At 38.6% G+C, this 115,343-nt stretch carries 126 protein-coding genes, 1 tRNA gene, 3 pseudogenes and 1 riboswitch (2 of these 131 cut by a window edge); of the genes and pseudogenes, 95 read left to right on the top strand and 35 right to left on the bottom strand.

Going from position 1 to position 115,343, the window contains the following annotated elements:
• A protein-coding gene (locus tag ACOJQI_RS16335) for a Spx/MgsR family RNA polymerase-binding regulatory protein (RefSeq protein WP_421379809.1) crosses the window boundary here: on the top strand, window positions 1-77 show its 3' portion. It extends 304 nt beyond the left edge of the window; 77 of the gene's 381 nt are visible here — the last part of the coding sequence; its start codon lies off the left edge, out of view; it ends in the stop codon at window positions 75-77.
• 621 nt (window positions 78-698) lie between these two features.
• On the opposite strand, the gene ACOJQI_RS16330 is transcribed toward ACOJQI_RS16335, so the two are convergent.
• Window positions 699-770 (bottom strand) — tRNA-Gln (locus ACOJQI_RS16330).
• A 107-nt stretch (window positions 771-877) separates the two neighbouring features.
• Between ACOJQI_RS16330 and comGA the strand changes: the two genes are divergently transcribed.
• From comGA to ACOJQI_RS16315, 3 genes are read left to right on the top strand one after another with little or no spacing between them, the layout of a single operon-like run.
• Window positions 878-1,954 (top strand): competence type IV pilus ATPase ComGA, encoded by a 1,077-nt coding sequence (gene comGA, locus ACOJQI_RS16325; RefSeq protein WP_421379807.1) that lies wholly within the window; start codon window positions 878-880, stop codon window positions 1,952-1,954.
• Entirely contained in the window at window positions 1,951-2,976 is a 1,026-nt protein-coding gene (gene comGB / locus ACOJQI_RS16320) for a competence type IV pilus assembly protein ComGB (protein WP_421379805.1), read from the top strand. Before comGA ends, comGB begins: the two co-directional genes overlap by 4 nt.
• Before the next feature lie 37 nt (window positions 2,977-3,013).
• Window positions 3,014-3,073 carry a prepilin-type N-terminal cleavage/methylation domain-containing protein gene (locus ACOJQI_RS16315; RefSeq protein WP_421385492.1) on the top strand — a complete coding sequence of 20 codons (60 nt, stop codon included), beginning with the start codon at window positions 3,014-3,016 and terminating at the stop codon, window positions 3,071-3,073.
• A 520-nt stretch (window positions 3,074-3,593) separates the two neighbouring features.
• Here ACOJQI_RS16315 and ACOJQI_RS16310 read toward each other — a convergent pair.
• On the bottom strand, window positions 3,594-3,992 hold the full coding sequence (locus ACOJQI_RS16310; protein ID WP_421379804.1) for a hypothetical protein: 399 nt from the start codon (window positions 3,990-3,992) through the stop codon (window positions 3,594-3,596).
• 140 nt (window positions 3,993-4,132) lie between these two features.
• Here ACOJQI_RS16310 and ACOJQI_RS16305 point away from each other — a divergent pair, with 140 nt between their 5' ends.
• Window positions 4,133-4,303, top strand: a complete 171-nt coding sequence (locus ACOJQI_RS16305) for a hypothetical protein (protein ID WP_421379803.1) — start codon at window positions 4,133-4,135, stop codon at window positions 4,301-4,303.
• 539 nt (window positions 4,304-4,842) lie between these two features.
• Here ACOJQI_RS16305 and ACOJQI_RS16300 read toward each other — a convergent pair.
• From ACOJQI_RS16300 to ACOJQI_RS16290, 3 genes are all read right to left on the bottom strand, one after another.
• Window positions 4,843-4,986: a hypothetical protein gene (locus tag ACOJQI_RS16300; RefSeq protein WP_421379801.1), complete on the bottom strand. Its 144-nt coding sequence runs from the start codon at window positions 4,984-4,986 to the stop codon at window positions 4,843-4,845.
• A 659-nt stretch (window positions 4,987-5,645) separates the two neighbouring features.
• Window positions 5,646-6,329: a Crp/Fnr family transcriptional regulator gene (locus ACOJQI_RS16295; RefSeq protein ID WP_421379799.1), complete on the bottom strand. Its 684-nt coding sequence runs from the start codon at window positions 6,327-6,329 to the stop codon at window positions 5,646-5,648.
• 133 nt (window positions 6,330-6,462) lie between these two features.
• The gene (locus tag ACOJQI_RS16290; RefSeq protein WP_421379797.1) at window positions 6,463-7,791 is read right to left on the bottom strand and encodes an FMN-binding glutamate synthase family protein; all 1,329 of its coding nucleotides are present in this window, start codon (window positions 7,789-7,791) and stop codon (window positions 6,463-6,465) included.
• A gap of 253 nt (window positions 7,792-8,044) precedes the next feature.
• Between ACOJQI_RS16290 and ACOJQI_RS16285 the strand changes: the two genes are divergently transcribed.
• Both ACOJQI_RS16285 and gerQ read left to right on the top strand, forming a co-directional pair.
• Window positions 8,045-8,521, top strand: coding sequence for a cell wall hydrolase (locus ACOJQI_RS16285; RefSeq protein ID WP_421379795.1), 477 nt, complete (start codon window positions 8,045-8,047; stop codon window positions 8,519-8,521).
• A gap of 131 nt (window positions 8,522-8,652) precedes the next feature.
• Window positions 8,653-9,012, top strand: a complete 360-nt coding sequence (gerQ, locus tag ACOJQI_RS16280; protein WP_421379793.1) for a spore coat protein GerQ — start codon at window positions 8,653-8,655, stop codon at window positions 9,010-9,012.
• A 169-nt stretch (window positions 9,013-9,181) separates the two neighbouring features.
• Here gerQ and ACOJQI_RS16275 read toward each other — a convergent pair whose 3' ends face one another.
• Entirely contained in the window at window positions 9,182-9,862 is a 681-nt protein-coding gene (locus ACOJQI_RS16275) for a Crp/Fnr family transcriptional regulator (RefSeq protein WP_421379791.1), read from the bottom strand.
• A gap of 89 nt (window positions 9,863-9,951) precedes the next feature.
• On the opposite strand from ACOJQI_RS16275, the gene ACOJQI_RS16270 reads away from it, so the two are divergent.
• Both ACOJQI_RS16270 and ACOJQI_RS16265 read left to right on the top strand, forming a co-directional pair.
• Window positions 9,952-10,206, top strand: coding sequence for a glutaredoxin family protein (locus ACOJQI_RS16270; RefSeq protein ID WP_421379788.1), 255 nt, complete (start codon window positions 9,952-9,954; stop codon window positions 10,204-10,206).
• Window positions 10,172-10,927 (top strand): methyl-accepting chemotaxis protein, encoded by a 756-nt coding sequence (locus tag ACOJQI_RS16265; protein WP_421379786.1) that lies wholly within the window; start codon window positions 10,172-10,174, stop codon window positions 10,925-10,927. The genes ACOJQI_RS16270 and ACOJQI_RS16265 overlap by 35 nt, the downstream gene beginning before the upstream one ends.
• On the opposite strand, the gene ACOJQI_RS16260 is transcribed toward ACOJQI_RS16265, so the two are convergent.
• Window positions 10,869-11,990, bottom strand: coding sequence for a hypothetical protein (locus ACOJQI_RS16260; RefSeq protein ID WP_421379783.1), 1,122 nt, complete (start codon window positions 11,988-11,990; stop codon window positions 10,869-10,871). The genes ACOJQI_RS16265 and ACOJQI_RS16260 overlap by 59 nt on opposite strands.
• A 365-nt stretch (window positions 11,991-12,355) precedes the next feature.
• Here ACOJQI_RS16260 and ACOJQI_RS16255 point away from each other — a divergent pair, with 365 nt between their 5' ends.
• The 3 genes from ACOJQI_RS16255 to egtD all read left to right on the top strand — a co-directional run bounded on the left by ACOJQI_RS16255 (window position 12,356) and on the right by egtD (window position 15,286).
• Complete coding sequence (locus ACOJQI_RS16255) at window positions 12,356-12,976, top strand: flavodoxin family protein (RefSeq protein WP_421379781.1); 621 nt, start codon at window positions 12,356-12,358, stop codon at window positions 12,974-12,976.
• 79 nt (window positions 12,977-13,055) lie between these two features.
• Complete coding sequence (gene egtB, locus ACOJQI_RS16250; protein ID WP_421379778.1) at window positions 13,056-14,324, top strand: ergothioneine biosynthesis protein EgtB; 1,269 nt, start codon at window positions 13,056-13,058, stop codon at window positions 14,322-14,324.
• The gene (gene egtD / locus ACOJQI_RS16245; RefSeq protein WP_421379776.1) at window positions 14,321-15,286 is read left to right on the top strand and encodes an L-histidine N(alpha)-methyltransferase; all 966 of its coding nucleotides are present in this window, start codon (window positions 14,321-14,323) and stop codon (window positions 15,284-15,286) included. Before egtB ends, egtD begins: the two co-directional genes overlap by 4 nt.
• Window positions 15,287-15,401: 115 nt before the next feature.
• Here egtD and ACOJQI_RS16240 read toward each other — a convergent pair whose 3' ends face one another.
• The 3 genes from ACOJQI_RS16240 to ACOJQI_RS16230 all read right to left on the bottom strand — a co-directional run bounded on the left by ACOJQI_RS16240 (window position 15,402) and on the right by ACOJQI_RS16230 (window position 16,885).
• Window positions 15,402-15,719, bottom strand: coding sequence for a thioredoxin family protein (locus ACOJQI_RS16240; protein WP_421379774.1), 318 nt, complete (start codon window positions 15,717-15,719; stop codon window positions 15,402-15,404).
• Between the two features lie 16 nt (window positions 15,720-15,735).
• On the bottom strand, window positions 15,736-16,155 hold the full coding sequence (locus ACOJQI_RS16235) for a hypothetical protein (RefSeq protein ID WP_421379772.1): 420 nt from the start codon (window positions 16,153-16,155) through the stop codon (window positions 15,736-15,738).
• Between the two features lie 226 nt (window positions 16,156-16,381).
• Complete coding sequence (locus ACOJQI_RS16230) at window positions 16,382-16,885, bottom strand: peroxiredoxin family protein (protein WP_421379770.1); 504 nt, start codon at window positions 16,883-16,885, stop codon at window positions 16,382-16,384.
• 177 nt (window positions 16,886-17,062) lie between these two features.
• Between ACOJQI_RS16230 and ACOJQI_RS16225 the strand changes: the two genes are divergently transcribed.
• Together ACOJQI_RS16225 and vrrA are read left to right on the top strand one after the other, a co-directional pair.
• The gene (locus ACOJQI_RS16225) at window positions 17,063-17,707 is read left to right on the top strand and encodes a TVP38/TMEM64 family protein (RefSeq protein ID WP_421379768.1); all 645 of its coding nucleotides are present in this window, start codon (window positions 17,063-17,065) and stop codon (window positions 17,705-17,707) included.
• 238 nt (window positions 17,708-17,945) lie between these two features.
• On the top strand, window positions 17,946-18,416 hold the full coding sequence (gene vrrA / locus ACOJQI_RS16220; RefSeq protein WP_421379765.1) for a VrrA/YqfQ family protein: 471 nt from the start codon (window positions 17,946-17,948) through the stop codon (window positions 18,414-18,416).
• Between the two features lie 41 nt (window positions 18,417-18,457).
• Here the strand turns inward: vrrA and ACOJQI_RS16215 are convergent, their stop codons facing one another.
• The gene (locus tag ACOJQI_RS16215) at window positions 18,458-19,345 is read right to left on the bottom strand and encodes a glycerophosphodiester phosphodiesterase (RefSeq protein ID WP_421379763.1); all 888 of its coding nucleotides are present in this window, start codon (window positions 19,343-19,345) and stop codon (window positions 18,458-18,460) included.
• 683 nt (window positions 19,346-20,028) lie between these two features.
• Between ACOJQI_RS16215 and ACOJQI_RS16210 the strand changes: the two genes are divergently transcribed.
• Window positions 20,029-20,709: a GDSL-type esterase/lipase family protein gene (locus ACOJQI_RS16210; protein WP_421379760.1), complete on the top strand. Its 681-nt coding sequence runs from the start codon at window positions 20,029-20,031 to the stop codon at window positions 20,707-20,709.
• Window positions 20,710-20,887: 178 nt separating this feature from the next.
• On the opposite strand, the gene ACOJQI_RS16205 is transcribed toward ACOJQI_RS16210, so the two are convergent.
• Complete coding sequence (locus ACOJQI_RS16205; protein ID WP_421379758.1) at window positions 20,888-22,213, bottom strand: FMN-binding glutamate synthase family protein; 1,326 nt, start codon at window positions 22,211-22,213, stop codon at window positions 20,888-20,890.
• A gap of 166 nt (window positions 22,214-22,379) precedes the next feature.
• Here ACOJQI_RS16205 and ACOJQI_RS16200 point away from each other — a divergent pair, with 166 nt between their 5' ends.
• Window positions 22,380-22,478 (top strand): YjcZ family sporulation protein, encoded by a 99-nt coding sequence (locus tag ACOJQI_RS16200; RefSeq protein WP_421379756.1) that lies wholly within the window; start codon window positions 22,380-22,382, stop codon window positions 22,476-22,478.
• Window positions 22,479-22,522: 44 nt separating this feature from the next.
• A complete protein-coding gene (locus ACOJQI_RS16195) occupies window positions 22,523-22,675 on the top strand; it encodes a YjcZ family sporulation protein (protein WP_421379754.1) in 153 nt (50 codons plus the stop codon).
• Between the two features lie 157 nt (window positions 22,676-22,832).
• On the opposite strand, the gene ACOJQI_RS16190 is transcribed toward ACOJQI_RS16195, so the two are convergent.
• The 5 genes from ACOJQI_RS16190 to ACOJQI_RS16170 form a co-directional block, all read right to left on the bottom strand.
• Window positions 22,833-23,399, bottom strand: coding sequence for a hypothetical protein (locus tag ACOJQI_RS16190; protein WP_421379752.1), 567 nt, complete (start codon window positions 23,397-23,399; stop codon window positions 22,833-22,835).
• Window positions 23,375-25,096: a PQQ-dependent sugar dehydrogenase gene (locus ACOJQI_RS16185; protein WP_421379749.1), complete on the bottom strand. Its 1,722-nt coding sequence runs from the start codon at window positions 25,094-25,096 to the stop codon at window positions 23,375-23,377. Before ACOJQI_RS16185 ends, ACOJQI_RS16190 begins: the two co-directional genes overlap by 25 nt.
• Window positions 25,097-25,308: 212 nt before the next feature.
• Window positions 25,309-26,901, bottom strand: a complete 1,593-nt coding sequence (locus tag ACOJQI_RS16180; protein WP_421379747.1) for an acetolactate synthase large subunit — start codon at window positions 26,899-26,901, stop codon at window positions 25,309-25,311.
• 59 nt (window positions 26,902-26,960) lie between these two features.
• Window positions 26,961-27,605: a TVP38/TMEM64 family protein gene (locus ACOJQI_RS16175; RefSeq protein WP_421385491.1), complete on the bottom strand. Its 645-nt coding sequence runs from the start codon at window positions 27,603-27,605 to the stop codon at window positions 26,961-26,963.
• Between the two features lie 206 nt (window positions 27,606-27,811).
• The gene (locus ACOJQI_RS16170) at window positions 27,812-28,399 is read right to left on the bottom strand and encodes a CDP-alcohol phosphatidyltransferase family protein (RefSeq protein ID WP_421379745.1); all 588 of its coding nucleotides are present in this window, start codon (window positions 28,397-28,399) and stop codon (window positions 27,812-27,814) included.
• 231 nt (window positions 28,400-28,630) lie between these two features.
• On the opposite strand from ACOJQI_RS16170, the gene ACOJQI_RS16165 reads away from it, so the two are divergent.
• The 6 genes from ACOJQI_RS16165 to ACOJQI_RS16140 all read left to right on the top strand — a co-directional run bounded on the left by ACOJQI_RS16165 (window position 28,631) and on the right by ACOJQI_RS16140 (window position 35,368).
• Window positions 28,631-30,055 carry a dihydrolipoyl dehydrogenase family protein gene (locus ACOJQI_RS16165; RefSeq protein WP_421379743.1) on the top strand — a complete coding sequence of 475 codons (1,425 nt, stop codon included), beginning with the start codon at window positions 28,631-28,633 and terminating at the stop codon, window positions 30,053-30,055.
• A gap of 38 nt (window positions 30,056-30,093) precedes the next feature.
• The gene (locus tag ACOJQI_RS16160) at window positions 30,094-31,332 is read left to right on the top strand and encodes an ABC transporter substrate-binding protein (RefSeq protein ID WP_421379741.1); all 1,239 of its coding nucleotides are present in this window, start codon (window positions 30,094-30,096) and stop codon (window positions 31,330-31,332) included.
• Window positions 31,316-32,194, top strand: coding sequence for an ABC transporter permease (locus tag ACOJQI_RS16155; protein ID WP_421379739.1), 879 nt, complete (start codon window positions 31,316-31,318; stop codon window positions 32,192-32,194). The genes ACOJQI_RS16160 and ACOJQI_RS16155 overlap by 17 nt, the downstream gene beginning before the upstream one ends.
• Window positions 32,194-33,021 (top strand): ABC transporter permease, encoded by an 828-nt coding sequence (locus ACOJQI_RS16150; protein ID WP_421379737.1) that lies wholly within the window; start codon window positions 32,194-32,196, stop codon window positions 33,019-33,021. Before ACOJQI_RS16155 ends, ACOJQI_RS16150 begins: the two co-directional genes overlap by 1 nt.
• Window positions 33,022-33,043: 22 nt before the next feature.
• The gene (locus ACOJQI_RS16145; RefSeq protein WP_421379735.1) at window positions 33,044-34,153 is read left to right on the top strand and encodes an ABC transporter ATP-binding protein; all 1,110 of its coding nucleotides are present in this window, start codon (window positions 33,044-33,046) and stop codon (window positions 34,151-34,153) included.
• 207 nt (window positions 34,154-34,360) lie between these two features.
• Window positions 34,361-35,368 (top strand): DUF3231 family protein, encoded by a 1,008-nt coding sequence (locus tag ACOJQI_RS16140; RefSeq protein ID WP_421379733.1) that lies wholly within the window; start codon window positions 34,361-34,363, stop codon window positions 35,366-35,368.
• A gap of 39 nt (window positions 35,369-35,407) precedes the next feature.
• Here the strand turns inward: ACOJQI_RS16140 and ACOJQI_RS16135 are convergent, their stop codons facing one another.
• The 5 genes from ACOJQI_RS16135 to ACOJQI_RS16115 all read right to left on the bottom strand — a co-directional run bounded on the left by ACOJQI_RS16135 (window position 35,408) and on the right by ACOJQI_RS16115 (window position 38,122).
• Entirely contained in the window at window positions 35,408-35,596 is a 189-nt protein-coding gene (locus ACOJQI_RS16135; RefSeq protein ID WP_421379731.1) for a hypothetical protein, read from the bottom strand.
• 186 nt (window positions 35,597-35,782) lie between these two features.
• Window positions 35,783-36,010 (bottom strand): hypothetical protein, encoded by a 228-nt coding sequence (locus ACOJQI_RS16130; protein WP_421379729.1) that lies wholly within the window; start codon window positions 36,008-36,010, stop codon window positions 35,783-35,785.
• A 95-nt stretch (window positions 36,011-36,105) separates the two neighbouring features.
• Complete coding sequence (locus ACOJQI_RS16125) at window positions 36,106-36,204, bottom strand: YjcZ family sporulation protein (RefSeq protein WP_421379727.1); 99 nt, start codon at window positions 36,202-36,204, stop codon at window positions 36,106-36,108.
• 137 nt (window positions 36,205-36,341) lie between these two features.
• Window positions 36,342-36,797 carry a MarR family winged helix-turn-helix transcriptional regulator gene (locus ACOJQI_RS16120; protein ID WP_421379725.1) on the bottom strand — a complete coding sequence of 152 codons (456 nt, stop codon included), beginning with the start codon at window positions 36,795-36,797 and terminating at the stop codon, window positions 36,342-36,344.
• Window positions 36,798-37,045: 248 nt separating this feature from the next.
• Window positions 37,046-38,122: an FAD-dependent oxidoreductase gene (locus ACOJQI_RS16115; protein WP_421379723.1), complete on the bottom strand. Its 1,077-nt coding sequence runs from the start codon at window positions 38,120-38,122 to the stop codon at window positions 37,046-37,048.
• Between the two features lie 261 nt (window positions 38,123-38,383).
• Between ACOJQI_RS16115 and ACOJQI_RS16110 the strand changes: the two genes are divergently transcribed.
• The 16 genes and pseudogenes from ACOJQI_RS16110 to ACOJQI_RS16035 all read left to right on the top strand — a co-directional run bounded on the left by ACOJQI_RS16110 (window position 38,384) and on the right by ACOJQI_RS16035 (window position 49,288).
• Window positions 38,384-38,602, top strand: a complete 219-nt coding sequence (locus ACOJQI_RS16110) for a spore germination protein (protein WP_421379721.1) — start codon at window positions 38,384-38,386, stop codon at window positions 38,600-38,602.
• A 199-nt stretch (window positions 38,603-38,801) separates the two neighbouring features.
• A complete protein-coding gene (locus ACOJQI_RS16105) occupies window positions 38,802-39,044 on the top strand; it encodes a stage VI sporulation protein F (protein ID WP_421379719.1) in 243 nt (80 codons plus the stop codon).
• Between the two features lie 121 nt (window positions 39,045-39,165).
• Window positions 39,166-39,894 (top strand): cysteine hydrolase, encoded by a 729-nt coding sequence (locus ACOJQI_RS16100; protein WP_421379717.1) that lies wholly within the window; start codon window positions 39,166-39,168, stop codon window positions 39,892-39,894.
• A gap of 114 nt (window positions 39,895-40,008) precedes the next feature.
• Window positions 40,009-40,248, top strand: coding sequence for a peroxidase (locus tag ACOJQI_RS16095; protein WP_421379714.1), 240 nt, complete (start codon window positions 40,009-40,011; stop codon window positions 40,246-40,248).
• Entirely contained in the window at window positions 40,249-40,539 is a 291-nt protein-coding gene (locus tag ACOJQI_RS16090; RefSeq protein WP_421379711.1) for a peroxidase, read from the top strand.
• 234 nt (window positions 40,540-40,773) lie between these two features.
• Window positions 40,774-40,890, top strand: a complete 117-nt coding sequence (locus ACOJQI_RS16085) for a YjcZ family sporulation protein (RefSeq protein WP_421385490.1) — start codon at window positions 40,774-40,776, stop codon at window positions 40,888-40,890.
• A gap of 44 nt (window positions 40,891-40,934) precedes the next feature.
• A complete protein-coding gene (locus tag ACOJQI_RS16080; RefSeq protein WP_421379708.1) occupies window positions 40,935-41,099 on the top strand; it encodes a YjcZ family sporulation protein in 165 nt (54 codons plus the stop codon).
• 398 nt (window positions 41,100-41,497) lie between these two features.
• Window positions 41,498-41,938 carry an OsmC family protein gene (locus ACOJQI_RS16075; protein ID WP_421379706.1) on the top strand — a complete coding sequence of 147 codons (441 nt, stop codon included), beginning with the start codon at window positions 41,498-41,500 and terminating at the stop codon, window positions 41,936-41,938.
• A gap of 279 nt (window positions 41,939-42,217) precedes the next feature.
• Window positions 42,218-43,003, top strand: coding sequence for a redoxin domain-containing protein (locus ACOJQI_RS16070; RefSeq protein WP_421379703.1), 786 nt, complete (start codon window positions 42,218-42,220; stop codon window positions 43,001-43,003).
• Window positions 43,004-43,231: 228 nt separating this feature from the next.
• Window positions 43,232-43,579, top strand: a pseudogene (locus ACOJQI_RS16065) (peroxiredoxin family protein); the annotation flags it as partial.
• 192 nt (window positions 43,580-43,771) lie between these two features.
• Window positions 43,772-44,173: an Hg(II)-responsive transcriptional regulator gene (gene merR, locus ACOJQI_RS16060; protein WP_421379701.1), complete on the top strand. Its 402-nt coding sequence runs from the start codon at window positions 43,772-43,774 to the stop codon at window positions 44,171-44,173.
• A 14-nt stretch (window positions 44,174-44,187) separates the two neighbouring features.
• Window positions 44,188-44,397, top strand: a complete 210-nt coding sequence (gene merF, locus ACOJQI_RS16055) for a mercury resistance system transport protein MerF (protein ID WP_421379698.1) — start codon at window positions 44,188-44,190, stop codon at window positions 44,395-44,397.
• 70 nt (window positions 44,398-44,467) lie between these two features.
• Entirely contained in the window at window positions 44,468-46,114 is a 1,647-nt protein-coding gene (gene merA / locus ACOJQI_RS16050) for a mercury(II) reductase (protein ID WP_421379695.1), read from the top strand.
• A gap of 524 nt (window positions 46,115-46,638) precedes the next feature.
• Entirely contained in the window at window positions 46,639-47,220 is a 582-nt protein-coding gene (locus ACOJQI_RS16045; RefSeq protein WP_421379693.1) for a TetR/AcrR family transcriptional regulator, read from the top strand.
• 168 nt (window positions 47,221-47,388) lie between these two features.
• Window positions 47,389-48,549 carry an NADH:flavin oxidoreductase gene (locus ACOJQI_RS16040; RefSeq protein WP_421379691.1) on the top strand — a complete coding sequence of 387 codons (1,161 nt, stop codon included), beginning with the start codon at window positions 47,389-47,391 and terminating at the stop codon, window positions 48,547-48,549.
• A gap of 20 nt (window positions 48,550-48,569) precedes the next feature.
• Window positions 48,570-49,288: pseudogene (locus ACOJQI_RS16035) on the top strand (NADP-dependent oxidoreductase).
• Between the two features lie 332 nt (window positions 49,289-49,620).
• On the opposite strand, the gene ACOJQI_RS16030 reads toward ACOJQI_RS16035, so the two are convergent.
• Window positions 49,621-49,977: a hypothetical protein gene (locus ACOJQI_RS16030; protein WP_421379689.1), complete on the bottom strand. Its 357-nt coding sequence runs from the start codon at window positions 49,975-49,977 to the stop codon at window positions 49,621-49,623.
• A gap of 127 nt (window positions 49,978-50,104) precedes the next feature.
• Window positions 50,105-50,449, bottom strand: coding sequence for a sulfite exporter TauE/SafE family protein (locus ACOJQI_RS16025; RefSeq protein ID WP_421379686.1), 345 nt, complete (start codon window positions 50,447-50,449; stop codon window positions 50,105-50,107).
• A gap of 260 nt (window positions 50,450-50,709) precedes the next feature.
• On the opposite strand from ACOJQI_RS16025, the gene ACOJQI_RS16020 reads away from it, so the two are divergent.
• Window positions 50,710-51,231 (top strand): hypothetical protein, encoded by a 522-nt coding sequence (locus tag ACOJQI_RS16020; RefSeq protein WP_421379683.1) that lies wholly within the window; start codon window positions 50,710-50,712, stop codon window positions 51,229-51,231.
• A gap of 62 nt (window positions 51,232-51,293) precedes the next feature.
• Here ACOJQI_RS16020 and ACOJQI_RS16015 read toward each other — a convergent pair whose 3' ends face one another.
• Window positions 51,294-52,301 (bottom strand): IS1595 family transposase, encoded by a 1,008-nt coding sequence (locus ACOJQI_RS16015; protein WP_421379680.1) that lies wholly within the window; start codon window positions 52,299-52,301, stop codon window positions 51,294-51,296.
• A gap of 953 nt (window positions 52,302-53,254) precedes the next feature.
• Window positions 53,255-54,325: pseudogene (locus ACOJQI_RS16010) on the bottom strand (IS110 family transposase); the annotation flags it as partial.
• A gap of 352 nt (window positions 54,326-54,677) precedes the next feature.
• Between ACOJQI_RS16010 and ACOJQI_RS16005 the strand changes: the two are divergent.
• The 4 genes from ACOJQI_RS16005 to ACOJQI_RS15990 all read left to right on the top strand — a co-directional run bounded on the left by ACOJQI_RS16005 (window position 54,678) and on the right by ACOJQI_RS15990 (window position 56,668).
• On the top strand, window positions 54,678-54,983 hold the full coding sequence (locus tag ACOJQI_RS16005; RefSeq protein WP_421379677.1) for a hypothetical protein: 306 nt from the start codon (window positions 54,678-54,680) through the stop codon (window positions 54,981-54,983).
• Window positions 54,984-55,134: 151 nt separating this feature from the next.
• Entirely contained in the window at window positions 55,135-55,509 is a 375-nt protein-coding gene (locus ACOJQI_RS16000; protein ID WP_421379675.1) for a hypothetical protein, read from the top strand.
• Between the two features lie 115 nt (window positions 55,510-55,624).
• Window positions 55,625-55,963, top strand: coding sequence for a transposase (locus ACOJQI_RS15995; RefSeq protein ID WP_421379672.1), 339 nt, complete (start codon window positions 55,625-55,627; stop codon window positions 55,961-55,963).
• A 516-nt stretch (window positions 55,964-56,479) separates the two neighbouring features.
• On the top strand, window positions 56,480-56,668 hold the full coding sequence (locus ACOJQI_RS15990) for a hypothetical protein (protein ID WP_421379669.1): 189 nt from the start codon (window positions 56,480-56,482) through the stop codon (window positions 56,666-56,668).
• Between the two features lie 135 nt (window positions 56,669-56,803).
• Here ACOJQI_RS15990 and istB read toward each other — a convergent pair whose 3' ends face one another.
• Together istB and istA are read right to left on the bottom strand one after the other, a co-directional pair.
• Window positions 56,804-57,568 (bottom strand): IS21-like element helper ATPase IstB, encoded by a 765-nt coding sequence (gene istB, locus ACOJQI_RS15985; RefSeq protein WP_421379666.1) that lies wholly within the window; start codon window positions 57,566-57,568, stop codon window positions 56,804-56,806.
• Window positions 57,565-59,142, bottom strand: coding sequence for an IS21 family transposase (gene istA / locus ACOJQI_RS15980; protein WP_421379664.1), 1,578 nt, complete (start codon window positions 59,140-59,142; stop codon window positions 57,565-57,567). Before istA ends, istB begins: the two co-directional genes overlap by 4 nt.
• A 199-nt stretch (window positions 59,143-59,341) precedes the next feature.
• Here istA and ACOJQI_RS15975 point away from each other — a divergent pair, with 199 nt between their 5' ends.
• The 11 genes from ACOJQI_RS15975 to ACOJQI_RS15925 all read left to right on the top strand — a co-directional run bounded on the left by ACOJQI_RS15975 (window position 59,342) and on the right by ACOJQI_RS15925 (window position 68,364).
• On the top strand, window positions 59,342-59,887 hold the full coding sequence (locus tag ACOJQI_RS15975) for a recombinase family protein (protein ID WP_421379661.1): 546 nt from the start codon (window positions 59,342-59,344) through the stop codon (window positions 59,885-59,887).
• 432 nt (window positions 59,888-60,319) lie between these two features.
• On the top strand, window positions 60,320-60,844 hold the full coding sequence (locus ACOJQI_RS15970) for a recombinase family protein (RefSeq protein ID WP_421379658.1): 525 nt from the start codon (window positions 60,320-60,322) through the stop codon (window positions 60,842-60,844).
• Between the two features lie 128 nt (window positions 60,845-60,972).
• A complete protein-coding gene (locus ACOJQI_RS15965) occupies window positions 60,973-62,523 on the top strand; it encodes a recombinase family protein (protein ID WP_421379655.1) in 1,551 nt (516 codons plus the stop codon).
• Between the two features lie 205 nt (window positions 62,524-62,728).
• The gene (locus tag ACOJQI_RS15960; RefSeq protein WP_421379652.1) at window positions 62,729-62,887 is read left to right on the top strand and encodes a hypothetical protein; all 159 of its coding nucleotides are present in this window, start codon (window positions 62,729-62,731) and stop codon (window positions 62,885-62,887) included.
• A 40-nt stretch (window positions 62,888-62,927) separates the two neighbouring features.
• Window positions 62,928-63,050: a hypothetical protein gene (locus tag ACOJQI_RS15955; RefSeq protein ID WP_421379650.1), complete on the top strand. Its 123-nt coding sequence runs from the start codon at window positions 62,928-62,930 to the stop codon at window positions 63,048-63,050.
• A 207-nt stretch (window positions 63,051-63,257) separates the two neighbouring features.
• Window positions 63,258-63,446 (top strand): hypothetical protein, encoded by a 189-nt coding sequence (locus tag ACOJQI_RS15950; protein WP_421379647.1) that lies wholly within the window; start codon window positions 63,258-63,260, stop codon window positions 63,444-63,446.
• Window positions 63,446-64,900 (top strand): recombinase family protein, encoded by a 1,455-nt coding sequence (locus ACOJQI_RS15945; protein WP_421379644.1) that lies wholly within the window; start codon window positions 63,446-63,448, stop codon window positions 64,898-64,900. The genes ACOJQI_RS15950 and ACOJQI_RS15945 overlap by 1 nt, the downstream gene beginning before the upstream one ends.
• Entirely contained in the window at window positions 64,887-66,593 is a 1,707-nt protein-coding gene (locus ACOJQI_RS15940) for a recombinase family protein (protein WP_421379642.1), read from the top strand. Before ACOJQI_RS15945 ends, ACOJQI_RS15940 begins: the two co-directional genes overlap by 14 nt.
• 266 nt (window positions 66,594-66,859) lie before the next feature.
• On the top strand, window positions 66,860-67,030 hold the full coding sequence (locus ACOJQI_RS15935) for a hypothetical protein (RefSeq protein ID WP_421379639.1): 171 nt from the start codon (window positions 66,860-66,862) through the stop codon (window positions 67,028-67,030).
• Window positions 67,031-67,600: 570 nt separating this feature from the next.
• Window positions 67,601-67,762, top strand: a complete 162-nt coding sequence (locus ACOJQI_RS15930; RefSeq protein WP_421379636.1) for a hypothetical protein — start codon at window positions 67,601-67,603, stop codon at window positions 67,760-67,762.
• 53 nt (window positions 67,763-67,815) lie between these two features.
• Window positions 67,816-68,364 carry an ankyrin repeat domain-containing protein gene (locus ACOJQI_RS15925; RefSeq protein WP_421379634.1) on the top strand — a complete coding sequence of 183 codons (549 nt, stop codon included), beginning with the start codon at window positions 67,816-67,818 and terminating at the stop codon, window positions 68,362-68,364.
• 396 nt (window positions 68,365-68,760) lie between these two features.
• On the opposite strand, the gene ACOJQI_RS15920 is transcribed toward ACOJQI_RS15925, so the two are convergent.
• The 3 genes from ACOJQI_RS15920 to ACOJQI_RS15910 form a co-directional block, all read right to left on the bottom strand.
• Window positions 68,761-68,949: a hypothetical protein gene (locus ACOJQI_RS15920; RefSeq protein ID WP_421379632.1), complete on the bottom strand. Its 189-nt coding sequence runs from the start codon at window positions 68,947-68,949 to the stop codon at window positions 68,761-68,763.
• Window positions 68,950-68,967: 18 nt separating this feature from the next.
• Window positions 68,968-69,216, bottom strand: coding sequence for a hypothetical protein (locus ACOJQI_RS15915; RefSeq protein WP_421379630.1), 249 nt, complete (start codon window positions 69,214-69,216; stop codon window positions 68,968-68,970).
• A gap of 74 nt (window positions 69,217-69,290) precedes the next feature.
• Window positions 69,291-69,563 carry a hypothetical protein gene (locus ACOJQI_RS15910; protein WP_421379628.1) on the bottom strand — a complete coding sequence of 91 codons (273 nt, stop codon included), beginning with the start codon at window positions 69,561-69,563 and terminating at the stop codon, window positions 69,291-69,293.
• A 225-nt stretch (window positions 69,564-69,788) separates the two neighbouring features.
• On the opposite strand from ACOJQI_RS15910, the gene ACOJQI_RS15905 reads away from it, so the two are divergent.
• The 24 genes from ACOJQI_RS15905 to ACOJQI_RS15790 all read left to right on the top strand — a co-directional run bounded on the left by ACOJQI_RS15905 (window position 69,789) and on the right by ACOJQI_RS15790 (window position 94,977).
• The gene (locus ACOJQI_RS15905) at window positions 69,789-70,118 is read left to right on the top strand and encodes a DUF86 domain-containing protein (protein WP_421379625.1); all 330 of its coding nucleotides are present in this window, start codon (window positions 69,789-69,791) and stop codon (window positions 70,116-70,118) included.
• 127 nt (window positions 70,119-70,245) lie between these two features.
• Entirely contained in the window at window positions 70,246-70,566 is a 321-nt protein-coding gene (locus tag ACOJQI_RS15900) for a sigma factor-like helix-turn-helix DNA-binding protein (RefSeq protein WP_421379622.1), read from the top strand.
• A gap of 200 nt (window positions 70,567-70,766) precedes the next feature.
• Window positions 70,767-71,237, top strand: a complete 471-nt coding sequence (locus ACOJQI_RS15895; protein WP_421379619.1) for a hypothetical protein — start codon at window positions 70,767-70,769, stop codon at window positions 71,235-71,237.
• Window positions 71,238-71,570: 333 nt separating this feature from the next.
• Entirely contained in the window at window positions 71,571-75,848 is a 4,278-nt protein-coding gene (locus ACOJQI_RS15890; protein ID WP_421379616.1) for a DNRLRE domain-containing protein, read from the top strand.
• Between the two features lie 225 nt (window positions 75,849-76,073).
• A complete protein-coding gene (locus tag ACOJQI_RS15885) occupies window positions 76,074-79,646 on the top strand; it encodes an RHS repeat domain-containing protein (RefSeq protein ID WP_421379613.1) in 3,573 nt (1,190 codons plus the stop codon).
• Window positions 79,643-80,299: a hypothetical protein gene (locus ACOJQI_RS15880; RefSeq protein WP_421379610.1), complete on the top strand. Its 657-nt coding sequence runs from the start codon at window positions 79,643-79,645 to the stop codon at window positions 80,297-80,299. The genes ACOJQI_RS15885 and ACOJQI_RS15880 overlap by 4 nt, the downstream gene beginning before the upstream one ends.
• A 272-nt stretch (window positions 80,300-80,571) precedes the next feature.
• On the top strand, window positions 80,572-80,817 hold the full coding sequence (locus ACOJQI_RS15875; RefSeq protein WP_421379607.1) for a DUF3953 domain-containing protein: 246 nt from the start codon (window positions 80,572-80,574) through the stop codon (window positions 80,815-80,817).
• 175 nt (window positions 80,818-80,992) lie between these two features.
• The gene (locus tag ACOJQI_RS15870; RefSeq protein ID WP_421379604.1) at window positions 80,993-81,301 is read left to right on the top strand and encodes a hypothetical protein; all 309 of its coding nucleotides are present in this window, start codon (window positions 80,993-80,995) and stop codon (window positions 81,299-81,301) included.
• 198 nt (window positions 81,302-81,499) lie between these two features.
• Complete coding sequence (locus tag ACOJQI_RS15865) at window positions 81,500-81,712, top strand: hypothetical protein (protein ID WP_421379601.1); 213 nt, start codon at window positions 81,500-81,502, stop codon at window positions 81,710-81,712.
• Window positions 81,713-81,888: 176 nt separating this feature from the next.
• Complete coding sequence (locus tag ACOJQI_RS15860; protein WP_421379598.1) at window positions 81,889-82,737, top strand: MBL fold metallo-hydrolase; 849 nt, start codon at window positions 81,889-81,891, stop codon at window positions 82,735-82,737.
• 218 nt (window positions 82,738-82,955) lie between these two features.
• The gene (locus tag ACOJQI_RS15855) at window positions 82,956-84,242 is read left to right on the top strand and encodes an IS110 family transposase (RefSeq protein WP_421379595.1); all 1,287 of its coding nucleotides are present in this window, start codon (window positions 82,956-82,958) and stop codon (window positions 84,240-84,242) included.
• 463 nt (window positions 84,243-84,705) lie between these two features.
• Window positions 84,706-84,924: a hypothetical protein gene (locus tag ACOJQI_RS15850; protein ID WP_421379593.1), complete on the top strand. Its 219-nt coding sequence runs from the start codon at window positions 84,706-84,708 to the stop codon at window positions 84,922-84,924.
• 375 nt (window positions 84,925-85,299) lie between these two features.
• Window positions 85,300-85,635 (top strand): hypothetical protein, encoded by a 336-nt coding sequence (locus ACOJQI_RS15845; protein WP_421379591.1) that lies wholly within the window; start codon window positions 85,300-85,302, stop codon window positions 85,633-85,635.
• Between the two features lie 103 nt (window positions 85,636-85,738).
• Window positions 85,739-86,905, top strand: a complete 1,167-nt coding sequence (locus tag ACOJQI_RS15840; protein ID WP_421379589.1) for a hypothetical protein — start codon at window positions 85,739-85,741, stop codon at window positions 86,903-86,905.
• Entirely contained in the window at window positions 86,905-87,333 is a 429-nt protein-coding gene (locus ACOJQI_RS15835; RefSeq protein WP_421379586.1) for a hypothetical protein, read from the top strand. Before ACOJQI_RS15840 ends, ACOJQI_RS15835 begins: the two co-directional genes overlap by 1 nt.
• Window positions 87,326-89,074, top strand: coding sequence for a hypothetical protein (locus ACOJQI_RS15830; protein ID WP_421379584.1), 1,749 nt, complete (start codon window positions 87,326-87,328; stop codon window positions 89,072-89,074). The genes ACOJQI_RS15835 and ACOJQI_RS15830 overlap by 8 nt, the downstream gene beginning before the upstream one ends.
• A 30-nt stretch (window positions 89,075-89,104) precedes the next feature.
• A complete protein-coding gene (locus ACOJQI_RS15825; RefSeq protein WP_421379578.1) occupies window positions 89,105-91,831 on the top strand; it encodes an ATP-dependent DNA helicase in 2,727 nt (908 codons plus the stop codon).
• A 644-nt stretch (window positions 91,832-92,475) separates the two neighbouring features.
• Window positions 92,476-92,748 carry a competence type IV pilus major pilin ComGC gene (gene comGC / locus ACOJQI_RS15820; RefSeq protein WP_421379576.1) on the top strand — a complete coding sequence of 91 codons (273 nt, stop codon included), beginning with the start codon at window positions 92,476-92,478 and terminating at the stop codon, window positions 92,746-92,748.
• On the top strand, window positions 92,738-93,184 hold the full coding sequence (gene comGD / locus ACOJQI_RS15815; protein ID WP_421379573.1) for a competence type IV pilus minor pilin ComGD: 447 nt from the start codon (window positions 92,738-92,740) through the stop codon (window positions 93,182-93,184). Before comGC ends, comGD begins: the two co-directional genes overlap by 11 nt.
• A complete protein-coding gene (locus ACOJQI_RS15810; protein ID WP_421379570.1) occupies window positions 93,171-93,494 on the top strand; it encodes a hypothetical protein in 324 nt (107 codons plus the stop codon). Before comGD ends, ACOJQI_RS15810 begins: the two co-directional genes overlap by 14 nt.
• Complete coding sequence (gene comGF, locus ACOJQI_RS15805; protein WP_421379567.1) at window positions 93,491-93,907, top strand: competence type IV pilus minor pilin ComGF; 417 nt, start codon at window positions 93,491-93,493, stop codon at window positions 93,905-93,907. The genes ACOJQI_RS15810 and comGF overlap by 4 nt, the downstream gene beginning before the upstream one ends.
• Complete coding sequence (gene comGG / locus ACOJQI_RS15800; protein WP_421379565.1) at window positions 93,897-94,250, top strand: competence type IV pilus minor pilin ComGG; 354 nt, start codon at window positions 93,897-93,899, stop codon at window positions 94,248-94,250. Before comGF ends, comGG begins: the two co-directional genes overlap by 11 nt.
• Window positions 94,251-94,259: 9 nt before the next feature.
• Window positions 94,260-94,778 carry a shikimate kinase gene (locus ACOJQI_RS15795; protein WP_421379563.1) on the top strand — a complete coding sequence of 173 codons (519 nt, stop codon included), beginning with the start codon at window positions 94,260-94,262 and terminating at the stop codon, window positions 94,776-94,778.
• A 10-nt stretch (window positions 94,779-94,788) separates the two neighbouring features.
• On the top strand, window positions 94,789-94,977 hold the full coding sequence (locus ACOJQI_RS15790) for a YqzE family protein (RefSeq protein WP_421385489.1): 189 nt from the start codon (window positions 94,789-94,791) through the stop codon (window positions 94,975-94,977).
• A 67-nt stretch (window positions 94,978-95,044) separates the two neighbouring features.
• On the opposite strand, the gene ACOJQI_RS15785 is transcribed toward ACOJQI_RS15790, so the two are convergent.
• Complete coding sequence (locus tag ACOJQI_RS15785) at window positions 95,045-95,830, bottom strand: YqhG family protein (protein ID WP_421379561.1); 786 nt, start codon at window positions 95,828-95,830, stop codon at window positions 95,045-95,047.
• Window positions 95,799-97,496, bottom strand: coding sequence for a DEAD/DEAH box helicase (locus tag ACOJQI_RS15780; protein WP_421379559.1), 1,698 nt, complete (start codon window positions 97,494-97,496; stop codon window positions 95,799-95,801). Before ACOJQI_RS15780 ends, ACOJQI_RS15785 begins: the two co-directional genes overlap by 32 nt.
• Window positions 97,497-97,667: 171 nt before the next feature.
• A riboswitch (glycine riboswitch) is annotated at window positions 97,668-97,760 on the top strand.
• 205 nt (window positions 97,761-97,965) lie between these two features.
• On the opposite strand from ACOJQI_RS15780, the gene gcvT reads away from it, so the two are divergent.
• The 5 genes from gcvT (at window position 97,966) to ACOJQI_RS15755 (ending at window position 104,166) form a co-directional block, all read left to right on the top strand.
• A complete protein-coding gene (gcvT, locus tag ACOJQI_RS15775; protein WP_421379556.1) occupies window positions 97,966-99,072 on the top strand; it encodes a glycine cleavage system aminomethyltransferase GcvT in 1,107 nt (368 codons plus the stop codon).
• A gap of 17 nt (window positions 99,073-99,089) precedes the next feature.
• A complete protein-coding gene (gene gcvPA / locus ACOJQI_RS15770) occupies window positions 99,090-100,436 on the top strand; it encodes an aminomethyl-transferring glycine dehydrogenase subunit GcvPA (RefSeq protein ID WP_421379553.1) in 1,347 nt (448 codons plus the stop codon).
• Window positions 100,429-101,892, top strand: a complete 1,464-nt coding sequence (gene gcvPB / locus ACOJQI_RS15765; RefSeq protein ID WP_421379551.1) for an aminomethyl-transferring glycine dehydrogenase subunit GcvPB — start codon at window positions 100,429-100,431, stop codon at window positions 101,890-101,892. The genes gcvPA and gcvPB overlap by 8 nt, the downstream gene beginning before the upstream one ends.
• A gap of 230 nt (window positions 101,893-102,122) precedes the next feature.
• Entirely contained in the window at window positions 102,123-102,749 is a 627-nt protein-coding gene (locus tag ACOJQI_RS15760; RefSeq protein ID WP_421379549.1) for an ArsR/SmtB family transcription factor, read from the top strand.
• A 145-nt stretch (window positions 102,750-102,894) separates the two neighbouring features.
• Window positions 102,895-104,166, top strand: a complete 1,272-nt coding sequence (locus tag ACOJQI_RS15755) for an MFS transporter (protein ID WP_421379547.1) — start codon at window positions 102,895-102,897, stop codon at window positions 104,164-104,166.
• Window positions 104,167-104,208: 42 nt separating this feature from the next.
• Here ACOJQI_RS15755 and ACOJQI_RS15750 read toward each other — a convergent pair whose 3' ends face one another.
• Entirely contained in the window at window positions 104,209-104,592 is a 384-nt protein-coding gene (locus ACOJQI_RS15750) for a rhodanese-like domain-containing protein (protein WP_421379545.1), read from the bottom strand.
• Between the two features lie 219 nt (window positions 104,593-104,811).
• Here ACOJQI_RS15750 and ACOJQI_RS15745 point away from each other — a divergent pair, with 219 nt between their 5' ends.
• From ACOJQI_RS15745 to ACOJQI_RS15735, 3 genes are all read left to right on the top strand, one after another.
• The gene (locus ACOJQI_RS15745) at window positions 104,812-105,648 is read left to right on the top strand and encodes a lipoate--protein ligase family protein (protein ID WP_421379543.1); all 837 of its coding nucleotides are present in this window, start codon (window positions 104,812-104,814) and stop codon (window positions 105,646-105,648) included.
• Between the two features lie 384 nt (window positions 105,649-106,032).
• Complete coding sequence (locus tag ACOJQI_RS15740) at window positions 106,033-108,597, top strand: vitamin B12-dependent ribonucleotide reductase (protein ID WP_421379541.1); 2,565 nt, start codon at window positions 106,033-106,035, stop codon at window positions 108,595-108,597.
• Window positions 108,598-108,788: 191 nt separating this feature from the next.
• Window positions 108,789-109,676: a patatin-like phospholipase family protein gene (locus ACOJQI_RS15735; RefSeq protein WP_421379539.1), complete on the top strand. Its 888-nt coding sequence runs from the start codon at window positions 108,789-108,791 to the stop codon at window positions 109,674-109,676.
• A gap of 21 nt (window positions 109,677-109,697) precedes the next feature.
• Here the strand turns inward: ACOJQI_RS15735 and ACOJQI_RS15730 are convergent, their stop codons facing one another.
• The gene (locus ACOJQI_RS15730) at window positions 109,698-110,063 is read right to left on the bottom strand and encodes an SA1362 family protein (protein WP_421379537.1); all 366 of its coding nucleotides are present in this window, start codon (window positions 110,061-110,063) and stop codon (window positions 109,698-109,700) included.
• A gap of 247 nt (window positions 110,064-110,310) precedes the next feature.
• Between ACOJQI_RS15730 and ACOJQI_RS15725 the strand changes: the two genes are divergently transcribed.
• The 8 genes from ACOJQI_RS15725 to spoIIIAD all read left to right on the top strand — a co-directional run.
• Complete coding sequence (locus ACOJQI_RS15725; protein WP_421379535.1) at window positions 110,311-110,844, top strand: YqhR family membrane protein; 534 nt, start codon at window positions 110,311-110,313, stop codon at window positions 110,842-110,844.
• Window positions 110,845-110,927: 83 nt separating this feature from the next.
• Complete coding sequence (gene aroQ, locus ACOJQI_RS15720; protein WP_421379533.1) at window positions 110,928-111,374, top strand: type II 3-dehydroquinate dehydratase; 447 nt, start codon at window positions 110,928-110,930, stop codon at window positions 111,372-111,374.
• A 1-nt stretch (window position 111,375) separates the two neighbouring features.
• Window positions 111,376-112,437: a M24 family metallopeptidase gene (locus ACOJQI_RS15715; RefSeq protein ID WP_421379531.1), complete on the top strand. Its 1,062-nt coding sequence runs from the start codon at window positions 111,376-111,378 to the stop codon at window positions 112,435-112,437.
• A gap of 88 nt (window positions 112,438-112,525) precedes the next feature.
• Window positions 112,526-113,083: an elongation factor P gene (gene efp / locus ACOJQI_RS15710; RefSeq protein WP_421379529.1), complete on the top strand. Its 558-nt coding sequence runs from the start codon at window positions 112,526-112,528 to the stop codon at window positions 113,081-113,083.
• A 250-nt stretch (window positions 113,084-113,333) separates the two neighbouring features.
• The gene (gene spoIIIAA, locus ACOJQI_RS15705) at window positions 113,334-114,257 is read left to right on the top strand and encodes a stage III sporulation protein AA (protein WP_421379527.1); all 924 of its coding nucleotides are present in this window, start codon (window positions 113,334-113,336) and stop codon (window positions 114,255-114,257) included.
• Complete coding sequence (gene spoIIIAB / locus ACOJQI_RS15700) at window positions 114,258-114,773, top strand: stage III sporulation protein SpoIIIAB (RefSeq protein WP_421379525.1); 516 nt, start codon at window positions 114,258-114,260, stop codon at window positions 114,771-114,773.
• 18 nt (window positions 114,774-114,791) lie between these two features.
• On the top strand, window positions 114,792-114,998 hold the full coding sequence (gene spoIIIAC / locus ACOJQI_RS15695; RefSeq protein WP_006838772.1) for a stage III sporulation protein AC: 207 nt from the start codon (window positions 114,792-114,794) through the stop codon (window positions 114,996-114,998).
• A 15-nt stretch (window positions 114,999-115,013) separates the two neighbouring features.
• A protein-coding gene (gene spoIIIAD, locus ACOJQI_RS15690; protein ID WP_421385488.1) for a stage III sporulation protein AD crosses the window boundary here: on the top strand, window positions 115,014-115,343 show its 5' portion. 63 nt of this gene lie beyond the right edge of the window; 330 of the gene's 393 nt are visible here — the first part of the coding sequence; it begins with the start codon at window positions 115,014-115,016; the stop codon falls past the right edge of the window.

Genomic DNA, 115,343 nt, shown 5'->3' with positions numbered 1-115,343 from the left:
AGCTTGTTGTAGGTTATGATCCGGAAGGACTTAGAAGTTTAACAAATAAACGGTCGGTGTATCAGTTGACTGTATAATCCTTCTGTCTATCCTGCCAAACCATTCCCCAACACAACAGTCCAGCCGGTGATAAACTCAGTTCAGGTCTTTCCCAAAGCACAAAAAAGGAGGATGCATAAATTGCGTCCTCCTTTTTGAATGTTGTCCAGCGGCCGGCGCTGAACGGCCGCTTCCGCTTTTCTTTTGTCCAGCTTCAGCGGCCAGCGCCTAGCGGATTTCGGTCTCTCTCCTTGCGATAAGTCATCATCGAATCGCTTCGCTCTTCGTGATTCCTTTATCTCATGCAAGAGCCCTCCAATCCGTACGGCGCTGAACGGCCGCTTCCGCTTTTCTTATGTCCAGCTTCAGCGGCCAGCGCCTAGCAAACTTCAATGCCATTCCCTCCGATAAGTCAACATGGAATCGCTGCCGCTCTTCGTGTTTCCTTTATCTCAGGAATGGCCTCTCCAGTTTGTACGGCGCTGAACGGCCGCTTCCGCTTTTCTTATGTCCAGCTTCAGCGGCCAGCGCCTAGCGGATTTCGGTCTCTCTCCTTGCGATAAGTCATCATCGAATCGCTTCGCTCTTCGTGATTCCTTTATCTCATGCAAGAGCCTTCCAATCCGTACGGCGCTGAACGGCCGCTTCCGCTTTTCTGACTGGGCTAGCTGGATTCGAACCAACGCATGTCGCAGTCAAAGTGCGATGCCTTACCGCTTGGCTATAGCCCATCGATTAACTGTTTACAGTACTAGTATGAAAAAAAAACAAAAAAATATGCAAAAAAAGAAGGGGAAAATAAAAAAATGTCGAATATGACTACTTAATAAACTGAAAGGTGGTGCAGCTTATATATTATTCAATTGAAGCCTTAGCCGATTCAATCCTGAAAAAAGCAGTAAACAAAAATGTCACTGATATCCACTTGTTCCCCCGTAAAGATGATTACCTTATGCAGCATCGAAGCAATGGTATCCTCACCCCGAATGTAAGCATACCTATCCCTGAAGGAGACAGATTAATTTCTCATTTTAAATTCATGGCTTCCATGGATATAGGGGAAAAGAGAAAACCTCAAAGCGGTTCCTTTACTTTCAATCTATCCAGCAAACCACTTGATCTCCGTGTATCTACCTTGCCCACTACCAGCTTGAAAGAAAGCCTCGTTATCAGGATACTTCCTCATCAAAAGAGTCTTCCTATCGATAAGTTAGCGCTATATCCATCTTCAGCACGAAAACTGCTTGCCTTGTTAATGAATTCCCATGGGTTGATTGTATTTACTGGTCCAACAGGAAGCGGAAAAACCACAACTCTTTATTCACTGGTTGAGCATTGCTCTTCTGCCATGCAAAGAAACGTTGTCACGTTGGAAGACCCGGTTGAAAAATACAATGATTCAATTGTACAAGTCCAAGTGAATGAAAAGGCGGGAGTCTCCTATTCTGCAGGTCTGCGGGCAATTCTGAGACATGACCCGGATATCATCATGGTTGGGGAGATCCGGGATGAAGAAACTGCGGAGGTTGCCATCCGTGCAGCCTTGACCGGACATTTAGTTCTATCAACGCTGCATACTAAAGACGCCAAGGGGGCCGTGTACCGTTTGATGGAATTAGGTATCCAATGGCATGAAATTCAACAGAGCCTGATTGCTGTCACAGCACAGCGCCTCATTAATTTGGTTTGTCCATTTTGTGGAGAAACATGTTCGGATCTATGCAGTCAGAATCCAAGAGTGAAAAGGGCCACCGTTTATGAAATATTAAGCGGAAAATCACTGGAGCAGGTATTGAAGGAAGCTAAAGGGGAATTGGCAGAATATCAATATCCCACACTTTCGAAATTGCTTCAGAAGGGTTATGCACTTGGATATGTACCCCTCAAGGAACTGCAAAGGTGGAATTTGGAGTGAGAAAGGGCGTTAAGGATAAAGGCACTTTCCTGAAGCGGCTGGGGGAACTTCTTTCTTATGGATATTCATTAACAGAGGCTATTGAATTTGTCTTTATTGGACATTATCAGAAACAAGAATTATTAAAGCGAAAAATGCTCTCTCATCTGCAAAATGGTTCGTCTTTATCTGAAGCTCTGAAAGATGGGGGAATGCCCCTCCATGTGTGTTCTCAAATTTATTTTGCGGAAAAGCATGGTAGAATGGCAGAGACTCTTGTCAGCGCCGGGGAATATCTTAATGCGCGGCAAAAGGACAGGCAGGCTTTGATGAAGGTCATGACATATCCCATAGTTCTATTGTTCATTCTTACAGGTGTATTGATTCTTTTGAAAAGTGTGTTGTTCCCCCAATTTGACATTCTTTATTCCTCCCTGGGATACACCCCGGATAGTCATCTGCGCTTTTTCTTCCTCCTTATTGACAAACTGCCATTTCTGACAATTGTGTTCCTGGGTTTCTTACTTATAACAGGAGGAACGGTCTACTCCCGTTACCACTCCCATACTCCCTTAAGGAAAGCTGAGTTTCTTCTTCGGCTTCCTTTCCTCTCCCGTTACTTTCGACTTTTCTATACCCAATTCTTCTCTCGTGAAATGAGCTTTCTGCTTAACAGTGGAATGTCAATAAATCAAGCATTAACTGAAGTTGGTAAACAATCATACAGACCACTCTTTAAAGAAATCGCTGACCGAATGATTCAGGAATTGAGGATCGGCAAAAGCTTCTCTGAATCAATCGAGCACTTTGATTTATTTACAGAAGGTTTATTGGAGGTGATAAGACACGGCGAAAGAAGGGGACAATTGCCGAGGGAGCTTTTCATATACAGTCAGTTTTGTGTGGAGACCCTTGAATTCGGCGGGAAAAGACTATTGACCGTAATCCAGCCGGTTGTTTTTCTCTTCATAGGCGGGTTTATCCTTGTCATCTATTTTTCAATCATGGTTCCGTTGTTTCAAGTAATGCAGTCCCTAGGTTAATGTTACACAATCAAATTTACCAAAGGAGGAGTTTATAATGATAAAAAATCAAAAGGGTTTTACCTTGATAGAAATGAATATATGTAAGAACCTTTAAGTATTTCTTATGTGTAATATCAACAGGAGTAACCCTTCCCCTATCCTTAGCGCTTTTCTCTTTTCTCTTCTTGAGCAATTAACCCCTAAACATTAAAAGGAAATAGGACTTCAGGCCATCTGGGGTATTTAAGGGGACATTGTATCTTCAGTTAAAGGGCCATTTAATTGAATATCAGCTAATTGATCCATCTCTTGTAGTCAGGTGAACTTTATCTATATTTTCCGTTAAAGCTGGTTGAGGATAGTGAATGAATAAACAAAAAAGTCGTCAAAATGACGACTTTTTTTAGGTTTACCATTAATTTGTCCTTCTTTCATTGCTATTTAGGACCACGATTCCATTTTATAAAATCAATTTTAGGTATCCACTCAAGGCCGCTTATTACCCAACTGATTGGGGGAAATTAGAAAAGCAGGAATATAAAAACTTATAAGAGTATATGAATATAATGAGCTAGAGAGAGTCCTCAAGCTCTTTCTGGGAAAACCCGTATGAATCACATTGTAGAGATGCCTTATTAACCCTCCGTTTCGGCAACATACTTATAAACCCCTTCTTTCTTCCTCACATAAAGATGATCTTTATTTTCACTTCCTTTTAAGAAGTATATTTTAGTTCCGACAGGTAGTGATGTTGCCATATTTTCTTCTATGCTTCCTTTTTTCTCGTGTGATTTAGTTATCTTTCCTACTTCCTCCAATTCATTAATATTAATAGAATGAACTAATTCCTTGCTTTCATATATACGATCATTAAACAGAAAAATATCCGCTTGAGGATTATTTTCTAAAATATTATTTGCAATTGATTCTGTCGATGAGGTACTTTGATTTGTGCAAGCAGCCAATAAGAAAACTAACGCTAGGAATCTAAATAAATTCAACATCATACCACCCCTTTTTAAGAATTTTATCACTTCAAACGCATCTTTTTACATATATTCCTAAAAGAATATTTTTTTCTCGAAAAATAGTGATATATTTTAAATTGTAATAAAATTACAAAAAAACAGGAGCATTCCTGTTATGAAGAAAAATATATAAGAGGTGAAATTAAGTGAATATTAGACTTGCTGAACCAAAAGACATTAATCAATTAATTAAAATGAGATGGGATAATACCATTGAGTTTGATGAGAGCAAAAAAGACGAGTCCTATGAAGAGTTTGAAAGGGAATGCCGAACGTTCTTAGAAAATGCACTAAAAAGTAGTCAGTGGTTTATTTGAGTTGCTCAGGATAAGGGGAGAATTGCTTCTCATATATACATAGAATTAATAAAAAAGTGCCAAGGCCTGGTAGTGTTACTCATCCATTTGCATATATGACCAACGAATACACCATTCCAGAATATCGAAATGGAGGCGATGGAAGCCCCGTTATGGACTTACGTTGAGGGCTTTTTTTGAGTCTTACCTCACATAAGTTGTTTATGATGCTTTTTATTTATCCTTTCATAACCATTGTGTACCTTATTATAAGTTGAGATGATAATTCTATTGACGTTCAAGTTAAAAGTGATTTGGTCTCTTACTTTGGAAGTCTATAAAGCAGTATTTGTAGAGAAAGGAAGAGCACACAAGAATATATTACAGGTAAATAAAAGAATCACTGATAAATTTAACGGGTTCAGTTTTGAAGTAGAAAATACCAATAAGTTAATCAATTAGCAAGGCAATTAGCAGAGATTTTAACACATTAAATAACAATATAAAAAGCAATGGATTGTTTAATCCATTGCTTTTTGTTTCTTCTGTTCTTTTTTTTACTAGCTGCCACCCCAATAATTACTTTTCGCTCTCTCTTCTTCCTGTGTGATTTTTTCGCTGCGTTGTTTTTTGCTGGATAATAAGCTCCACAAGAACCCTAATATGCCAAATACCACAATCATAAACACGAATGTCCAAATCACATTTACTCCCTCCTTCCTTTAAGTCGTTGAGGTGTGGACTTACAGTTCGAATACATATTCCTATTATACCTTAAATAAAACTTTCGAGAGAAAAACGGCTGACTTTTTAGAAAAATGCAACTTTTAATGAAGGAATTCCAAATTTATGGTAAAATAAACTTATGAGTAATCATTTAAGGAGGGCTTTGATGAAAAGATTTTATTTATGATGGTTGGGCTTTTGTTTTTCTTAGGAGCGAGTAGTAATGGGGCATCCTCAAGTTTAGAGGAATTTGATAATTCAAACCTAAAAAAGATATTAAAGACGAGGCATTCATTTCAAGCGAAGTTGCCTACCAAGACACCATTTAAAGTTGAGTCAGCGAAAAACAATTCGTCTATATTTCTTTCGCCCTTTAAATAAAAAAGACAAGCCTAAAAATAAAAGGGAAGAACCCAGCGGGTTAACGAATAGCAGAACTTGTTGAATGGTACTGTCTATCCCTAAGTCAAATTGAGTTAATTGAATAAAATATTATATTTAAATCTCCCGGAAACTCCTTTACCATCTAATAGAATTTTTAAGTAGTTTCCAGCCAAGTCAATATATCTATCCTTCCAACAGTTGTTCATGCCAATCCCCCTATAAACCAGTTGTCCAAGGATGGGAGGGTGGAGAATTAGTCTAACTCTTCGCTTGCTCTTTTTGCATGAATTTTAAGCCCAGTGGGGGTTCTGGCCACGATGCCTTCCTTTTTCAATTGGCTTATTAACGCACTGACTGTTTCACGTGTTGAGCCAATCATCGTTCCCAAATCATTATGAGTGATTTTCACTTCAATTGTCTGCCATTCATTTTTCCTCTTTCCGAACTTCTCACTTAATCTCATCAGCAAAAATAATAAGCGGTAGCGTACTTCTCTGTTTGCAATCAGTTCACTTGTTGCGTAAACCTCATTCAACCTGGAGGATAAGATCTCTATAAACCTTATAGCCAGCCTAGGGTTTTGCGAAATGAATTCTTCAAAATCATTTTTTGTAATAGTACAAAGGATTACTTCTGACATTGATTCAGCGAAAACATTATGGTCGGTTATAGAAAAAGAGGTTGTTTCCCCAAAAATATTTCCGGGACCGAGAATATCAATTGTAAATTGCTTATTATTCTTACTTTCAATATAAAGTCTAACTTGACCTTCCTTTAATACAAAAAGTGAATCAGGTGGATTCTGAGAACTAATAATTTTGCTCCCTTTAGTTACAGATTCCATCTTACTAATCTTTCCGATGCCTTTAAGTTCTTCCAAAGGTAATTCCTCAAACAGATTTATTTCCGACAGGTAAAGTAACTTTTTATCATCCATGCTATAATCACCTTCAATTTATGTATTGCTGCTTCTCATCATTATCTATTAGTCTAACGTAAATACTTAAACATTGCATATTTCAATTGAAAAAAAGCTCCCCGTAAGAAAGGGAAGCTTAAAATATGAGAGATTAACGGTGGTCATATGCACTTCTGATGTTAGCGAACCCTGCTAATCTATCGGATACGGTAACAAGGTCGCACCGGTTTAGATCCCTTAAAGCTGTTTTACCCAGTGATTGGGCAGCCATCTTCATTTCTGTTACTGAAGATATGAGAAAGTTGTTTAAGTGTTTAGCAGCTTCTTCTACATTGAGTTCATCTTTTAATTCCCCTGAATACATCGCTATCTGTGGTGGAGGATCTTGAGGCAATGCTTTTGTCATTTGACTCTGCATAGCTGCCATTAAAGCGATCGATCCAATATAGACAGCATCTGCTCCTAAGGCTAATGCTTTTAAGAAATGGGCAGGAGTTTTTAATCCACCTGCAATTATAACGCTTAAGTCACCTCGTTTATTGTTCTTCTCCAACCAATCGACCGTTCGTACTAATCCTTGGAGTGTTGGTAGCCCAACCGTATCTTGAAGTGTTGGCGGTGCGCTTGATGTTCCTCCTTCTGATCCATCAATGGTAATGAAATCAGCATTAGCCTCTGTCACAATTTCCAATTCATATTCCACATAATCGGAAGCAGCAATCTTCACTCCGACTGGTACCTCATAGTTTGTTTTCAGTTTCTTAATCAGTGATACAATATCAGATGGCGATTCGGTATTTGGAAATCTTGAATTAATTACAGCGTCTTCTCCTTCTTGAAGATTCCAAATATCTTTCAATTCTTCGGTCACTTCACTTGAATCAGTTTCATCTGTAATTGCTCCTCCGAATGCACCTTGACCAAACTGTACTTCTATTGCATCTACCTGTTCAAGTTGTTCAGGTGTGTTGAGCCAGCCGCCACGGTTATATTGACCAATCAATAACTCCGCATTTTCACGCTCATATGGAGTAACAGCAGACTCACCAGTATTTGTAGATGTTCCCGCCATGGTGGCTCCTTTAGCTAGTGCTGTTTTCATCGGCTTACTCAAGGAACCTCCAAGCGACATTCCAGTAATCATGATAGGCATTGAAAGCTTCAACGGCCGAACAGCCTTAGGCCCAATAACCGTTTCACTGCTGATTGTTTTGTAATCTTTAGAAGGCAGTTCGAATAGCTGCTTAGGATTAAGAAGCAAGTCATTCCAAGGTGAAAGAACATTGGGACTTCCTATTGGTCGGGTAAGAGGCTCACCAGATTCAGCTCTCATCCCAGCTTCTACAACAGCCGTAGGTGTTAATTTTTCCATCATCGTGGTCATGGCAAACAGATTCTTTGGATAAGGCTTGGTTAACATATCCTCCATTCTGTTATCCATCATCGGTTCCATCATTTTCATTAACATTTTATCAAGCATTTAATCCCTCCTGATTTTTTCTTTCTATTACAAACAATTCCACCTTTAAGCCTTTAAAAACAATTTTTTCAATGATCTGTAAGATAGATTACAAAAAAGAAAGACCCTTCCCCGAGATTCTGGTAACTAGAATTTCAAGTCAAAGGAAAATACTTTTAACAAGGGCTGATTCTCCAAGTTTGGGCTGATAGGCAAGTTGCCAAAACCATTTACAGGCAATAAGTTACTTGTATAGGTTGAGGGAGGTGAGTGAATGGGAAGGCAAATAAAACATACTTCTCGAGATGTGGAGTCGTTAGCGAGGTTGATGCTGTCAGAAGCAATCGGCGAAGGTGCACAAGGGATGAACATGGTAGGAACGGTTGTGGCTAATCGGGTAGAGGCAGACTGTGCTCCGGACTTTAGAAACTTGCGTAACATAAGGCAAGCAATTTATCAAACAATCCCTGGAACTGGCATCCCTCATTTCGAACCCGTCCTAAACGGTTCTTTGTATACGCAGCGCCCCGACGAAGCTGACCTCCAGAGGGCCAGAGATTTACTGCAAGGTTACAGGGATCCTCGAGCAAGGATGAGCTTGTGGTTTTTCAACCCCAGTCCAGGTAGCCAATTTCGGGCTCCTTGTACTGAGACTATGCCAAGATCTCCCATGACACAATTCGAATTTGCCCACAAAAATCATTGTTTCTATGTAGGTGTACCGGGCTATTGCCCAGAGTTTTACCGTTAAAAATATAAGAAGGAGCTGATTTTTACATGACATATGGAAACTCCAGTTATTATGCAACAAATTATTATCCTGATTATTATTCGGCTTCCATGATGGGGAGCAGGACCATGCAACAGCCAGGAGGCTTTCCAATGAATATCCCTTCTGGACCGACCTATTCCGTGCCTGTGATGCCGATTGGTACCGGGCAGCAATTACCGACAGGCGTGGTGGAAGAATCGTTCATCGAAAATATCCTTCGTTTCAACAAAGGAAAGGTCGGGACCTTCTATTTTACTTACCAAGGAAACAGCAGGTGGAATGCAATGGTTTATCATGGACGCGTGGAAACAGCGGGTCGTGACCACATCATCATCAGTGACCCGGACAGCGGAAAACGCTACCTGCTTCTCATGGCTAATCTCGACTGGGTGGAATTCGAGGATCAAATCAATTATCCTCACACTGAAATTAGTCCGGCTGTACAGGCGACGATGGAAACATCAATGTGATGTTGGAGGAGGCTTAAAACCCGCAAAATCCTGGGGATTGTGCGGGTTTCTTTTTACATATAATTGGAAAATGAAGTATCCAATGTAAATATCTGTTTAGTTCAAACATAGATTTCCTGTTGATAGAAGAGGAGGGGAAAAGGATAAAACTCTCCCTTAGGTGTGACCTCTAATTCAATTTAAGAGCTTCTTGAACCTTGTCTGCATGAACAGACAGTTTAAGTCCTTTCTTGATATACCCTTCTTTTTTTAGTGCAGATATCATGGCACTGGTAGTTTCACGGGTTGATCCTACCATTCCGGCTATGTCCGCATGGGTTAATTTCATATTGATGGTTTGCCACTCTTTTTTTCGCTTGCCAGTTTTTTCACTGAGTTTGAGCAAAAGAAATAGGATGCGGTACTTAACATCGCTTAAAGCGATCTTTTCACTGAGTGTATAGACTTCTTTTAAACGGTTGGACAGGATATTGATGAACTTCAATGCAATTTTGGGATTTTTCTCAATGAAAGCTTCAAATTCATCCACTCCAATGACACACAGATAGGTATCTGTCATTGCTTCGGTATAGATATCATCATCAGTAAGAGATAAAGTGGAGGTTTCCCCAAAAATATTTCCGCCGGTCAGGATATCAACAGTGAACTGTTTTCCTTGATGATTCATCCTGTACAGGCGGACCTGCCCTTCTTTTAACAGAAACAACGCGGGAATTGGCTGATCGGGCGATGTAATGACTGTCCCCTTCTTTACAGGTCGCATCTCGCTTAATTCATCGATTATTTCAAGTTCTTCCATAGGAAGTTCTTCGAATAAACTTATATGTGATAACAAAGTTAATTTATCCATCTTTTTTCTCCCTTCAGACTCTTTTGTAATCTCCCTTACTGCACAGACTAGTTATAAATCTTAAACTAATGAGGAAGGAGGGAGGCACGGTGCTTTCATTATATACGATAGATGGCTGTTCAAAATGCCATAAAGTAAAAAATCGACTTAAAGCTCTGTCAATACCTTTTACCGAGAATAATATCCTACAGAACAAGTCCTATGCAATCGAACTGCAAAAATTGAATGGAGAAATTATCACCCCAGCTTTACGTATAGACAATACATTTTATACTGGCTGTCACTTGCTTCAAGTTCTAAAAGAGGAGAATGTCAATGAACTCAAAAATTATCCAAGCTCATGAAACAATGAAAATCCAAAAGCAGGAAATGACAGAATTCCTTGAAAGTGCGGCCAATATGGTCAGCGATGCGCAAATGTTGAATGAGACGGCAGAAGATATCAATCATTCCATTGATGTTGCCGCAGGTCATGCAGGGAACGGTGCAGATACAGTCGACAGCACCGTTCATATTTTCAAGGAAATCATGTATTCATCACAAGTCATCTTGGATAAAATCAAAACCCTGAATGACGCTTCCGGCAGGTTGAATGATATCTTACTGAACCTAAAAAAAATTTCTTCTCAAACCAATTTGTTAGCGCTTAATGCTTCTATTGAAGCGGCAAGAGCGGGTTCTGCAGGAAAAGGGTTTGATGTAGTGGCAAAGGAAATCAGAAAGCTCTCCGAGGAAAGCGGCAATGCTACAAAACAGGCAGAAGACTCCATTAAGTCCATCTTCACCCAGATTCAAAAGATTGATAAAGAATCACAAGATGGGGTAAGAGCCACATCGAAAGGAATCAACGGTATCCATGAGACAGCTGCTTTATTCAAGAACATTCACCGTTCTATTGAAAAAGTTGGAGAAGGGAAGCAAACCCTCTTGGAAAACTCCCGCCGAATAAAACAAGAGAGTGAAAATGCTCATCAATCAGTAAACGTGATTTCCTCCAACCGACAGGTTATCTCTGAAGGATTAGAAGAAGCGCTGCGTGTACATAATTTACTAACCAAAGAATGACGGGCGGAATAATAAAAAGGACATGTGGGGCACTTCCCCATTTATTCATTGCCGTCCTCATGCCATGCATACAGACAACAGGAGCATTCAGGCTGAATGTCCAAATAGCGACGGCTGCCACCATTTTTTCTGAACCGCTCCATTTTCTAATCAATTTAGGTAGTACCAGTAACATTCCCATCATCAAAAAAATTGTTTTAAGAAGAAAAAGAACAAATACGTTTAAATCAAAATAGGTTCCTGTAAATAGAGAAACGAAATGACTGCTTGTAATGATTGTGCTTATGATAAAGATATACAAGTGCAAGGTACCGATCATCCCGACTAGTTCCAATGTTTTCTTAGCGGGAGGTTTGTTCAATCGCTGCTGATACAAACGAAATAGCATTCCACTAATCATGCCCAAAACAAAATCATATATAAAGAAGTTTTCTGTCTTTAGGAAAGAGGAAAGGGTAATCACGGTAAGAGCGACCAGCCATAGGCCAATAATAATCATCAATGTTCCTTTATCTTTGGCTCTAAAGGTCAAGATACTTTCCTTCTGACTAACCTCTTTCTTACTTAATCTATAAACTCGTTCAAAAAAATATAGAAAAAGAGGAGTGATAAAAAAAACAATCAGTAATTGCAGGTGCCCCCAATATTGAAAGTAAGTCAGTCTTTCAGAAGGAACGAACATTTCCAGTACATTTTCATTATATGCAAAGAAAATAGAACCTAACAGCTCTCCTCCCTCTCCGGGTATAAAGCGGGATATCCATTCAAATCCTGCCATTAACAGAGCAGTCACAAAAATCAGCCATATCATTCTAATAAAAAAACGTTTTTTTAGATAAGGGACCGTTTGGTAGCCTATTGAAAATAAAAAAATCGTCAAGAAGATCCGGCTCATCATATCAGGGAGTTCTATCGGGAGGACAAATGTTGACAATAAAATCCCTAACAAAGATCCAATATAGGGTATGGAGATATAGAAGAACTGGCTGTTAAGAAAGTTAGATAAGGTCATGCTGATTCTGTAGATAATGATAATGGCAATTATGCTAATAAGTGGGCTCATTTTCAATCTCCGTCTATCAAGGTAATATACTAATATAATAACCTATGATAAAAGAAGTGAAAGTAACCTTTCTTACATTTTGGGGGCTTTGTATAATTAAATTCATTTTTCTGTGTGAAAGAGTGGAGCAGGGAAGTTGAATGTTATATGTGAAATTTGAGGCAGCAGGCTACCCCAAAAATTAGAAAGTAATCTTTTGATGCTGGAATGTAATCTAACTTACAAATCGGCATCAAACCTTAGAGGCACAAGGGATAAAGTAATCCTAACCTTTAATATCGCTAACATATGTCTCGAATTCAAAGTTTATCGTGGGAGAAGAGGGGAATATCAGGAGTATCTTTACTTGAAGGGAGTATTTACCAATGACTAAGGCTCTATTTTTAAACTGTACCCTTAAAGATGAAGGGGAACAATCAAACACAAAAGCATTAATGCAGAAAATCGTTTCGATTTTTGACCAAGAAGGTATCGATTCTGAAATTGTAAGGGTATCTGATTACAACGTTAAGTATGGAATCACTCCGGATGAAGGTGAAGGGGATGAATGGCCGCAAATTTATCAGAAAGTAATGGAAAGTGACATTCTGATTATTGGAACACCACTCTGGTTAGGTGAGAAAAGCAGCATCGCCACTAAAGTGATTGAACGTCTTTATGGCAGCAGCAGCGAGACGAACGAAAAGGGTCAGTATATTTATTACAACAAAGTGGGCGGTGTAGTGGTGACTGGAAATGAAGATGGTGCCAAAAATGCCAGTGCTTCTGTTCTGTACGGGCTCGCTCACATAGGATTTACGATTCCCCCTAATGTGGATACATACTGGGTTGGCGAAGCCGGGCCAGGACCTTCCTATATTGAAGCGAATGGGGAAGAGAATGATTTCACTTCTCAGAATGCTAAGATTATGGCTTACAATCTGATTCATTTTTCACGTATGCTTCAGAACACACCAATTCCAGCCGAAGGGAATGTCATTGAATAAAATAATGGTCCAGTGCCTTATTGCTGGACCGACCTTTTTTCACCTATTAATAAAATAATAAAACAGAGGGGATAGATAAATGAAACTGGAAACAAAGCAGTCAGTGAGTGATCGATTCAAGAATATCCGTAAGCAGACTATGACACTTGCTCAGCCTTTGCAAGCTGAAGATTACATACTCCAAGCTCACCCGGATGTCAGTCCGACAAAGTGGCATATGGCCCATACAACTTGGTTTTTTGAGAAGTTCATTCTTATCGAGCACTTATCATCCTACAAGGAATTTCATCCGGATTTCAGCTATCTGTTTAACTCCTATTATGAAACAGTCGGATCTTTTCATCCCCGACAAAGAAGAGGGGTCCTGTCTCGGCCGTCTATTGGCGAGGTAGAAGCCTACCGGGCATACGTAGACGAGTATATGGAGCTACTTCTTAATAGCGCTGAAGAAGAAAAACTTAAGGTTATTGAAGGGTTGATTGAAATTGGACTTCAACATGAGCAGCAGCATCAAGAGCTCATTTTGATGGATATCAAATTCAACTTCTTTGTGAATCCTCTTTACCCAGCTTATACTGATAACAATCAGAAGTCCGAAGGCAATCTAGTTGACATGGATTTCATCTCTTTCAATGGGGGGTTAGTGGAAATCGGGCATAATGACGAAAGGTTTTCCTTTGATAATGAGAGGCCACGCCATAAAGTATGGGTGGAACCTTACCGTCTGGCAACCCGGCCTGTAACAAACAGTGAATATATTCAATTTATAAAAGATGACGGGTATCAAACTCCTGAATGGTGGCTTTCTGATGGATGGAATAAAGTGAAAAAGGAACAATGGACTTCGCCTCTATATTGGGTGGAAAAAGAGGGAGAATGGCATCACTTTACACTTTCTGGTTTGCAAAAGGTAGACCCTGATGCACCTGTCACTCATGTAAGTTTTTATGAAGCAGATGCTTACAGCCGATGGAAGGGAAAAAGACTTCCAACAGAAGCAGAATGGGAGCATGCTGCCCAATCAGTTACCATTGAAGGAAATACAGTGGAGGATGGATTCCTTCAGCCGCACGGGCAGTCATCAGGAAATTCTCATCCTTTACAGAAGTTGTTTGGAGATGTATGGGAATGGACATCAAGCCCGTACACGCCTTATCCAGGAAATAAGCCACTGGAAGGAGCTCTGGGAGAATATAATGCGAAATTCATGTGTAATCAAATGGTTCTTCGCGGTGGATCGTGTGTTACACCTTTATCGCATATAAGGGAAACATATCGTAATTTCTTTCCGGCTGATAAGCGCTGGCCTTTCAGCGGCATTCGCTTAGCGGAGGATGATCAATCATGACTGTTCTGAATCCTTCCATCTCTCAGTATGACTATTACACAAACCAGGAAAACATGCTGAAAGACGTAATACAAGGTTTGACCAAACCTGAAAAACAACTTTCAGCCAAGTATCTCTATGACCAGAAAGGGTCGGCTCTATTCGAATCGATAACAAATCTGCCTGAATACTATCCTACCCGGACAGAGCTGGCCATATTTGAAGAAAACGCTGAGGAAATGCGATTACTAGCAGGGAATGCACATACAATAGTTGAATACGGAAGCGGAAGCAGCAAAAAGATACAAAAGCTGATTTCGTTATTTCATGAACTAAATGAATACTTGGCAATCGATATCTCCAAGGAGTTTTTATATGAATCTTGTTTGGAATTAGCCAAGCTGCATCCTGATTTAACTATAAAAGCAGTGTGTGGTGATTACACAAATAAATTGCCACTGCCTGTTGAGAAGGACAGGAAGAAGATTGTGTTTTTCCCAGGTTCGACAATCGGCAACTTTGAACCAGAAGAAGCTCAAGCTTTCTTGAGGAACACTGCAGAGTCACTATCAACCGGAGACGGTTTAATTATCGGAGTTGATACAAAAAAAGACCGGTCCATCCTCGAACAAGCATATGATGATGCCCAGGGGGTTACGGCAGCCTTCAATTTAAATCTGTTGGAAAGATTGAACAGGGAGCTTCACGCTGATTTTCAAATAGAACAATTTGAGCATAAAGCAGTCTATAACGAAGTCGAAGGAAGAATCGAGATGCATCTGCGTAGTTTGACAAATCAGCAGGTGATGATTGCAGGTCAGCCAGTTGTATTTGCACAAGGAGAAACCATTCATACAGAAAACTCTTATAAGTACTCACCAGACGAATTTCAACATTTGGCATCTCAATGCCTATTTACACCGATCCATGTCTGGACAGATGAAGATGAGCTTTTCAGCGTTCACTATATGGAAAAGAGATAGTATCACAGAGTCAATGTTCGTTGTATAGTGATTCATATTTGTAATAATAAAAAACTCAGAGGAGCCTCTGAGTTTTTTTATAAGGAAGGAAGATTCCAGCCGGGTTATTTAACACCTACTTGAAATGAGTGTTCAAAAACTTTATCACTTCTCCAGGTGTTTTAGCATTTGCACTATGAAGATGTGCCATCTTTTGACCATTTTGGAAAACCAGTAAGCTCGGGATGCCCATTACGTCCTGCTCTTCTGAAACCTCTGGAAGTTCATCTTTATTTAACTCGTGAATTGTCAGACTGCCGACCTCTTCTATCACGGAAGGCATGAAAGCATCCATGCGTTTGCAGTCCGGACACCAATTAGTATAAAATTTCACAATTGTTCTGTCCTTGCTTGATATAAGGGTTTTGAACTCTTCTTTACTTCTGATATTCATGTTGAGACCTCCTGTATTATGCAGAAATGATTGTTTCTGCTTTTTCTTCTTTTCTTAGTTTAAATACGATGGCTAAAATCAGGGAGAAGAAAATATGGGTGCCCAGGCTCATAAGCTGCTGTGGCGCAAATACAGCCCCTAAGTTTGTACCCATACCCATCATCATCGGCATGATCAGCAGAGGACCGATAATCCAAATACCTATGCCAAATAGTATGGCAAGTGTCCATACGTTATGAATGACCTGATTGGCTAAGGCAAAAGAGAGGCCAAAAATGATGCTGATCACCATATGAATGATCCAGCCGACCGCAAGGCTTTCACTTCCCAGCATGCCGGCAATCATGCCGATCATCCCCATCATCTGCATCATAATTCCAAAAATAATACCGCCGATAATGCCTCCTATTATTCCATTGCTAAGTTTGTGTTTCATCAACAGCACTTCCTTTCGTTTTAATACCATAATTATAATTCATAATAGTTTTAATTTTCTGTAATCGGTATTACAAAAAAGGAAGGGATCACTTTATTTCCGCTTTTGCCCATCGGAAGGTTTTTATTAAGGCTAATTTTTAAATCTAAGTCTGTTTTTCATGAAAAAAGATTAAGAAAGGAATGCCCTTTCAATAGAATGTTGAAAGGGCATTCCTGCAAGGAAATTATTTCAGATTTTTCTTGATGTACTGTACAATTTTTCTCAGTTCGGTTGCAGTAGGCCGTCCGAATGGACTTGTCTGCCGCTGCTGAAAAAGTAGTTTTCCCTTTTCATCTACAAGGAAATAAGCTGGTTCTCCGTGTGCTCCATGATCTTCATAAGGAGCATCTTCACTATGGTAATGGACACCATAAGCTTTTAGCGCTTCCAGGTTTTCATCAGCAAGGACAGGGAAACTCAACTTGTTTTCCTCCGCCATTTTAGCGAGATCTTCTTTAGCATCTGTAGAAATGGTAATGAAATGCACTCCTTTATCTTCGAAGAAACCACTGTTCTCTTCTAAATCCTTTAAATCCTGAACACAAACAGGGCACCATGATCCTCTGAAGAATATGATGAGGTGCCAGCTTTTATGTTCTTCTTGGTGTGAGGCGAATGAAAATATCTCTCCATTTGCTTTTGGAAGAGTGAAATCGGGTGCTTGGTCGTTCAATTGTAATACAGTCATTGATAGTCCTCCTTTGTTATGATAAATACTTGCCTCTTGATACTATCTCTTCCCTTCAAAAAAATATGTAAGCCTGATGACATAAGGAATGTAAATACCGTAAGCCAGCTTACAGAAGTCAATGCTGAAAACACAGTAAAGTATAGACGAGTTAAATTAATAATAAAGGTGATGCGTATGAATAAAAAACAATGGCTGCAGTTAGGATTATTAAGTTTAATCATAGCAAGCCTTATAATCGTCAACCAGACTGTATTTGACATTTCTCCAGAAGCAATCAAAGCGATGATTTTATCTATTGGAATTTGGGCTCCTGTTCTATTTGTACTACTCTACACACTCAGGCCGTTATTATTATTTCCTGCATCGGTGCTTTCACTGGCCGGCGGGTTGGCCTTTGGTCCTGCATTAGGAACTGCATTGACTGTTACAGGGGCAACCTTAGGGGCCGCGCTTTCTTTTTTTGTCGCCCGTATGATTGGTAAAGGGAGGTGGCAGGGGAAGCAAAGTGGAAAAGCCGAACTCATTCAAGAAAAATTAGAAAAGAATGGGTTGTTCGTGGTACTGCTGCTTCGTTTAATTCCGCTTTTCAACTTTGATCTGATTTCCTATACTGCAGGGGCTTCTAAAGTCCGTTTTACTCATTTCATGATAGGAACGGTGATTGGAATCATTCCAGGGACCTTTGCTTACAATTTCCTGGGTTCCACCACAACATCGGAGAGTGCATTGTTAATCGCAGGGGCGATTGCCTTTTTTCTGATCTTAACCATTGTTCCTCTTTTGTTTAGAAACAAAATTAAAAGGTATTTAGAACAATAAGGTGCTCATACTTTTTTATATAGGAATAAATTAGCAACACTGAAAACGCCTAAGGTGAATCTTTAGGCGTTTTAATTTTTCAGTGCTGTTCAACAAGGTGTACTATTTCCCGTGTAAGTTGAATTTTTCCCTCTACCGGTTTTTCTTTTTATTAAATCTGTCTATTTTAAAAGGCGGTTGTCTCATGCAATTCTCACTTTTCATACATAAACTAAAAGAGAGAAGGGAGGTATGAAAAGTGTTACAATTTTTAACATCGATGTTAAACAAAAAGAATGATAACGATCATTCAGATATCCCTATCCATCCTTTTAGTTTACATGGGGGCGGGCAGCGCAGGCCGGCTCAAAGATCCAATGAGCCTATCCGTGATCCATTCGGTTTCTTTCCCAGAAGGGAAAACCAAAACAACCCACAAAGGAATACACAAACTAGTCAAACGAAACAGACGAATCAAAGGGAAAGAAGACAGGATCCTTTTGGTTTTTTCCCTGCAAGGCATTCAGAAGGCCAGCAAGGGATGGGTGAGGAAAAATCAGAAAAGGATACCGAGCCTCAGGCTGTTGATTCACCAGTTACTGAAGGACAATCAAACACCTTGCAGGAGTGGATAAAAGTTGCTGAATCTGCGGCACCACTCATAGAACAATATGGGCCGATGATGAAAAAGATTCCTTTAATGCTATCTTCTTTAAAAAAATCAAAGTGACCAGCAACACCCTCCACATATTAAAAGGTTGGAGGTTTTTTTTAATTGTTGAAGGTTGAAATCTCGAACGATACTGCTTTTAAGAACGATTGAAAGCTATCAAGATGATGTGAAATCTCCGTGAAAAAATTTTGATTTTCAGTTATATTAGGAAGCAATTTTAGATGAGGAAAATCTGTAACAATGCCATCAACGTTCATTTGCATTATTTTTTTGAAGTCAGACTGTGAATTGATAGTCCATGTGAATGCCTTGCAATCACATGCATGAATTCTTTCTAGATATTCTGGCGAGAGGATTCTAAAGTATGGATTGATGTAATTACAAATCTTGGCCACTTTCTTTAACTGATCATTTGTAAGGGCCTCTAACGTTAAGTAACATAAAGGCAAGCTGGGAAGAAGCTCCTGATAGATCTGGAGAGATTTCAAATAGAATGATTGAATAATAAGCTTGTTTTTCATTTCGGCTGGAGAATAATACTTTTTTATTACGGCAGCAACTACTTCTTCTTTCCCATGGTCTTTATGGTCCAGTAGAAAAGGAGTTTTATTTTTATATTTTGTAAAGACATCCTCTAAAAAAGGGATCTTTTCTACTTTTGATTTTGAGGACAGAGTTAATTGCTGAAGTTGTTTTTTTGATAAAGCTGAGATGGGTTTTCCGAACTTTTCGAGTGAGAAGTTGTGGTAAATGGCCGCTTGATTATCTTTTGTGATTTGAATATCCAGCTCAATCATATCCGATTGATGTAGGATAGAATGATCAATAGCCGAAAAGGTATTTTCGATATGATGTCCAGCCCCTCCCCGATGTGCAATTAAAAGGGGCTTATAGCTATAATTATCTTGTTTGGAAATGAAATCTTCTTCAAATGTAAGTAATACAATGATCAATAGGATTAAGTAAAGTGTGAATAGCTGTGACATTCATTCACCTCCATCCGAATTCTCTTTATAATATGTCGGGCTTACTCCCGAGGGAATCCTTATTTTAAACAATATTCTTAAAATACAACTTCCAGATCAAATTGTATCTTAGGTTTTAAACCAAGTTATTATACAAAAATAATATGTAAATGGAAAAAGAACATGGCTGAAATGCCTGAAGGTCCCTGCCGTTTGGTATTAATCATCATATTATTCATTCTTAAATAATAGTAGGTGTGGCTTTCACTTACTAAAAGGTAGCAGGGAGACACTTTATAACTGAGTGTTCTTTTTTTTCGTGATCTTACAACACATGTCTGGGCAGTATGTGCAACTACCCAACCAAGCATCTGCAGAGGAAAAAAGAAAGGCTTTATGGAGGTTAGGATACACCATATAGTATTCAGTCAAAGTTAAGAGGTGAGCCTATTCGACATTTCTCAATCGGCTTTGATCATACAATAGTGTTATATTCCCAATTTAACCAAGTAAGGGCTGAATCGCAGGTAATAGCGATTCAGCCCTTACTATAGGAGAGGTGATATGTGGCACTTTACGGAAGTTTTGGATACATCATATCCTATTCAAACAGAATCGAAGAGTGAGCCTTTTTGAGATCTTGAAAACACCTTTCTTTCCCATAGGAATATGATACAATTGACAACAATTTAGGAGGTTAGAACATGATTCGATATGTTGCGGTAGGAGATTCGTTGACTGTAGGGACGGGACGCAGTATGTTTTCCCCGAATTTTGCTAAACGATATGTCATTAAGACGGAAAGGATTATGAGAAATGAAATTTCTTTAGATCAATTTGCAAGAGTAGGTGCCACGACAGAAGATATACTTAAAATGATAAATCATCCGTTTGTAAAAGAAGAACTGGACAAAGCCAATATTATTTCCATTACTGCCGGTGGAAATGATTTAATTGATGCAGTTAGAAGCTATGAAAGACAAAAGGATGAAACGGTCTTCTATGAAGCGTTATCTAAATGTCAAGATAATTTAAGTAAGATCTTCTATTCCATTCATGAAATGAAGCAAGATAACAATGATAACGGTTTTTATATCATTCGGTTGTTTAATTTGTACAATCCTTTTCCAAAGGTTGAAGTTGCAGAGCATTGGATTTCAAAGTTCAATCACCATATCCATACTTTCAATGGTTCCAAGAATACAAAGGTTATAGATTTGAACCAGGTGTTTGACAATCATGAAGAAGAGTTAATATCCCGGGATGGAATACATCCTAATGATAATGGGTATGAGCTTATGGCTGAACTACTAAAGGATTCAACCATATCAGCAATTGAAGATCACGCAAAAGCTGAGGAAGATTCCAACCAACGGCAGGTTTGAGGTCTGGAACAGTTATGTGAATAATCACGTATGTATAAAACCTGATTGGTAAAAGGTGCCCGACTCTTGTGGGGGAGGGTGGAAATCTTGAGGTCCAATTACTTTAGGTCAAAGAAAAAGAGATCAAAAGCAGAGTGTCTGCATTATTGATCTCTTTTTTGTTATTAACTGCAGCTATTTACCTTTTAGAAGCTCCGTATCTAACTCCAGAAAACGCTGCTAAGTCTTTATCTAATGTGACAAGATCTTCCCTATTGAGCTCACTCGTAGCTAGTTTGCCCATTACCTGCATGGCACTTTTCATCTCAGCACCGCATGATTTCAGGAAGTTCCCCAAATCCTTTGCCCCTTCTTCCATGTCAAACTCATCTTTCAGCTTGCCTGAATACAAAGCGAGTTGAGGCGGTGGAGCTGTCGGCAATGCCTTTGTCATTTGACTTTGAAGGACAGCCATTAAGGCAATAGAACCGATATAAACCGCATCTGCTCCCAATGCCAGTGCTTTTAAGAATTGGCCTGGAGTCGCCAATCCTCCTGATACAATCAGTTGAATCTGGTTTCTCCTTCCGTTTTCTTCAAGCCAGTCAGCTGCACGGACAAGTGAGTGAAGTGTCGGCAGCCCTAAGTCATCTTCAAGAGTCGGAGGGGCACCGGCCGTGCCACCTTCTGCACCATCTATAACAATGTAATCGAGATCTGCCTTTGTAATAACTTCTAAATCCAACTCTACAAAATCAGATCCTGCGATTTTAACCCCTACTGGTACATCATGAGAATTCTTTATACGATTTATGATGTTAACAATTTCATCAGCATTCTGGACGTTTTGCAATCTTGATTGAATCGTAGATCCTTCGCCTTCCTTTAAGTCCCATGCACCTCTAAGATGATCGCCGATTTTGTCTGCTTTGGTTTCAATCTCAGCGGCACCGCCCCAAGCGCCTTGGCCTAATTGAAATTCAATAGCGTCTAAATGTTTCAGGTCACTTTCCTTCATTCTCATGGCCCGATTATACTGTCCGATGAGGAGGTTGGCGCTGTCTCGTTCTTCATCAGTTAAAGCTGATTCACCTGTATTTGTTGCCGTACCGGCAATCGAAGCCCCTTTTGCAATCGCGGTTTTAATATTTAAGCTGAGAGAGCCTCCATAAGACATTCCGGTAATCATTATTGGCATGGACAACTTCAGTGGTTTCTTACAACGAGACCCGATGATTGTTTCAGTGGTTATGTCAGCCTTTTTTTCTGTAGGTAATTTATGTAATTGGCGAGGGCTCATATAAAATTGTTCCCAAGGTGAGAGAACGACAGGGCTGCCAATTGGACGTTTTATTTCTTGTCCGGTTTGAGCTCTCATACCAGCTTCCATGATGGCGCGTGGTGTTAGCTTAGTCATGATGGTTGTCATGAGGAATGGGTTTTCTTCGTATTTTTTTGTCAGCATGTTTTTCATGGCTGCATCCATTGTAGGATCCATCATCCATTGCATCATTTTTTCAATCATATTTATTTACCTCCAAACATTTTACTTATAGTTTCTCTCTAATTTGCTTTCTTATTCATGCTAACAATATAGACGATAGTACAAACACAACTTTATTTTAAACATAAATTAAAGTATGGGATGTATTTTTGACTCATTCCAAATAATCACTAAGGAGTTGAAGTTCATGTCACATTCTTATGGAGCAGGTTTTGCGCTGATAGTTGTGCTGTTCGTATTGTTGATTGTCGTGGGTGCCGGCTATGGTGGCGGTTACGGCTACTAATTTAACTTAACTTAGAAAGATTTAAAAAAATGGGGGTGAAATATATGGCATATGGATTCGGAGGAATCTGTGGTTATGGTGGTTATGGCGGTCATGGCGGCTACGGCTACGGCGGGGGCTACGGTTACGGCGGCGGATTTGCATTGATCGTTGTACTGTTCGTTCTTTTGATCATTGTTGGTGCAGCAGTTTGCTAATCTCAGGAAATAAGACCGAAACCAAGGATACTACTTGGTTTCGGCCTTATTTTTGTTCGAGGGCAGTAGATAATAAATATTCTGAGTTTTAGACTAGGATGAAGGTTCCAAAACCAGTTTCCATGTACAGTCCTTCGGGTGCATTTGCTTGTAATGACTAACGGTACGTTTGCTTCTTTTTTTGGCGTTCAATTTTCTTGATCACCCTTCTGCCGAAAGCTTCCCAAAGAAACGAATAGGTGATAAATAGTATAATTAGTATAAAAAAAGTTAGGAGAGTGTTGGTGTTTTTTGGCGAAAGAGGACCTAAAAGGGGGAATTCTAAAAGAAACACCATAATCAAGCTGCCTATTGTGAGAATTAAGGAAGCGAAAAATATTGAAACGAATTTATTTATTTTAAGGTGGAGCCCTGCGCCCAGTACAAGTCCAAGAGCTCCAGTTGTTAAAAAGAAAATAAGGGACTCTTCAGGTGAAATGATGCCAAGAGTAATAGAAGCACAAATATATGATAAAGCTCCGTAATGAATCGAAACGTTAGATGAAAGAAGGATTGGCAGGGTTGCAAAAGGGCTGATGAATACACCAATTACAGGAATGAAGGTTCCTGATGCTTGTAATAAAACGCTTATTGAAGTCATTAATGTACTAAACACAAACTTTTTAATTCTTCCTGAGGGAGAGGGAAGACCAGCATCTTTTACTCTTCTTTGGTTATTTTCCATAGGGCACCGCTGTATTGTTTAGGAGGTTTGTTTAAAGCCATGCTGCCAAGAATCCCAAAATCAAGAAGATAAAGGACATTTCCTGTATGGTTGAATTTCACCTCAATTGGACGGATGGGACCCTCTGTTTGATCTTCTCCTTCATAATTTACATAAAATTCTTCCTGCAGACCATTTTCGAAGTCTGTCATGACGACTTTATACCCATGGTCAGGCTGCTCGTTGGAGCGTTTGATATTTCCCAATTGAGCAACAAATACCTTTTTCTCATATCCGAATTGAGGGTTGGAAGAAAAGTCAAATTTATTGGAGGAGCTGTGCTGCTCAAATCTGGTTACTGGTTGAGCCGCTAAATAGGGATGGTTTTTAATTAAAAACGAAGGAGCAGGCTTGCCTTTCGTATGAAAGTGAGACAATGTAGCTGGCAGGCCACTGAAGAAGTCCGGCCATCCATGCCAGCTCTTCATAGTGCTTACACGCCAAAGGTTATCCCAGTCTCCATTGATTTGTCTGCTTCCGCGGGCATCTGCTCCATTGTCTGTTACGTACAGCTGATGATCAAAAGGGGAAATTTGCAGTCCAAAGGGATTACGAAAACCATCAGCAATGATTTCTAAATCATTGCCTTCCTGATCACAGCGGTAAAGGACTCCATTAGATAATAAATTCCCTTCAACTTGCTGAGAAAAAGGAGCACCATAAGGCGAAAATGGATAGGTTATTTCTTGACCGTGTTTTTCCGTCAGCGGATTATTAGAAAGAAAACCACGTTTATACAAGTGGTATGTCCTTGAAGGGGAGTCAGCAAAATAGGGATGCTCCTTCAACCATGATTGGTTATCGGGCCCAACTACTCCTGAATTAGTAGCACTGCCGACACCAAAATAGAGCATTCCATCGTTTCCTGCAATAATATCTCCAGTAAAATGATCCCCGCATGTCTTCAAGCCATCCAGCAACACAGTCTTTTGGCCATCACGTGTTACACACAGCAGCTTACCGCATTGTTCGGTCCCCCTTCCGCCTATGACAACAAATAGCTTATCAAAGGCCAATGTCATGCCGGTAAGGGGACCGTCAAAACCGTCTGCCAGGACTGTCACCTCACCTTGTTTAACTGTTAAAATTCTTCCCATTCCAGCGGGCATACCGTATGCAAAGCCAGATTCAGCTATATATATATCTTGATTGCGGGATAATACTATGCTGGTCGGAAAGGAAAGGTGATTCACTACTTTTTCAAGTTTATAACCTTCCTTTAGATAAAAAGAAGTAGTTTTTGGAGTTGAAGCTTGAACATCCTTTAATTGAATCAGTAAATTCATTTGTTTAATTGTTAGTTTATATAGCATTTTCACATCACTTTGGAAAGATTCAAATCCTTTTAAAAAATAGTGAAGCAAGCTTTCATACTGCAATCCGAGCTGTTCTGACCGTTCAAGCAAAAGAGTAAGAACTTTTGCATATGGATAGTCAAATATTATGGGCGGGAGAGAGGTTTTACTAGTTGATTGCATGGTCAACCTATGAAGAATGACTAGTTTTCTATCTTGCCATTCTAAGATTTGCAGGATCAGTTCCTGTTCCAGTGATGTATTCGTTTTATCGACAATTGACTTAATAAGCTCTCTATCAGCATATTCCCATTGAAGTGACTGCTCAATCATACCGTCTGGTACGTATGGGGTAAATGGCATACTTAGACTCCCTTCACAATGTTCTTGCCATTAATGATTGTATGTGGCAAGAACAGAAGATATGAAAAGACTGTATGCTGGTGGATATTTTTGCGAATAGAGGGAGAGAGTCATTCCTGCCGACTCTCCCCCTTAGAACTATTAGACATATAAAGCTAGACCATTTGTTTAATAAACATATGAGTGTATTATCGAGTGAAGTTCTAAAATTGTTATGGTTTAATTTTATTTGTCATAGGTACTTCTATGACAACAGTTGCATTCATCTCTAGGGCATCGGTTGTGGCTTCACTTAACGCTTCTATGTTCTCAGCTCTAAAATAGGAAAAACCAAAGCTCTCTGCCAACTTTTCAAAATCAGGGTTAGAAAAATGTACGCCTACGGCATCAGGATAGTCCTTCTTCATTTGCTGCCACTCAATTCCCAGCATGTCATCCACCAAGAGAATGATTAAGATATTGAGCCCAAGCCGTTTAGCGGTTTCGAGCTCAGCTACAGACATCATGAAGCCGCCATCCCCGGTTACAGCAACAACGGTTTTCTCAGGAAAAAGAAGCTTAGCTGTAATAGCACCTGGAACTGAAATTCCCATTGAAGCAAATCCATTTGAAATGATGACCTTATTCCCTGGGGAAGGGTGATAGAACCTTGCAACGTCTATTTTATTTGCTCCTACATCACTAAGGAGAATATGTTCATCAGGAATAAGGCCTGTCAATTCCTTCATTATCATTTCTCCTGTTAAAGGACCGATTGCAGCAGAGGGTTTCTGCTCAACCAATTTATTATAGAGTTTCGCTTGCAAGTCAATTTCTGTATTAGAGTGAGAAGAGAGGTCCATTGCTAATAAAGCATTAATAGACTCTTTTACATGAGCAATGAGCTGGATTACTGGTGTATATAAAGAATCGATTTCAGCTTCAGTAAAATCGATATGTATTATTGGTGTATTGCAGAAGTTCCAATCAGGAGGCTGGTTTTCGACAAAATCAAGGCCGATACACAACAAGAGGTCACTTTTTGAAAATAACTGATTTACTTCATCATCCTTGCCTGAGCCAAAAGTGAAATAGTTTAATGGATGGTTATTAGGCACAATCCCTTTTGCTGTAAAGGAGTGAACAATTGGAATCGACAGAGTTTCGGCCAATGTCAGGCAAATCTGTTGTGCATCTGCCCTGATAACACCGTTGCCGATAATCATGACAGGTGATACTGCCTGATCCAACCGTGTTTTTACTTCTTTAAGTGTTTCTATATCCGGCATGGACTTACTTATGGAATGTTTTTTTAAAGGATTTCCATTTATCTGAGCTTTCTCTATATTTTCAGGAAGCGACAGGACAACTGGACCGGGATTTTGCTTTTCAGCGAGTTGGAAAGCTTTTCTTATCACTTCTGGTATAGTGGAAGGGTCTTTCACTTCAAAAGACCATTTGCTTATGGGTGCCATTAAGTCTCTGATAGAAATGATTTGGTGTGACTGTTGATGAAGACGGCTGACTGCTCCCTGTCCAGTAAGCGCAACAACAGGCGAATGATCTAGAAACGCTGAGCCAATACCCGTAGCCATGTTAGTCGCTCCGGGACCCAGAGTAGAAGTACAGACCCCTGCTTTTCCTGTTAATCTTCCATAAATATCAGCCATAAAGGCAGCGTTATTTTCATGTCTGCATGGTATGAATCTTACTGAAGAGTGTTCTAAAGCATGAACAAGATCAATCGTTTCTTTCCCGACGATTCCAAAAACATGACTAACGCCTTCCACTTCCAAACAACGAACAACTAATTCTGAACCATTCAATTTACAAACCTCCTACATTTTCACATGTAGATACTGTTTGCAAAAATATCAGGAGATATTCACTTGAGGTACCTGTTCCTTTTTCGAATGTAGTAGCCAGCAGCCGACAGACCAATTAACAGGGCAATAACAAGCAAGGTGACAGTATAGTTGCTATCCGGAGAGGATATTTCGCTGCCGATAACGCTGTATGCAACCGTACCAGGAAGCATACCTATACCAGTTGCGAATAAAAAAATTTTCAGCCTCATACCAGTCAATCCCGCTAAGAAACTGATCAGATCAAATGAAATAATCGGAACAAGCCTTGCAATCAATACGAAAAGAAAGCCTCCTTTACCATTGAATTTCTCAAGATACTCTTCTTTAACAGTGGATTGTTTCGCAACAAACTCAAAGCCAAGCTTCTTCGCAAGATAATAGGAGACAATGGCACCGAGCATGGCTCCGACCCAAGAAATAACAGCACCCCAGAACACACCGAAAATCATTCCATTTACTCCTGTAATCAAAAATGATGGAATCGGAGCAGCAACTGCCTGGAATATCATCAATAGAATGCTGACGAACGGTGCCAGGTAGCCCGTGGAGAGTATAAATGAGGTCAGCTCTTCAACAGATCCATCTATAAGTAATCGATTAATCTCATCCCAATAAATTATAAGAAGAAATGACACTATAAAAAGTACACTAACAATCTTCATTTTTTTCAATATAAACACCCGTCCTTCATTTGTAATTCTTTATCGTGTCGAGGGTGTGAAATTTGTTGCTGAATGCTTGATCAGTGAAAGGAGGTTAAATGAAGCCCCACACCTGTAGAAGAAGTAGTCAGTGGAGCACATTCCAATCGAGAGGAGGGTTAAGTGACAAGAGTTTGTGAAAGAATCATGCCAACTCCCCTGGTATTTTAGATATCCTTCATAATCTTTCGGGCTTCTGCCAGACGCTGCAGGGTCGTGAATACTTCAACAACCAGAAAAAGAAGTGTCAATAAAGTTAAATACTCCGTAAAGATGATCATAAGTGAAAATAGAATAAAACCTTCTGTTCGCTCAGCCAGACCAGCTTGGTAATAAAACGATTTAATCCCCTTTTTCTCAGACAACGCGCCAACAGTAAGGAAAATAGTCATAGCATAAATGATGGATACACTCAGTAACAGAAGGGCCCACATCGAGTCGGGGTAACGAAACGCAAGTCCAAGAATGACACTGATTTCTACCAGGCGGTCAAAGCTCACATCCAGGAGTGTTCCCCATGCAGAGCTTTTTGTTTTTCTTGCCATCGAGCCATCAACGGCATCCAGGAATCCTGAAAACCAAAGAACAATTAATGCGGCCAGTTCATACTCAAAATAAATAAACAAACCTGAAGAGACACCGATAAAGAAGGAAATGGTCGTCACTTGGTTCGCATTTAATCCGACCTTCAAGAGAATGTCTGCGCTTTTTCCAATTAATGGCTGTACATATTTTCGTGCATGTGTATCGAGCAATTTCAATCACCTGCTTTTTTGATTTCTTTTCTCTAGTTTACCCCTATCTTCATAAAATGGCTGTAATATCCATTACTTTTGTGAACCTCTTGTAAATAAAGAAAGTCTGCTGTGTAAGGAGCCTTACTGATTTATCCCAAGAAGTTATTTATACTACTGTCATGTAATCAGTTGAATTTCACTCTATATATTTTCGGCAATCTAATTATTAAAATGAAAGAGGTAATTTCATTGAAAAAATTCGATTTAATTGTTATCGGAGCGGGTGCCGGCGGCCTGACTGTTGCTGCTGGTGCAGCCAGCCTTGGGGCCACTGTCGCATTGATAGAAAAAAATCCGGAATTGGGCGGCGATTGTCTGCATTATGGCTGTGTGCCCTCAAAGGCTCTTATCACGTCTGCAAAAAAAGTATATCAAGCACGAAAAACGGCTGAAGAGTTTGGGTTGGATGTGGAAGGAGAAGCATCTATAGAGCAAGCGATGAACCGGGTGAAGGAAGCCATAGCGGAAATTCAGCATCATGACAGCAAAGATCGGTTCAGGAAGCTTGGGGTGGAGATTTATAGAGGAAAGGGCAGGTTTGTTGATCCTCATGTTGTACAAATAGATGAAGGAGAAAAAATCAGAGGCAAACGAGTCGTCATTTCGACGGGTTCAAGACCAAACATCCCGCCGATCGAAGGATTGAAGGAAGCGGGTTTTATAACAAATGAAACCATTTTTGATGTAAAAAAACCCCCGAAACACCTGATCGTTATCGGAGGAGGTCCAATTGGACTGGAGATGGCCCAATCCTTTGCTAGATTCGGTTCTGAAGTGACAATTATCGAAGCGCATGACATGATATTCGGCAAGGAAGATCAAGATATCCAAAAGAGGATTTTTGACCAACTGAAAAATGAACTATCCTTCCTTCTCAATGCAAAAGTAAAGCGTGTAGAAACTAAAGATGGCAAGAAGTCCGTTATGGTGGAAGTAGAAGGTAAGGAAGTGGAAATTGAAGGAGATGAAATCCTTCTCTCAGCCGGAAGAAAACCCAATACAGACCAATTGAATCTTGAAGAGATTGGTGTTAAGTCCGATAGGGGAGTTATTAAAGTGAATGAGTACTTGCAAACGAGTGTATCTCATATCTATGCCATAGGAGATACGAATGGCCAATTTCCGTTTACGCATGCAGCTGGCATGGAGGGGAAAATGGTAGTGCGGAATGCCGTTTTCGGCGTGAAAGGGAAAGTCAACTATGATCATGTACCCTGGGTGACATTCACGGATCCTGAAGTTTTTCATATAGGCTTGACAGAAGAGGAAGCAAGAGAAAAGCATTCAGATGTAAAGGTATATTCTGTATCTTCTAAGGATGTAGACCGGTTTGTAACAGATCGTGACACAACAGGCTTTGTCAAAATTATCACAGATAAAAAGGGTTATATTCTCGGTGCTCATGCAGTCGGTGAAAATGCGGGAGATTGGATGCAGGAAATAGTGTTGGCTAAAACACAAAATCATAAGATTGGCGAAATTTCCAATGTGATTCATCCGTACCCAACACATGGGAGCATCGTTTCCCAAGCAGCCGATCAATATTGGAGAGAGAAACTGTTTAAGGGAGTCATTCCAAAGATTGCTAAAAAATATATACAGTGGTTTCGATGAAATTGAGGAGCATAAAAGGAAGGAAGAGGTGTCTGTAAATGAAAAGAATCTCGCTCTTATTGCTTGGGTTTATTTTGCTTTTGACAGCTTGTACACCTGCAGAAAACAGTGAAAAAAATCAACTAGATGTATTAAATTCGGAATGGGAGGAGATTGAAAAAGCGGCAGAAGGGCAAACGGTCAACCTCTATATGTGGGGAGGCAGCGATTCGATTAACAATTATTTAGATGAATGGGCGGCTCCACGCTTAAAAGAGGAAGCAGGCATCAACCTGAACCGTGTTCCGATGAATGATACAAAAGATATTATCAATCAGCTTCTTAATGAAAAACAAGTAAACAAAGAAGAAGGAAGCATGGATGTTATTTGGCTGAATGGGGAAAACTTCAAGCTTTCAAAAGAAAACGACCTTCTTTTGGGTTCGTTTGCAGAGAAACTGCCAAATGCAAAAAAATATATTGATCTTGAATCACCAGCAATCAACACGGACTTTGGTGAAGAAGTGAACGGCTTGGAAGCGCCATGGGGAATCTCTCAATTTGTTTTCGTATATGACGAGGCCAAAATGAAAAATCCTCCACAGTCGATGAAAGAGTTGCAGAAATGGGTACAAGAGAATCCCGGCAAATTCACTTATCCTGCTCCGCCCGATTTTACAGGCAGCGCATTTGCCAGGATGGCTCTTTACGAATTAACAGGCGGTTACGACCAATACAGCAGTCCTTTAGAGAATGAAGAGCAGTTCATTCAATCTTCTGCAGATTTATGGAACTACTTAAATGATATCGAACCGTATCTTTGGAGAGAAGGAAAAACATACCCGGAAAGCCTTGCGAAAACTGATCAACTTTATGCTAACGGTGAAATTTGGATGACAATGGGATATGATCCTGCAAGAGCAGCGACAGAAATCAAGAATGGAAGGTTTCCGGAAACTTCAAAAGCGTTTGTGCTAAGCGGCGGAACAGTATCCAATACCCATTATTTATCCATTCCGTTTAACGCATCTAATAAGGCTGGAGCAATGGCTGTGATCAATTATTTTCTTTCTCCAGAAGCTCAAATAGCGAAACAGGATCCTGATTATTGGGGAGACCTTATGGCGTTAGACCCTGAAAAGCTGTCTGAGCAACAGAAAGAAAAAGTGAACGGCCTTTTTGACGGCGATTCGATTTTGCCTATTGAAACACTAGCCAATCACCGCCTGCCCGAGCTTTCGGCAGATTATGTAGAAGCAGTCGAGAAGGGCTGGATGGAACATGTGGCGAAAGAATAAAGCCATACTTTATATCCTTCCATCAATAGGGGCAATTGGGCTCCTGTTTTTTGGAGGGATTTTCAACGGTATCTTACAAAGTGTAGGTTACAACCCGGCAGCAGGACAATACGCTTGGTCATTGCAAGCATATGATTCTTTGATATTATCGGATGAATTTTGGAAATCCCTCTTGTTAAGTTTGCGTGTAGCGATTTTGTCTTCATTTTTTTCAGCGCTTATAGGCATGTTCGTAGCCATCTGCCTTGTTCTGCTGTCGTCTTCTATGAGCACTCAGCTTTGGCACCGCTTTTTTCAGCTGCCGCTGACTATTCCACATCTTGTAGGTGCATATTTAATGGCGCTCTTGCTAATGCAGAGCGGTTGGCTTTCAGGATTGTTATTTCAGATTGGACTCATTGAAGAGAGAGCTGATTTTCCTATCCTTGTGAACGAGCCGTTTGGGTGGGGAATAATTTTGACCTATGCATGGAAAGAGGCTCCTTTTATTTCCTTAATGGTCTACCCGGTGTTAAGAAGGATTAATGGGTCTTGGAAGGAGACGGCATCTGTATTTGGTGCAAATCAGATACAGAGAATCCGGTATATTATTTTGCCACTCGTCCTGCCCGCTTGGATATCAGCAACGTTTATCGTTTTTGCGTTTACATTTTCCTCATTCGAGGTGCCATTTTTACTAGGAGTGACCTATCCAAAGATGCTGCCTGTACTGTCTTACCAGCTTTACACAAGTGGAGGTCTGGAAAATCGACCTGATGCATTGGCAATAAACCTTGTACTCACATTCATAACAGCATTGCTTGGACTCCTTTCTTATCGTCTGAGTAAAAAATGGAATATGAAGAAGGGGGGATGGGATTAATGAGGAAATTATTTCATTACATGCATATAATCATTACGATCATTATTGTGATTATGATTATTATCCCCTTTATTCCTTTGGTGTTAACAAGCATCTCAAGAAACTGGACCTGGCCCCAAATAGTTCCTGATGAAATACAAGGAAGGGCATGGACTTACCTGATATCTGAGCACTCCTGGACATTCGAAGCTTTATGGACGAGTGTATCCATAGCCTTGATTGTGACGGTCATCAATGTGTTTCTGGCCATTCCTGCAGGCAATGCTCTTGCCCGGATGGAAATTAGGGGGAAGTGGTTGTTGGAGGCAGTCATTTATGCCCCTCTTATCATCCCCCCGTTTGTTGCAATCATGGGTGTTCATACGACATTTCTTCGATTTGGGCTGACCGGTACGATTACTGGTGTCGTCCTTGCTCATATTCCGGCCACCCTCCCTTACATGGTGAGAGCGTTGACCATCAGTTATCAGACCATTGGCTTTCAGTGGGAAGAACAGGCAAGAATGCTGGGGGCAGGACGCTTCCAAAGGCTGCGTTTTGTTGTTGTTCCACGGTTGATCCCGGGTATAATTGCAGGAGCAAGTTTAAGCATACTCATCTCGCTCAGTCAGTATCTAGTTACATTTTTAATAGGAAGCGGGCAGGTCATTACTCTCCCAATCATCATGTTTCCCTTTATTACGGGAGGAGATCAGGCAATTGGTTCGGCTTATACTCTGTTATTTACAATTGTGGCCATAGGAACACTCGTTTTGATGGATTACTTGCTTCATACTTACTATAACCGTACCAGGAAAGCAGTGAGTTTTTTGGAAGATCCATTTTGACAGGTTGAAAGGAGTTAGGGAAATGGCTGATATTCAACTGAAAAATATCATAAAACAGCTTCAAGAGAAGAAAAAGAAAAATGATCGGCCGCCTTTTGCAGTTGGTCCTATCAGTTTGTCGATTGGTGATGGCGAATTTTTTTCCATTCTTGGGCCTTCCGGCAGTGGAAAGACCACACTTCTAAGGTTGGTCGCCGGTCTGATAGAGCCTAGTGAGGGTAAGCTGTTCGTCGGTGGTGTCGATGTTCTGGGAAAGTCGGCAGAAGAAAGGAATTTCAGCATGGTGTTTCAAGAAGCCCTTCTATTTCCTCATATGAATGTAGCAGAGAATGTTGCATTTGGCTTGAAAATGAAAAAAGTCAAAAAGCGGGAACGGATGAAGAAAGCTATGATCATGTTGGAGAAGGTTGGTTTAAAAGGATACGAAAACAAGCAGCCCTCAGAGTTGAGCGGAGGACAGCAGCAGCGGGTATCCTTAGCGAGAGCTCTCGTCATGGAACCTCATGTATTATTAATGGATGAGCCGTTTAGCGCACTCGACCCTGAGCTGAGGGAAGAGATGAGGGAGCTCGTCAAATCAATTCAAGAAGAATTGGACACAACGCTGTTATTTGTCACGCATGACCGCGAGGAAGCCTTTCAGTTATCAGACCGCATTGCTATTATTGTTGATGGAAGGGTGGTTCAGGTTGGGACTCCTCATGAATTGTATGTAAACCCATCTACGATAGACACGGCAGCATTTTTAGGTGCCAAAAATATTTTGCAGGGATACTGGAAAGAGGGAACCTTTATGTCTGAAAGTGGTTCGATAATCTTTTCTGATAAGAGAAGGGGTTGGGAAGCGTACACGGCCTGCCACCTCATTTTGCGTCCTGAACTCTTTTACCCTGAACATGCGGGGGGCCATCTACAACGAGTGATCGATGAAAAGCCGCATAAAGTGATCAGAATAACAGGAACACTCACCAAGGCGGCATTTTATCAAGGAGTACACCATTTGAAGCTCCATGTTGGAAGTATCGAACTTCATGCAAAGATCCAACTCTTGGATGATTGGCATATTGGAGAAGGGGATGAGGTAACTCTCTGCTATCCGCTTTCACACGTCATTCTGCTACAGGATCACTAACAATTGTTCTTTCCCTTATACTGAATTAATAAAATGGACGAATAAAAATAGTGAACACACTGAGGGCTTATAGGTTGTATATGGAAAGAAAGAGCTGAGAGCAGAGTGTTTCAAGTGTCATAACACAAAAAACAGCTTGTGAGAATAAGGGAGCGGGAGAGTGGTATGCTACTAACAATTATGAATAACTGAAAGAAGGGGATAATCTTGTCAGATTCAAAATCAGTAAAATTAACTTCCGCTGAAATAGCTTCTCTATGGCAAGAATATATCAGTCATACCCATAGCCTCTGCATGCTGTACTACCTGATCGCTACTACTCAAGATGAGGAGATTTTATCTGTTTTAAAAGAGGTGAATGCGCTTGTAGGTGTAACTCTGGAAGAAACACAATCTATACTAAATAAGGAACAACTTTCTATACCAAGTGGATTCACAAGCGATGACGTGAATACAAAGGCAGCAAAACTCTTCCCGGATTCATTTTCACTAAATTATATAAAAAATCTATCAAGAGTAATGGCCTCTGTTTGTGGATTGATGGTTACGATGTCCACTAGAGCAGACATCCGAACCTACTTTGAAACTTGCACAGTTCGAGCCTTTAAAGCGTTTAGCTTAGTCAGTGATGTATTGCTGAAAAAGGGGTTATATGTGAGACCACCTTTCATTCAGCCAGAGCAGTCGAACGAGTTTGTAAGTGGAAAAGAATACCTGGATGGCCGCCGTTTGATTGGAGAAGTAAGGCCTCTGAATGCCATAGAGATTTCCCATGTATTCGCCAACATAGAAGCTAATCTAACGGGAATCATTTTGACCAAAGCTTATGGACAAACAACATCTTATAATGAGGTAAAAGAATTTATGAATAGCGCCCAGAAGTCTGGTAAAGAAATCATAAAGGACCTCACTGATTTACTAACTTCCTCGGATTTACCTGCGCCCATGCCTTCAGATACACATGTAAATCCTTCAACAGAAAGAGCCTTTTCGGACAAGTATATGGTGTATGGGATGATAACCATGATGGGTTCGGGTATTTCTGATTATGCCAGCGCACTTGCAGCAAGCATGAGAAGTGACTTAAAGACAACATATTCTGAGTTTTTAACTAAAACTTCCAAGCTTGCTCGTAAAGGTTCAGATATCATGATCACTAATCATTGGCTTGAACAACCGCCGGGACCTGCACAGGCTAATAGTAATAAAAGCTGAATAATCAAATTTTAAAAATCATGCAAGAAAATCAACAGTTTATGATTTCCTTGCATGATTTTCATTCTTTTTCTCCTGTATTAACGGAGAGCTTATTTCACTCTCATAAACCAGTAATATAGAATTGTTGTAGAGGGAATCCCCTTTTATTTCCACTTGTCCATTGCCATATCGATATAACAGGTGATAAGGCTCTCCTTTATAAATGACTCTTTCTTTTGATATCATTGGATCTCTCCTTTATCTGCTTTCATTTATATACAAAATGTACCATCTTTCGTAATAATAAGATGTAAGCAATCTTACGTATTAGGTAATTTTTAAAATAGCCTTTCGAAATACAAAATATCATCTGAGCGGCCTGCCTCATAGAAAATGAAAATCGAGGCAGGCCACTCAGATTATTGTTTGAAATTAGAAGAAACCTCTGAATCCTCGACCCCTGAAACCGTGTCCGTGATGCCCGAATCCGTACCCGAAACCATGGCCGAATCCATGACCATGATGACCAAAACCGTGCCCGAAACCATGGCCGAATCCGTGTCCATGATGACCAAACCCATGTCCGTGATGTCCAAATCCATGTCCATGATGGCCGAACCCGTGTCCGTGATGACCAAATCCATGTCCGAAAAATGGCATACTCATTAACCTCCTTATCTTGAAAATTTGTTTGCTTTTTTTAACTGGAGACTGCATTTAAGATGCAGTCTCCAGTTTGTCAGTAAAGTTAGAAATTAGTAGTAACCTCCAACTGCAGCCGCTCCAACAATAATCAACAAGATGAAGAGAACGACAATCAAGGCAAATCCAGCTCCATAACCACCGTGTGACATACTCCAACACTCCTTTCCTGCAAAAATAAGGTGTAGGTTTTGTATAACACCTTTACTTTAAAGATATTCAGGAATGGATGGTTTGGAATGGGCAATTGATAATAAAAAGACCGGATTTGCTGAAAATCGTCAAACACCTATTTATGATCTAAAAAGTCTTTTTGTAACTTTTCCCTTAATGTGTCTGTCCATTGAACATATTCTGTGCCGTGAAAGTGAAGATTTATATCTCTTAAAAAGTCAAAAGCTGCCTTTGCTTTTTCTTTTTCCTCCTTTGTATTCACTTTTAGATGAAAAAAACCGATGATATTTTTATTATTAAACACTATAGACTTTTTACGTATTTCATCACCTTTAGAGCTTAATTTCACATAAGAGTACCTTTGGTCATGTTCTTTTTTTGAAATTTCCACTAACTTTTTCTTCTTCAGCCTTGCTATAACTTGAGTGACGGTAGATGGGTCAAGAAAGGTTAAGGCTGCCAACCGGGTAATGGAAGGTTCATTTTCATAAAAAATAGTCCATAAAAAGTTAAGTTCCACCATCGTAACATCCAGTTCCTCTACAGCCTTCTGAATATCTGAATCTAACACTTTATTCACTCCTCTCAGCAAGGAAATAAGAACAGGAAGATAAGTAAAGTCCACTTTTATACCCCCAAAAAAGCCTATTTATACTATTTATATACATAAATAAGATGAAAAAGAATTTGAAAAGAGGGGAAGGTTAGCTGAAGTGTAATAAGGGTTCAGGAAGAAGGGGATTCGGGAGGGTAGAAGCAATTTAAAAACATTTATTAAAGTGGTGATGAAATATATAGAAAGCAAGGTTAACTTGCTTTCTACGTATATTTCATCAGGAACTTTTTATCTATAATATTTTTTGTTCTCCAGGGTAGTCGTCCATGCAGATAAAGAGGCCCGTATATTAGCAGCGCTTGTTTTTCACCTGTTGATAAGATGGATAAGTATCTTTTCTGTGGCGTAAATTTGATAACCGGACTATTAGTTAAGGTCCTTTTTATATTTTCCCAAAGAACAGGGCCTTGCCGGACCGCAAATACTCCATTTTTCGCCAAGTTTTTATATGATAATAAAGAAACGCAATCACCGGCACCGAAGATAAAGGGATGACTTTTACTTTGCAGAGTATCCGTTACTGCCAGAAAGCCTTCTTCTGTAGTCATAAGCCCGCTTTCTTTAAATATCGGAAAAGCTGATGGTCCAGTTACAAATAACACTCCAGAATGTGCAAGGGTTTGATTATTTGTTTTAACTACTGTGTTGGTGACTTCTTCGACTTGCTCATCAAGAACTAAACTAAGCCCCTTATCCCGGCATACCTTCTCAAGTTTCTTGGAGGACATGTCAGATTCTTGTGGAATTAATCCAGAGGCGCTGATAAGGGTTACTTTCCCATCCTGTTTCAATCTCTTCTTTCTTGCTAGTATAGTCAGACTCAACTCTACTCCGGCAGCACCACCGCCGACAATTACAGGAGAAGGTGAGTCCTGAAGTTCCCTTATTATTTCTGGAAATCGATAATTTGGCTTTACTGTTTGTATGATTTCTGAATTCATATTTTTAACATTAGTACCTGACCCGATATCGAAAGATGCATAGGTAAAGGGTAGAGAATGACCGCTGCTAAGAAGCAATATTTTCTCTTCTGGGTTAATTTTCACTGCTGCATCTTTGAGAAAAAGAACACCCGATTTCCTGCAGAGTTCCTCAAGATCTATTCGGATATCAGATTCCGAATAGAGTCCCTCGGTATAACCAGAAAACATCCCTGAATAATATTGATATTTACTTGGAGATACGAGAATAAACCTGGTTTCAGGTACAGGTTCCTCTATGATCTTTTTTAAACAATGAAGGTGGGCGTGTCCCCCGCCAACTAAAATCACATCGGGCATAATGAGCCTTCCTTTCTAACTTTAATACAATTTAGTATACAATCTTTTATCACTTTTAAATGTAGCCCGGATTACATCAATGGATTGTAATAGACATCCCCCAACTAAAGCAGGGGCTATATACGTTCGGAATGTTTTGTGGTTTACATTTACATTATCAAATCATACATGAATTAGATAGTTCCGGGACATCCCCCCAATCAGTCTGCTGCATTAAAGCATATCTTGTAGTACAAGAAATCCAGAAGGGAAGTGAACCTAATGCCTGCATTCATTGGGCCAGTCAGAATTGCCAGTATTTCTGGCGGAACTATCCGAAATGGTGATTTGTTTTATCAAGCAGATAAAAGCAGTTCGAAATCTTCTTTGGGATCTGGGGCCAGCAATACTGGTGCATTCATCTCCACGATTAATGGAGTGAATATCAATAACATTATCACGAATAGTGCCACTGAACAGCCGATACTTGGAAACAGATAGAAGGGAAAAGGGACAGATATACTGTCGTAACATTCACTTAGAGAAGTGATGTTATAAATAAGGCTGAGGTTTCAAGTTTCATGCTACGACCCTTGAATTAAAAATAACTCAACTTTAAAGAAATCAGGACAAACGTTGGTACAACCTCTCATTCATGACAATACGATATATAGAACTCTTTTTGAAAGGGGGTTAATATATGTTCGATAATATTGAAAAGAAAACAGGGGTAAAAATGGATGATCTGATGAAGTTGGCAAAGTCAGTTGAAAAAACAAACTTTAAGGATGAAAGCCAAGTCAGGGAGGTCATTAGGAAAGTTTCTTCATTGGCAGGAAAACCTGTTTCCAAACAAAAAGAAGACCTTATTGCCAAAGCCATTACTAAAGGTAAAATTCCGAAAGACATGAATGAAATACAAAAAATGGCTAACAAAAAATAATTATTCAGCAAAAGGATGATCAAATCAGACTATCCTTTTGTTTTTTATTGCTTCAAGGCTTTGTATATCATTGGAGAGTGGGGAGAAACTAAGGTGAATAATTACAAGGAGTTGTAGGCAGATGATAAAAAAGCAATTTCTGATATATATCTTATTGACTGTTATCTCATTAACACAGAATACATACCTATTTGCTGCAACAGAGAAATTTGTTGAGAGAAAAGCACTCGTTATTACAGATCCTCAAAATGACTTTTTAAGTCCTTCAGGGGTAGCTTGGCCGATGGTAAAGGAAAGCGTACAAAAAAATAATACGGTTCAAAACATTGAAAGATTGTTCGAAGCTGCTTCCAAACAAAATACCTTGGTATTTGTCTCTCCCCACTTTTACTATCCTTATGATCAAAAGTGGGAGTTTACAGGGAAGATGGAAACCTGGATGCATGAGCGGAATATGTACTTAAGAAGCGGTCCGTTGACGCTGAAAGGATTCGAGGATTCAGGTGCAGATTTTTTAGAAAAGTATAAGCCTTATATTTATCGTGAGAATACAATCATTACAAGTCCTCATAAAGTCTATGGACCTGAGAATAATGATTTGGTTTTACAGTTGCGCAAAAGGGGAGTTAATCATATATTTCTGGCTGGTATGTCAGCTAATCTTTGTGTGGAATCCCACATGAGAGAGCTAATCGAGCAAGGGTTTAAAGTGACGGTTATAGCTGATGCAACAGCAGCTGCGAAAATGGGGGAGCTTGACGGATATTCAGCAGCAATGACCAACTTCAATATGATAGCCAATGATGTCATCACCACAAAAGAGGCGGTTAAAGTCATGCGAAATGAATAGTCAAACCAATAATTTAGTCCTTTAAAGTGCTGAGGCAAAACGAAATTGACAGATTTTTATGAATAAACTAAACTAATACATATATACATATTTCTCTTGAAAGATGGTGAAAACTTGGAATCCAGAATAAAAATGGTATCTGCCGAAGAAGCAGAAGGAAAACTTAAAGAACTATACGAACGATTTAACGGGAAAATGGCAAATATCCTAAAGGTTCATTCCTTAAATCCTAACTCCCTGGAAGCGCATCTAAACTATTATAAAGTAATCATGTTCGGTAAATCGCCTCTCAGTAGAAAAACGAGGGAAAGTATCGCTACTGTTGTTTCATCGACGAATGAATGTTTTTACTGAATGGAACATCATGGGGCGGCGCTCCATCTCGTTACGAAAGATATAGAATTAGTAGAAGGTCTCAAAAAAGACTATACCAAGCTTGACTTGGATAACAAAACAATGGCGATTTTGGATTATGCAGTAAAACTAACCAAGAATCCTCATAGTGTGAAAGATGATGATGTAGAGCATCTCAAAGAACTAGGCTGTACTGATTTGGAGGTATTGGATGTATGCCAGATAACATCCTATTTTAACTTTGTAAATCGTATGGCAGAAGGACTTGGAGTAAAGTTAGAAGAAAATTAGGAATAAAAGAGCAATGAATTCTCTGATGAATTCATTGCTCTTTTATTTTTAATGTATTTTGCATTTGCTTATGAAGGGATTTTCAAATTAAGTTTCGTTTGACTATAAAAACCTCCTCAAAAAAAGGAGCGTAAGCTAAGTTACAAGTAGGTTCCAAGGTTTAGTAAGTCCACACCAAACATCACCTTTTACATATTGTAATGTATAGGAACAACATAAATGTTCCTGACTTTAATGAAGGAGTTGATTAACTTGTCACATTCATATGGCGGAGGATTTGCGTTGATCGTCGTGTTGTTCATTCTGTTGATCATTATCGGCGCTAGCTATGTTGGCGGTCACGGATATTAATTTAATGGATTAAAGAATGAAGGAATTTAAGGAGGTGATTTATAATGCCTTACGGATTTGGAGGCTACGGCGGTGGTTATGGCGGCTACGGTTACGGTGGCGGCTATGGCGGCGGTTATGGCTACGGCGGAGGGTTCGCCCTGATTGTCGTGTTGTTTATTCTGTTGATCATCATTGGTGCAAGTTTCGCAGGCGGTTATGGATATTAATTCCCATTAATATTCATTTTGTAGATTACAAAAAGGATTAGAGTATTTTATTACTCTAGTCCTTTTTAATTGCCAGTTGAGAAAGATAACATTTAGGGCATTTATAGCGGCCTCCTTAAAGAAATAGTTAGGATAAAGAAAACAGTATACATAAATGCTCTTCAAAATGAGCAAAAGCTGAAAACACTTCTGCTTTTTGTTAAATCATATATAAGAGTTAGCAAGCAAGTGGGAGGGAAATATAGTATTTGTATAGGTTATCAGTAAGTATATGATGTTATTTGTACTGGGCGGGTGTTCAAACATTGCTTTGTAATTTATCTTACAGAGAATCTGACACACAAAGAGTAAAATGGTTAATAGTATTTAGTACATTAAATAAGAGGAGGAATAAAATAATGGCAAATAAAATGAATGTTCATATTTCAGGTGAATCAAAAGGAATGCAATCCGTTCTTAAGGCTGGGAATCATTCGATTACAATTGATGAACCGCCAAACATGGGTGGCAAGGATTCAGGGCCAGATCCGCTTGCAACACTTTTAAGCTCCTTGGCTGGCTGTGAGAATGTGGTTGCCAACATGGTAGCGAAAGAAATAGGTTTTGATTTACAAGGGATTGAATTTGATATTAAAGGGGTTCTAGATCCAAGAGGGTTAATGGGCGACCCTGAAGTACAGCCATACTTCGAAAAAGTAACAATTCATGCAAAAGTAAAAACGAGTGAAGCACCAGAACGTATTGATGAATTGCAAGAAAAAACAGATAAGCGCTGCCCTGTTTACACAACATTAAAAGCAGCAGGTATTGAACTGGAACCAAATTGGATAAAAGCTTAACAACAATTTAAACAGTGAAGAAAATAAAGAAGCTTTAAAAGAATTTGCTTCTAAATAGAATATAGGTTCTTGATTAACTCTTTGCAATAGCACCTTAGTAAGACCCTTGATTCAGTTTTAACTTTGAATCAGGGGTCTTGTTGAAGAATGAAGATATTAGGAGCGAAAGATGGACTGAAATTTTATCAATAAGCCAGGTCAAGAAAAGCTTTTAGAAATACCCTGGTGCAAATAACTGGTTTATAGGGCATATATCGGAGTAAACTAATAGGGAAAGGTGTGATAAAAGTGATCTTACAAAAAATTCAAAACATTGAGCTTCCTGACCTAAAAGGAAATAAAGTATCCTTAAGTGATTTCCGTGGAAAAAACACACTGATTTTTATGTGGGCTTCATGGTGACGTTGCAGGGAGCAACTGCCTGGATGGCAGGAAATTTACGAATCATATAAGAAGGAAGACTTTGAAATTTTGTCAGTCTCTGTTGATATTCAGGGAGCAGAAGTCGTAAAACCGTATGCGGAGGATAAACCGTTTACAACAGTCATCGATTCAGAAAATGTCTTTGCAAATGTATTTGGGTTTAAAATTGTACCAAATGGAATTTTTATTGATAAAGAAGGAACCATTCGTCTCATAAAGCAAGGGTTTCAAGTTACAAATGAAGACCATGTTGAAGCGGTTCGAAAATTAATTTTTAGTGAAGTTGAAAAAGTGGAACTGGATGATCATTATTATAACCCTTCAGATTCAACAAGTGATATAGAGAAACAACTTGCACAAACGAAGTTTAAGTTGGGAATGGAATATTCTAAAAATGGAAAGAAGGAAGAAGCTTTAAAGGAACTAGATGAAGCCTTGCTTCTTGATACAGATAACTTCTTAATAAGGAAACAACGCTGGTATATTCGTCACCCAGAGAAATTTTCACCAACAATTGATACAGATTGGCAGCAAAAACAGTTAGAAAAAGAAAAGGCTGAAGAAGCTCAATTGAAGGGTGATATGGTTTGCGGTCCAGAAGGATGCGTCATTCCAGGGACAACAAATAGTAAAATTGAATAAATTTTTTGTTAGAGGGATCATACCCTCTAATTTTCGTGCAGTCATTTGGGAAGACTAAGACAGTAATGGAGGTGAGATATAGTGAAAGAACAGGGTATCAAACCTGGTGCTACAATTCCAGAATTCACATTAAAAGATATCAACGATAAAGAGTATCGTTCCACTCAATTCTTAGGAACCCCCTTCTTACTATATTTTTTAAGGGGAACATGGTGACCGCATTGTAAAAAACAACTGGTTCAGTTGAAAGAAAATGCAAATAAATACAAACAATTGAATATACCTATCGTCATTATTGTTGGGCAGAAGAAAGAGTCGGTTAAAAAATGGCTGAAGGATAATCCAATGCCTTTTCCTTTTTTAATTGACGAAGATCGTTCCGTGATTAAAGCTTTTGATGTCTACCATCCTTTAGGATTGGCCGCTTATAAAATTGCTTATCCAAGTCTCTTTCTGATTTCTGATGAAGGAAAGGTAGTTTATTCATATGTAGGGAAAAACCAATCTGACCGACCTTCTGATGAACAAACATATAATCAAGTTCATGAATTATTGTCAGAGACAATAGATGATTGAGCAGAAAAAAAGAAATGCTCGTATCTTTGCAAGGCCTAATTGAAACAAAAGAGCCGGTTTCTCAAAGAAAGAAATCGAACTCTTTTTCTTTAGGGTTCAACTATCACTTTATTATTAAAGAATGAGAAAATATATATTATCCTTGACCGTGTACCATAGTACACGGTTTATTATATTTTCAGGGGTGAAAATATGAGTTACCGAATTAGTATGTTTGCCGATAAGTGCGAGGTTAATAAAGAGACGATTAGATATTACGAACAAAAGAAATTATTACAAGAGCCTTTAAAAACAAATGCTGGTTATCGGGTATATTCAGATGTGGATGTTAAGCGTGTAAGGTTCATCAAACGTTTGCAAGATCTTGGCTTTACTTTAAATGAGATTTATAAATTGCTTGGTGTTGTAGATAAGGATGAAGTCCGCTGTGAAGATATGTTTGAATTTGTATCCAAAAAAGCGGTAGAAGTCCAAAAGCAAATAGAGGACTTAAAGCGAATCGAGCGTATGTTGAACGATTTAAAACAACGATGTCCAGATGAAAAAAGGTTACATGCTTGTCCGATAATTGAAATTTTGATTGAGGAAGAATGAAAGGAAATTTTAATATGAAATATCAAAAGACCTTTATTGCTGGATTGGTAGGTACATTTTTGATTTTGTTATGTTGTGCTACACCAATATTGGTTATTTTATTAGGTGCTATTGGGGTAGGTACGATCACAGGCTATTTAGATTATATTTTGTTTCCTGTTTTGGCCGTATTTCTTGGTTTAACTATTTATGCTTATTCTAAACTTGAAAAATCAAATAAATGAAGAAACTTATTGATTTAGGGTATGAAATAAGGAAAGAGGAAAAAGTAAGATCAAACAGGAGGGTGATAAAATGAATAAATTCAAGGTAAACATTCAAGGGATGACGTGTTCTGGTTGTGAGGACCATGTTGCAGCAGCACTTGAACAGATAGGTGCTAAGAACATTGAAGCTAGTTTCCGCCGTGGTGAAGCACTATTTGAGTTACCCAGTGATATAGATGTTGACCGCGCAAAAAAGGCTCTTGCTCAAACGGAATATAAACCTGTTGAAATAAAAGAAGTATCATCACAAGAAGATGCAGTGCCAGATGGTGAGGGTGAGGGTGACTATGATTTGCTTATCATTGGCTCTGGTGGGGCTGCTTTTTCCGCTGCGATTAAAGCAGTTGTATATGGAGCTAGAGTAGCCATGATTGAGCGTGGAACCGTTGGAGGAACATGCGTTAATATTGGTTGTGTCCCGTCAAAAACACTTCTTCGAGCTGGTGAAATCAATCATTTAGCAAATGTTAACTCATATAAGGGGTTGCAAACATCTGCCAGAGAAGTAGAATTGGAATCCTTGATCAAGCAAAAGAATGAATTGGTGAGTGAGCTTCGGACCCAAAAATATATAGATTTAATTGAAGAATATGGCTTTGATTTAATTGAAGGTGAAGCAAAGTTTGTTGATGAAAGTACAGTTGTTGTCAATGGAAAGAAAATCTCTGCAAAGCGTTTCTTAATTGCAACGGGTGCTTCTCCTTCTATACCACTGATTTCTGGACTTGAAGAAGTGGATTATCTTACAAGTACATCGCTGCTGGAATTGAAAAAGGTGCCTAAACGGTTAACGGTTATCGGTTCCGGATATATCGGTATGGAGCTTGGGCAATTGTTTCATCATTTAGGTTCAGAAGTTACACTTATGCAAAGAAGTGAGCGGCTTTTAAAGGAGTATGAGCCGGAGATTTCAGAAGCCGTTGAAAAAGCGTTAACTGAACAAGGTATTATCCTCGTCAAAGGGGCAGCTTTTGAACGTGTAGAACAAGTTGGAGAGCTGAAAAAGGTTCATGTAACAGTAGATGGTAAGAAAAAAGTCGTTGAATCAGAGCAATTATTAGTTGCAGCAGGAAGAAAACCAAATACTGATTCAATAAATTTACGTGCAGCAGGGGTTGAAGTAGGAGAACGAAAAGAAATTCTGATAAATGACTATGCTAAAACAAGCAATGAAAAGATCTATGCAGCAGGAGATGTAACTTTAGGACCTCAATTTGTTTATGTGGCAGCGTATGAAGGGGGACTAGTTGCTGACAATGCGATTGGTGGTTTGAATAAGAAGTTGGACCTTACAGTTGTTCCTGGTGTTACCTTTACCAACCCTTCGATTGCAACAGTGGGTTTAACTGAAGAAAAAGCAAAAGAAAAAGGCTATGAAGTGAAAACATCAGTATTACCCCTGGATGCCGTTCCAAGAGCAATGGTAAATCATGAAACTACAGGGGTTTTTAAACTCGTAGCTGACGCGAAAACATTAAAGGTGCTTGGAGTTCATATCGTATCAGAAAATGCAGGAGATGTGATTTATGCGGCGACATTAGCCGTTAAGTTTGGTTTAACTGTAGAGGATCTAAAAGATAGCCTTGCACCATATTTAACGATGGCAGAAGGATTAAAGCTGGCTGCTCTTACATTTGATAAGGATGTATCGAAATTATCTTGTTGTGCGGGATGATAAAAGAGTTTACTTAGGGTAAACTCTTCCTTGTAATTGTAAAAGGTAATAAGATAAATCGCTTGTTGCTGTTTTGGCAAGTAATCGGAAAAGTATTTAATAGTATTGTTATAGATTTAATGTTATATGAAGTAAGCGGTAGTTTTTTTAACTGCCGCTCTTTTTAATTTGTAAAGGATCCTTTATCCATTAGATGGTATATTCGCTTAGGTCCAGCCCAAATTGATACAGCTCTTATTGTACTAATAGAGGAATCCCTGCATCCAGGTACATATCGAGTAACTTGGTATGCAAGTGCTCTTTTGTAAAAAACAATCTAGTTTCGGCTAATTTACTTCTGCTCAGTATAATTTGTGGACGGTATTTCTGAGAAAATATTGTGGGTGATGAGGGAATTCCTGGCCAGGGCCTCTCTTCCGTTTTTAAGAATTTAATGATAAAATCCAGGAAGAATATTAAATATACATGAAAAAATTAGAAATTATTTATTATAAGCAAGATAAAGGAGAGGAGGCGTTAGGAAAATGAATTCTAAAGTAGATGATATAGTCTGCACTGTCTCCACCCTTTTTCACTCGAAAGGATACGAGAACACCAAGCTTGCTGAGATTCTTTCAGAAACTGGGATTGGAAAGGGGCAGTTCTATCATTATTTTAAGTCGAAACGGGATCTAGGAGAAGCGGTCATTGATCACCTTATTTCTGAGATGAAAGAGGAATTGTTTGACGGTATTCTTGATCAAGTTCTCCCGCCAAAGGTAAAGATTCAGAAAATGCTCGATAAAATACTAGTGTTACAGCTTGAACACGAAGGGAAGCGCGGGTGTCCTATTGGCAATCTCGCGATAGAACTGAGTGAACATGATCCCTTGTTCAGGGAGAAACTCGCACTTTTCTTTGAACAATGGGAGAAGAAAGTTCATCAGATATTAAATGAGATGAAGCAAAATGGTGAGTTCGCCTCAGGCTTAAATACCTTAAAAAAAGCGCGAATGATGATTGCTACAATCGAAGGCGGCATCTTATTAATGAAAAACAAACAAGACATAGATGTTCTTAGGGATATAATCGAAATGATTCGATTAGAATATGGTATAACTGGCTGATATAGACTTATTAAAGAAAAATGGATGACACTCAAGCAACAATATTGACTCCGTTTTTCTTTTTTTGTTACACTTTTCGTACCTACCTGTTGGTACAGATTATAGGTGCATAAATATGGGAATATAATGAATCCTAGATAAGACAAAAACTTGGAGGGAATCTCAATCATGACTCAAGAAAATTTTTCAACTTTATTTTCTTCCGTAACTATTAAAGATATCGTATTGGCCAATCGAATCGGCTTGGCTCCAATGACGCGAACAAGTGCCACACCGGAAGGGCTGGCAACTGATGACATGGTTCAATACTATACGAATTTCGCAAAAGGAGGTTTTGGCTTTATCCTGACAGAGGGTACTTATACAGATGATCGATACAGCCAGGGTTATCTCAACCAACCGGGAATTATTAATGACGAACAAATTGATGCATGGAAAAAAGTAACGACTTCTGTAAAACATCAAGGTGCCAAGATTTTTGTTCAGCTTATGCATGCAGGTGCATTGTCGCAGGGAAATCGCTTCTCTTCAGAAACGGCAGGAGCGTCTGCAGTTAAACCAAAAGGAGAACAGCTTGGCTTCTATGGCGGAAACGGAGAGTTTGCAATGCCAAAGGAAATGACGGAAGCGGACATTCAGGATGTAATAAAAGGGTTTGTGGCTGCTGCACGAAATGCAAAGGAAGCAGGTTTTGATGGCATAGAAATTCATGGTGCAAATGGATATGTCCTTGACCAATTCCTGACAACCTATACCAATCAACGTGATGACCATTATGGCGGATCTCTAGAAAATCATCTTCGCCTTCCAATCGAGGTCATAAAAGCAGTTCGTGAAGAGGTCGGTACTGAGTTTCCCGTAGGAATCCGTCTTTCCCAAGCGAAAGTAAACGATTCTGATTATAAATGGGAAAACGGCGAGTCTGATGCTGAAATGATTTTCAGAAAAATTACAGAAGCAGGAGTTGACTACATTCATATTGCAGAGCCAGATGCAACTTCTCCTGCGTTTAGCGAGAATGGTCCACCCTTAGTTGAACTTGTAAAAAAATATACTGATACAGTTGTTATTGCAAACGGTTCGTTAGGTGATCCCGAATCTGCTGAAACGTTATTAAGAAATGGAAGAGCCGATATCGTAACCATTGGAAAAGCGGCACTTGCTAATCAAGATTGGGCTGACAAAGTTAAAGAAGGTAAAAAATTAGAAGAATTTGATTTCCAAAAAACCCTATTACCGCAAGCCACTTTGAAAGAATTCGAAGTGAAACCACAAATCGAAATTTTTGGAAAAGGCATGACGTGCGGTTCAGACGGTATTTGTGAATAAGGTAATGCGGAGGAATTGTCATTAAGGCAATTGTTATTGAGGAGTATGGAGATAAAGATGTATTAGTAGAAAAAGATATCGAGAAACCAAGTATATCTGAGGACCAAGTTTTAGTGGAAGTACATGCGACTTCCATTAATCCTATTGATTGGAAAGTGCGTGCCGGGTATTTAAAAGAAATGCTTGATTTCGAATTCCCAATTGTTTTAGGGTGGGATGCAGCAGGAGTCGTTTTGGAAACGGGCAGATTCACGCGGGTGCAGGCGGTGTAGGGATATTTGCCATCCAAATCGCAAAAAGCTTTGGTGCATACGTTGCGGCAACTTCAAGCGAAAAGAATATCGAGTTCCTGGAATCGCTTGGTGCAGATGAAGTCATTAATTATAAAGAAGATGATTTCAGTGAGGTGTTAAAAGGCTTTGACCTTGTATTGGATTCAATGGGAGATGACATCCAGTCCAAAAGCTATAAAGTATTGAAAGAGAATGGGAAAATTGTCTCGATCGTGCAGCCGCCATCTGAAGAAGAAGCAGCAAGCTATAACGCTGAAGCAGGATTCGTTTGGTTAGAGCCGAATGGAGAGCAATTGCAGAAATTGGCTGACCTTTATGAAGAGGGAAAATTGAAGCCTGTTATCAGTAAGACCTATGACTACAATGAAAAGTCTTTAAAGGAAGCGCATGCCCTGAGCGAAACTCATCATGCACGCGGAAAACTTGTCATTCGTGTAAAAAATTAATAAATTTTAAGATCAATTAACACTTGTGTGTTGATCTTTTTGCTTGAAAAGGATGATCTTCAAATAATCAGGAAACCCTTTAGGAAACAAGGACCTCAGTTATTCTTTGAAGAATCACAACGTAACCACTGTCGTATGAAGATTTGGGAGTTACCTGTAAGATTATGGTGATTCCTATTGAGGAAAAGACTTGATCTTCTGATCCTAGTACAGGATGTTGAGTGCTTGAGAAGGCAGTTTTAACAGTTATTCTAAAGTTGACGGCTGACGGACGAGCACTCAACTCTCTAGATGTGCAATTAACAAAACCCTTCAAAAAGTAAAGGATTTTGTTAATATATAAAGAACTCTACAGTTTTACAATCCACATCGAAGAATCCATTATCTTTAGTTGGGATAGGGTGTTCAACCGGTTCTTCTGCCCATTTAAGATAGGTTTCATTATTGATTAAAACTTCTTCACTGAACGTTTTATATTCTAATACTGATTGGAGCTTCAATAATCCTAATTGCCAAATAGATCTTGTGTCGATCATAAGAGAGGCTGCCCAGCTGTAAAGGTCTGCACGTCCTTCTTTGTATTCTTTATAACATTGTTTAAGAGTCTTACTTCGATCAACCAAACAAATGAAATGGTGAGCATCAGATAAACGGATTTCTCTTGAAAACACACGGGAATATGCTGACAAAAGTGAATGATCTTTATCTGTTACGAATCTGGGATCATCAAACTTAGGGGGACCTTAACGTTATTAAAAATTCCAAGGGGTTTTATTAAAGAAGGTAAACTGGGCTCTTTCTTTTTGGAAGTCAGCTTTACTTTAGGTTTCTGCCCAACGATGTTTGTGTTGTTTTTCGTAAGTTTAATGCCGGTTGTCGTATCAACTGCTTATGGCCAGCTAATAATAGAACAGGACCAATTACTTTGCGCATCCACGGAAAGAATTCCGTTATTTCTTGCTGAAATTCATTACCTAAAGACCACGCTAATAATCCAATTGCAGTAAAAGTGAGGATTTTTCCTAAGGTAAAAAAGGCAACTTCTGACCAAGCCAAACCCTTCTGTAAAGATTTATTTCCATAAAGTGTGATAGCCCCTATATTTCCTGTAAATTGACATGGGGCAAGTGTACCTACAATCCCTAATATAAATGCAAACAATATAGGAACTCCTTCCGTTCCATAGGTTAGATTTATAAAAGGTTCAGATACAGTATTACTAATGTTTGAAAAAAATTCGTACATATTATCACCCAATTCATTTGTTCAAAGATCATTTTAATTGGCTCTTTTCGTAAAGATTGTTGCTTTTTAGTATGTACAAGGATTTTTTTACTTTTTATGGTACTATATAAACAAAGGCATATTAAGCTTAGGGACAGTTTGATGAAATCTTGTTATGGTAAAAAGGGGTGAATTCGTTGAAAAGATTTATTTTATTGATGCTTTTGATTTCCTTTGGTGGAATTGTAATCGGATGTTCTCAAAGCGGAGAAGAACTTAATTACGCTTCTTTATCAAAAACTGAAATTGAACAATTTATTGAAGAAAAAAACATTGAACCATTAGCAATAGAAGAAGCACAAGACTCTACAATGGTCTTATATCAAAGTGGCATTTATTATTTATCTAAAAATGAAGATGAAATTATAGTAAATAAAACTATGTGGGGCGGCAACAGCAAAGAGAAAGTGCAATTAGGTATGACTAGCACTGGAAGTCCTCACGCTTATGTAATTGTTCAAGACAAAAAATTATTAAACGAAGCAGATAAGGCAACAGTTAAATTTAGTGATGGGAATACGGCGACTAGACAATTTGGCAGCACTAAAGGATTGTTGATGTTTTATGACAAAACGAAAAACAATTTAACAATTAACAATGAACTTGAGTTATCGATTTACGACAAAGAAGGTAAAGTAATTTACGAAAACAATCTATAATTTCTTCCATATGCTCTAATGCACAAGGAATACAGTCGTTCCATATAGGAATGGCTGTTTTTTTATACCTCACGTAGGAAATTGACGGTAATACTACTTGAATTTTGGCAAGTACTGAGGAGCATTTGGTTTACCTGCTCTTTCTCCGCCATCTTTTTACTTTGCTGAAGGAAGCTGAACCAGTAAAGATAGTTATCCAAATACTTTGTAGCCACTCCTTGGAACCTATCCATCCAGCCTTTTAGACGTTTATGATAGTTATTGACGTTTTGCAAATGGTAGATGCCCTTTTTGACATACCCCTCTTTGCTCAGGTTTATTGGCTCGTGTTTAAGTGCCTTGATTTGGGCGAATTTCTTGTAGTTCGTGGCTGTATCTGTGCATAACAAAGAAGACGGGTCAATATAGCTTCCGATAACTGCGTCAATTTCTTCTGCTTTAACACGACCATTTCCAGCCTTTTGAGCAATGACTTGACCATTTCGGTCCTGGGCAACAACAACAGCAATTTTAAGATGGCTAATCCCTCTCAATTTATCTCTGCCGCCGCGTTTCTTTGGTTTCCTATCCAGAGTTCTTCGTCCTTTTAAAGACTCTTTAAAGAAGGTCTCATCGCTTTCGATAATCCCTTTCAACATTTGGTATCCCATTGAACGCAGAGCAAAAAGAATTTTATGTCTCCAGTAAAATGCAGTAGAGATGTGGATTTTTAAGCGTTTAGCAATCTTAGGCAACGTATAGCCTTCCACCATCATTTGAAAATACTTCGCCCACTTACCAAGATAACGGGTTCCTGCAATCGGAGTATTTGATAGGTCGTTAAATGACTTTCCGCAGTCACGACAAAGATATCTTTGCCTCTCTCGGTACTTGCCATTTCGCTTCACCTTCACACTTCCACAATGAATGCAGCCTAATCCCTCTTTAAAACGGGTTTCTCTAATTGTTGTGTATGCATCTTTCATATCAGCATCTTCATTATCTATAAAGTCTTCTTTTAACAGGTTAAATAGTTGAATTTGCTCGTCTTTAGTTAAGTCCGAAAACGTGGCATAGATGTCTTTTATCATTGAGAAACCGCCTCCTGAAAGAGTATTTTATCACCTCTTATAAGGATGGTCAAAATAGCAACAATCTATGCGAAAAGAGCCTTTTAATTTAAATGTTTGAAGAAAGTATGGAGAAAGGTTTCTTATTTAATTAAATGAGCAGTTGCAAAAAGCCATGAGTCATTCAAAAAGGGAATGACTCATGGCTTTTTGCAACTTGCTTTATTATAATCCTAAGCGGGACATATTGCTGCCCACCCATAAGGCTCGTTTGTTGATGACTTATCCTTAAAAGATTTTCTAACACTAAACACGTTCTTCTATATTTAAGGGGTTCCGTTTAGGGAGAGAAAATAGTAAATAACATTACAATTAGCAGACCAAATCGCATAGCGATTTGGTCTATTTATTTTGTTGTTATATCAAGGTTTATTAGGTTTTGGTTATGGAAATAACAGTAGAAATAGCATAGCAAAAAACAGGTGGACAATAATTATTGTCCGCATTAGAATTAGTATGTTAATTAGGTTGCTAATTGTGATATAAGAAAGGATGTACAATACACCGTGACAGTAAAGAAATGGACATACATTAAACCTAAAGATCTTAATACAACTCAACCAGAATGGTTGAGTTCTCTACATACAAGGAATATTGTAGCTGCATTTGCTGAATACAGTGAATACACGGATAACCGCATAAGTAAGTTCATTGCCCATTATGGAAAATGTGCCGTAACAGGTACTGAACTAGGCAAACATGATTGGCACTGTCATCATAAAGTCCCGTATCATCTCTCCAGAGATGACAAGAACTCAAATTTGATTGTGCTACATGAAATCGTCCACCGCCTGGTACATCTAAAAAATATTGAAAAGATAAAAGATTTAATGAAAACTCTCGAGCTAAATAAAAAACAAATCCAAAAGGTAAATGAACTCCGAAAACATTGCTGGATCGACTCAATCATACAATGTTTTTTGTTTGCGACGGTCACGAATACCAGAGCGAACAGCCATATATAAGGCGTGCCTTAATCTACTTGAACCACGTTTTGTAATTCGAACAAGAGTAGCTTTGAACTTACCTGATTCAAACACTTCTGGATCAACTCCAGCGAATGCTACAAGCTTTTTAGGATGATTAAACCGGTCTATCTCACCAATTTCAGAAATGATCGTTGCCGCGATTTTTTCTCCGATACCAGGGATAGATTGGATAATCTTATATTCTTCAACTTCTTTTGCAAGAGTGTCTATCTCTGACTCCAACCTATATAGATGCTCTTTGTATTGAAGAAGCATATCAATATACATACTTAGACTCAGTAAATGACTCTCATAAAGTGTCTTTTCAAATGGATTCCGTGCTGCAGCTTGCTTAAGATCCCGCGCTTTTTCTTCTGCCCATCTCTTGGAACGACTCTTACAGAACTCCTTGATTTTATCTGCCAACATATCTTCACTAACAGCCAGGATATCTTCTGATGCAGGGAATTCCTTTAAAACAACCAAAGACACAGCGGAATATAAGTCCCCAAAAACACCTCTATACTCTGGGAAAATTTGATCCAATACTGCTTGGAATTGAAGCTTGGTTTGAACGTATAACCCAGTAATATTCTCATGCTGTCTTGTGAGATTACGCAGGTTCAAAAGCTGAATACCACGCCTTTTATAAGGTTTTAAATCCTCTTTGTAGTAAAGCTCACAGAGACGATAGGCATCGACGGCATCCGTTTTAACTTTTCGTAAACTAGAGCTTTTAGCTCTGTGAGAAATCAACGGGTTTACGATGATTAATAAATAGTTATGCTGCTCCAAAAACTGAACCACGGGTGCATGGTAATGACCTGTTGCTTCTAGTACAACCGAAGGTTGAATGCCGGTTTTATCCTTTACGCTTTCCAAAAACTCAAGTAATGAGCCTAGCCCATCAAGATTATGCTTGATGCTAAAACTTTTACCGTAAGGTTTTCCTTTATCAAAAAAGGCCTGAACCTCACTTTCTCCTTTTGAAACATCCAGACCTATGACTGGATTCATTCTCAATCTCCTCCTCTAATTCAACTTGCCAGTAACCCCTAATCCTCCTAGTAGTATCATAGCTTCGCTTGTTATACGAGATCATTGTCCCAACCAGCCTCAAACATGTTTCTACCGGTAGGGGGTGAACGGTTTAATTGACGGGATCTAAGTCCCACGGGGGCGGACGTTCTACCCTGGCTACCTGTTATAATAAGACCATATAAAAAATGGTCAACCAGAAAAATCTAACATTCTGGTTAACCTTATAATACGAAAGGGGGGCGTTAGCTGAACAAGCAGCCGCCCCTTGTTCCAGTAAAGGGCAGCTTATTAAATAAGAATTAAGTTAAATAAGGGGGGATAAAATGTATTGGGAGACTTACCTAATTGGTTTTGGGCACTATATTACTTTTTTTTATTGATAACATTAGGAGCAACAATATTCAGTATTACAAAAAGGAAATTGATAGGTTTGTCAATTGTAGCTATTATGATTTCTGTGACAGTTCCAATAGTAAGCCTATTAAGTAGCACTGGTAGAGGAGATGGAATGAATGAATTTGAACATTTCGTTAGTCAATTGCAACAAGGTGCTATATGGTCAATTCTTGTAGCAATTGGATATTTGTTTTTGTTGGTATGGTGGGCTTTGTTTCTATTCAAAAAAACTGACTAAAGAATGCTTTCTATTGAATTAACGAGGGCTTATCCGGAACAGGATGAGCTCCTTTTTTGTTTAAAGTTTTCCTTGAATACAATGCAGGAATTTGAAATAATTGGTATTAAGTTAAAATGGAGTGATCTTTAATAAGAATTGGAGATTAAGAATGAAAGCTAACGAGACTATAATACAATCAAAAGCTAATATCGACGATAAAACATATGAAATATTAAGCAACTACATAGGGAATGGTCAAGTTACCTCTTTGAATAAAAAAGCAGTTACATTGGAAAATGTTGAGGTAATGAATAAGTTTAATTACTCTTTGAATATTCAGGACACATACGACAATTCAAACGTGGAATTTATTTTTAAAGTTTATAAATTAAACGGGAAATTATTTTTGTTGTATATAAAGCATGATATTAAGTTCCGCTTTGAGGTTAAAGAAACGATAGAAGAAGTGAGAGACAGACATACTTGGTTCATTCAAATTGTCATTGATTTTCATCAAAGTGTCCTAATCCCTAAAAGAAATTAGTTACTACTACGCTATGGGGGATCATTTGTTGAAGAAGCAGCTGTCCCTCATCTTGTTCAGGTAAAGGGGCAGTTTAGCTTAATATAAAGTTTTTTAGTTCAGGGGGAGTTAAAATATGAGAGAAGATAAATTATTGTACGAGCATTTAGTTGAAGATAGCCTTATGGACTATAAGAGCATTTATCAAAAGACTGATATTACAGATGTCGCTAACCCGTATTATAAGGAAGCTATCACTCTTTTTCAGGAGTTGTCAAAAGAGCAACAAAAGGTGCTCTTTAAAATTATAAATCAAACACAAATTGATACAGTTTCACATTTTTTAGGCATACTTGATGGAACTTCAACTCTGGAATCTAATATCGATTTTCTATTAACACTTGAAGACAGACAAACTAAACTAAATGGAGATTTACAAGATTATTTTATAGAGTTGGTTGAAGAAAAGGAATAAGCAAAATCAAACAAACGAGATGTTATAGTTGTTTATTAAACAAACGGGCAGCATTCCTGTTATGAAGAAAAATGGGGTTTGAACATAAAAAGAACCTCTTGTTATGATATAAATGTCCTGAACTGGCAAGCAAAAGGTTCAAAATTACATCTACCATAGGCTATCAACAGTCAAAGGAGGACCAATTGCATTAAAGGACCGCCCTAGTAAAGCAATATTAGAACCTTGATCATCTTAATGTGAATTAGAAAGAGGTTATCATTAAAAAAAATTTATTAATAGAAAGTGAATTTGTACTTGTAACTTTTTTGCTGGTGTGATAAATTGACATTATCGAAACAATTATTATTGATTAGCGCATACAAAACTATATAATAATATACGCATCAGGAAGCACCTGGAGCAAAGAGATCTCGAATTAGAATTTATTTCTGATTTGTGAGGCCTATTTGTTCTGGGTGCTTTTTTTGTGCTCCGCTAATGAGATTGTTTAATAAATTAAAAAGGAGTGTTGACATGAACCAGCACATTCTTCCGATTTGTCGAGAAACATTACAGAAACGTCAAGCAATACCTTTGAAATTAGCTGAGTTATCATATGTTAATCCAGAAGCTGCTTTGTCTTTGTTGAGGTTATGGGGGGAGAAAAAAATACCGATTTCCCCTCTTTACGAAGAAATCTTAAATCACTTTGAAACCAAATAATAAGAAATTATTAATCATACAACCATATAACCCTAGAAATCAGCTATGTGATTACTAATTAATAATTTTTGAAAAGGAGCTGGATTAAATGAGGGCAACTGTGACCGTCAAGTAGAATGACACAATTTTTGCTGATTAATTTGAAACACTTTGTTCACCAAAAATCGTTTTTCGATGTTTCATTCTCCAACTATCTTTATTTAAATGAACTATTTCCACTCGATGTAAGATCCGGTCAAGAATAGCTGTAGTAATGGCTTGGTCGCCCAAAAGTTCACCCCATTCTTTGGGTCCTTTATTGGACGTAAGTATAATCGAGGATTGATTATAGAGGTTATTAATGAGATGGAAGAACATATTGGCTTCCTGTTTATCCATAGCCATAAACATCAAATCATCTATGATGACCAGATCTGCTTCTCTAATTCGCTTCATTCTTGTTTTGGATTTCCTTGTTATTTCCTCTGTCTTTAATGCCTGAATTAGATCTCCCATAGTGGTAAAGATCACTTTATATCCCTGGTTTAACGCTTCGATCCCTAGACCTATCGAAAGATGGGTTTTACCTACACCTGGCGGTCCAAGAAATATGATATTATACAGCTGTTCAATCCAGGTTAAGTCCTTTAACTGGTTTAGCTTCTTGCTACTTAAGGATTTTTGCTCATTTACGTCATATTCATCAACGGTACTATGGAACGGAAACGTTGCCCACTTAAAACGCTTTTCCAATTGTTTTTCGTCTCTCCGTTTTTGTTCATATGCTGCTACATCTAGTAGAAACTGAGTGAAGGACAAGTCCTTTTTCTCAGCTTCTCTAATCAATTCAGGTAATCGATCAGCTGTCTCAGCTAACCGAAGGGACCTCAATAAGTTTTGGACCTCCTGAAGCTGATTCAACTTTGATCACCATCTTCCAAAATGACAGTATAGGCATCTACATTTCTTTTTTGTGCTTCTGTGTCCATAATCCAGCCAGATATGCTGTTTAAAGGCGAAACTGAAACAGTCTCAGCGCTATCATTTGTTGTCTCATAATCCTGTCGTTGTCGCTTGAGGTATAGAATGATATCGCTGAAATCTGTCGCACTGTATAAGTTTCTCTTGATACATTCCATGAGCGCTGCTGATAGAAGCTGGCCGTTATGTTGCTTAGTTTCCTTTAATATCATTTGTAACTGATCACGAATGTACCGTGGGTACTTCTCGCGAAGTTTATCCAGATAACCATAAGCAGTTTCTGTTTCTTCAAACCGTTTCGCTACGGTATCAATGAATGCATCAATGCCTTTTGTACGATCTCTGGTATGTTTTCTGTCTTTTATTAATTGCCCTATACCGTCTGGAATCTGATGTTTGGCCAGTAGTTCTCCTGTCTGAGAATTATAGATTAATAGTTCTCTGTCTTTTGTTTCTTTTATTGAGACAGTTTCATGCTTATGAAAAGTTCCAAGTGGAAGGGAGTACCTATTAGATAAATACCGTATGGTATTGTCCTTGTGGACGCTTCTTGTTATACTGTTTTCATAGTTGTTTAGGAAATTAATGTTTCCTGTGACTGGTCTTAAGTGTTGCTTTTCCAAGGAGAACACTTCGACCGGTCTTTTTTTTGTTGTATTATGAACTTTTCTATTACCTGTACGATTCAACCATTCCCAACCTTGTTCGTTCCATGAGTCAATATTATCGAACACTCTATACTTGGCGAAATTGTACTTAATAAAGCCTACGACATTCTCAATTTTTCCTTTGCTTTCAGGATCAGCTTTCCGACAAACTCGGAGGTTTAATTTCCTCGTTTGTTTATATTGCTGGAACTCTTTAGTCAAAATGAGATCACCACCATTTTCACTCACCACAATTAAGCTATCCTGGTCATACACGAGTTCACTTGGAATCCCACTAAACCATTGAAAGGCATTTTCATGAGCCTGAATGACATCTTGAGTTGTAAATGGACGATCTAACCATTCTTTATATTTGTATCTGGAGTTAGATAACACAAAGGCAATAAAATTCAGCTTTACCTCTTTGTTATTAGATGTTTTTTGCTTTGTGTGTCCAAAGTCAACTTGGATCTGTTCTCCCATTGGAGAATCAGGTATTGCTTCGTAGTCCCTTGGTGAAGATTCCTTAGCTATTTTATATTCAGCTCTTAACTCTCTAACGTAAGCACGGACAGTGCTCTCACCAACCTCAAGCTCCTTATATCTTTCCATCAACCAATCTTCCACTTGTGCTGCTGAAAGATCAGGATGTTCCCTTAACCAGGACAAGATTAGCTCTTTATAAGGATCCAACTTTTTCGTTCTTGTTTGTAAGGACTCTACCCATTCTGCCATCTCCGAAGGAGATTTCTTAAGGTGACGATATACAGTCGCCCTAGACACCCTCAGCTTATCTGCTACTTTCGTTTTACTGAATCCTTTCTTGATTAACTGCTGAATTTCCATATACATTTCCCACTTATCCACCTTTACTCAGCCCTCCAATGATTTATAAATCAAACCATCATCATATAACGGAAGGACCCTATATTTTACTGGTATATTCGGGTAAATAAGTGTTTCATCTTATCTAGCAAAAACTGTCTACTTTAGTTTAGCAGTCACAGCAACATCATACGATAATAAATTCAATACTGAAGTAGTAAAAAACTCATTATTAAATCAAGTGAAAGTAGCATTATTCCATAATAAGCCTGAAAGAAACAATTTATTAAAAAGAGTTGAACAAAGTACCGAAGAAACTCCGATGCCGAAAGAAGCCATCCAGGTCCAATTATTAGTTAAAGAGTTTAGATCAAAGAGAATTATTAATGGACTACGTAACCGCATGGAGATGGGGAAGGGATGGGGAAAGCCACCACTTGGCTATACCTTTAATCATGAAACCAAGGTTTTTGAAATTGATGAGGTATTTGCATGGGTAATACCAGCTATCGATAAGATGTATCTTGAAGGCTTGGGAATGCAGGCTATTGCTAATAAGTTAAAGGAATTATCTCCAATACCAGATATGAAATGCTGGAATGCAAGCTTTGTAGATAGAAGGTTAAAATCAAAGGTTTTTCATGGGGTAATGGAAGTAACATTTAAAGGTGGAGAGACTATCACTATTGAAGACAAATATCCACCTCTTCGATCAGAAGAAGCATGGCTGGAAATTCAAGAAGTACGTAAGCGAAGGAGAAAGGTAAGTAAACAAATAAATTACTGATCTAACTTTTGCTAAGGGAAATTATAGATTTGTGGCTAATCAAGATACTTAAAACACGATAGGTGGTTTAAGAATATGCAAAACTTAATAATGGGGATAAATAATAAAAAAGGTCACAGGTGAGTGAGGTTAATAAGTCAGTTTGGGGAAATTATTTCCGTGTTTCTACCAAGCTGCAAGAAACAGATGGAGTCTTGGTTTTAATTTCGGTTTATAAAGTCGAACGCCTTAATAGGTTTTGGTTCAAAAGTTTAAATAGTCATTGGGTATTTATTTTATTTTAGCTTATGCTCGCCATAAGCTAAAGACCCAACTATTAAGGGTTAAAATTAACCCACTTTGATACCAAATAACAAGAAATTCGCTAAAACATATAACATCAGAAAATAAATTGTGATTGCTAGTTTTTTAATCTAAAAGGAGATGTATGATATGAAAGCAGCATTTTACCAATCAAAATTAAATATTGTAGGAGAAAAAAACTCATTAACAGGTGAAGTGAAACAGAGTAATGAAGGATGGAGTTACTGCAAGCAGACGGGGGTGGGATTGAGAAAGCCACCTCTAGGCTATACTTATAATCATGAAACTAGTATCTTTCAAATTGATAAAGTTTTAGATTGGGTAATACCAGCCATCGATAAGATGTACCTTGAATCAGGAATGGGAATGAAGGCTATTGCTGATAGGTTAAACGAATTATCTGAAATACTAGATCTGAAATGCTGGAATGCAAGTTTAGTAGACACGGCATTAACATCAAAGGCTTATCATGGGGTAATGGAAGTAACATTAAGGAGTGGAGAGACTATCTCTATTGAGGACAAGTTTCCACCTCTTCGAACAGAAGAAACATGGCGAAAAATTCAGGCAATGCGTTATGAACAGAGAATGATAATTAAACGTATACAGAAGATATCATCAGTATATAAAAATGTGAAGGATAAAAATTGTTAAGGACCTAACCCTTGCTAATTTAAAAAATAGATTTACGGATGATCATAATAAAACAAAACAAGATAGGTGGTTTAATAATATGCAAAATTGAAATAATGGATATAAATGATGAAAAAGGAGGCTAACTGATGAGTGATGTTATTAAGATAGTTTTGAGAGTAATTATTTATATCCGTGTTTCTACAAAGCTGCAAGGAACCAAATACTCTCTATCTGCTCAGAAAGAAGAGTTGACTAAATATGCTGAAGACCAAGGTTGGGACTTAGTAGCTACCTACCGAGACATTGAAAGTGGAGGAAAGTTAGAAAAAGAAGGGATGGATCAACTCCTAAATGATGTTGAAGAGGGGAAAACAGATGTAGTCTTAGTTATGGATCAGGATAGGCTATCAAGATTGGATGTTGCAGAATGGGAATTTCTTAAATCAACCTTAAGAGATAATAAAGTTAAAATCGCTGAACCAGGAAATATGGTTGATTTAGATAATGAAGATGATGAATTTATTTCTGACATTAAAAACTTAATTGCAAGAAGAGAAAAAAGATCTGTCGTTAGAAGAATGATGAGAGGAAAGCGTCAACGATTGAGGGAAGGGAAAGGATGGGGAAAGCCGCCACTTGGCTATAAGTATAATCAAGAAGCGAAGGAATATGAAGTTGATGAAGAATGGGCTTGGGTAATACCTGCTATTGATAAAATGTATTTAAAAGACCATTTAGGTATGAAGACTATTGCTGATAAATTAAATGAGATTTCTAAGACCCCCTCCGGAAACTACTGGAACGAAACGTTGGTACAAAGACGGCTAATATCAAAAGCATTCCATGGAATAATGGAGAAGACCTTTGCTAATGGTGAAACGATTACGAAAGAGAATATCTATCCAAAGTTGAGATCAGAAGAAACATGGGAAAAAATTCAAGAAGAAAGACTAAAGAGGGGGAAAGTGTATAAAGCTGATCAAAGACAAAATGAAAATATACATATGTTAAGAAAAACGTATATTACATGTGGAAATTGTAATCGGAAAATCCATGTAGCAAATCACGGAGGGAAAACTAATCCAAGATATTACTTAAAACATGGAAGAAAATTAAGACTGAAAGATAGATCCGTTTGTGATATATCAATCAATACTGTAAGAATTGATGATCATATTATTCGTGCAGTAAAAGAAATTTTAATAAGTGAGGAGCTGGCAAAGAACTACATTAAGATAGACATTGATGAGGAAGAGATTCCAAAGTTAAAGTCCCAGCTTGATATAAGCAAAAAAACGATATCTCAACTAGAAGTAAAGCATGATAGGCTTTTAGACCTCTATTTAGAGGGGAGACATTCGAAAGAACTATTAGCCAAGAAAGAGGAAGACATAAAGCGGCAGTTAGAGTATCAGAACAAAATTTATTATCAACAAAAAGCAAAACTTGAAACTCTTGAAAAACAAGAATGGAATTATGAATTGCTCTATCAATACTTGGAAATTGCAGAATCTATCGAGTATGAACTAACACCAAACGAACGTGTAACCATGATTGGTGAATTGTTCCCTGAAGCAGTATTGTATGAAGACAGAATTGTTCTTATTGCTGAGCTTCAGGTCGGTTTTCCTTTTGAAATAGAAGTGAAAATCGGTGAAGACCCATATTTGTGGCACTATACGAAAGAGATGAGTTAGAAGTATCCTGCATACCAAGTTTTGGTATAGTAATTCGTAAGGAAATACAAATAAATATTATGGGAATCAAACCCGCAAATATAGAAAACGGAAGCACCGATTCTATATAAAGTTAAGCCTACCTATAGGGGAGGGTTAAATCTTTATACAGGTGTGTCCGTGTTTCTTGTTTGCGGGTTTTATCATTCCTTAAGGAGGAACTTTTATGAAACAACAAAACTTATTCAAAGAAAATGATCATTCCTATACACAACAATCTGTGGTGAATCCAAGTGGTTACTTAGTGGCTATCAAGCATTCACCCAATCGGAAACAGGGATTTTTTCAAGTTTTGCAGAGTCAACAGATGTTCAAAAATATTTAGCTAGCTAAGATATCAATAACTTAACCGGGAGGGGATGTAAGTGAAAGATAAAAAGAAAGCATTTTTGAATTCTTTACTAGCTAACTCTGAAAAAGTTGGGATGCCTAAAAAGGTCATAGAGATTTATATTAATCAAATAAACAACAGGTTTGAGGTGAAGTAAGTGCATAAAACATACATGAACTTAGGTCTTCCTGGTAGTAAATCAAAAAAGATTATCGCTGAGCGAAATTCTAAGGCTTCCGACAAAACTGAATACCAGATTGAACTAACTTTGAAAACAAGCGACTCGGATAATTCTAAATAGTAAAGTATGAAAATTGCTTTTCCCGTCAATCATCTAAATAAGTTGACGGGAGGTGATTGTAATATGAATGAAAAAGGCAAAGTGGTGAGGGTTACTTTTTCTGAAGAACAAAACAGAGAAACAGACCTATGGATCTATAGACTAACTGAAAGGATTATTCTTCAACAACTGAATATACATCCTGCTATTAAGGCGGAATTGTTACGAGGGAATCAAAATCGAATAAACAAAATTCTTTCTGGAGGGAGATAATGAGTAAAAAATTAACGGATTGCGTAGGTAGGGTGGTTACCCGAGCTCAAGGCCGAGAAGATAGCAGGAGAAGTGATCGAAGGAAGAAAAGATATGCTGTATACATCCGAGTTAGTGGAAGTTCGCAAAGTGAAGAACTTCAAATAAATGCAGCGAAAAAGTGGGCAGAAGCCAACGGGATACCTTGGAATGAGATTGAGAAGTTTAACGAGCACTCTCTTTCTGCTAACAAGGTAGTTATGGAAAATAGGCCCGAGCTCATTCGGTTGCTAAATGCTATTAAATCAGGTCAGATTAATTGTGTACTCGTATTTACACGTTGCAGGGTGGCAAGAAATTTTTTTGAGTATGATGAAATAACAGATATCTTCAATGCTGCAAAAATTGATGTCTTTTTTACTTGTACTGAAACGCCTCCCTACAGTAGAGATAAATTAATAGAAGGAATCTATGGAATACAGATACAGAGTGAAGGACAGAACATTAAAGCAAGACTAAATGATGTCCATAACATGAACCCGCATCAAAAGTTCGGGTACGTAAATGACAACAAGCAATACAGTGCAGATGAAAGGTATCAATACAAAATTAAAAAAGCCTTTGAAGCCGCTTCCAAGGTTGAAGGGTTTAAAGAGTTATTAAAGATAATTCTCTCTTATAAAAAAGAGTTCAAACGGAAAGATGTAGAAGATACTTGGAAACTTCTGAGAACACCGTTTTACGCCGGTTACTATCAAAAAGGTTTAGACTATTTCCAATTAGAGCATGTTGAACCAATTATAGAGTTAGAATTGTTTCAAAGAGTTCAGATTGTTCTTGACTTATATGAACAAAGATTAATTGATACCATTATTGTTTCAAGAGAGCAATCTTACCTTACCCCAGTTTGCGGAGTTTGCAAGAAGAAGATGATTCACAAAAACACAAGAGTAGGTGAAGCTGCTTTTTATAAATGTGAAGTTCACAAAAAGCACCGAATAACAACAGAAGAAATTAATCAAACTTTAGAAGCTGCCTTTAGGGAGGTAATAAACTCCATCTCTGAACAGGAATTAAAGTATGTCTGTATCAGATCCATTAATAATGCACTTAAAGAGATGAGAAAAAAGAAAGAAGAACTAGGTACACAACTACTAAATGTCCGTATGAATTTCGCTATGAAGTTCGGTCTTCATAATCAAAAAGAGAAGGATCTACACTTAAAGAGTGTTAATTCTTTACTTTCTGAATCTGAAGAAATATCAGATCAAATTGTTGATTTATCTAACACACAATCTATTGTTAACGGGTTGGTGAAGATTGTAAAAGAAGGATTAGTTGCAGAATTACAAAAAGAAAAACTGCAATTGTTTATATACTTTCTGATAAAAGAAGTAGTGGTATTTTATGATTCTATAGAACTTGAAGTATTCCTAGCAGAGTTTTTAGGAGGAGAAAAGCATGTCCAAAAATAATTCCGAACAACAGGTCAGTAACCTAGATACCATTCTTACACTTCAGCAAGAATTTAAAGAGATTATTCAAAGTATAATAATTGGTCCAATTAACCTTGGGGAGTGTTTGCCTTCCATAAAAAAACTACCTTCTGAACCTATAAGGATGGCAATAGGTTATATAAGGTATTCGGACAAGAAACAAGACGAGAACAATTCCATAGCTATTCAAAAAAGAGAAATAGAAAATAAAGCCCGATTGGAAGGATATCAGATTATCCTTTGGTGTATGGATAAAGCTGTTTCAGCCACACATAAGTCTGCATTAAAGCGTCCTTGGATGCAGGTGCTATTTGAAAGTGCTTTGTTAAAGGACTTTAACGGAGCAATTTTTTTCTGTGAAGAAAGTCGTGTGACTCGCCAGGTGCATGACTTTGTAAGGGGAGTTCATGACCCATTAAAGGAGAAAAAAGTAACAATAAAATTCTTCAGCACTACAGAACCAAATGAATGGGATCCGAATAAACCTCATATACAAGCCAAGTTGTTAATTTACAGAAATGAATCGGAATATAAAAAGAATAGAACAATCTGGTATCATCAAAACTGTTTATATCCTTCAGAGGGTCAAAAGCCTAAACGCCCTGGAGCTCCTCTTCCATATGGATATATTAAGGGAGAGGAGGGAGAGGTATCTATCGATAACAGTGAACATAAGGCAGACATAGTTTATCTCATCTACTACTTATCAAGCTACGGGTATAGTAATAAATATATTGCCACCTATTTAAATGAGTGTGGTATCCCCTCACCGAAAGAAAAAAAATGGTCAGCCTCAATGATTGATAAGATATTACACAATCTATTTTATCAAGGACACTTAACATGGGGTGTTCGGGATAGTAATACCAATAGTGCAAGAAAAAAAATAGGTCAATTTGAATTATTTGAGCATCAACACGACGCAATTATACCTCAGCACTTAGCAGATGGTGTAAAGCAGATGAAGAGATTTAAAAGCCAATTTGGGAGAAATTTAAATACTCCTTTTGCACTCAAAGATTTAATCGTTTGTAAAGACTGTGGTGAGCGTCTTATTTCTAAGAACTTCACACCTGGGACAAGCAAAAAGGATAAGGATAAGAATAACGATAAGAAAAAACAAAACCAAAAGCTTGTGTACCGTTGTGTGAATTGCATAAAGTATGTAGAAGTAGAACAAGTTCACGCTATTTTTTTGAAGAAGTTCTTTGATCATTTATCAAAAAACAATTCAATGATGAAAAGAGAAATAAGAAATAGTTTGAAGCGATGGGACAAAACGTTGAAACAAAAACAAATGAAAATTTCACAATCTCTTCAACATGTAAAAGAGCAAGAGCGTTTTGTAGCTCATGAAAGTGAGATGGTTGGATCAGAGCTTGCAATTTCCATTGCTGATACACTTAGTTTTCTTTCTGAAAAAAATAATGAAATAGCAGAATTAATAGAACAAATTGAAAAGATGCTGGAAGCTGATGAACTGGAATTGTATTTAACAAAATTCTTCGATCATCAAAGCAATATGCTAAATGACCTTGAATTGCGAAGTTTATCGCTTTTTTTTATCGAAAAAATTGAATTAGACTTATCCACCAACAACGCAGCAATTCATTACCGAATTACACCATTCATTGACTTAGAAAATTGGATTGGTCAGGTTACCGCAGATTAAGTAAGTCCAGTGTTCATATTACCGTAAAAAATTCAGCTTAAAGGAAATCCCTAAAAGTGAAATCGTGAGAAAGCCTTGGTATCAAGGCTTTCTCGAATTAATCTTACGGTTGCACGGATAGCGTGGTATACCTCGCTACCCGTGTGACCGTCCTTTTATTAAGCATTGTAGACAAATTACCGTAGATGTATACACTTGAACTGAAAATTAATACTTAAAACGAAACATATGTAAACATAAATTCAATTTATAGGAGTGACACAATCATGAAGGTATTTTCATGTACTGAAGCAGGTAAGATCTTAAATACAACCAAGAAAGATGTTAGAATGCTTGTTGAGGAAGGTATACTTATGAATTATGGTAATAGTTACCGATATATGGTTTCTGAAGAAAACGTAGAACAACTTAAAAGTGAATCTGAAAAGTTATATTAACATTGGGTATATAACCCATTTTGTTGTAAATACTGATACTGTTGCGACTTCAGATACGATTAATACTAAGATGTTTATCATGACACATAGTCATTCGTAATCTGACATAAGAGGCTATTCCCATTGAATTTCGGGAATAGCCTCTTACTTTTTTAGAGTTTAATGCTTTATTATCAATGAAGGAATTCAATAGTCTTTTCTTAAAGGTGAATTAAAAAGTAATAACATGGCCTCCAGTTGGGATGGAGACTAGAAGATAATAATGAAATGAAATGTTGTGCGATTAATCTTATAGATCCTATTTTTTATTCACATAATTTACGTTATATGAATGAGCGGGATTTTTTTAAGTTAGAAATAATTGTCTTTTTACTTTATAAAGGAAGATCTCTTGCCTTTTCATTCTTTTTACATACACTCGACAACTTATGAGCCCCCCTTTTTTGTTCTGACATTTTAATTCATGTAACCAGAGGAGTCATTTATTACTAAATATAAGTTCATATATTTATTTAAATGGATTTGTAAAATTAGTTTGCTTTTGTACAATAGAGTGGAGGTGTTTGAGGAATGGATCATAAAAAGTATCATTATAATTTTAGCGAAGATTTAATATTAAATAAAGCAATAGAACAAATAAAAAGAGGAAGAACATACGAAGAAGTTAAAGAAGAGTTTAATTTGTCAGTTGACGATATTGAGTTGATTGATTTTGTAATAAATGAGTTTTAGTTTTATGAATAACTGAGACCAGGAGAGACAGACATGTATTACTGCAGGCCTGGATGAACGTTTATGCAGCAAGTGATTATTGCATCCAGAAGAAGCCATTATTGCATATTATTGAGCCAGCTAATGCGGATGAGAAATCCGCCAAGTGCGGAGCACTGAGCCACTTATGCCCTGCAGTAAGTTTTCGCGCTTGTCTTATATTAATCAATCCCGCTAAAAAAAACACTCAACATAGGAGAGGTTGTATGGATTTTTATGAAATCTTAGAAAAGCAGGACCTTCTAATGCTAGAAAAATATATTGAAAAACACGGTGTAAATCATGTTTTGAATGATCAAAGTATTTTAATGCTTGCGGTAAGAGAGGGTAACCTTAAGGTTACTAAGATGCTCCTAGAACAGGGAGCGAAAGTTAACTGGGTGGATAATTTAAATCGTAACGCTTTGATGATTGCTTCTTTTTTTGGTTATTCAAATATTGTTAAACTACTATTGAATCACGGAGCTACTGAATTTGAAAAGGCGTATAAATTTGCTGAAAAAGGTTGGAATGGCGATAGACAGATAGCAGTAATACAAGTTTTGTCTGAAGTAAAGGATTAGCAATTTAACCATTAAAAATTATAAGTAGACCTATTTAATGAATAGTTGAGCCATGATAAGTATTTGAAAAAAGATAGGGAGTAGCTGAAAGGATATGAAATTTTGAAGAATAGTAAAGAAAATTGCCCGCATTGTAGCGCTGACTTGCAAGGAGAACCAATACCAAAGAAACAACAAGGTGCTTATAATTCAACACTTTACTCGAAAAATAGGAATTTCAGATATTGAAAAAGACCGGATAGTGAAATGGAAATGCCCTGATTGTGAAGGAGAATGGGATCTCAACTAATTAATACGCAGTACAAACCATCTTAACCGTCGGTTTTTCCTTACTTTTGATCAGGTTCTCGAGCTATCATGTTTATAAGCAATGATATTAAAACCAACAAAAAGGCCTTACTCAAAAGTAGGGGCTTTCCTAGTCAGCCCTTCCTCCAGTTGATCAACCAGTTGCAGTACTTGCTCTAATTCAACAGCAATTTCTTCTTTAGTCGTTGGTTTATCATAAAGTGACAACCCTGCGTGACAAAGCTTTAATTTCAATTCAGAAAGTTGCGCCTTCAAAGCAAAGTAATCTCCATTCATCTTTTCACACTCCCTAAACTAAAAAGGTAAAAAATCATCCCGATCAAGTTTGTAGCTCATTATCTCTTCTGCAATATCCTCACTACCGTTTAAAAAGATCTTTTCAACAACTGTTTTTCGATATCCAGTTTCCATTTTAATATTTTTTATCCAGCAATTAATTTTACATGGTAACTCATGTCGTCTGCACCTAAACCGGTTGGAACTCATGTTTCTATGCCCATCAATTAAGTAATGCATCTCAATTTCAAACCATTCCCACTTCATTTGGGATCCCTCTAGTCCTAAAATTGTCTTTTACTATTTCTTTCAAGATAAGTTTAATTAGTTATCACATTTCTTTATGATTTGTCTTTTGAACGAAGATATTCTTTATGAGGCATTGTTTCTTCATTTGTTTTTTGGTCCCAATAGCGTTGCCTTGCTATAGCCAATACTTTTAAAATTTCTGGTGGACATTCTTCTAGAAAGTTTCGTCGCTCGTATTTAAAGATATTATTAGTTTTTAAGTATTCCACGATGTTACTTATCTCTGGAACTATAGATGAAGGGATTTCTTTATTCAAAAGCATTTTTTCTAATTCTGTTCTGATAATGCTTGTTTTATCCCTCATAATCTAATTCCCCCTTCATAAATCACTAAGAACCAATTATTGCAGATACTATCCAATTACATCGAGCTCTTATTTGTTTTATTATAATAAGTAAAGTTCTTCTAATAAAGAACCAATTAAAATAAGTACTTGTCGAAACTCTAATCGTATAGGATATGGTGTGAGGAATTGTTTTAGATCTAGTCTTACTTATAGTCAAATAAACTACAGGATGTGAATATTTCAGTGGCCAATTTTTATTTTATTGACAGAATTATTAATGTTGCTGACACCATAGAGACATACACACAAGGACTGTCACTTGAAGAGTTCAAAAAGGCTAGGTTAATTATTGATGCAGTAATTTGGAATCTAGAACTTATTGGAGAAGTAGTAAAAAACATCTCAACTGAAGTTAGGGAAGATAATCCCCATATTCCTTGGGAGAAGATAATTGAGTTTCGACATACTCTAATAAAGGAGTATGACAGTCTAGATGTATATGAAATTTGGAAAATAGCAACAGTAGATACTATTACACTAAGAACTAATTGTGCTGCAATAAAAAGCAAATAGGTGGATCTCTAAAAAGTGGGTAATCAGGCATCGTATTATCCACTTTTTTACATGTCGTGTAGGTATTTTTAAATGAAATGTCGAAGTATGTATTATCAGGTTAGATTTATGAAGGGGTGTTGTTAAGTTGAAATCCACCATAGAAGATGTCGATTTTTTTATATTTATGATAAAGCGTGAAAAATTTGGATTGATGAAAAGATATTATAATATCTTACATAACAAGGAATCGGAAGAATATAAGAGATTTATTAATGTTTATTTAAAATATAAAAATGTTTTGAGTGAAAGAGAACAATTAATATTAGATTCCGTTTATGGTGTCAATGGCACTCCGTTAAAGCTAAAGGAAGTCGGTCAGATTATAAAGGTTACTCCAGAAAGGGTAAGACAATTAGTTTTCAAAAGCGAGAGGGAAATAGCAACGTTTCTTCGTCAAGAATATTAGATACCTACTTTTAACGTCTATCGTTTAGTACATATAACATCGATTATATGTAATAGATTAACAAAGCAAACACAACTCCCTCGTTTAGTTGAAGAAGTGCTTGTTTTTTTATCGCTTCTTTTCGCCATTTTTGGGGAAGGTATGTATCATTAATTATACATTGGTTAATACCAAAAATCTTCCTTAGAGGTGGTAAAAAAATGTCCACATCAGCTATGTATCTATGTGTAGCTAATCAGCATATTTCTAAGATTCCTAAAACTAAAAACAGAGGTATTATTACAAAAAAAGAATTAGCTGGACAAACTGTATTAATATTAGAACTGATTTATGGTGTTAAAAATAGAAAGCCTGTTGATATTATAAGTATTCGTTTTGAAAGAAAGACATTTGATGAAAATGGAGCCTGTAATTTAAGGTTGACTAGAGAAGAGCGTAAAAGGATGTATGAATACATCTTTGATACGCTAAACTTACCCTTACCGAAAGCACATGAATATCCTAATAAAACTGAAATTATAACCATAAAAAATTATCTTAATAGTAAGTACCCGGCTTTATTAAAAAATGAACCTTTAGCAATTGAATATGCAATAATAGATAGTAAAGAACTTTTTAAACAGCAAGTCAGGAATTTCAAAAAATCACATCAACAAAAATGTGAGAAATAGACAAAATTTTAATTACATGAATTGAGCGGAAGTTTTTATGGCTTCCGTTTTATATTGTAGAATTTTAAACGGCTGTTCAATTAAAGGGCCAGTTAATTGAATATCATCAATCCTCTGCATAAAGAAATAAGACTCGTCTCTAGGCGAGTCTTAATTTAATTTATATTTAAACAGCAATCCAAAGGATGGAAATAATTACTTAAAAACGAAAGGAAATTTTTGTTGTATTTTGTAAATAAATAGATAAAATTAATTTGATGAGAGGAGGGTTACTAGACTGAAAGTAGCAAGTCTGGTTATTGAACATTTTAATTGAACCGGAGGAAAAACTAGTTGATTAAGCGGGGACTTAGCAAGAAAATTTTGTTGTCGTTGGTTGCTTTTATTTTGTTATTTTCGTCTATTCCTTTAAGTAGTGTGTTTGCTCATGGGGGAAGTCATAATCAGCAAATAAATAAGGAAGAGAACAAGAAAGAGGAAAAACCTAAACCAAAGAAGGTTTCATTTGAAGACAGCCTTCAACAGAATGTGAAAAAAGTAGAAGAAGTTAAGGATAGTAGAACAGCTAATGGAAGTACCTTTGTTAATAGTGATTTAAGTTATACAACAGATATTCATACTGGTGCTGTTCATTACAAGGATTCTCAAGGAAAATATCACCCTATTGAAAACAAACTCAAAAAGATTGATGAAAAGGATAAAAAGGGTTTTAAATATAAATCAGACAAAAACCAATTCTCAGTTGAATTTGCAGAGAAGGTAAAGAAAAACAGCGAATTGGTGTCCATATCTTTTGGTAAAGAGAAATTAGGGTTTATTCTACAGAATGCACAAAGGGAAGCAGATGTAGAACTAGAAGAAAACAATGTATTATATAAAAATGTTTTTAATGATACAGACATCAAATATTCATTATTACCGGACGGCTTAAAAGAGGACATTGTTTTGCACTCAAAAGATAGTCAATCGGAATTCACTTTTGACATTATAGGTTCTTTGATCGCCAAGCAAAGTGGTAAGAATATTGAGTTCTATAATAATGAAAATAAGATGATATGGGTAATGACCCCTCCATTTATGGAAGATGCAAAAGAGGTCTTCTCTCATGACATCGAATACACTTTAGTAGAATCCTCAAATAAAAAGCAGTCAATTCAATTGAAAATAGATAAAGAATTTATAAACGATCCAGATAGAGCTTTTCCTATCTTGGTAGATCCAACTGTCAATCTAGGTGGAAGTGCTTCCAACACACTAGATTCCTATGTAATGCAGGACTACCCTTCCTATAATTATTACACTAGTACGGATTTACGGACGGGATACGCGGACTCAACCGGCGTGACTAGATCCTATATGGATTTTACCAATAGCCTCCCTAATTTAAATGGTGGTCTTTTAGTTAAGGCAGAACTTAAGGCATATCGATTCAGTAATGGATATAACACCATTAACACGAACCTTTATGCTCAAAGAGTTTCTTCCTCATGGGGAGTTAATACCGTCACTTGGAATAATCAGCCGAGCATTGATACTACAAAAACATACGGCAGCACTGCGGTTAATGGCACTCTTGGCTGGGCCACTCTTAATATTACAGAACTGGTAGACAAATGGTATGACGGAACAGCTAATCATGGGGTTGTTCTACGTTCTACTTCAGAAGGTACATTGGGTACGTACAGAAAGTATAACTCTGCTGAGGCATCGTCTAACAAGCCTTACTTGGCAGTTACATATTCTGGCCCTCCTAGCGCTCCTACTGGAACTGATTATGGAAATGGGACTGGAACCAGTGCAGGATACGTGAACTTATCTTGGACGCCAGTTAGTGGAGCAACAGGATATAAAGTTTTAATCTTTAATGGTAAAGAGTATCAAGAAATAAATGTAGGAAATATAACTAGTTGGTCAACTAAAGGGAAAAAATTGTGGCCAACTGTTTCTCAAATACAACAAGGTCTATACGCCTTACGCTTAGATGGTACGGGAGCAGACCTTGCAGATGACCCTAGACCAGTGTATAAAAATTCTGGCGGAGTTTATCCAAATAGTAAGAATTATTGGTTCCGGGTTAAAGCATATAATGCTTATGGAGAGACCGTTCAATCAGGTGCATTTATGCCAACACTTCCTGACCAAACGAAACCAACGAAACCAGGGAAACCGGTCGTAACAAATAAGCTCAATTCTAATTTCACCTTTACATGGGGGGCATCCACTGATTCCCTATCAGGTGTCAAAGGTTACAGAGTGTATGTGGGGACAGGTTCTGGAAAAACGGATGTTGTAGCTGGAACTTTTGTAACAGCCAACACATTTACTATAACGAACGCTATTCCTCGAACCCAGTACTTTATTACTGTAGTAGCAGAAGATAATGAAGGAAACACCTTTGCGTCCGACGAGACGATTGAGACTGCAAGAAAGCAGTTAGATGCTTCTATTGATGGAGTCTCTATCCCTTCTCAAATGGAAGCTGGTGGTCAATATAGTGTTCAGATTAAAGTTAGAAATGAAGGGTTAGAAACTTGGACGGCAGCAGGGGGCTTCTTATTAGGGTCAGTAAAGGAAGTGGATCCTTTAACTGCAGATACCAGAGTGCAGTTGAGTTCAGCTGACTCCATAGGTCCATCACAAGTTAAAACGTTTACTCTTAACTTTGTAGGTAATAAAAGTCCTGGAGATTATATCACTGAATGGCAAATGCTTAAGCTTCAATATGGAAGTTTAGGAGAAGTATTTTCTAAGGCTGTAAAAGTAGTCGATACAACTCCTCCCACAGGGAAGGTAACGATTAATAATGGTGAAACATTAACCAACTCACCAAATGTCTTCCTTAAGTTAAATGCCCAGGATAATTCTAATCCGCCTTATTCTGTAAAGTTAAGGAATGAATTAAATACCTGGTCAGTGTATGAACAATTAGCTGATAGTGATAAGCCTTGGGTTCTTTCTAATAGTAATGGTGAAAAAACAGTTTCCACCGTTTTTAAAGACCAAAGTGGAAATGAATCCATAATTTACTCTGACAGCATCACTTTAGATACTAGTTATCCAACAGCAAAACTGACCTCCCCAGCAGCGATGGATTATGTCAATGGAGTGACGGTCATAAAAGGAACAGCTACGGATAATGACTTAAAAGAATATACCATCAGCTATGGAAACGGTGAAGCTCCAACATCCTGGACAACCATTAAGACTGGCACTTCTGTAGTTACAGAAAATATTTTAGGAGACTGGAATACCGCAAGCATACCAGCCGGCCTCTACACAGTTCGGTTATCCGTTTCAGACCAAGCTGGGAATACCTCTATTTCCTCCAAAATGGTTTGGGTGGATCCTCTGATCCCTATGCTGGGTACAGAGAACTACTGGGGATTTGAAGAAATCAATACAGGCTATGGAATTGGAAAGGTCAACCTTGCAAACGGTAATAGCTATCTGGAATTTTCAGATTCCAACCTTAAAGGAAGAGGATTAGGTACAGAAATTAACCGTATTTACAATAGTCAGGATGAAACTGTTACTCCCTTAGGAAAAGGGTGGCGCTTAGACCTTTATATGTCCATTAAAGAGAAAGCGGATGGCAACCTGCTATTGACGGATGAAGACGGCTCCCAGCATCTCTTCGTTAAGAATGCAGACTCTACGTATACAGCGCCAGCAGGGATATTCAGAAAGCTTTCGAAGCTGAGTGACGGTACATTTAAGTTGGTGGACCTTGATGCAGCAAGCATAGCCTTTACCTTCAATGTAATGGGACAATTAACTTCTTTTGAAGATTTAAATGGGAATAAGATTCAAATTCGATATTCCAATAATGAGATTAGTGAATTAGAAGACCCTACCGGTAGGATTACCTCCTTTACGTATTTAAACAATCGACTAGAGGACATCATTACCTTTGCAGGAACGAAAGTTCACTTCTCCTATATTAATGGCCAGCTTGCTGGAGTTGAATATTACGATGGGAAAGGTTCAATCTATCGGACTATTGGCTATAAATATGGGGTCAACGGGAAATTAGAAGAATATACGAACCCGAATAATAAAACAGTGACTTTTCAATACAATGGGCATCGATTAATAGCTGTAAAAGGTACTTTGACCACACGAAATGCAGCTACTGGACAGCTAAATAATTTGTACCCTGTTCAAGAGTCCTTTAATTATGATTTATTAAAGAAAACGACTCAGGTAACGAATCATGGCAGCAATCAATCACTTGTCTCCATTTATGAAACCAATCAAAATGGAAACCTTATCAAATCAATTGATGATCCGAGCAAGCTAAATATTGTTAACAGCTTTAATTATGAAAAAAATCAGTTGAAAGAATCAATTGATGGAAAGGGGTATAAAACCTCCTATACCTATGACGAACGTGGGAACGTATTAACAAAAACTGAACCACTGACTCATGATATTGAGGGAGGGACACACACGCCACTTACCAGATTCGAATATAAAGCTGGAACTAGTCTAATCAGTAAGGAAACCGATCCTTTAGGTAGAGTGATCCAACATGATTATGACTCAAAAGGGAACAGGGTATGGACTATCGACAGCGAAGGCTTCAAAGAATCTTTTAATTATGATTCATAGGGAAACTTATTAGACACCACCTATGAACGCGGTCCACTATATGGCTATTTACCGAATTACAGCTTTGAAAAAGGGGAAGGTACGATTGTTTCGGACTGGCGAGTAGGTGGTACTGTAACCTTCCAAACATCAGACAAAAAAAGCGGGACGCGAAGCTTATCTTTAACTGGAAGTATTGACTCTGATTTTATTCCGATTAAGAAAGGGAATCTCCCAGTTCGTGCATTGGTTTGGACAAAAGGGTCCAATGCTGTAGTATCCCTGAAGTTCTACGATTCATCTAAGGCTGCCTTAACAACTAAGAACAGCACAGGGTCAACTTCAACAAACTGGGTTCTACAGCATGTCGCCTCTGACATTCCGGCAAATGCCGCTTATGTAAGTGTTAATGTGTCCTCAGGCACAGGAGCCATTCTGGTAGATGATGTACGCGTAGAAGAAAGTGGATATATTACGAAGAATAAGTATAGTCCTGATGGATTATACCTTATTGAGTCATATGATCCTTACGGAAACAAGATGGTTTATGAATACAACCTTGCTGGTGATAAGGTCAAAGAAACCAATGAGCTGGGGCAAATTGCATCCTTTGAATACAATGCCGACCACCAGGTTACAAAGCAGGTTGATCGCCGTGGAAAAATCACAAGTTTTGAATACGATTTTAACGGCAATCTTAAGAAAGAAACGAACGCTTTAGGTCATGTGGTGGAATATGAATATGACGAGTTCAACAACCAGGTTTTAAAACGAAATCCACAGGTAACAAGAGTGGATTATGTATCTCAAGTTCCTTCAGCACCAGAAGTTCTGACAATTACTGAGATTGACGAATTTAACGAACTGGGGCAAAAAGTTGCTGAAAAAGATGGCAATGCCAACGGAGAGTTGAATCGTTTTTATTATGACTCGGTCGGGAGATTGGCCAGAAGCATTGACCCAATGAAAAATGAATTAAGGTTTACTTATGATAACAACAACAATAAGGAAACCGAAGAGAACCTTGCCTGGGATAAGGCAACATCGACTCTCTATTCTAAAGGCACAACCTTTTATAATTATGATGAGTTAAATCGTTTAACTAGTTACTCCGATTCTACTAAAGATAAAAATACCCTGGTTGAAAGAACCAAGTATGATGCTGTGGGTAATATAGTTAAAACAATTACCGGAACTGGCGATTGGACAGAATATCAGTACGATAAAAACAATAATGCTATATACAGTAAAGACTCATCTACTCCAGCGGTTGAAACATGGACTCTATATGATGGATTAGGTAATGAAGCCCTCGCATTAGATAAGCTTGGATTTACCACATATGTATATGAAGCAAATAACTTATTAAAAGAAGTTATTGATACAGAAGGGAAAAAGACGTCCTATACGTATAATGCTGCTGGGGACAAAACCAAGCTAGTGGATGCCACTGGAACGGCTACGAATTGGGCCTATAATGAAGAAGGACAAATCAAAGAGGAAACAGTAGAGGTTACGGATCCAATTAGCGGTACAGTATCTTTACAGACAATTATATATGGTTATGATGCTATTGGTCAGGTCACTAAAAAGACTATTAGCGAAACAAAAGATTCCGTAACTACGCCTTCCAAGGAAATATCTTATATTTATGATGAATTGGGACAATTGGTGATGGAAACAGGCATTAATTCCGATGGGAAGAAAACAGAGAGTCGTTTCTATCATGATATGAACGGTAATGTCCTTAAAACGTGGGTTTATGACGAAACCAATCCGGTTCCTGTTGCAGTGGACCCGGATGGAGATGGCTATTTTAATAGCGAAACACAATCTCAATATGATGCAAACAATCGTTTAATTCTCGAAGAAATCAGCCATACAGGGACCAAAACAACTAATGTGATAAACGATCATAAAAATGAAGAGGTACTTCATAGTGCTCTGGGAGACACTGTTGTCACATATGATGATAATGATCGTATGAAGAAGGTTTTAACACCAAACTTCGATACCTTCTCCTATGAGTATTTGGTGGATGATTCGCTTTCTAAAATAATTGGACCAGGGGTCGAAACCTCCCTAACCTATAACGGCGGTTCTAAGCTGAAGACGCTAAAAGCTGTGAATCGAAACAATCAATCAATCATTCTAGATTTGGCCTATAACCACTCTGATGCGGAACAAGTTGTTGAACTGCTAGATAAGGGAACTAGTAAAAAGAAATATACTTACACACCTTCAGGGCAACTTGAGACAGTTGAAGCTAACGGGAAGAAATTGAAATACAGCTATGATGCAAACTCTAATTTAATTAAAGTAGAAAATCTCACTACCAGTAAAGTAATGGAGACCTATTCTTATGGCTCCGAAAATCGTATACGCCAGAAGAAAGTCTACAATGAGACAACCGGAAGCCTCATTCGCACTATTGATTACGAGCATAATTCCAGTGGCACCCTTTCCAAAGTTTCTGCCAAGGAAGGCTCTAATGTAACCGTTACAAACTACCAGTACAACAGTGATGATCAGCTAATGAAAGTCATTAAAACTGTTAATGGTGTAAAACAACCAGAGGTTCTATATGAGTATGATACCGATGGAAACAGGATTGCTAAGAACGTTAATGATGGATCTAAAAATACTCACTATCATTATCATTTGGATACTAATGGAGGATTATTTTTAGAGACGATTGCTGGTCCAACGCAGGAACAGAGGATTAAGTATTATCGAGATGCAGATGGAAACCTATTGAGCTTCAGTTATAACGATGTCGTTTATTACTACCAGTTCAATGCCAGAGGCGATGTAGTCGCTCTTACGGATGCAGCTGGTAATGTTAAAGCAACTTATGATTACGATGAATGGGGTAATGTTATCTCCATTACAGGAGATTTGACTATCGCCCAGACAAACGTTTATCGTTATGTCGGTAAATATGGAGTCATGTACGATAGCGATACAAATCTATACTTGATGGGTTGGAGAGATTATGATCCGTCAACAGGAAGATTTATTGTTCCGGATGAATACGAAGGGACAGAAGAAGATCCTTCATCATTAAACCGCTATCTGTATGCAGATGCAGATCCTGTAAATAACATCGATCCTGATGGTCATGCTCCTAAGTGGCTGCAGAAAGGATGGAAAGCCACTAAGAAGTATGGTAAAAAAGGATATAATGCTTATATTGGAAACGATATTAGGACTTTGAGAAGCCCAAAATCAAAATGGTATCACAAAGCAGGTGCAGCTGCTTCTATTGCCAGCAATTTTGTCCCTGGAGCTGGTCAAGCGAAATGGGCAGTGAAAGCAGGCGTTACAGCTGCCAAGCATGGCAAGAAAGCAAAGAAGGTCAAGAAGTTTGCAGCCACATCTCTGAAAAAAACAAGGTCCAAGAAGAATGTTCAAATAAGAAGTAAATCCACAGTATCAAAGCAACAGCAAGGATCTAAGATTAGAACAAATAGTGAATTGGTGAAGGAAATTGCATCGAGAGCCGAAAGAAAAGTTGGTGGAAAAGGAAGAGTAGCTGGAACTCAAAAGCATATCTATTCAAAAAAATTGTTGGATAGATATCAAAGAATGTATGGTGATAGAGGGCTGAAAACGGAAACTAGTTGGTTGAATAATCGACAAGTACCTTATGGAACAAAAGGGAGTGCACGCCTAGATGTTTATGACATAAATTCAGGAGATGTTTATGATTATAAATTTACGATCAGACCTGGTAAAGGATTAGGAAAAAGGCAGACAAATAAAATATTAAGACATGGGCCACTGAATATTAGAAAAATAAAGGAGGTTAATCCGTGACAAGAAGTAAAATTAGGATTGCTGACAAAAGACAAATTACATCAGATTGGCAACAAACAATACCTTCTCTTGGAGTCTATAAACCAATGCATTTGCTAAATAGAGTGGGTCCCTTGCTTGTGGGCGTACTACTTGAGGTAAAGTCAGATAATGAGAATTATTTACCAACTTTTCATGTTCATAACCTATTACAATCATTTCCGGTAGTTAGCTTGGGATTAAATTACGAAGCTTCCCCTATCACAGTTGCAGGGCATCAAAGTAAACATTTTGGTTCAGCTATGGATATTATTAATCAAGCAATAATACCTTTAGAGGGTGATTTACACTTAACAACCGTACTTAATGCTTATGAAAAGTACTACAAAAAAAATACAGGAGGATATTTTCACCAGTATATTTTTGAAGATATTGTTTTGTTAAGTGCATGGTGTGGAGATAAACAAAAGATAGATAAAGGATTAGAATTCGCTGAAAATAACATGAGTCAATGGCCAGAACATGTACTAAATCGTTTAGGAGGTCTAAAGAAATGGTTAACTACATTAGAAGAAAAAGCACAAAATCAAACTGAACTGTTAACTATTTTAGAATCACAGATTATAGAATTGAAGGTTAGCCATATACCAGTGAGGAACCTTAAATGTAAATAATAATGTATTATATAAACCTTGAATTGCCTTAGTGCATTTCAAGGTTTCATCTTATTTAATTACATAACACAATACTTAAAAAGCTTATTAATAAATGGCTCTTTTCGTAAAGATTGTTGCTTTTCATTATAACCAAGAATAACTAACTTTTTAGGGCTATATAAACAGAGGCTTATTCAGCTAACGGAGCAGTTTAATGGAACAACCGAAACTTATATGATTGGGTCACCGTCTAATAACCAAGGGTTATTCTAGAATAAGGAGGGAGAAATGTGAAGACTTTAGAAAAAACCAGATATATTCTTGCTGTAATTGGAATTTGTCTGGGGTTTATTAACTTTTTTATCGACAATATCCAGATACCCTATTTCATAATACTTTTAGTTTTATTGTTGATGGTTTCACTAATGGGAGTTGAAGAATTCAAGAACAAGAAAGTTAAAAGTGGGTATTTTTACATTGTTGCAGCTATTATTATATCTTTAGCTGTTATCAAAGACCTCTTCATATATATGTAGTCAAGAAAGTGTCTTTGTTAAAGTAAAGGGGGCGTTTGCTGAACAAGCAGCCGCCTTTCGTTCAATTAAAGGGGCAGGTTAACAGAAGAAGGAAAATATGGTCGTTGAGTGAAAATGAAGTGCATTGGCTAAAGTTTCAGCGTGAACAAATTAAATAATCAGGTGGGTATTTAAAGTGAAGAAAAATAACATTAAACCAAATGTCGGATACACTTTATTCAAAACAACAGGTGTAAATCACAATTTTCCTGTTGTCGATTTGGCAAAAAAACAAGTGACGGGAACAGTCTCATACAATGATAAAATTTATATGACTGTTCTGGTAGATTTAAACTTAGATACAGTTAGTGTTGAAGGTAACGTTGAGGAGTTAAAAGAGATTGCTATGGATAAAGAGTCCTATATAGAAATGTTTAAGAGCCAGGCAGAGTTTTTTGTTGCAAATAATATTTCTAATCCGAAGAAATATTATGATGAGTACTAATAATTCTTTTTTCAAGAAAGGTAGCGTTGGCTGAACAAACAGCCGCCTCCCTTTGTTCAGGTAAAGAGGCAGTTTAACAGAATATCGCCTAACGGTGCAGGAATGTTAGTAATAAGCAAGAAAGATGAAACTTGTTTATATCTATGTCCGTATTAATTATTAATAGCTTTTGGTTATAAAAGAATTAGGGGGATTAATATGAAATTAGTTATTCTTCTTGGAATTTTACTAGCTACTGGCTCAGCAATTGTATTTACAGTATTGTTAGCAAATAAAGCACTCCTTAATTTCTTTATGAACTATAAAGGTCTTAACCAAAAATCAAGATTGGTAGTCTGTCCAAAATGCGGCACTAAAAACCATCGTCAATCAAACGGACAACTTTGCGGAAAATGCTACACTACATTTTAATTCGGGATGTTTACTTGAATTTAAGACCTTCAGGAAATGAAATACATACAGGAACGTGGGGGATTGCGACCAAGCAGCTGCCTCCCTTCAGTTACCTCAGTAAGCGTCGGTATCTTCGGCTAAAGGGCAGGTTAGTTGAAGAAAAATATAGAAAAAGAGCAATGGAGGAAATTAAAGTGAAAATTGAATTTTTAGGAACTGCTGGTCCAATGGCTGTCCCACGACCTTTGTGTAAATGTGAGGTTTGCCACCAAGCAAGAGAAAAGGGTGTTCCATACAGTCGTTCTTGCCCTAGCTTATTTTTACACGGACCTAATCTTTTATTTGATACCTCAGAAGATATAAATATGCAAATAAATCGTTCCCAAATTACAGAAATAAACGGACTATTTTACTCGCATTGGCATCCAGACCACGTAATGGGGAGAAGAGTATTAGAACAGTTAAACGCAAATTATGTTAATCACCCATCAAAGAATACGAGAACCGATGTATTCCTCCCTGAACAAGTAGGAATTGATATTAAACGTTTTCTAGGAACTGGAGAGCATCTTGAATTCTTAAACGATAGGGAGTACATAAAAATTCATATTGTAGCAGATGGAAATTCTGTGAACTTTAATAATGTAGAAGTAACACCTTTTAGATTAGCTGAAGATTATGCTTATGGCTTTTTGATACAGGATACAGATAACAAAATCTTGATTATTCCTGACGAATTGAATAACTGGGACCCTGATAATAGATTTGATGGGCTAGACCTCGCAATTTTACCGATTGGTGTATTAGAATATCACCCTTCTACTAGAGAGAGATTTGTTGAAGTAAATCATCCAATCTTAAAAGAAGAATGTACTTTCTCTGAGACAATTGAAATTATAAAAAAACTCAATCCGAAAAAAACTTTGCTTACCCACATAAATGGCTTTAGTTTCGATGATTTAAAGGCTTTAGAAGATAGACTAAAGTTAGAGGGCTTGAATATTGAAATTGCCTACGATACTTTATTGGTTGATGTAGAGTAGTCGTACATTCTTTGTTGTGCTAACGGGGGCGTTTGCCGAAAAAGCAGCCGCCTCCCTACAACTACACCATCAAGAGTTAGCATCTTCGGCTAACGGGCAGCATTCCTGTTATAAAGAAAAATGGGGTTTGAACACAAAAAGAACCTCTTGGTATGATATGAGTGTCCTGTGCTGGCCAGCAAAAAGGACAAAATCATATCTACCAGGAGGCCTTCAACATGAATTATAACCAAAATGAAAAGATTGCTCAAATTACTTCTCAAACACTAATTATAGGTGTAGACATTGCAAAATTCAATCATGTCGCGCGTGCTCAAGATTTCAGGGGAATGGAGTTTGGAACCCCTTGTCATTTTGAAAATTCACACGCTCACTTCGATCTGTTCTTAAGCTGGATTAAGCAGCTGATGGACCAAAATAAGATGGACAAGTTAATTATAGGCATGGAACCAACAGGACATTACTGGCTAAACTTAGCTCACTATCTTAAGGAGAAAGAGATTAAGTTTGTGGTGGTGAATCCCATGCATGTAAAGAAGTCCAAAGAGTTGGATGACAATTCACCAACTAAAAATGACGTTAAAGATGCCAAAGTGATTGCCCAGTTAGTCAAAGACGGAAGGTACGCTGAACCACAAATTCCGCAAGGAGTTTATGCAGAACTTCGTGTGGCCAGAAAAATACGCGACCTTTTGTCTGTTGATTTACAGATGCTTCAAGGGCAAATTCACAACTGGCTAGATCGTTACTTCCCTGAATTTCTCACCGTTTTTAAGGACTGGGAAGGGAAAGCAGCACTACAATTATTGAAGTTGAATGTATTACCACATGAGTTGGAACTTTTATCGGATCAAGACATTCTGACTCACCTTAGAAAGGCTGTAAAACGTGCGGTTGGACTCCGTAAAATTCAAGAGCTGAAACGAGCTGCCAAAGACTCAATTGGCATTCGCGAAGGCTCAAAGATGGCTAAATTAGAGCTCCGCACTTTACTGGAAAAGTATGAGTTGGTAGTCGAGAGGTTCGAAGAATTAGATTCTGATACTGAAGAACTTCTTGAACAGATCCCTGGTGTTCCACAAATGTTAGCGATCACGGGAATCGGTAAGGAAACAGTGGCTGGGTTCTATGCGGAAGTAGGAGACCTAAGAAACTATTCTCATCCTCGCCAGATCATCAAATTGGCGGGACTTAGCCTGAAGGAGAATACTTCTGGAAAGCATAAGGGACTAACCAAAATCACGAAACGAGGCAGGAAAGCACTCAGGGCTCTCCTCTTCCGAGTAGCAATGCCGTTAGTCGCCAAGAATGCCGCCTTTAAAGCTTTACATCATTATTTTACTACTCGACAGAGTAACCCATTGAAAAAGATGCAGTCCATGATTGCCATATGTAACAAGCTTATCCGAATCTTATTTACGATTGGAACAAAGCAATGTGAATTTAGTGAAGAAAGAATGTTGAAAGACATTCCCCATCTAGCTCCATTAAAGGATGCAGCTTAAGTTTTACTCATTTTTAATATTTTCTTAGAGGTTATTACCATAGACATTTGAAGCACGGATTAGTCAGTAAAACCATTAAAGTACGGGCACAGACCCTGTAGGGCAGCATGACTGACATCCACCTCATGGAAAGGTTGTACGAAGGAATTTTAGAGCATAGACTCTGTGAGAATTGGGAGGGTTAACCTCCATGAGAAATGTGGAGATCCACCAGTGCGACCATACTTTTACTAGTTAACCACTTTTTGGATTGAAGTGGCTGGGTAGGCTAGCTTCCTTTTTCTCTTTATGCCCAAAATTCCCCTTACTTTCAACATCTATCCATACTTCAAATGTCTTAGTTAATTAAATCTCCTAGAAATATTGAGAATAAGGGAGAGAACAAGAGCTATCTCTTTATAGAGGGAGGTTAATCGAATATCATAATTAGATAATTACCATTCTGGGAACAGGAGTGATGCAAATGCCCCCTGACAAACAAAATAAAAATCAAAAGCTCCAAAAAGTCCAAAGCTTGTATAGAAAGAAGAAGCGAGAACAAAAAACAGATGTTAAAGATTATAAGGTTGGAACATTCGGAAGCATTGTTGTAACCATTTGTCTTATTTTGTTCTTCATCTTTTTTATAATGAGTGTATTGTTTGATATGGGTGTGTCAGTACCTGAAATATTTGGAAGATAAATTAGACTGAATACCATTCAAGTCTTCCAGTAAAGGGGGCGTTAATTTAATAACACAAATATAGCGAAGAGGTCAAATATACATGATTTTATTCAATAAACTGTGTATTTGGCCTCTTTGTTATTTACTTTAAAATAGGAATGTGTTTTACAGCTGTCTGTTTTTATAGTTGCTGCATTTCAATATAATATGGAAAGATATTTTCCAATAAGGCGTGTCATATTAATGAGCAGAAACTGTTTCATTTTAATTTACGGTCACAAGTGGGTAATCAGGGAATGTATTATCCACTTTTTTACATGTCGTGTAGGTATTTTTAAACAGAATGTCGAAGTATGTATTATCAGGTTTGAGTTACGGAGGAGTGTTGCTAAGTTGGAGATTACCAAAGAAGATGTGATTTATTTTATTTATATGAGAAATTCTGAAAAGGGAGGATCATCGAAAAGATATTATAAAATACTACATAACAAAGAATCAGAAGAGTACAAGAAATTTATAAATGTTTATCTGAAACATAAACATCTGTTATCTGTAAGAGAACAATTAGTATTGGATTCTGTTTACGGGGTAAACGGAACTCCTCTAAAACTTAGGGAACTCGCAGAGATTATTGAGGTGACACCTTCAAGAGTAAACCAATTAATCTATAAAAGCGAAAGAAAACTGGCTGAACACTTTCGTTGGGAATACAAGGTTAACTATTATTAACATGTTTTAATTTGTTCATATAACAATGATTATATGAACTTGATACAGTTCTAAGTTGAATTTTCGTGTTGATAAATTAGCACTAAAGAAGGGGGGAAATGAAGTGGATAATAGTCAAGACCTAATTAATGATGATAGTGGAATTAAAAGTCTGAGTGGTTTTGCGTATCAAATAAGGGTTTTTATTTATTACATGTCTAAAATGGATGAAAGTGGACAAATAGAATTTGAAACCTTAGAAGATGTGGTTTTTAATAATACAAATTCGAGTTTAGACAAATTCATAGACAAAAACTCTGAATCTTTTAGCAGCTTATATAAAAATACAAATGGATATTTTGCAATTCAAGTAAAAAGAACTAAAATTAGTACAAATACTAAAAACAAGTTACTTTTCAATTGGTTATTACTTGAATCAAAAAAAACAGATATTACAAAGTATGTACTTTACACGGATGATAAATATGGCAACAAAGGAGATTTATTTGATTCTTCTTATGAAGACTTATATAAATTAGTAATAGACTCATCAAAAAAGTCGAATGCTTTAATAAGTAAAGTGAAATTAGTATATAAGGAGAATCCCGAAGGATTTAAAAAAGCGTATGAAAAAATAAAAGAGAATTATATGTTTGTTTCAGAAGAAAATCTTGATAACAAAATATTGGATGGTTTTGCACTTCATTTTAATAGAAAGGGAGTTAGTGAACTAACTTATACTTTAAGAATAAAAGAACTAATTAGAGATGTTACTGGTGATATAATTTCAGCTGTTGATAAAGGAAATGCTTATGTATGTACGTACACGGAAATGATGGGGAAAGTTGAGGATATTACTGAGCGAATTAAGGATAACCATTATGAACCAGATTACATATCTTTTAAAAAAGCAAGAAGAGTAAATCTATCCGATCAATCTATATTACAGTCCCGCGAATATTTACAGTTAGTAAAATGTAATCTTTCTGAGAAGAGAATTGAAGAACATTTAATTTATCAACAATATTATGAGAGTATAAAATATCGTCATTTAGAAAATAACAAGTTAAATCTTGTTGAAAACATTGAAGGTACAACATATGAAAACTTCTGTAGTGTTAAAGAAGAGTTGGAAATTGATGGAAAAGATTCTCCAATAAAAAGATTACTTAAAACGAAAGCAATGCAAAATTATTATGCTCCAAAGAATCAAACAAGATATGGGTCATGTATCTATTTAACTAAAGATGACGTAGAAGACGATAATAAAATATCATGGGAGGATGACTAGTGAATAAAAACATTTATGAAATGGAAATTATTTTGCTTAGCACTTACTGTGATATAGCTTTAGACATTTTAAAAAAGCACAAGAATTTAAGTGTTAATAAGGTTATTACATTTTCTTATATCATAAAAAAGAATAAATATATGAATTCAAGTATTTATAATGCTTCGAATAAAAATGATTTAGTTCTTAAGTGCTTATCTCAGTTAAATGGTCTATTTGACGATTACTGCGAGAATATACAATACATTATTGGTGCTATTCATTTATTAATAGAAAATAAAAAAATATCTGAGGTTTTAGGGGAACTGATTTATATAGAAACAAGTGAAATTGTCATAGTAGACAATTCTTTTATAAATAATGCAATAAAAGAAAGCAAGAAATACTCTGATAAGCAATTTTTGAAGGAGGTGGTCCGAAGTGTTTAAGATAAATAAATTAAGTATGGTGGATAATAACGAAAATATGTATGAATATAAGTTTAATAAGGGTGTTAATTATTTCAAGGGTAAAAACAGTTCTGGTAAAACAGAATTTTATAGCTTCATTGACTACATATTTGGGGACTCACAAAATATTAAGAAGAAAGTTTGGTTTAAGGATACCTTAAATTATGCGATTATGGAATTTGAATATAATAGTATCACATACTTACTTAAAAGAACACTTGATAAAGATATAAACTATTTTAGATATAAAGATGAAGGATGGGGAGAACCAATTAATCTATCCGAATACAAAGATAAATTAAATTCCATATTTACTATTGATTTGGCAGCATTGAGTCGTATTAGAGAGTTTACCGAGGAAAACTTGACCTATCGAACTTTTACAATTTTTAATTTTTTAGGTGAAAAATCACTTGGAAATCTAAATGATTTCTTTACCAAAAGTAAAGATATAAAGTATTCAACGAAGTTACCCTCAATTTTAAATTATGTTTTTAATAATAATTTAGAAAAAATTTTCATTTTTAAAAAACAATTAGATGAACTTCAAAAAAAAGTAAGCAAACTTCAGAGTTCTATTCAAAGATATGATTTTATAAAAAACCATATTAATTCCAATTTAAAAAAGTTAAATATATCAATACTTTATAATGGGAAAAATAAAGACTTGATATTAAGTGAAATAAATGAAATTAAGTCCTTTGAGGAACCAAATAAACGAAACAAAAAATCTAAGACCATATCTGAACTAGAGTCAATCTATAATAATATAAATGAACAAATTAAAATATACGAAAATACAATTGAAGATAATAAAAATTTCGAAATTGAAAATGTTAATAGAAAGAAGCTAATTGATAGTTTATCTCTTCTATTATCAAAAAATAGCAATTACAACTACTTGATTGATCCAATTATCAAGATGGTAAACGATTTAGATAAACGTATTTCATTTAATAAATATGTTATAACAAACCATTCAATTAACGATCTAAAGAAACAAAGAGAAGAAGTAAAAAACGAAATTTTTGCTAATGAAGCACGTTTTTCTTCTTTTGATATTTCAGAAAAGTCACGTTCGATTGCGCTTGTTGAAGAGTATCTAAATATTGACGTGATATATGATACTGAAGAGCTCAAATCTTTACAAGCGCAGTCCAGAAAATTAAAAGAAGAAATTAAAAAATTACAAAATAATGATGATGATACAAAAATCAAAAACTTATCTGATTATATAACTGACTTGTATAAATCTGCTACAGATGTTTCAGATATAATTAGGAATGATGATGATTTAGAAGGATTCTACATTCAGTATTATAAAAAAGGGAACTTACTACAACCTAAAGTAATGAGTTCAGATTCTAATAGCCAACTTGAAAATTACTATGTTGGCAGTATGGCAAGACATACATTAATTCAATTTTGTGGTTATCTAGGTTTTTTAGATATGTTAATAAAAGAAAATAAATATCCCTTGATACCAATATTAGTAATAGACCATATATCTAAACCTTTTGATTCAGGTAATAGAAAAGCAATTGGAGCAATTTTGCAGAAATTCTATAAAAGTATGGATGAGAAAGATTTACAAATATTTATATTTGATGATGAAGATTATGAAGACTTATCCATTGTACCTAATCACAGTGAAAATCTTGTGGATAATACTAAAACAGGTTTTAATCCATTCTTTCATGAGGTTTCAGATATAAGATAATAACGGTAGTAACTTTACTGGAGGTGCAAAATGTCTAATAAAACAACTTTACGAATAGACGCACAAATTTTTAATATAGACAAAGTTATTTGCCGACACATAGATAATCTTGGTACTTCGCCAAGAGGTGTAGTTTCACAGGACATTCTATCCCAATTGCGTAACTTTGTTGAGCATATAATGCTAAAGTTCTACGCCAACGGTAAAGATATAGAAAACAGCTATGTCAATATCGGAAATGCAATTGACTTTGTTAAAGTAAGGGGCAATTTAAAAGTGTTGTGGCGGTTTCATGATTACTTGCAAATCGTAGCATCACACTATACGCTTGACGAGGAAAACTCCGAGCGGTTAATGCTAAAATATTACGAGTACCTTTTGAAAATCAAAAACCTTATGAATGATAGATTTTCCTTTGATGTTCTTAGAAATCTTGAAAATTTTCCGCTGAACGTGGATTCAAACCTACAGGAGTACTATGAGAATATTGCCGCTAAGATAAAAGGCTATAATATGCAAAACGTTGGAAAATCTGAGAAGTACTATATCCAAAAGGTGAAACCCTTCTTTGTCGGTCAACGGGTTTACTATGAGGTAACATTTACACCAGCAAATGATTATGCCAGCAAGTTTAACCGGATTATTGCCTTTACAAGTTTGGAAATAACCGACAACTACGCAGTCAAGTTAGCTTTTGCCCACGACAGCATTGAAATCCTCGGCAAGACTATGCCTATCACTGTAATTGTAGGTTGGGAAGTCGCAATTCGAGATTGTGAGTTCAAAAATTTCACAAGTTTGATTAGAGGGACAACCGTTAAAACAGGATATGCTGAACAACAGGGAATCTCCCTATTTTTAACATCAACGGGATTTAATCTAACAGAACTCGTTGATTTTCCTGATGTAGACTTTCAAAAAATTAAGCAGCAAGCGACACAACGATCCAAGGCGGTTGTGTTCTTCAATGATTTAGAGCATTGTCGCACGATAATGAATACAAATGGCGCGGGCAAAAATCTGCTACGTTATTTACTTTACCATATGAATAACAGAATTATTAAGAACCAGTACCAAAGCCTTGCAAACAATAATTTGTCCAGGCTTTATATGAAAAACGGTTGTATCCCGTTCGATAGTATGCCCTTTAATTCCTCGCCGATAGGACATAACCCCAGACTGGTCGATTTGTTCGCTTGCATTAATGCCGATGAACGGAAGCATGAAATACTTGCACGTCTGGTTAGGAATAACACCGAAATCAAAGGACAACTTTTTACGCCTATTAAGGATATTGTTGGATTTAATGATATACCAGCACTCGTAAGAACCTACAACTCTAATCTATGGCACGGTCACCTTGAAAACGGTAAATTAGTGATTGAATCTGGTCAAATCTTCATTAATGGTTATAAAAACGATACACGGTTCATTATTAGCGAACTTGAGGATCTAGCAAAAAGCGGAGTCGATAACTATTCAAATTCGGTTAAGGCATGGTTGTGTGAACCTAACCACGGTGTTGACTGCGAAGAGAAAAAAAAGGCTTTAACTCAGATGTTTGAAAACTCAAAGGTGGCTCTAATGTACGGATCAGCCGGAACGGGGAAGTCTACACTCATAAATCACATTGCACATTTCTTTGCCGATAAGAAAAAGCTGTTTTTAGCACAGACCAACCCTGCTGTGGATAATTTGAAAAGACGGGTGAAAGCTTCCAACTGCACATTTTCAACTGTTGCAAAATTTGTAAAAAAACAGAGCATCATTACAGACTATGACTTGCTTATAATAGACGAGTGCAGTACGGTGAACAATCGTGATATGAAAGGTATTCTTACCAAAGCTACATATAAGTTGTTGGTTTTGGTAGGGGATTCATATCAAATATCTTCTATCCGATTTGGTAACTGGTTTAGTGTGGCTCGTGCGTTTGTTCCTGAAAACTCGGTGTTTGAGTTGACGAATCCTTATCGGAGCAAAAACGAGGGTTTACTCACACTATGGGACAGAGTACGTAAAATGGACGATACCATTCTGGAACTTATTACACGGCAAGACTATTCCAACACGTTGGATGTTTCAATTTTTGCCTCTGCTGAAGCAGACGAAATAATTCTATGTCTTAATTATGACGGGTTGTACGGAATCAATAACATTAATCGTTTTTTACAAGAGAGCAATCCGAGCGTTCCAGTGTTGTGGGGAGTTCAGCAGTATAAGGTCAACGATCCAATATTATTTAATGAATCCGACCGCTTTGCGCCCCTGATTTACAACAATATGAAGGGGCGGATAGTAGGAATAGAAATTCTTGATAGTGAAAAGCCCACCGAGCGCATACAGTTTGATATCGAACTAGGTATGGTAATCAACGGCGTAGATGCCTTCGGTCAGGATTTTGAGTTATTGGACAATTTAGCTGGCGGTAACTCCGTAATACGTTTTTGTGTCAACAAACTTAAAAGCACAGATGAAGATGATGAAGGCTCTTCAAAATCGGTAGTACCATTCCAAGTTGCATATGCCGTTTCCATCCACAAGGCACAAGGCTTGGAGTACAACTCTGTTAAAATTGTCATAACAGATGAGGTTGACGAACTTATAACACATAATATCTTCTACACGGCAATTACCCGTGCAAGAAATAGGCTTAAAATCTATTGGACACCTGAGGTCGAGCAAAAGGTGTTGAGTAACATAAAACCAAAAAACAACAATAAAGATATACAGTTGTTGAAGAATGGCATCGAATGATGACTTTGGAAAACTAATTCGCTCTGTCGAGTTTTACTATGTAGAATGAGTTTTGATATTCTATTTCAAATAATAAATGTTGTTATGTGGCAGTTTAACTATACTAAGTAATGTGTCTGTTCATGCATACCCATAGTGTGAAAAGCCTATGGATATGTTTCCGAAAACGGGATAGTTCGAAAGACATGCATTCTGTCTTCTCGGTACATATGGAGTGTGTGAACAATGGGAACAGATATTGGCTTTAAATTGCTAACATTTTGCTAACGCAATCCAGTGAAAAGCGATAAATTTTTGTTAAAGATGTTACAGTAAGAATTTAGTAAAACCTTGATTTTCCGGACTTTCGCACATAGCGTGTAAATACAATATTACAACTCTCACCTTGGGGCGGCATGAAGTAAAGTATTATTTAATGTGAAAAAGCTGAATGAGAAATACTTCATCATCAATACATGACATAATTATCATTATGTGTAGCTGAAGGTGGAATTAAATCATTATTATTGCTTCTAAGATATTTTTAAAATAAGCCAAAGTATTATGGATAATACAAAAACCTTCCGATTAGGAAGGTTTTTATTATGATCAGTAACTGGAAAAATAAAGTGTCGAATTAAAGGTTCTTCATACTCTTTATTGAAATGATGATTGTTTTGCTTGTGATTTCAGTATTGCTGTTCATTACTATACCAAATGTAACGAAGCAGGGGACATCCATAAACAGTAAAGGATGTAAGGCATTTCGGAATATGGTGGAAGGGCAGGTCGAGGCCTATAGAATGGATCAAAAACAACTTCCTGCCGATTTACAGGCGTTAGCGGACGCCGGATATTTAAACAAAGAGTACCAGCAGTGTCCAGATGGAAGAGCACTCGCTATCGATAGTGAGGGAGCCGTCACTATTGTGGATTAAGCTTATAAAAAATAAAAAGGGCCACTCGATCATAGAAATGCTCCTTGTTTTGGCTATCACCATCATTCTTCTGTTTTTCACTTCCTTTAGCATTCTCCCTCTCCAAGAGTCTCTCACTAAAAAAAACTTTATCTCCTTACTGAAAGCAGACCTTTATTATCTGCAAAGTTACGCAATCAACAAGAAAGAAAAGGTGGTGCTGCAATTTTTTCCTTATGGCAGCAAATATTCAGCAAGTGTATCAGGCGGGGAGAGTTTACTGGTGCGCCCTCTGCCTGATGGCATATCGCAAATCCCTCATTCATCCATAAACAGCATTACGTTCTACCCAAACGGTAATACAGACAGATTTGGCACGATTTCCTATGTGGCAGGAGGGAAACTGATTAAAGTCTCTTTCCATATCGGACAAGGAAGATTTTATGTTCAGGAGTGAGAAAGGATATGGAACTGCTGAAGCCCTTGTTGCAGTCTCAACTATTTTTATTATCATGGGAATGTTCATCCCCCTCCTTTTTGAGGTACTTTCTGCTCTTGAAAATAAAGAAAACAATCTTGCAGCTGCAAGGGTTCTCTATGAACATCTAGAAGAAGAAGTTTTCTCTGGACAGACTGAAACAGGCAGCTATAGAAGGAACGGAACAATATATAGCGTAATAAGCAATAAAAAGACAATATGTGTTCAGTACACTGATTATAAAGGGGTAACACTGAGCGATTGTTTGAAAGAGGTTGTGATCGATTGAAAAGCCAAGCAGGATATACTCTTCTTCATGCCGTCTTTACTCTTTGTATATTTTTATTGATTGCTTCCTGTATGCCGCCAATCATATCAGGAATTGCCTTGGTTGAAAATAAACTTGCCCCCTCCAAAGAGTATGAATGGAACTTGTTCAGCCATCAGTTCCGGCTGGAATTCAGAGGGGCAAAAGATATAAAGGTAAATGATTCATCTGTTATTTTCATTAAAAACGGTGAGGAAATACTGTATGAGAAATATGGAGATTATCTAAGAAGGAGAGTGGACAGAAGAGGACATGAAATTGTCCTCGGACCATTGAATGCCCTGGAATTGAAAACTGAGGAGAATGGGATTGAAATACTTGCAAGCTTTGAAGATGAGGTTGAGGTTGGAAGGTTTTTTACGTATGGACAATGAAAAAGGGTATATCCTTCCGTTGACCATGATGCTGGCAGCAGCCATTTTACTCATTTCTGTATCAGCTTCCGCTATTTTCGTGTCAAGGTATTCCTATTTGGATACAATGGAAGAAGGTTATAACAGGGAAAGTTTAATGCTTTATTCTGTGAATAAGCTGATTGCAGAAGGAAAATCAACAAATGGAGCTTTCACCTATCCGGAGGGTGTAGTACGATATGAAGTGGACAGGGAGGATCAACTGACGACAATGATTCTTTCACTTGAGACAGATGGTAATAGCTTTGATCCCCTCTTGGTGAAATATAAGAATGACACAAAAGAAATTTTGGTATGGGAATAGGAGCTTGATATGATTTTCTTGATTGGATTTATGGGATGCGGGAAAACGACAATTGGGAAAAAGCTGGCAGAGCATTTGGGCTGGAATTGGTTTGATACCGACCAGTTAATAGAAGAGAAGTATGAATTGAAAATTAAAGAAATCTTTGAGAAATATGGAGAAGAAAGGTTCAGGGAAATGGAAACAGAAGCCCTTAAGGAACTGAAGGGCGAGCAGGGTATAGTGATGACTGGAGGAGGGATGGCAGGCAGGAAGGTTAATCGTGATTTAATGAGAGAAAAAGGGAAGGTCATTTGGTTAAACTGCAGCTTTGAAGAGCTGGCCAAGCGAATTTCGAATGATGATACAAGACCGCTTGTCACTCAGAAAGGGTTGGCCGGGGTGAAGTCCTTGTATGAGGAAAGGCTTCCCTTATATGACTCGGCAGCCGATCTTGCCATTGAAACTGCAGAATTGACAATAGATGAAACCATTAAAAAAGTCCTTGCTTGTTTAAAGGTGGACCATCCTGGTGAAACTAATAGGTGAAGCTTTAAGGATGGTGGATTCTATGTCATTAAATGATTATGTTAAGTATATGACACAAACAGTTGTCCAGCATTTAGAAAAGTCGCCTCAAGAAAGAAGGACAATCAAAGAACTCAGGAAAACTGAAAGGCCCGCCTTTCTATTTCGCTGGTTTGGTGTTATACCGTATGCGCTGATGCTCTTTTTTAAGAGAAAATAAAAAACGGGATGGAGACTAACGCAGCTCCATCCCGTTTTTTCTATTCCATCCGCTGCAAGTTTTCAGATTAGGAACTGAGATAGAATAATCCCCCGTTGATGATCTCCACTTTGATTTTAGGTTCGTACTGTTCAGCAAGAGCTTGCTTTTCGACATAATAGGATTCAGGTTTTTCATCCTGTCCTTCATAGAATTGATCAAGTAGATTCAGGTCTTCTTCCCATCTTGCTCTTGCTGACGCTGCCCAGTCAGTTGGCTGGGCCTGCAGCTCTCTTTGTATCTGGGAACGAATCCTTGCAATCCCGCTCCTTGGCTTGACGATAGGAGTGAGTGTGAATGTGAAGTCTGGTATTTTAGGAGTTAAGTTTCTCTTCATAAGTTCCTGTTGGAAATTCTCCATCATCATGCCATTAATTAGATTCAATCCAATGGATTTGAGTAAATCCTTTTTCAGGTCGCACTGGTAGGACACCTTGATATTTAATCCCAGCCAAGGCTGCAATGGAGTTTGTCTGCCAGGCACAGCTGTTTTGTTTTCATAGAGGCGGGTATAACTTGCCAGCTTTCTTGCAGAGCGGAAGATTTGGTGAAGTCTCGGAGAACCAAAATGAAGGACTTCACCTTTAAGATTTTCAGGTGCCTTTTCTTGATTGGTAATGAGACAAAGCCTCATCGGGTTAGGAATCCCGCCTGTTTTCTCCAAATAATGCCAGTAAAAAGGCCTGTTCATCAACTCTTTGTCCATATCGATGGTCAGCTGGACATTCATAAACCCTGGTTGGTTTTCGACGATTTCGCATTCATTGGCAGTGAAGTACCGCTCAAGAAATTGATGAATTTCGGCTTGCTGCATTTTCTTGTTCCTCCTTCATATTCTCCGCAAATTGAATCATGGCTGACAGGTTATCCATCTTGATTTTCATTTCCCCCTCAGAGCGGGAGTTGGAGAAAATATCATCAATATGATCTTCAAACTTTCCGAAATCAAGCTTTGTCAGGATATCATCAAGCTGGCCGATAACCTTTTCAAACAGATTTATTTTTTCATAGAGAAGTTTCAATATGTGCTCCTCTACCGTATTGCGTGTAGCAAAGTTGTAGATGTGAACATCTTCGGTCTGTCCGAGCCTGTGTACCCTTCCGATTCTTTGCTCCAGCCTCATCGGGTTCCAAGGGAGGTCGAAGTTGATGATGTGGTGGCAGAATTGCAGGTTGATTCCTTCTCCGCCTGCCTCTGTGGCAATTAATACTTGCGCATGGTTTTTAAACAGCTCGCGCATCCAGTCTTTTTTTCCGCGTTTAAACCCTCCTCGGAATGGAACGGAAGTGATGCCGTTCTGTTTGAGGAACCACTGAAGGTACAATTGGGTCGCTCTGTACTCCGTGAAAATGATCACTTTATCATTGACCGATTGTATGATTTTAAGAGCTTCCTGAGCCTTGGAATTCGATTGAACCTGCTCAACCTTCTTCATTAGTGCATTTACATTGTTTGTAAGAAGAGCTGAAGGCTGTTCCTGCCTCTCCAGCATGTTCTTCAATGTATAAAAGACTGCTTCCCGGCTGCTGCAAGCCTCTCTTTGAAGCGTCAAAAGAGAGAATGAACTTGATACCCATTCATCATATGGCCCTTTTAAAATAGAGAAGCTGTCATACAGCGCCCTTTCCTCTTCTGTGAAGTCGATGAGTACGGTTTTTACATGCCGTTTCGTCCACTCTATGCCTGTATCGCTCCGGCGGTTCCGGATCATCACTTTATTGACCAATTCCTTCAGATGGGCATCGTTACCGACTGAGCGGGAACCTTTTTTATACTTTTCGGAAAACCCGCTTTCATTTCCTAAATGCCCTGGTTTTAAGAGCGACACGAGATGGAAAATTTCTTCCACCCGGTTTTGGATGGGAGTGGCTGTGAGCAGCAGACAGAACTTCTTTTTCAGATTCTGGACAAATTCATAATTTTTCGTTTTATGATTTTTAAGTTTATGGGCTTCATCGATGATGACAAGATCATAGTTTTGTTCATAGACCTTTTCCTTGTGAGGGCTTCTTTTTGCTGTGTCGATTGAAGAGATGACAATGTCGCATTGATCCCAGACGTAACTCTTCTTCTGTGCCACGGCAGGAATGAAAAACTTCGAGTTCAATTCAATTGCCCATTGGGAAACAAGGGAGGCAGGAACTAGTATCAATACCTTCTTTACAAGCCCCCGAATCATATATTCTTTTAATATGAGTCCAGCCTCGATTGTTTTTCCAAGTCCCACTTCATCAGCCAGGATGGCTTTGCCGTTCATAGACTCGACGACTTGTTTTGCGACTTCAAGCTGATGCGGCAGAGGAGTCAGGTTTGACAAATGTTTTGGTGCTTGCAGCCCTTCAAAGTTCGGAATAACGGTATGTTCTTCCACCTCGACTGCCAGCTTGAATAAATCCCAATCAGACCATGGGCCGTCTTTCTCGATCCGGGACTCCAGTTCTTCACTCCAGCTGTCATCAAATAGTACTTCAACGTCCATGAAAACAACTCCTTATTTTTATCATAAAAATGATTGCCGAATATGCGTTATAAATGATAGGATGTAAGTAGATTTTTAAAGTTTAGAAATTTGTAAAAAACCGAACATTCTATTTCGAGCAGAATTCTTTATATTGTTAGTATGACCAATTTGTTCAATGAATATTGGCGAATGAAAGCAAGGGGAGAGACTGTTGGATAACAGCGCCGAAGGAGCAAGCAATTTATTTGTGAATCTCTCAGGCAAAAAGACTCTTGCCGGACGCATCTCTGGAGAGTGTTTCAGTTTTTCGAAGCCACCCAAGAAGAAAGCCATCAGATGGTTAAACTTTCAGGTGAAAGGACAGAGGATCTCTTAACAAGGGGTTGTTCTGTCCTTTTTTGTGTGTTTGAATGACATCTCTTGTTTAACGGTCGGGACTAGTAAAGAAGGTTCATAGAATGAGGATATCAGCGAAGGGGGAAAAACAATGGCACAACTGAAACGTACGCCTTTATTCGAAGTGTACAAAGAAAATGGCGGAAAATGCATCGATTTCGGGGGCTGGGAGCTGCCAGTTCAATTCTCAAGCATTAAAGAAGAGCATGAAGCGGTGCGTACCAAAGCTGGTTTATTTGATGTATCTCATATGGGGGAAGTTGAAGTCAAAGGAAGCGGGTCTCTTGACTACCTGCAGAAAATGATGACAAATGACATTTCACGCATCAAAAACGGCGGTGCGCAATATACAGCCATGTGCTATGAAAACGGTGGAACAGTTGATGATCTGCTGGTTTATAAAATTGAGGACAACCATTACCTCCTTGTTGTGAATGCGGCCAACATAGAGAAAGACTATCAGTGGCTGCAGGATCATGTTGATGAAGATGTGGAACTGAAAAATTTATCCGAAGATTACGCACAGCTGGCCATTCAAGGGCCACTTGCAGAACAGATCCTGCAAAAGCTGGCGAACGGGACCACTTTAAGTGATATCGGATTTTTTAAATTTCAAAATGAAGTAGATTTAAACGGCATTAAAGCCCTTGTATCAAGAACAGGCTACACAGGGGAAGACGGATTTGAGATCTATTGTCCTGCTGAAAGCGCTTCAGCACTCTGGACGGCCATCCTGAAAGCCGGCGAGCCTGAAGGGATCCTTCCTTGCGGCCTGGGTGCCCGTGATACTCTTCGTTTCGAAGCCAATCTTGCCCTTTACGGTCAGGAGCTGTCTGCTGACATTACTCCGATTGAAGCAGGAATCGGTTTTGCTGTGAAAGTCGAAAAAGAAGCTGACTTTTACGGAAAAGAAACATTGAAGGAACAGAAAACAGAGGGTGCACCAAGAAAGCTTGTCGGCATTGAAATGCTTGAACGCGGAATTCCGCGTCATGGCTATAAGGTTTTCTTGAACGATGAAGAAATCGGTGAGGTAACGACTGGAACACAGTCTCCAACCTTGAAGAAGAATATCGGTCTTGCTCTTATCAAGACTGAATACAGCGGCCTGGATACAGAACTATTTGTTGAGATCCGCAATAAGAAGCTGAAAGCGAAAGTTGTACCTACACCATTTTATAAAAGACCAAAGAAGTAGCAGGGAGGGGATTCCTTATGAAGCATCGTTATTTACCAATGACAGAACAAGATCAAAAGGAAATGCTGGAAGCGATTGGAGTCAGCTCTGTAGACGAGCTGTTTGAAGATATTCCTGAGAAAGTGAGATTCAAGGGCGAGTACAACATTAAGAAAGCGAAAGCTGAAACTTCCTTGATGAAGGAATTGAGCCAGTTGGCTGCCAAGAATGCAGACTTGCGTTCAAATACATCATTCCTTGGAGCAGGTGTTTATGATCACTATATGCCTGTGATTGTGGACCATGTATTGTCCCGTTCTGAATTCTATACAGCCTACACACCTTATCAGCCGGAAATTTCTCAAGGAGAATTGCAGGCCATCTTCGAATTCCAAACGATGATTTGTGAATTGACAGGTATGGACGTAGCGAACTCTTCCATGTATGACGGCGGAACGGCCCTTGCCGAGGCTGCCATGCTGAGTGCCGGCCAGACCAGAAGGAAGAAGGTTCTTGTCTCCAGCACTGTCCACCCTGAATCAAAAGACGTTCTGCGCTCCTATGCAAAAGGACAATATATTGAAGTAGTAGAAATTCCGCATAAAGACGGAGTGACGGATGAGAAGGCATTGGAAGAAATGATGTCAGATGAGATCGCTGCGGTTATCGTCCAATACCCTAACTTCTTTGGAAGAATAGAAGAACTTGCAAAGCTTGAGAGCATCGTTCACGACAAAAAGGCAATGTTTGTGGTTTCCTCAAATCCTTTGGCACTTGGTGTGCTGACACCTCCAGGGAAGCTCGGAGCTGATATCGTCATTGGTGATGCACAGCCTTTCGGAATTCCAACAGCATTCGGCGGGCCGCACTGCGGATACTTTGCTGTAACGAAAAAACTTATGCGTAAAGTACCTGGGCGCCTTGTCGGCCAAACGGTTGATGAGGATGGACAGCGTGGATTCGTACTAACTCTTCAAGCGCGTGAACAGCATATCCGCCGAGATAAAGCTACCTCCAACATCTGTTCCAACCAGGCACTGAATGCTCTTGCAGCTTCTGTTGCCATGACAGCACTGGGCAAGAGCGGCGTGAAGGAAATGGCAATGCAAAATATTCAAAAAGCTCATTATGCAAAAGAAGCACTTAAACAAAACGGAGTGGAAATTGCATTTGAAGGGCCTTCTTTCAACGAGTTTGTCATAAAGACAAACCGCCCTGTAAAAGAAATCAATTCAGAGTTATTGAAAAAAGAATTCATCGGCGGATATGATCTTGGCCTCGTTGATTCCGATTTAAATCATCATATGCTTGTAGCGGTTACAGAACTTCGTACAAAAGAAGAAATCGATACATTTGCTAAAGAATTGGGGGATTATCATGCATAAGAACGATCAGCCTCTCATTTTTGAACTATCAAAAGAAGGACGTACCGGCTACAGCCTACCTGAGATCGATGTTCCGCAAGTCGACTTATCGGAATTGATTCCGGCAGAATACACACGCGAGGAAGCACCTGAACTTCCCGAGGTTTCTGAACTGGATATCATGCGCCATTATACAGCACTGTCCAAGCGTAATCATGGAGTAGATTCAGGTTTCTACCCTCTTGGGTCTTGTACAATGAAATACAATCCGAAAATCAATGAAAATGTAGCGAGATTCAATGGCTTTGCCCATCTTCATCCTCTACAGGAAACAGAAGGTGTGCAGGGTGCATTAGAATTGATGTATGATTTGCAGGAGCACTTGAAAGAAATTACTGGTATGGATGAAGTGACTCTTCAGCCTGCAGCAGGAGCTCATGGTGAGTGGACTGGATTGATGATGATCCGTGCTTATCATGAGGCAAACGGTGATACAAATCGTACAAAAGTTATCGTTCCTGACTCTGCTCATGGAACAAACCCTGCATCTGCAACGGTTGCTGGTTTTGAAACAGTGACAGTAAAGTCTGATGAAAATGGCCTCGTGGATATGGAAGACCTTAAACGTGTAGTGGGTGATGATACCGCAGCATTGATGCTGACAAACCCAAATACGCTGGGACTCTTCGAAGAGAACATCCTGGAGATGGCTGCAATTGTCCATCAGGCTGGCGGTAAGCTTTATTATGATGGAGCGAACTTGAATGCGGTTATGTCAAAAGCTCGTCCAGGCGATATGGGCTTTGATGTCGTTCACCTTAACCTTCACAAAACATTCACAGGTCCACACGGTGGCGGCGGTCCTGGAAGCGGTCCAGTAGGAGTGAAAGCGGACTTGATTCCATACCTTCCGAAACCGGTGCTTGTAAAGCGTGATGACGAGTATGTATTCGACTATGACCGTCCGCAGTCCATCGGCCGTGTAAAACCTTACTACGGTAACTTTGGTATCAATGTACGCGCCTACACCTATATCCGCACAATGGGTCCTGACGGATTAAAAGCGGTAACGGAAAATGCAGTTATCAACGCCAATTATATGATGCGCAGACTGGCTCCTTACTTCGATCTGCCGTATGACCGCCATTGCAAGCATGAGTTTGTCATCAGCGGCAAGCGTCAAAAGAAACTGGGTGTCCGCACGCTGGATATCGCTAAACGCCTGCTTGACTTCGGGTATCATCCGCCGACAATCTACTTCCCATTGAATGTAGAGGAATGTATGATGATCGAGCCGACTGAAACGGAATCAAAAGAAACGATTGACGCGTTCATCGATGCGATGATCCAAATTGCTAAAGAAACCGAGGAGAATCCTGAGATCGTTCAGGAAGCCCCTCATACAACAGTCATCAAGCGACTTGACGAAACACTTGCTGCGCGTAAACCAGTATTACGTTACACAAAAGAAGATTAATCTCGAAAAAGGATGTCCTGCATGGGCATCCTTTTTTTCATTGTCGGTTAAAAAAGTGAGAGGGTGGAAGGCGGCTGGGTTCGTCTGGTTTGGACGCCAAAAAATTAAATGAAAAAATCTCAATTATTTTTTAAATTGGGTATTGCCAAAGATTCCCTTTCGTGATAAATTATCTTTAACCGGTAAAATTAATTTTACCGAGTTAGAAAATAATACAGGTGTGATTAGTAATGCAGCCCATGATGATTATCAGGGATTACAATCAATTGAAAGCATTGAGCGACCCGTTTAGAGTGAAATTAATGTTAAGGCTTGTGGAGAGCCCTTATACAGGGCAGCAGCTGTCAGAGATATTTGACCTGTCCCGGGCACGAATTCATTATCATTTAAGGGAGCTTGAGAAGCTTGGCTTGATTGAAATCGTCAAAACAGAAGAAAAAAATGGCATCATACAGAAGTTTTATCAATCCGTTGCCAGCGGTTTCTATCCAGATGCCAGTCTGATGCCCCATAAAGAGGAAATCAGTGATACGAAAAGGCAGATGCTTTATGCCATGCTGGATCGAACCATGACAAGGTTAATGGAGGCACCGAGTGAAGCTTTTGAAGAAGCTGGACCTAATGATCCGTCAGATTGGAATATACTTGCGACTTCCTGGGAAACAAAGGTGACGGAAGAAAATTTCAGATGGTACACGAAAAAATATTTCGAACTTTTGGAAGAATTTCAAACTCGGGTAAAGGACGATAAAGAAAATCCCGACGCAAAGTTCTACTACATGTCAGGCTTCGGCTTCCAGGTAGATGAATCAAATTTTGCCAAAAGGATTTCAAAGAACGAAGAAGATGAAAAATGAAAAGGGAGATTCAAAAGGGAATCTCCCTTTTTTACAAGGCGACGGTTAAATAATTTTAACCGAGAAAAAGTATTTATCGATAAGTCGATTTTTTTTTGGATTAACAGTAAAAAAAATTTAACCGAATGGAAAGGAGTTCAAATAAATGAAAGAACTGTTGTTGAAGAATCGTAACTTCGCTGCTTTATTTTTTGGGAGAATGGTGACGAATATCGGGGATAGTCTTTACTATGTAGCTGCTATGTGGCTTGTATTTGAGTTAGGCGGCAGTGCTTTTTATACAGGTCTGGCCGGGTTTCTCACCCTGCTGCCGGGCACCTTGCAGTTTTTAACGGGGCCGATCGTTGATAAGCTGCAGGTTCAAAAGCTTCTTGTGTGGACTCAGGTTTTGCAGGCTCTCCTGGTGCTTTTTATACCGGCAGCTTACTATGCCGGCGTTCTGAACGTTGCTTTCATTCTAGTGATCATGCCAATAATAGCGGCTATTGAACAATTCGCTTATCCGGGCCAGTCGTCACTGATGCCAAGGATTATCAGGAAAGATCAGCTTGTAAAAGGAAATTCCTTGTTTTCCATTGCCTATCAAGGTGTTGACTTGGCTTTTAATGCAATTGCCGGGATTATGGTTGCTTTTGTGGGAGCAATCACTCTATACATGATTGATGCGGTAACTTTCATAATTGCTGCAATTCTTTTCAGATTAATAGTACTGACAGGAAATCAGGAAAATACAGTAAAAGAAAAAATCTCCATTAAAGAAAAGGCTGTCTCGTATAAGAAAGACTTAGCAGAAGGATTTGCAATCGTTTTCCGCTCCAGGCTGGCAAAGTTCCTGCTCGGATCGATTGTCGCCAACTTTGCAATCGGATCCACCTATGCCGTTATGCCGGCGTTTGCTGAGATAAGAGGCGGTTCTGAAGCCTATGGACTTTATTTGGCTGCTATTTCCGGAGGAGCTTTGATTGGGGCATTGACAGCTTCTTTATTTGAAAAATATTCACTTGGGAAGCTGGTGATCATTCTTTTCTTCTTGGGCGGCAGCTTCTGGATGATTTCAGGTTTCATTCCTTCAACCACAGTCAGTATTATCTTCTTTGGGCTTTCGTGGATTCCGATTGGTGCAACGAATATCATAATGGGGGCGGCTATTCAATCGATTGTCCCTCAGCATTTAATGGGCAGAATCTTTTCGGTCACAGCTTCCCTGGGAGCGGCTGCCATGCCTTTTGGATCATTGATCGGCGGTTATCTGGCTGATGTCATCAATCCGACAATAGTATTTGCAGGTTCTGCTGCAGGAGTTGTCTTTGTTTCCGTTGTCTGGCTTCTCGACAAAGCATTGCGTTCTCTACCGAGCTCCGTCAATATTACACCAGAAGAATTGGGGCTTTCGTCTAAAGTTAAGATGACCTCCTAAAATAGAAAAAGCCGAATCGATAAAAGATTCGGCTTTCAGTAATCATTTCTTCTTTTTTACTTTTCCGCTCCACTTTTTGAAACCGCCCTGTAATTGATGAAGGTCTCTGTAGCCTTTTCGGCGAAGCATTTGAGCGGCTCTTCCGCTGCGCATGCCGCTTTGGCAGTACAAGTACACAGGCTGGTCATTGCGGATTTCCTGCTGTCTTTGTTTCATCTGTGAAAGCGGGATGTTTCTAGCACCCAAAATATGTCCTGCTTCATACTCGTTCGGTTCCCTGACATCGATCAACTGGGCTTTACGGTATCCTGCACGGAATTCCTCTTCCGTTAGATTATTGACAATACGTTTTTGCGTGAAAAACGTAATAATTGAATAGACAATGATCGCACCTAAAACAATTAATAAGAAATATAAACCTGACAAGACTTCAAACCCCTTTCAAAATTCACTAATCTCTATTATATTCTCTCTCTTTTGCAGAATCAAAAGAAATCTACTCTTATTATATAGTTGAAAAATAGGCAGGACAAGAAATCTTTTTGAAAGGAATGTGTCTTTAGGGAAAGTTTTTCTTCTTTGTTTTTTTAAATGTCTTTGGTAGACTAGAATTCGACTTAAAAAGAGTAAAAGAGGGTATGAAGTATGACAAAGGAAGTATGGCGGTATATTGACTCGGGGAACTGTTCCCCGTCTTATAACATGGCATTGGATGAAGCCTTGCTTGATTGGCATAGTGAGGGGAAAATCCCGCCGGTAATCCGGTTTTATGGATGGGATCCGGCAACGTTATCAGTGGGTTACTTTCAGAAAGTGGAAAAAGAAATCAACATGGATGCGGTTAAAGAGCATGGGCTTGGATTTGTACGTCGTCCGACAGGCGGCAGGGGTGTCCTTCATGAACATGAACTTACATACAGCGTAATCGTTACGGAGGAACACCCCGATATGCCAAAGACGGTCACCGAGGCTTACCGGGTGATTTCAGAAGGCATTTTAAGAGGGTTCAGGGCCCTTGGTCTTGAAGCTTATTTTGCAGTACCGAGAACCGAAGAAGAAAAGCAGGGTTTGAAGAATCCCCGGTCAGCGGTTTGTTTTGACGCCCCGAGCTGGTATGAGCTTGTTGTGGAAGGCAGAAAGGTAGCCGGCAGTGCACAGACCAGGCAGAAAGGTGTCATCTTGCAGCACGGATCCATTTTGCTCGACCTGGATGAAGACAAGTTATTCAGCCTCTTTAAGTATCCGAATGACCGTGTAAAGGAACGCATGCAGAGAGCATTCAAAAGTAAAGCGGTTGCGGTCAATGAAATCAGTAAGGAAAAAGTGACTTTGGATATGGCAAAGGCGGCATTTAAGGAAGGGTTCGAACAGGGACTCGATATCGAGCTGCAGCCATATGTGTTGTCAGAAGAGGAAACACAATATGTAGAAGAACTGGCGAAAAGAAGGTACGAATCGGATGAATGGAATTTTAAGAGATAGTCCATTTTTTCGTATGTTTCAGCAACAACAATCTGATTTTTTTAATTTAGAAAAAGCGATGAGAGTCGCTTTTTTTGCTTTTATCAAGGGCTGAAGCGGTCTGCGGTTTTTTCAACCCTGAAAATTGTCGTGTTTTGTTGATTCGTGCTTCATAATCTATTATTACCTTCGGATTCCTCCTCTTTCCGGCATATTTTCAGTTTGACAAAAATGATTCACCATGAACTAAACACAATATATAGTGTGTCGAAAAATATTTTATACACTATATATAGTGTATATTGGTTGATTTTCATTTTTGGCTATGATAAGTTTATTTTTGAATTACACCAAATGATAGAAACAGAGAATTTATTCAATATAGTAGTTTAAGGAGTTGTATTTATGTCTGTCGTATCGAAACAAGAAATGAATCTTAACAGAGAGAGATTGAACAAAGCAATCGGTTTATTTCCGCAAGTCCATCCCATTACCCCGGATATGCAGATTACCCATAAGGGTGTTTCACGCCTCGTAATGCTTGACCGCTACTCGTTTAAAGACACTGAAAAGATCACACTTACTGAAGGTGACTTCGTTGTTCTGACCATCAAGGAAGATCCTAAATTCCCTGCCAGAGGGCTGGGGTACATCAAGAGCATCGACTGGGAGAACAAGCAGGCTGAAGTATTGATCGATGAAGAATATAGAAGTTCCATTGATAATCCTGAGGAAGCTGAGACGGCTGTTGTCAAACGTTCCTTGGATGTCATTGAAAAGCCGCTTGAAATCTACTATGAGCAGATCGCAAAGAGAAATGCCACAGGACTTGCAAGTGTAGAGACGACAGAAGAAAAAAGACAGGAATGGTTTGAAAAGTTCTACCATGAACTCGTCAATATGAATTTTGTCCCTGCCGGACGTGTACTGTACGGAGCAGGTGCAGATACGGACGTTACTTATTTCAACTGCTATGTAATGCCATTCGTCAAAGACTCAAGGGACGGAATCTCCGACCACCGTAAACAGGTAATGGAAATCATGAGCCGCGGAGGCGGAGTCGGAACGAATGGCTCGACGTTAAGGCCGAGAAACACACTGGCAAGAGGTGTGAACGGGAAATCTTCCGGTTCCGTTTCCTGGCTGGATGACATTGCGAAGTTGACGCACCTTGTTGAGCAGGGTGGATCAAGACGCGGGGCCCAGATGATCATGCTTGCCGACTGGCACCCGGATATCATTGAATTCATCATTTCAAAAATGCAAAATCCCCGTATTCTGCGTTATCTGCTTGAAAACACAGAAGATGAGCAAATCAAAAAGGCGGCAAAGGATAAACTGAAATTCACACCGCTTACTGAACAGGAACAAGACATGTATCAGGGAATTGTAAACTACAAACAGATTCCCGGCCTTGGCGGTTTCTCTGATAAAATCATCAAAGAAGCGGAGGAAAAATTAAGAACTGGAGGCTCATACTCTGTTCATAACTCTGAGTTCCTGACTGGTGCAAACATCTCTGTCTGCTTGACAAGTGATTTTATGGAAGCGGTCGAGAACGATGCTGAATACGAGCTGCGCTTCCCTGATGTAGAGAAATATGATGAGGAAGAAATGAAATTCTATAATGAAAACTGGCATGAAGTCGGTGATGTTCGTGAGTGGGAACAAATGGGCTATAAAGTACGCACTTACAGAAAGATGCGTGCCAAAGAGTTATGGAACCTGATCAATGTCTGTGCAACATATTCTGCAGAGCCGGGTATTTTCTTCATTGATAATGCAAATGACATGACGAATGCCAAAGCTTATGGACAGAAGGTTGTAGCGACGAACCCATGCGGAGAGCAGCCACTCGCACCATTTTCCGTCTGCAACCTTGCAGCGGTAAACCTTGCTGAATTCGCAGATAAAGAGAGCAAGACAGTCGATTTTGAAAAACTGAAAAAGACTGTGGAAGTCGGAGTGCGCATGCAGGATAACGTCATCGATGCAACTCCATACTTCCTGGAACAAAATAAAAAGCAGGCACTTGGCGAACGCCGTGTCGGCCTTGGGGTCATGGGACTTGCCGATCTATTGATCTACTGTGAGAAAGAATACGGTTCTGAAGAAGGCAACAAGCTAATTGATGAAGTATTTGAAACAATCGCAGTGACGGCTTACCGTGCATCTGTTGAACTATCCAAGGAAAAGGGAAGTTTCCCGTTCCTTCAAGGTGAGACAGAAGAAGAAACAAACCACCTGAGGGAAGCTTTCATTAATACAGGATATATGAGCAAGATGCCTGAAGATGTAAGACAGTCCATTCTGGAAAACGGTATCCGAAATTCTCACTTGCTGACTGTGGCGCCAACAGGAAGCACGGGGACAATGGTAGGGGTAGCTACAGGTCTTGAACCTTATTTCTCCTTCACTTATTACAGAAGCGGACGCCTTGGGAAATTCATTGAAGTGAAGGCTGAAATTGTCCAAGAATATCTGGACCGCAATCCTGATGCTGATCCGGATGCCCTGCCGGAATGGTTCATTTCTTCAATGGAACTTGCTCCTGAAGCGCATGCAGACGCACAGTGTGTCATCCAGCGCTGGATTGACAGCTCTATTTCCAAGACAGTCAATGCTCCGAGAGGCTACACGGTAGACCAGGTGGAGGCTGTATATGAAAGATTATATAAAGGCGGAGCGAAAGGCGGTACTGTCTACGTTGATGGAAGCCGTGACTCACAGGTTCTGACCTTAAAAGCTGAAGAGAACAGCTTTGATGAAGAAGAGATTGAACAGCCGGTTGCACAAGGCAAAAAGCCGGTCGTGCTGGTGGATACAATCCAGGACGTAAGAGCAACAGATGTAACCATCGGTTCCGAAGTCGGCAACACCTGCCCGGTCTGCCGCAAAGGAACAGTCAAAGATATGGGCGGCTGCAACACATGTACCAACTGTGGGGCACAGCTGAAATGCGGACTATAATATAAGAAGAAGGAGAATTTATTTTCTCCTTCTTTTTTTATGCCTCCAAAGCTTTACCCCTTTAAAGCGTTAAGAGGGACTGTCCCTTTCAGTGCTTTAAAGGAGTAAAATAATTCTGGGCATTTTTTTATTCTAAAACCCTTCAAATTGAATTAAAGATGTAATAAGGAAATTTTGAAGGGGATGGTTCCATGAACATCGATGGTGTATTCTCAGGTGGTGGAATCAAAGGGCTGGCCATGATTGGAGCCTATAAGGCAATTGAAGAAAAGGGAATTCGATTCAAAAGGCTTGCGGGTACAAGTGCGGGAGCCATCATAGCAGGCTTTATTGCAGCCGGTTACAAAAGTGATCACCTTCTCCAGATAATGGATGAAATCGAATTGACGGACTTATTGGATAAAAAGGCCCTGCTTTCTTCGGTACCTTTAGTGCGCTGGCTCAGGGTTTATTGGAAACTCGGTCTCTATAAAGGCGATGCTTTGGAAGAATGGCTGGAAGAGAAGTTGCGGGTTAGGGGGATATATACGTTTGCCGACCTTGCGCCTGGGGCATTGAGGGTCATAGCGTCAGACTTATCAAACGGCCGGCTTATGGTCCTGCCCGATGACCTCGAGAAATATGGCATACCAAAAGAGACCTTTCCTGTAGCGAGGGCGATCAGGATGAGTGCCAGCCTGCCTTATTTTTTTGAACCGGTGCGGTTGAAATCCCTGGAAGGACTAAGTCTCGTAGTCGACGGCGGGGTTTTGAGCAATTTCCCCATGTGGCTGTTTGATAAAGAGAACACCAAGAAAGTCAGGCCCGTGTTAGGGATCAAACTTAGTCCCAGTATCCAGGAAAGGCCAAAAAATGAGATACACAATGCGATTGATATGTATGGGGCTCTGTTTCAAACAATGAAGGATGCTCATGATTCCCGTTATATCTCGAGGAAACATGCGACAAATATCATATTCATCCCGACGGAAGGTGTGCTGACAACAGAGTTTGAATTGACTGATGAGAAAAAAAGGGAACTTGCGGAATATGGATATATCAAGGCCATAGAATTTTTGCGGGGCTGGAGCTTTGGATGAAGAGAAATAAAAAAATCGAGCTTAGAGAGATGCTCGATTTTTTCTATTTTTTTTACCTTCAATAACAGTAAGATTGGCTTGGGATTTTTTACGATAGGACTTTTTGCGAAATGGACTCGGCGCACTGGCTTTTGCTTTTGTAGCAGCTGTTTTCTTGTTATACCGCTTCTTGGATTGTTTTGCCGCCTTCAGGAAAGCTTTTTGATCCTTGTCTTTTCCTTTCCCACCCATCATCACTTTCCGGAAAACAAAATAAATGACTCCGGCAATTACTGCAAAAATGAGTATTCTTTGAAGAAGTTCAAGAGGATCTCCCATAAGCGTGGAAACCAAACCGATAGAGGCTAATAGAATAACAGCTCCTGCAATTATGAAACGAGCATTCAAGAAGGTCACCTCCTTTGGAACTGATGTGTAAAGCATAATAGGCCTTTATCTATATTTTAGACTAAATCCGTCCATTCTAACCGTAATTCTGTTTAATTTTACACATTTGTCTTTTGCTGGATGTTGGTTTGTGATTTTTCGAATGTAAGTATTTTTATTTTACTAAAAACTTATTAATTTAAGCAATATCTTGTGAAGATGAAATACTTTTATGGAAATGGACATACTACCCAAAGGAGGTGTTTTGATGTCTGCAAGAGAACAAGAACCGTCAAGTGATAAGAAGCTGGAACAGAATAAACAGGAAAAGCCGCTTTCATTTATTGGCATGGTGATTGCAACCGGATTCACAGGGGGAATTCTGTGGAGCGGGATTGCCTATATCTGCTATATGTTCTCCTTTACAAAACTCGAGCCGAACATCATCCTTGAACCTTGGGCTGTCGGGGACTGGAAAGAAACCTGGCTGGGAATAGTCATTTCCATCCTCGCATATGGGTTGGTATCCATTGGGGTTGCACTTGTTTACTATGCTCTTTTAAGAAAGCTTAAATCCATGTGGGTGGGTGCCGGCTACGGCATTGCCTTGATGCTCATTGTTTTTGTAGTATTGAACCCGCTTTTCCCAAGTATGAAGGGGCTGGGCGATACAGATTATATAACCCTGATAACGGAAGCCTGCCTTTATATACTATATGGAGTCTTTATCGGTTATTCGATCTCTTATGAGGAAAACGAACTTCGCCACCATCACGAGAAAGAAGAACAAGTAAGTCAGTAAGATTCAGACATTGTAGTAGGTTTGTCAATAAGTTTATGTTAGAATGTTCATGTTGAACATTCTATTTTTATGGGTGAATACATATGCGAAAGATTCTTCTGCTTAATGGACCGAACCTTAACCGCTTAGGCAAGCGGGAACCGCAGATTTACGGGACTGCAACGTTGGATGAGCTTGAAAAGAAAGTGAAAAAAGCTGCCCTGTCGGCGGGATGTGAACTGAAAGCGGAACAATCAAACCATGAGGGTGAGCTCATCGATTTTATCCATCAGGCTGAGGATGAGGGGTACTCGGGTATTATCTTCAATCCCGGTGCCTACACACATTACAGCTATGCCATTAGAGATGCCATTGCCGGAATCGATGTACCCGTCATTGAAGTTCATATTTCAAACGTTCATAAAAGAGAACCTTTCAGACATCAATCCGTTCTGGCAGAAGTTACTGAAGGACAGATTGTCGGCCTCGGGTTATTTGGATATGAACTTGCCTTGCAGGCTCTTATAAACAAACAAAAGGGAGATGAATAGGTTGAGTAAACTTGATAAATTAAGAGAGAAATTTTCCGAAAGCAATATTGACGGTATATTGATCACTAGTACATACAACCGCCGTTACATGACTGGTTTTACTGGTTCTTCAGGAGTTGCCCTGATTACGGCTGACAGCGCTGTATTCATCACAGACTTCCGTTATACGGAACAGGCTGCAGAGCAGGCTCAAGGATTCGAGATTGTACAGCATAAAGGTCCAATCCCTAATGAAGTTGCGACTCAGGTAGAGAAACTTGGAATCAAAAAGCTTGGTTTTGAAAAGAATTATTTAACTTACTCGGCGTTTGAAAGCTATCGCAGCAAGGTTGGCGCTGAACTTGTTCCAGTGAGTGGGCTGATTGAAGATATCCGGTTGATCAAAACGGATGCAGAATTGAAGATCATTAAAGATGCTGCTGATATCGCGGATGCCGCGTTCAAGCATATCCTTGATTTCATCAAACCAGGAAAGACAGAATTGGAAGTATCGAATGAACTGGAATTCTTCATGAGAAAAGCCGGCGCAACATCTTCATCATTTGATATCATCGTTGCTTCCGGGACCCGTTCAGCTCTTCCGCATGGAGTAGCAAGTGAAAAGGTCATTGAAAAAGGTGACTTCATCACACTTGACTACGGTGCCTATTACAAAGGCTATTGCTCAGATATGACAAGAACCATTTCTGTCGGCGAGCCTTCTGATAAGCTGAAGGAAATCTATGACGTTGTGCTTCAATCCCAGCTGAAAGCAATGGAAGAAATCAAGCCGGGTATGACTGGGGCACAGGCGGATGCAATCGCAAGGGATTACATCAAAGAAAAAGGCTACGGTGATAACTTCGGCCACTCCCTTGGACACGGAATCGGCCTTGAAGTCCATGAGGGTCCTGGCCTGTCACATCTTTCAGAAACAGTATTAAAGCCAGGAATGATTGTAACGGTAGAGCCGGGCGTGTATGTCCAGGGTATCGGCGGAGTCCGTATCGAGGACGACACAGTGATCACTGAAACTGGCAACGAAACATTGACACACTCAACGAAAGAATTAATCATTCTTTAATAAAACTATTGCCGTACGTACAGAATATGGCATAATAGACATGCAATAAATAGTCTACAAGGCTATTCAAATCTTAGGAGGAACACTCATGATTTCAGTAAATGATTTTCGTACAGGTCTAACTATTGAAGTAGATAACGGTATTTGGCGTGTAATGGATTTCCAACACGTCAAGCCTGGTAAAGGAGCGGCATTTGTACGCTCTAAACTAAGAAACCTGCGCAATGGAGCCATTCAGGAAAAAACGTTCCGTGCAGGTGAAAAAGTGGCTAAAGCTCAAATCGACAACCGCAGAATGCAGTATCTTTATGCAAATGGGGATATGCATGTATTCATGGATACAGATTCTTATGAGCAAATCGAACTTAGCGCTGCTCAGATCGAGTATGAGTTGAAGTTCCTGAAAGAAAACATGGAAGTTCAAATCATGATGTACCAAGGTGAAACTCTTGGTGTTGAACTGCCAAACACAGTTGAGTTGACTGTCACTGAAACGGAACCTGGCATCAAAGGCGATACAGCTTCCGGCGGTTCTAAACCGGCAACAGTTGAAACAGGATTGACTGTTAACGTACCATTCTTCGTCAACGAAGGTGACGTTCTTGTGGTCAACACAACAGATGGTTCTTATGTATCACGTGCATAATTGTTAATGATGAGAAAGCTGAAGGGCGTAGGCTGCCCTCCAGCTTTTTTTATTTTCTGCAGGTTTTAGGACGTTAAAGCGCTAAGAGGGACTGTCCCTCTTAGCGCTTTAACGTACTAAAGGTCGATATAATTCCCTTCATTCCCACCGAATCAAGTCATAATCTTCTAATCTCCGAATACATTTTAATATCAAAAGGCATGTACCAATTTAAGAAGAAGCTTTTACAGAATAACGAGGAGGAGGGAATATGGAAGAAATCCTATCAATCATTCCATCAACTATCGCAGAAAAGATCCAAGCAATGCCCGACCATATCCAGCCGCTGATCGAAGAAATAAGAATAAGGATTGATAGACCGCTGGAAGTGACAGCCAGGGGGATCCCTTATTTTCTTCCCTATGTTGTGACAAGGAAAGATGGAGAGCAGCTGATCAACAGATTAGCAAACCATTCGTTTTATACATTGGAAGAAGAGTTGAAAAGAGGATATATCACAATTGAGGGCGGACACCGGGTCGGACTCGCCGGAAAGGTGATTCTCGATGATGGGAAAGTGAAGGCGATCAGGCATTTGGCTTCCTTCAATATCAGGGTTGCCCGGGAAGCAATAGGCATAGCTGCCCCGTTGATTCCCTGTCTCTATGACAATGGATGGAAGCACACCATGATTATTGGAGCTCCACAGACAGGAAAGACCACTATGCTGAGGGATATCGCAAGGATTGTCTCATCAGGTGTCCCTGAGGAGGAAATTTCACCGTTTAAAGTCGGTATTGTAGATGAACGTTCCGAAATTGCAGGCTGTGTGCATGGTGTGCCTCAGCTTCAGTTCGGACCGAGGATAGATGTGCTGGATGCCTGCCCGAAAGCAGAAGGGATGATGATGCTTATCCGGTCCATGAGCCCTGAAGTAATCATCGTGGATGAAATCGGCCGCCGGGAAGATGGCCAAGCTATCCTTGAAGCGGTTAATGCAGGGATCTCCCTTATCATGACAACCCATGGGCATTCACTAGAAGAGGTTTCAAAGCGTCCCTATCTTAAAGAAATCATCGAGATGAATGTTGTCGAGAGATTCATAGAACTATCCAGAGGGGATCATCCCGGACTGGTTAAGGATATTAAAAATCAAGCGGGGGATTCACTGCTGAGAAAAGCGAGTGTGACATAAATGATCAAAATCATCGGTGCGGTTTTCATCATCCTATCTACCTCCTGGGCAGGTTTTGAAGCATCCAGGTACTTGAGCGAGCGGCCGCGGCAATTGAGGATACTCAAATCTGCCTTACAGTCGCTTGAGGCGGAAATCATGTATGGACATACCCCTCTTCATGAAGCAGCGCGCAAACTGTCTAAGCAGCTCCAGCGTCCTGTAGCCTGGTTTTTTGAAGTGTTCGCCAAAAAAATCACTACAGAAGAGACGACTGTCAGCGAAGCGTGGGAAGCCAGTCTTAAAGAGGTCTGGAAGATGACGGCCTTTAAGACGCGGGAGTATGAAATCCTTACCCAGTTTGGTGAAAGTCTGGGGAAGCACGACCGATTGACCCAGCAAAAGCATATTTTACTGACCCTTACGCATTTGGAACGGGAAGAGACAGAAGCACTGGAAAAACAAAAAAGATACGAAAAAATGACGAAAAGTTTAGGGTTTCTTTCAGGCCTGCTTCTCATCATTTTATTGCTGTAATGATCAGGAGGGGAAAAGATGGGAATTGATGTCGATATTATTTTCAAAATTGCCGGTGTGGGTATTGTAGTGGCCTTCCTTCACACTATCCTTGACCAGGTTGGAAAGAAGGAATATGCACAGTGGGTTACACTGTTCGGCTTTATTTACATTTTATTTATGGTCGCTTCAATCGTTGATGATTTGTTTCAAAAAATCAAGTCAGTGTTTCTATTCCAAGGGTGAGAGGGGGAATAGGCCATTGAAATCATACAGGTAGTCGGAATTGCTTTAGTGTCCACTTTCCTCGCCCTGATCATTAAAGAACAAAAGCCTAATTTTGCTTTTTTGCTTGTAGTGTTCGTTGGCTGTGCGATCTTCTTATTCCTGGTCGATCAGATATACGAAATCATCCGGATGATTGAAAAGCTGGCGGCGAATGCAAACATCAACATGATCTATGTGGAAACCATCCTGAAAATAATAGGGATTGCCTACATAGCAGAATTTGCTTCTCATATTACAAAGGACGCAGGGCAGGGTGCCCTGGCAGCAAAGGTGGAATTGGCAGGTAAAATTCTTATTCTAGCA

This window comes from Bacillus salacetis (assembly GCF_049177075.1).
GTDB lineage: Bacteria > Bacillota > Bacilli > Bacillales > Bacillaceae_B > Rossellomorea > Rossellomorea salacetis_A.
This window is presented reverse-complemented; position numbering and strand designations above follow the sequence as displayed.

What these genes read in the sequence shown, in the direction of transcription:
- merA (WP_421379695.1), top strand. Translation starts at nt 44,468, where the DNA reads ATGAATAAATTCAAGGTAAACATTCAAGGGATGACGTGTTCTGGTTGT.
- ACOJQI_RS15990 (WP_421379669.1), top strand. Translation starts at nt 56,480, where the DNA reads ATGAACCAGCACATTCTTCCGATTTGTCGAGAAACATTACAGAAACGT.
- ACOJQI_RS15945 (WP_421379644.1), top strand. Translation starts at nt 63,446, where the DNA reads ATGAGTAAAAAATTAACGGATTGCGTAGGTAGGGTGGTTACCCGAGCT.
- ACOJQI_RS15965 (WP_421379655.1), top strand. Translation starts at nt 60,973, where the DNA reads ATGAGTGATGTTATTAAGATAGTTTTGAGAGTAATTATTTATATCCGT.
- ACOJQI_RS16130 (WP_421379729.1), bottom strand. Translation starts at nt 36,010, where the DNA reads ATGCCATTTTTCGGACATGGATTTGGTCATCACGGACACGGGTTCGGC.
- ACOJQI_RS16115 (WP_421379723.1), bottom strand. Translation starts at nt 38,122, where the DNA reads ATGCCCGATGTGATTTTAGTTGGCGGGGGACACGCCCACCTTCATTGT.
- ACOJQI_RS15910 (WP_421379628.1), bottom strand. Translation starts at nt 69,563, where the DNA reads ATGAGGGATAAAACAAGCATTATCAGAACAGAATTAGAAAAAATGCTT.
- ACOJQI_RS15745 (WP_421379543.1), top strand. Translation starts at nt 104,812, where the DNA reads ATGACAAAGGAAGTATGGCGGTATATTGACTCGGGGAACTGTTCCCCG.
- spoIIIAC (WP_006838772.1), top strand. Translation starts at nt 114,792, where the DNA reads ATGGGAATTGATGTCGATATTATTTTCAAAATTGCCGGTGTGGGTATT.
- ACOJQI_RS15920 (WP_421379632.1), bottom strand. Translation starts at nt 68,949, where the DNA reads ATGAATGGAGATTACTTTGCTTTGAAGGCGCAACTTTCTGAATTGAAA.
- ACOJQI_RS15825 (WP_421379578.1), top strand. Translation starts at nt 89,105, where the DNA reads ATGTCTAATAAAACAACTTTACGAATAGACGCACAAATTTTTAATATA.
- ACOJQI_RS16045 (WP_421379693.1), top strand. Translation starts at nt 46,639, where the DNA reads ATGAATTCTAAAGTAGATGATATAGTCTGCACTGTCTCCACCCTTTTT.
- ACOJQI_RS16000 (WP_421379675.1), top strand. Translation starts at nt 55,135, where the DNA reads ATGAAAGCTAACGAGACTATAATACAATCAAAAGCTAATATCGACGAT.
- ACOJQI_RS16200 (WP_421379756.1), top strand. Translation starts at nt 22,380, where the DNA reads ATGTCACATTCTTATGGAGCAGGTTTTGCGCTGATAGTTGTGCTGTTC.
- egtB (WP_421379778.1), top strand. Translation starts at nt 13,056, where the DNA reads ATGAAACTGGAAACAAAGCAGTCAGTGAGTGATCGATTCAAGAATATC.
- merF (WP_421379698.1), top strand. Translation starts at nt 44,188, where the DNA reads ATGAAATATCAAAAGACCTTTATTGCTGGATTGGTAGGTACATTTTTG.
- ACOJQI_RS16195 (WP_421379754.1), top strand. Translation starts at nt 22,523, where the DNA reads ATGGCATATGGATTCGGAGGAATCTGTGGTTATGGTGGTTATGGCGGT.
- ACOJQI_RS15970 (WP_421379658.1), top strand. Translation starts at nt 60,320, where the DNA reads ATGAAAGCAGCATTTTACCAATCAAAATTAAATATTGTAGGAGAAAAA.
- ACOJQI_RS15780 (WP_421379559.1), bottom strand. Translation starts at nt 97,496, where the DNA reads ATGGACGTTGAAGTACTATTTGATGACAGCTGGAGTGAAGAACTGGAG.
- ACOJQI_RS15735 (WP_421379539.1), top strand. Translation starts at nt 108,789, where the DNA reads ATGAACATCGATGGTGTATTCTCAGGTGGTGGAATCAAAGGGCTGGCC.
- egtD (WP_421379776.1), top strand. Translation starts at nt 14,321, where the DNA reads ATGACTGTTCTGAATCCTTCCATCTCTCAGTATGACTATTACACAAAC.
- ACOJQI_RS16290 (WP_421379797.1), bottom strand. Translation starts at nt 7,791, where the DNA reads ATGCTTGATAAAATGTTAATGAAAATGATGGAACCGATGATGGATAAC.
- ACOJQI_RS15995 (WP_421379672.1), top strand. Translation starts at nt 55,625, where the DNA reads ATGAGAGAAGATAAATTATTGTACGAGCATTTAGTTGAAGATAGCCTT.
- ACOJQI_RS15785 (WP_421379561.1), bottom strand. Translation starts at nt 95,830, where the DNA reads ATGCAGCAAGCCGAAATTCATCAATTTCTTGAGCGGTACTTCACTGCC.
- gcvPA (WP_421379553.1), top strand. Translation starts at nt 99,090, where the DNA reads ATGAAGCATCGTTATTTACCAATGACAGAACAAGATCAAAAGGAAATG.
- ACOJQI_RS16145 (WP_421379735.1), top strand. Translation starts at nt 33,044, where the DNA reads ATGGCTGATATTCAACTGAAAAATATCATAAAACAGCTTCAAGAGAAG.
- spoIIIAA (WP_421379527.1), top strand. Translation starts at nt 113,334, where the DNA reads ATGGAAGAAATCCTATCAATCATTCCATCAACTATCGCAGAAAAGATC.
- ACOJQI_RS16160 (WP_421379741.1), top strand. Translation starts at nt 30,094, where the DNA reads ATGAAAAGAATCTCGCTCTTATTGCTTGGGTTTATTTTGCTTTTGACA.
- ACOJQI_RS15790 (WP_421385489.1), top strand. Translation starts at nt 94,789, where the DNA reads ATGGTGGATTCTATGTCATTAAATGATTATGTTAAGTATATGACACAA.
- ACOJQI_RS16285 (WP_421379795.1), top strand. Translation starts at nt 8,045, where the DNA reads ATGGGAAGGCAAATAAAACATACTTCTCGAGATGTGGAGTCGTTAGCG.
- ACOJQI_RS16080 (WP_421379708.1), top strand. Translation starts at nt 40,935, where the DNA reads ATGCCTTACGGATTTGGAGGCTACGGCGGTGGTTATGGCGGCTACGGT.
- ACOJQI_RS15895 (WP_421379619.1), top strand. Translation starts at nt 70,767, where the DNA reads ATGTCCACATCAGCTATGTATCTATGTGTAGCTAATCAGCATATTTCT.
- ACOJQI_RS15960 (WP_421379652.1), top strand. Translation starts at nt 62,729, where the DNA reads ATGAAACAACAAAACTTATTCAAAGAAAATGATCATTCCTATACACAA.
- ACOJQI_RS15950 (WP_421379647.1), top strand. Translation starts at nt 63,258, where the DNA reads ATGAATGAAAAAGGCAAAGTGGTGAGGGTTACTTTTTCTGAAGAACAA.
- ACOJQI_RS15810 (WP_421379570.1), top strand. Translation starts at nt 93,171, where the DNA reads ATGTTCAGGAGTGAGAAAGGATATGGAACTGCTGAAGCCCTTGTTGCA.
- ACOJQI_RS16015 (WP_421379680.1), bottom strand. Translation starts at nt 52,301, where the DNA reads ATGATAAAAGACATCTATGCCACGTTTTCGGACTTAACTAAAGACGAG.
- spoIIIAB (WP_421379525.1), top strand. Translation starts at nt 114,258, where the DNA reads ATGATCAAAATCATCGGTGCGGTTTTCATCATCCTATCTACCTCCTGG.
- ACOJQI_RS16090 (WP_421379711.1), top strand. Translation starts at nt 40,249, where the DNA reads ATGGAACATCATGGGGCGGCGCTCCATCTCGTTACGAAAGATATAGAA.
- ACOJQI_RS16235 (WP_421379772.1), bottom strand. Translation starts at nt 16,155, where the DNA reads ATGAAACACAAACTTAGCAATGGAATAATAGGAGGCATTATCGGCGGT.
- ACOJQI_RS15755 (WP_421379547.1), top strand. Translation starts at nt 102,895, where the DNA reads ATGAAAGAACTGTTGTTGAAGAATCGTAACTTCGCTGCTTTATTTTTT.
- ACOJQI_RS16190 (WP_421379752.1), bottom strand. Translation starts at nt 23,399, where the DNA reads ATGGAAAATAACCAAAGAAGAGTAAAAGATGCTGGTCTTCCCTCTCCC.
- ACOJQI_RS16185 (WP_421379749.1), bottom strand. Translation starts at nt 25,096, where the DNA reads ATGCCATTTACCCCATACGTACCAGACGGTATGATTGAGCAGTCACTT.
- ACOJQI_RS16105 (WP_421379719.1), top strand. Translation starts at nt 38,802, where the DNA reads ATGTTCGATAATATTGAAAAGAAAACAGGGGTAAAAATGGATGATCTG.
- ACOJQI_RS16230 (WP_421379770.1), bottom strand. Translation starts at nt 16,885, where the DNA reads ATGACTGTATTACAATTGAACGACCAAGCACCCGATTTCACTCTTCCA.
- gerQ (WP_421379793.1), top strand. Translation starts at nt 8,653, where the DNA reads ATGAATATCCCTTCTGGACCGACCTATTCCGTGCCTGTGATGCCGATT.
- ACOJQI_RS15850 (WP_421379593.1), top strand. Translation starts at nt 84,706, where the DNA reads ATGCCCCCTGACAAACAAAATAAAAATCAAAAGCTCCAAAAAGTCCAA.
- ACOJQI_RS15935 (WP_421379639.1), top strand. Translation starts at nt 66,860, where the DNA reads ATGAAGGTATTTTCATGTACTGAAGCAGGTAAGATCTTAAATACAACC.
- ACOJQI_RS15865 (WP_421379601.1), top strand. Translation starts at nt 81,500, where the DNA reads ATGAAATTAGTTATTCTTCTTGGAATTTTACTAGCTACTGGCTCAGCA.
- ACOJQI_RS15795 (WP_421379563.1), top strand. Translation starts at nt 94,260, where the DNA reads ATGATTTTCTTGATTGGATTTATGGGATGCGGGAAAACGACAATTGGG.
- ACOJQI_RS15740 (WP_421379541.1), top strand. Translation starts at nt 106,033, where the DNA reads ATGTCTGTCGTATCGAAACAAGAAATGAATCTTAACAGAGAGAGATTG.
- efp (WP_421379529.1), top strand. Translation starts at nt 112,526, where the DNA reads ATGATTTCAGTAAATGATTTTCGTACAGGTCTAACTATTGAAGTAGAT.
- comGG (WP_421379565.1), top strand. Translation starts at nt 93,897, where the DNA reads ATGGACAATGAAAAAGGGTATATCCTTCCGTTGACCATGATGCTGGCA.
- ACOJQI_RS16100 (WP_421379717.1), top strand. Translation starts at nt 39,166, where the DNA reads ATGATAAAAAAGCAATTTCTGATATATATCTTATTGACTGTTATCTCA.
- ACOJQI_RS16225 (WP_421379768.1), top strand. Translation starts at nt 17,063, where the DNA reads ATGAATAAAAAACAATGGCTGCAGTTAGGATTATTAAGTTTAATCATA.
- ACOJQI_RS15925 (WP_421379634.1), top strand. Translation starts at nt 67,816, where the DNA reads ATGAACGTTTATGCAGCAAGTGATTATTGCATCCAGAAGAAGCCATTA.
- ACOJQI_RS16260 (WP_421379783.1), bottom strand. Translation starts at nt 11,990, where the DNA reads ATGAGCCCACTTATTAGCATAATTGCCATTATCATTATCTACAGAATC.
- ACOJQI_RS16040 (WP_421379691.1), top strand. Translation starts at nt 47,389, where the DNA reads ATGACTCAAGAAAATTTTTCAACTTTATTTTCTTCCGTAACTATTAAA.
- ACOJQI_RS16110 (WP_421379721.1), top strand. Translation starts at nt 38,384, where the DNA reads ATGCCTGCATTCATTGGGCCAGTCAGAATTGCCAGTATTTCTGGCGGA.
- ACOJQI_RS15915 (WP_421379630.1), bottom strand. Translation starts at nt 69,216, where the DNA reads ATGAAGTGGGAATGGTTTGAAATTGAGATGCATTACTTAATTGATGGG.
- ACOJQI_RS16295 (WP_421379799.1), bottom strand. Translation starts at nt 6,329, where the DNA reads ATGGATGATAAAAAGTTACTTTACCTGTCGGAAATAAATCTGTTTGAG.
- aroQ (WP_421379533.1), top strand. Translation starts at nt 110,928, where the DNA reads ATGCGAAAGATTCTTCTGCTTAATGGACCGAACCTTAACCGCTTAGGC.
- ACOJQI_RS15940 (WP_421379642.1), top strand. Translation starts at nt 64,887, where the DNA reads ATGTCCAAAAATAATTCCGAACAACAGGTCAGTAACCTAGATACCATT.
- ACOJQI_RS15930 (WP_421379636.1), top strand. Translation starts at nt 67,601, where the DNA reads ATGGATCATAAAAAGTATCATTATAATTTTAGCGAAGATTTAATATTA.
- ACOJQI_RS16125 (WP_421379727.1), bottom strand. Translation starts at nt 36,204, where the DNA reads ATGTCACACGGTGGTTATGGAGCTGGATTTGCCTTGATTGTCGTTCTC.
- ACOJQI_RS16150 (WP_421379737.1), top strand. Translation starts at nt 32,194, where the DNA reads ATGAGGAAATTATTTCATTACATGCATATAATCATTACGATCATTATT.
- ACOJQI_RS15855 (WP_421379595.1), top strand. Translation starts at nt 82,956, where the DNA reads ATGAATTATAACCAAAATGAAAAGATTGCTCAAATTACTTCTCAAACA.
- ACOJQI_RS16265 (WP_421379786.1), top strand. Translation starts at nt 10,172, where the DNA reads ATGTCAATGAACTCAAAAATTATCCAAGCTCATGAAACAATGAAAATC.
- ACOJQI_RS15760 (WP_421379549.1), top strand. Translation starts at nt 102,123, where the DNA reads ATGCAGCCCATGATGATTATCAGGGATTACAATCAATTGAAAGCATTG.
- gcvT (WP_421379556.1), top strand. Translation starts at nt 97,966, where the DNA reads ATGGCACAACTGAAACGTACGCCTTTATTCGAAGTGTACAAAGAAAAT.
- ACOJQI_RS16275 (WP_421379791.1), bottom strand. Translation starts at nt 9,862, where the DNA reads ATGGATAAATTAACTTTGTTATCACATATAAGTTTATTCGAAGAACTT.
- ACOJQI_RS16205 (WP_421379758.1), bottom strand. Translation starts at nt 22,213, where the DNA reads ATGATTGAAAAAATGATGCAATGGATGATGGATCCTACAATGGATGCA.
- ACOJQI_RS15725 (WP_421379535.1), top strand. Translation starts at nt 110,311, where the DNA reads ATGTCTGCAAGAGAACAAGAACCGTCAAGTGATAAGAAGCTGGAACAG.
- ACOJQI_RS16255 (WP_421379781.1), top strand. Translation starts at nt 12,356, where the DNA reads ATGACTAAGGCTCTATTTTTAAACTGTACCCTTAAAGATGAAGGGGAA.
- ACOJQI_RS16135 (WP_421379731.1), bottom strand. Translation starts at nt 35,596, where the DNA reads ATGATATCAAAAGAAAGAGTCATTTATAAAGGAGAGCCTTATCACCTG.
- merR (WP_421379701.1), top strand. Translation starts at nt 43,772, where the DNA reads ATGAGTTACCGAATTAGTATGTTTGCCGATAAGTGCGAGGTTAATAAA.
- ACOJQI_RS16240 (WP_421379774.1), bottom strand. Translation starts at nt 15,719, where the DNA reads ATGAATATCAGAAGTAAAGAAGAGTTCAAAACCCTTATATCAAGCAAG.
- ACOJQI_RS16155 (WP_421379739.1), top strand. Translation starts at nt 31,316, where the DNA reads ATGTGGCGAAAGAATAAAGCCATACTTTATATCCTTCCATCAATAGGG.
- ACOJQI_RS16075 (WP_421379706.1), top strand. Translation starts at nt 41,498, where the DNA reads ATGGCAAATAAAATGAATGTTCATATTTCAGGTGAATCAAAAGGAATG.
- ACOJQI_RS16215 (WP_421379763.1), bottom strand. Translation starts at nt 19,345, where the DNA reads ATGTCACAGCTATTCACACTTTACTTAATCCTATTGATCATTGTATTA.
- ACOJQI_RS16175 (WP_421385491.1), bottom strand. Translation starts at nt 27,605, where the DNA reads ATGAAGATTGTTAGTGTACTTTTTATAGTGTCATTTCTTCTTATAATT.
- gcvPB (WP_421379551.1), top strand. Translation starts at nt 100,429, where the DNA reads ATGCATAAGAACGATCAGCCTCTCATTTTTGAACTATCAAAAGAAGGA.
- ACOJQI_RS16210 (WP_421379760.1), top strand. Translation starts at nt 20,029, where the DNA reads ATGATTCGATATGTTGCGGTAGGAGATTCGTTGACTGTAGGGACGGGA.
- comGC (WP_421379576.1), top strand. Translation starts at nt 92,476, where the DNA reads ATGATGATTGTTTTGCTTGTGATTTCAGTATTGCTGTTCATTACTATA.
- ACOJQI_RS16085 (WP_421385490.1), top strand. Translation starts at nt 40,774, where the DNA reads ATGAAGGAGTTGATTAACTTGTCACATTCATATGGCGGAGGATTTGCG.